This window comes from Microbacterium sp. JZ70, from assembly GCF_053903225.1.
In genome coordinates this window covers 1,363,517-1,477,411 of the sequence record NZ_CP096405.1, presented here as the reverse complement: position 1 = coordinate 1,477,411, position 113,895 = coordinate 1,363,517, and the positions used below count along the sequence as shown (strand labels likewise).

Here is a 113,895-nt window from a genome sequence, read left to right as displayed (position 1 = left end):
TCGCCGACCTCGCCGCGCTCATCGAGCGCGCGGGCGTCCGCGCCCCCGCCGCCGTCTGATCGAAAGGAACCGCATGACCACCCTCACGGGCCACTCGCTCATCGCCGGCGCACGCGTGCCGGGAACCGCGGGAACGACACACGGCGTCTCGCCGCTCACCGGCGAGCGCCTCGAGCCTGCCTACACCCTGCTCGACGTCGACCAGGTCGGAGAGGCGACGGCCGCAGCCGAGGCCGCATTCCCGTCGTTCTCGTCGCTCGACCCGTCGGCGCACGCCGCTTTCCTCGACGACGTCGCCGACCGCATCGATGCGCTCGGCGACGCCCTCATCGAGCGCGCCGCCCTCGAGACCGGGCTCACGTCGGGCCGCCTCGCCGGAGAGCGGACGCGCACGACGAACCAGCTGCGGCTGTTCGCGCGCGTCGTGCGGCAGGGCGACTTCCGCGGCGTCCGCGTCGATCCCGCCCTCCCCGACCGCTCGCCGCTCCCGCGCCCGGACATCCGCCAGCGCAAGGTCGCCCTCGGGCCCGTGACGGTGTTCGGCGCGTCGAACTTCCCGCTCGCCTTCTCCACCGCAGGCGGAGACACCGCCTCCGCCCTCGCCGCCGGCTGCCCCGTCGTCTTCAAGGCGCACAACGCGCACCCCGGCACGAGCGAGCTCGTCGCGTCGGCGATCGTCGACGCCATCACCGCGGCAGGCCTGCACCCCGGCGTCTTCTCGCTCGTGTACGGGCCCGGCGCCGCGGTGGGGCAGGCGCTCGTCGCCGACCCGGCCATCCAGGCCGTCGGCTTCACCGGCTCGCGCGCGGGCGGCCTCGCGATCGTCCGGACGGCGCAGAGCCGCGCCGTGCCGATCCCCGTGTACGCCGAGATGAGCTCGGTGAACCCGGTCTTCATCCTGCCCGGGGCGCTGGATGGCGACATCGAGGCGCTCGCGACGGGGTACGTCGCGAGCGTGACGGGCTCGAGCGGACAGCTCTGCACGCAGCCCGGCATCGTGTTCGTGCCGCGCGGAGAGGCCGGCGACCGGTTCGTCGCGGCGACGTCGCGCCTCGTCGACGAGGCCGCGGGGCAGGTCATGCTCACGGCAGGGATGGCACGGGCCTGGCGCGAGGGAGTCGACGCGCGCGAGCAACTGGGCGTCGAGGTGCTCGCCCGCGGCGCGGAAGGTGCGGGCGAGAACGCGCCGGCACCCGTCATCCACGGTGTCGACGCCGCGTCGTTCATCGCCGACGACGCCCTGCAGGCCGAGATCTTCGGCGCCGCATCCCTGGTCGTCCGATACGACGCGGCCGATGACCTCAGCGCGGCCGCGGGCCGGCTCGAGGGCCAGCTGACCGCCACCATCCAGCTCGCCGAGCGGGACCACGCGCTCGCGGCGGCGCTCCTTCCCGTGCTCGAGCGGAAGGCCGGGCGGATCCTCGCGAACGGCTGGCCGACCGGCGTCGAGGTCGGGCATGCGATGGTGCACGGCGGCCCGTTCCCCGCGACATCGGATGGCCGCACGACGAGCGTCGGGACACTCGCGATCGAGCGCTTCCTCCGACCGGTGGCGTACCAGGGGCTCCCTGACGCGCTCCTTCCCGCGCCGCTGCGCGACGCGAACCCGTGGAACCTCACGCGCCTCGTCGACGGCGTGCTCCAGCCCGGAGGTGCCGCATGAGCGCCGTCGTCTCCCGCGTCGAGGTCGTGCCCGTCGCGGGCCACGACTCGATGCTCCTCAACCTGTCCGGCGCGCACGGGCCGTTCTTCACGCGCAACATCGCGATCGTCACCGACTCCGACGGCCGCGAGGGGCTCGGCGAGGTGCCCGGAGGCGAGGCCATCCGCGCCACGATCGCCGAGGCCGGCGAGCTGCTCGTCGGGCAGCCCGTGGCGCGATTCCGCTCCCTCCTGCGCGAGGTCGCCCGACGGTTCGCCGACCGCGACGCGGGCGGGCGCGGCCTGCAGACATTCGACCTCCGGACGACCGTCCACGCCGTGACGGCGCTCGAGTCGGCCCTCCTCGACCTGCACGGGCAGGAGCTCGGCGTGCCCGTGGCCGAGATCCTCGGATCCGGGCAGCAGCGCGACAGCGTGCCGATGCTCGGATACCTGTTCTTCGTCGGCGACGCCGATCGCACCGACCTGCCCTACCTCCGCGAGCCCGACGGGGCGGACGAGTGGGAGCGCCTTCGCCGAGAGGAGGCCATGACCGCCGACGCGGTCGTGCGCCTCGCGGAGGCCGCCCAGGCGAGGTACGGATTCACCGACTTCAAGCTCAAGGGCGGCGTGCTCGACGGCGACGCCGAGGTGGATGTCGTCACGGCGCTGGCGCGGCGCTTCCCCGAGGCCCGCATCACGCTCGATCCGAACGGCGGGTGGCTGCTGGCCGACGCCGTGCGCCTCGGCGAGCGCCTTCGCGGTGTCGTCGCCTACGCGGAGGATCCCTGCGGCGCGGAGGGGCCGTTCTCGGGCCGCGAGGTGATGGCCGAGTTCCGGCGGCGCACGGGGCTGCGCACGGCGACGAACATGATCGCGACCGACTGGCGCGAGATGGCGCACGCCGTGCGCGAGAACGCCGTCGACATCCCGCTCGCCGACCCGCACTTCTGGACGATGGCCGGGTCGGTGCGAGTCGCCGAGCTGTGCGCCGACTTCGATCTCACGTGGGGATCGCACTCGAACAACCACTTCGACGTGTCGCTCGCGATGTTCACGCACGTCGGGGCGGCCGCGCCCGGCGCGATCACGGCGCTCGACACCCACTGGATCTGGCAGGACGGCCAGGGTCTCACGACGGCGCCCCTGCAGATCCGGGATGGCGCGGTGCGGGTTCCCGACGCGCCGGGTCTCGGCGTGACGCTCGACCGCGATCGGCTCGCCGCCGCGCACGAGCTCTACCTCGAGCACGGCCTCGGCGCCCGTGACGACGCCGTGGCGATGCAGTACCTCCTCCGCGAGTGGGTGTTCGACCCCAAGCGGCCCTGCCTCGTCCGCTGATCCGGAGGCCGCCTCCCCCATCCCCGCCTCCTACACCCCTCCTCCCCTTCCTTTCCGCCCTCTCCTCCTCTCCACCTCCCGTGTCTCGTTTCGGGTGGGAATGCCGAGGGCATTCCCACCCGAAACGAGACACGGGAGGGATTTCGTTGGACAGATTATGAATCTGTACGATAGATTCGGGTCATCCGCTCGATGAGGAGAACCCCGTGACGTACACACCCGACGCCATCCGCACCATCCGCCTGTCGACGCTCCGCCTGCCGCTGCAGACCGCGATCTCCGACGCCAAGGTCTTCACCGGCCGCCAGAAGCCCATGACCGAGGTCGCCTTCCTCATCGCCGAGATCGAGACCGAGCAGGGCTTCTCCGGGCACGGCTTCAGCTACTCCAAGCGAGCCGGCGGCCCGGCGCAGTACGCGCATGCGAAGGAGGTCGCCGAGGCGGCCATCGGCGAGGACCCGAACGACATCCAGAAGCTCTACACGAAGCTCCTCTGGGCCGGGGCGTCCGTCGGCCGCTCAGGCGTCGCGACGCAGGCGCTCGCTGCGATCGACATCGCCCTCTACGACCTCAAGGCCAAGCGCGCCAGCCTCCCCCTCTCGAAGCTGCTCGGCGCTCACCGCGACTCTGTCCGCACCTACAACACGTCGGGCGGATTCCTCAACGCGTCCATCGACGACGTCCGCGAGCGGGCGTCGCGGTCGATCGAGGAGGGGATCGGCGGCATCAAGATCAAGGTCGGGCTCCCCGACACGGCAGAGGACCTCCGCCGCGTGCGCGCCGTCCGCGAGCACATCGGCGACGCCGTGCCGCTCATGGTCGACGCCAACCAACAGTGGGATCGTGCGACCGCGCTGCGGATGGGCCGTCGGCTCGAGGAGTACGACCTCGTCTGGATCGAGGAGCCCCTCGACGCCTATGACGCGGAAGGGCACGCCGATCTCGCGCGCGCCCTCGACACGCCGATCGCGACGGGCGAGATGCTCGCGTCCGTCGCGGAGCACGAGCGGCTGATCGCGGCACGATCGTGCGACATCATCCAGCCCGATGCCCCGCGCGTCGGCGGCATCACGCAGTTCCTGCGGCTCATGACGCTCGCCGACCAGGCGGGGCTCGACCTCGCACCGCACTTCGCCATGGAGATCCACCTGCACCTCGCCGCCTGCTACCCGCGCGAGCCGTGGGTCGAGCACTTCGACTGGCTCGACCCGCTCTTCGAGGAGCGCCTCGAGACGCGCGACGGCCGTATGATCGTGCCCGACCGCCCCGGCCTCGGCATCACCTTCAGCGACCAGGCGCGCGCCTGGACGACCGATTCGGTCGCGATCGGGCGATGACGGATGGACGCGGGCGCGGCATGCGCGCGGATGGCCGCGGGAGCCGCCCGCGGAATGGGACGATGAGCGGATGAGCACATCGCGCTCCGAGGAGATCGCCCGCGTCCTCGCCGCCCGGATCGTCGAGGGCGTCATCGCACCCGGCGAGCGCCTGCCGAGCGAGGGGCGCCTCGTCGACGAGTTCGGCGCGAGCCGGACCGTCGTGCGCGAGGCGCTCCAGCGGCTCCAGTCCCGCGGCCTCGTGCGCACGAGGGTCGGGTCGGGGAGCTACGCGCTCACTCCCCCCGCGCCCGTCACGGGCGACGACTGGCTCGCCGCTCGCGACGCCTCGGAGCGGAACGAGCTCCACGCCTTCCGTACCGCGATCGAGACCGAGGCCGCCGCGCTCGCCGCGCGCCGGCCATCCGCTGCCGACCTCGCGGCGGTCGACGCGGCCCTGGCCGACCTGGAGAGCGCGACGCTGCCGGCCGCGTCGGCCGAGGCCGACTTCGCCTTCCATCGCGCGGTCGCGGCGGCTTCAGGCAACCGCTACCTGCTGGCCGCGCTCGATCGGATGGGTGCGCGCGCCATCGTCCTCCCGCCTGCACGGATCTCCGATTCCGAGCGGGCGAGCGCTGAGGCCGCGGCGGTCGTCTCCGAGCACCGCGCGATCGCGGCGGCCATCCGCTCGGGAGACCCGCTCGCCGCTGCGGCGGCGATGCGCGCCCATCTCGCGGCCTCCGCCGCGCGCCGCGCAGGCTGAACGACCCGCGCCCCGCTCGCTTCTACAGCTTGCGCAGGAGCACGCTCTCGACGTTGTGGTCGGCGCCCTTGTTGAGCACGAGCGTCGCGCGGTGCTTCGTCGGCGCGACGTTCTCGAGCAGGTTCGGCAGGTTGATGTCGTTCCAGATGCCGCGGGCCGTGCTGATGGCCTCCTCGTCGCTGAGGTGCTGGAAGACGTTGAAGTACGACGACGGGTTCGAGAACGCACCCTCGCGCAGCGCGAGGAAGCGGTTGACGAACCACTCCTCGATGTGCGCGGCGTCGGCGTCGACGTAGATCGAGAAGTCGAACAGGTCGCTGACCGCGACGTCGTTCGGCGTGGGCGGCGGCTGCAGGACGTTGAGCCCCTCGATGATGAGCACGTCGGGCCGCCGCACGACGACCTGCGCGTCGGGCATGATGTCGTACTTCATGTGCGAGTAGAACGGGGCGCGCACCTCGTCGGCACCGCTCTTGACGCGCGTGACGAAGTCGACGAGCGCACGGCGGTCGTACGACTCGGGGAAGCCCTTGCGGCTCATGATCCCGCGCCGCTCGAGCTCGGCGTTCGGATAGAGGAAGCCGTCCGTCGTGACGAGCTCGACGCGCGGGGTGTCCGGCCAGCGGCTGATCAGCTCGCGGAGCAGGCGCGCGACCGTCGACTTGCCGACCGCGACCGACCCCGCGACACCGATGACGAACGGGGTCGTCGGATCCTCCTCCTGGAGGAACGTCGACACCTCCGCGCCGATTCGGCGCACCCCGCTCGCCCAGATGCTGAGCGTGCGGCTCAGCGGCAGGTGGACGTCTCGCACCTCGGCGATGTCGAGCCGGTCGCCGAGCCCGCGCAGCTGAACGACCTCGGTCTCGGTGAGCGGCTGATCCATGCCCGCCGCCATCCGCGCCCACTCGGCGCGGGGGATCTCGCGGTACAGCGAGAGGGAGGCGGGAACGGCTGTCGGACTCATCCGCAACATCGTACCGGGGCGGATGACCGGGGCCCGGCGGCAGGACGGCCGGGGCACAGCGGCAGGATGGCCGGGGCACAGCGGCAGCACGGCCGGGCGAGGCCCGACCCGCGCGCGCTGGCGCGGGTCGGGCCGGGCGTCACACGAGCCGCTCGAGCTCGGCCGGCGTCCCGGTCATGATCACGGCGGCATGCTCGGTGATGCGCTCGATCGGCCAGTCCCACCAGCGCACCGCGAGGAGCCGGCGGACATCCTCTTCGTCGAACCGCATGCGAATGCGCCGCGCGGGGTTCCCCCCCACGACCTCGTACGGCGCGACGTCCTTCGTGACGACGCTGTGCGCGCCGATCACCGCGCCGTCGCCGATGGCCACGCCGGGGAGGATCGTCGCCTCGCGACCGATCCACACGTCGTTGCCGACGACCGTGTCGCCGCGCTGCTCGATCGCGAGGAAGGCGTCGAGAGTGTTCTCCATCCACGCCCCGCCGAACATCGTGAACGGATAGGTCGATGGCCCGACCATCGGATGGCTGCCGCCCGGCATGAGGAACGTCGCACCCGGGGCGATCGCCGTGAAGCGGCCGATGACGAGGCGCTGGGGGCCGTAGAGGTACCGGACGTTGGCCTCCTCGAACGGCGGACGGGTTCCCTCGTCGTCGTAGTACGTGTACTCGCCGACCTCGATGAGCTCGGACGTCACGACGCTCCGCAGGAACACGACGTTCGACAGCTCCGGTCGCGTCGTCGGCGTGGGCTGGGAGGGGTCGGGGATGCGGGGATCGGTCACTGCTGCTCCTCCTCGGGGGTCATCCACTGCACGAGCTGGTACACGACGCCGTTCGGGTCGGCCATCTGGAAGTAGCGCTCGCCCCACGGCTCGGTCTCGATCGGCGTGACGATCTCGACACCCCCGGCGCGCAGGCGCTCGTACTGCGCGTCGATGTCGGGAACGACGAACACCACGAGCAGTCCCCCGGCATCGTGTGCCTGCGTGGCGGGTCTGAAGGTCCCGAGCCCGGTGCGCAGGTAGATGAGCGCGAACCCCGCCTCGGGGTGCGCGAGCGAGCAGAACCCGTCGGCGGACATGGTCTCGGAGAAGCCGAGATGCCGCTTCACCCAGGCGGCGGACGCCTCGACGTCGCGGACATTGAGCGAGAGGGCGGATTCGGTGATGTGCATGGAACGGCCTCCTGTCGGTCGGATGGTCTCGGCTGCGGATGCGGTCGTGCGGGTCATCGCGTCCTCCTTCTCCTCAACGTAACGTCGTACACTGTACGGTATACGACGCACAGAGCACAACCCCATCCATGGCAGGATCATTCCCATGTCCTCGAACCGCACCGGATCCGGCGAACCCAGCGCCACGCTCGCCCTGCTGTGGGGCGAGCCCGCTCGCACGCAGCGGAAGGGGCCCGCGCGCTCGCACACCGCGGTCCAGCTCGTCGATGCCGCGCTCGAGCTCGCCGACGAGAGCGGCCTGGCCGCTGTGACCATCCGCGCCGTGGCCGAGCGGGTGGGAGTGTCGGCGATGTCGGTCTACACGTATGTCCCCGGCAAGCCGGAGCTGCTGGACCTCATGGTCGACGCGCTCTACGGCCGGATGCCCCGGCGCCCCTGGGCGGATGAGACGTGGCGGGCGCGGCTCGGGATGGTCGCCGAGGCGAATCGCGAGCTGCTGACGGAGCACGCATGGCTGACCGAGGTCGCCGCTCTGAGCCGGCCGCCCCTCGGGCCCGGACTGATGGCGAAGTACGAGCACGAGCTCGCAGCGTTCGACGCGACGGGACTCGCGGATGCCGACGTCGACGCGGCACTGACGTATCTGCTCGGCTTCGTGCAGGCGCACTGCCGCGCGGCGCACGACGCGCAGCGCGCCACAACGGATTCGGCGATGAGCGACGGCGAATGGTGGGCGGCCAATCAGCCGATCCTCGCGCGCGCGTTCGACCCGGCGCGCTATCCCCGCGCCGTCCGGATCGGAGCCGCGGCCGGAGAGGCGCAAGGGTCTGCCTGGGCGGCGGATCGGGCGTGGGAGTTCGGCCTTGCTCGCACACTGGACGGCCTCGCCGCGCTCATCGACTCGGCCTGAGCCCCGCAGACGGGAGCGGGCGAGGCGAGCCCCGGCGACCCGCAGGTCGCCCTCTCGCCTCGCCCGCTCCTCAGTGACCGGCGACGATCCGGATCAGCCGCAGGGGTTCTGCGTCGTCACCGCGCCGTTCGCGACCGCAGCGGTCGTGCCCGACAGGACGTAGTCGGACCCGCCGTTGTTGTCCCACGTGCCCGCGCCGTTGTTGAACGCGGCGGTCACCGACGCGCCGTTGGAGTCGATCGTCCGCGACACCCATCCCGAGCACGCCGCCGTCATCGACTGCCCCGGCGCCGTCGTCCACGCGCCCGAGCCGACCTTGTAGTGGATGTTGTACGCCGACCATCCCTTCGACGTCGAGTAGTACACCGTGAGGTCGTCGGTCAGCGTCGTCGCGCAGGGGTTCTGCGTCGTCACGGCGCCGTTCGCGACCGCAGCGGTCGTGCCCGACAGGACGTAGTCGGACCCGCCGTTGTTGTCCCACGTGCCCGCGCCGTTGTTGAACGCGGCGGTCACCGACGCGCCGTTGGAGTCGATCGTCCGCGACACCCATCCCGAGCACGCCGCCGTCATCGACTGCCCCGGCGCCGTCGTCCACGCGCCCGAGCCGACCTTGTAGTGGATGTTGTACGCCGACCATCCCTTCGACGTCGAGTAGTACACCGTGAGGTCGTCGCCGGTGACGGGGCCCGTCGTCGCCTTCGCGTCCTTGTGGAGCGCGATGGCGTCGTCGGCGCCCACCGTCGCGGTGAACTGGCCGCCCGAGACGGTGATCGTGGGGCCCGACCACACGCCGTTCGTCTTCACCGCGTCGATGACGTTGTAGTAGGTGCCGTCGGGCAGGCTCGTCGTGAACGTCCGGGTGAGGTCCCCGCCGCGGTTGATCGCGACGAAGCCGGCGTCTCCGCGGCCGAACGCGATCGCGCTGCTGCCGTTGGTCCACTTGTCCGTGATCGGCTTGCCGTACGTGGCGGTGCGGAAGCCGACCATGTTGAGGATGTCGTTCTGCTTGTGCGTGAAGGTCCATCCGCCCTGAGGGCTCGCGTCGACGACCGCGCCCGCGCCATCCGTCGCCGGGCCGGCGTCCTTGTTGCTGAACGCGTAGCCGGAGTGGATCGACGGCGAGCCGTAGTTCCAGGCGAGCGTGAAGATCTGCGCGAGGTCGTAGGCGGCGCCGTCCTTGTACGAGAGGGTCTCGCCGTTGCGCTCGGTGTCGTGGTTGTCGACGAACACCGCGGCGTTGGCCTGCGGGAGGAAGCCGCTCCAGGTCGGTCCGATGCCGTTGCCCTCGATGAGCCAGTTGAGCGTGCGGCCGCCGAACGCCTCCTTGAGCTTGCGCGCGAACGCGAACTCGTGGATGTCGCCGATCGAGGTGTACTCCTCCGGCTGGATGGGCTCGTTGGCGCGGATGACCTCCTGCACGACGTAGAGCGAATCGCGGTTCTTCACCTTGCTCCAGATGCCCTGCATGTCGGTCGCGGCGATGTGCTTCACGGCGTCGATGCGGAAGCCGGCGACGCCCATGTCGACGAGCTTGTTGAGGTAGCCGGCGATCGTGTTCTGCACGTACGTCGAGCTCGTGTTGAGGTCAGCGAGGTTGACGAGATTGCACTCCTGCACCTCCCAGCGGTCCTGGTAGTTGACGATGTCGCGCTTGCAGCCGTGGAAGTCCCAGCTCTGGTAGAGCCCGGGGTACGTGTAGTGCTGGTACTGGGTTCCGGCCCATCCGGTGCCGCCCGCGGACTGCCCCGACATGTGGTTGATCACGGCGTCGACGATGACGCCCACCCCCGCCGCGTTGCACGTGTCGATCATGTTCTGGAACTCGGCCTCGGTGCCGAGGCGCGAGTCGAGCTTGTACGAGACCGGCTGGTAGTGCGTCCACCAGGCCGACCCGAGCACGTGCTCCTGCGGGGGCGACGTCTGCACGTACCCGTAGCCGGCGGGGCCGAGGGTCTCGGTGCACTCGCGGGCGATCGCGTCCCACGTGTACTCGAACAGGACGGCCGTGGTGTCCTTCGGCCCGGGAGCGGCGGCTTCGGCGGGCTCGGCGGGAGCGGCGATCGCGAGGAGCGGGGCCGCGAGGGCGAGGGCTCCGGCGAGGGCGATCGCGCGGAGCGGGCGCCTTCTGCGGCGCGGGCGGTCGACGGTCGGGGCAGGGTTCATCGGGGCATGCTCCTTCGCTTGTCGTCGATGCGCGCTTCGTCTTCGAGTGCACACCGGGGCACATCCGCGTGCCCGCTGTGACGCTAGCGGCGCGGATGGGTCTGCTGCAAGCGTTTGCAGAAAATACGTCGAGGGCGGATGGTGATGACACGGGTCTCGCGCAATCTCGGGGGTTCTCATCGACACAAGTCGGCAAGCGCTTGCATCCACGGCGCGACCACTACGCTGTCGACGTGCGCCTCGGAGTCCTCGACATCGGTTCGAACACCGTCCACCTGCTCGTCGCGGATGCCCACCCCGGCGGCAGACCGCTCGCGCAGACGAGCGAGAAGTCCGTCCTGCGGCTCATGCGCTATCTCGAGGACGACGGGCGCATCTCCGACGAGGGCGTGAAGGCGATCATCGACGCCGTGCATCGCGCGCGCGAGGTCGCCGAGAAGGAGGGCGTCGACGAGCTGCTCGCCACGGCGACCTCCGCCGTGCGCGAGGCCGCGAACGGCACCGACGTCATCCTGCAGATCGAGGCCGCGCTCGGCCAGCCGCTCCAGGTGCTGGGCGGCGAGCAGGAGGCGCGCTTCACGTTCCTCGCCGTCCGGCGCTGGTTCGGCTGGTCGGCGGGGCAGATCCTCCTCTTCGACATCGGCGGCGGGTCGCTCGAGATCGCGGGCGGCAGCGAGGAGCTGCCCGATCTCGCCGAGTCGGTCCCGCTGGGCGCCGGCCGGATGACGATCGGGTTCCTGCCCGACGACCCGCCCGGCGACCGGCAGGTCGACCGGCTCCGCGCGCACGCGGCGTCGGCACTCGCTCCGCTCGCCGAGCGCTTCGCATCGCTCCCCCGCCCCGACCACGTCGTGGGCTCGTCGAAGACGATCCGCTCCCTCGCGCGGCTCGCGGGCCATCCGCTCGAGGGCTGGGCCGGCAACGACCGGATGGTGCTGCGCCGCGACGCGCTCGGCTCCTGGATCCCGGTGCTCGCGCGGATCCCCGCGCAGGCGCGGCAGGAGCTGCCCGGCATCACGGCGGATCGCACGTTCCAGATCACGGCGGGTGCGGTCGTCCTGCACGAGGCGATGGCCGCACTCGAGGTCGACGAGCTCGAGGTGTCGCCGTGGGCGCTCCGCGAGGGCGTGCTGCTGCGCTACATCGAGGACCTGGGCTGGTAAGGGGCGGGAGGCCCGCCCCTCCCGCCGTCAGCTCGTCGCGTTGATATTCGCGACGTACTCCTGGACCATCGCGAAGACCTCGGCATCGTACGGCCCCCACTCGGGCCGTGGCGTGTCGGGGCCGCGGTAGGGCTCGTCCGCGTAGCGCTCCTGATACTGCGTGAGCTTCGCCTCGAGCTCTCGGCGCACCTCGCCGTAGGCAGGGTCGTCGACGACGTTGTTCAGCTCCGAGGGGTCGGCGACCAGGTCGTAGAGCTCCCACTCGGCGTCGAAGACCTCATCGGAGGCACCGGGCACGCCCAGACCCGCGCCGTAGTAGTGGATGAGCTTGTGCGTCTTCGTGCGGATGCCGTAGTGCGCGGGCGCGTGGTGGATCGGGTCGTCGTGCTCCCAGTAGCGGTAGTAGGCGGCATCCGGCCAGTCCTCGACATCCTCGCCGCGCAGGAGCGGACGGAAGCTGCGGCCCTGGGAGGTCGGGAGCGCCTCGGCGGTATCGACTCCGCAGACGTCGAGGAACGTGGCCGCGAAGTCGACGTTCGTCACGATCGCCTCGCACTCGGATCCTGCGGGGATCTCAGCCGGCCAGCGCACGAGCATGGGCATCTGCAGGGAGGGGTCGTACATCAGGCGCTTGTCGAACCATCCGTAATCGCCGAGGAAGAAGCCCTGGTCGGAGGTGTAGACGATGAGGGTGTTCTCAGCGAGGCCCCTCTCCTCGAGCGTGTCCAGGAGGCGCCCGACGTTGTCGTCGATCGACTGGATGCACTGGAGGTAGTCCCGCATGTAGATCTGGTACTTCCAGCTCATCCGCGCCTCGCGGTTCTCCGGACCGCGGAGGTGCGCGGGGACATCCGCCTTGAGGTCGTCGGCGCCCATGTCGTCGGCGATCGTCATGTGCACGCCGCGGACCGCCTTGCTGCGGGTGGCTCCGTCGTCGAAGAACGTCTCCGGCTCGGGGATGTCTCCGCCGGTGTAGAGGTGCTTGTGCTTCTCATCCGGAACCCACGGACGGTGCGGCGCCTTGTGGTGCACGAGGAGGCAGAAGGGCTCGTCGTCTCGCAGTCCGTCGATCCAGTCGATGGCCATGTCGGTGACGATGTCGGTCGCGTAGCCGGGAACGACGTGCGTGCCCGTCTCGTCGATCATCTGCGGATCGACGTAATCGCCCTGCCCCGGGAAGACCTTCCAGGTGTCGAAGCCTCGCGGCGCGGAGACGCCGTGCTCCCCGAGGTGCCACTTTCCGAAGAGCGCCGTGCGGTAGCCCTCGCCCTTGAGCACGTCGACGAACGTCGGGACCCGGTAGTCCATCTCCGTCCAGATCGACGAGACGCCGTTGATGTGGCTGTAAGTGCCGGTGAGGATGGACGCCCGCGACGGACTGCAGATCGAGTTCGTGCAGAAGACGGCGTCCATCCGGACGCCTTCGTGCGCGATGCGGTCGATGTGCGGCGTGTGGTTGACGCGGCTGCCGTACGCCGAGATGGCGTGCGCGGCGTGGTCGTCCGACATGATGAAGACGATGTTCGTCCGGGTCATGGTTCCTGCTTTCCGGTTTCGGATGGCGGTGAGCCGTGGTCAGTAATGGTCGAGGTGGGGCGCGGTGGGATGGTGAGATCGTCACTGCCGCGCCAGCCAAGGCGCCATGCGCGAGCCCAGCGGGGCCTGGTGGATGGGAGGAGCGGTCCGACCGCGATCCTCCATCGCCGTCCGTCTCGCTCCGGATCCCCGGCGATGCGCTCTTCGAGCGTCTGCGGCGCGACCGGCCTCGGCGGATCCTCCGTCCAGGCGACGAGCGCGCCAGTCGTCGGACATGAGAGGCGCAGCCCATCCTCGGCGGGCTGAAGCACGGGGCGAGATGTCACCGGCAGCTCACCCTCGGGACGCCACGTCCGGATCAACTCGTCCTCATCGACTGCCCCGAGATCTCCGAAGCGCTCGACCCAGCTGTCCAGCGCTTCAGAGAGACGTCGCCGCGCGTCCTCGTGAGCGGGGTCACCCACGAGACAGGTCGTCTCGTGGGGGTCGGCTTCGATGTCATAGAGCTCTTCCGCCGGCTTCACCGGGGCAGTCATCCGGCGCTGTACCGGTGTGAGCCGGTCTTCCGGGAGACCCGCGGCTCGTTGCCGCGCCTCATCGTTCACGCGTGTCCGGAGGTCGCGCCATGTGGTGAAGCGCTCGGCGAAATGCTGAAGCTGGAAGGGCGAGCGATCCGGGTGGCTGTGGCGCACGTAGCGGTAGCGTCGGTCGCGCACGGTGCGCGACCTGTCCCGTTGCTCGTCCATCCGGTCGCGTCCCCCGAATGCGTAGTCTCCCTGTGCAAGCGCCCGCCCCTCCGCGTCGAACAGCGGCCGCATCTGGATGTGCTCCGGAATGTCCAGGCCCGCCATCGCGAGCATCGTCGGCGCGATGTCGGAGACGTGCACGACATCGTCTCGGGCGGCTCCAGCTGCAACGCGTCCTGGCCATCGCACGATGAGCGGCACGCGGAGTCCGGCTTCCGTCGCCCATCGCTTGGCCCGAGGGAAGCCGGCCCCGTGGTCGCTCCAGAACACGACGATCGTGTCCTCCTCGAGGCCGTCTTCGGCGAGCTGATGCAGAAGTCGGCCTACCCAGCGGTCCATCACGGAGACGAGGTCGTGGTAGCGCGCCCATGCGGTGCGGAAGACGTCGTCGTCGGGATGGTAGGGCGGCACCGGCACATCGGCGGGGTCATGCCGATCGGATTGTCCGAGCTCCTCCGTGACGCGAGCGAACGTGTCGTCGTCCACGTAGATCTGCGACTCATGCGTCGTCATTCCGTGGAAGATTGCGAAGAAGGGCTGAGCCGGGTCGGATCGTCCCCGCCAGTGCGCCGACGGAGAGCACTCGTCGAACGCCGTGCCCGGCAGCGGGACCTGGAAGTCGGTGAAGGCGTTGTTCGTCACGTGGTACCCGGCGATCCGGAAGTACTCGCTCAGGAGACGGACTTCCGGCGGCGGCACGGCCTTCGACCGCATGTTGTGCGTTCCGATGGACGTCGGGAAGCACCCTGTCATGATCGACGATCGGGATGGCGCGCACACCGGCGCGGTGGCGAACGCCTGGTCGAATCTCGTCCCCTCTGCCGCGAGGGCGTCGAGGTGGGGAGTGACAGCCACGTCGGCACCCGGCCATACGCCGCGATAGCAGCCCAGGTCGGGATTGATGTCATGGGTCGAGATCCAGACGATGTTGGGTCGCTGCGTGCCCTGCATCATGCGACACGCCCTGAGGCGAGCAGTTGCGCGCGGAGCTCACGTCGACGGCGCTGCTCGTGAGGATCGGACACGGGAGAGGCGGCAAGCAGGCGCTGCGTATACGCATGCGCCGGCCGCTCAGTGACCTGCTCCCCGCTCCCGAACTCGACGATCTCGCCGTGGTACATCACGGCGACGCGATGGCTGATGTGGCGCACCACCATGAGGTCGTGCGAGACGAACAGGTAGGCGACGCCGGTCTGACGCTGGATGTCGATGAACAGATCGAGCACGCGCGCCTGCGTGGAGAGGTCGAGCGCCGACACGGGTTCATCGCACACGATCAGCTTCGGACGCAGCGCGAGTGCTCGCGCGATCGCGACCCGTTGGCGCTGACCTCCGGAGAACTCGTTGGGGCGCCGCCTCGCCGCATCCGAGGGGAGTCCCACCGCATCGAGCAGCTCGACCACACGCGCGCGTGCGTCGCGGCCGGATACGCCCTGCACGGTCAGCGGCTCGGCGAGGATGTCCTCGATCAGCATCGCGGGATTCAACGACGTGTACGGGTCCTGGAACACCGCCTGGATGTCGCGGCTCACGGCGCGCCGAGCGGACCGGTGGAGCCCCACGAGCGACGTGCCCTCGAATCTGATCTCGCCGCTCGCGACGGGAGCCAATCCGAGGATCGCTCGCCCAAGCGTCGTCTTGCCCGAGCCGGACTCTCCGACCAGCCCGACCGTCTCGCCGGCTGCGATGTCGAGTGACACGCCCTTGAGTGCCCGAAAGCGCTCACCGCGCTTCCGGCCCGGGAATTCGACGACGAGGTCCTCGACCTCGAGAAGAGAATCGGTCATCGCGTGGTCTCCAGTTCTGCGTGCTTCGCGTCGCTCTCGCTGCGCGTTGCTGTTCCGTCAAGCGTCGACGCGAGAAGTGACTGCGTGTAGGAGTGCTGGGGTGCGAGAAGGACCTCCTCGGCCGAACCGTGCTCCACGACCTCGCCGCCACGCATGACCACGACCGCGTCGCACAGATCGGCTACGACCCCGAAGTTGTGCGTCACGAGCAGCATCGAGAGCCCCCGCTCGTTGCGCAGGCTGCGGAGCAACTCGAGGATCTCGGCTTGAACCGTCACGTCGAGCGCCGTCGTCGGTTCGTCGGCGACGATGAGATCGGGGTCGCACGAGACCGCACCGGCGATGAGCACTCGCTGCGCCATCCCTCCCGAGACCTCGTGCGGGTATGCGCGCATCGTGCGTTCAGGATCCTTGATGCCCACCCGCGCAAGCAGTTCGATTGCGCGCTTTCTTGCCTCGGCCTTCGTGATCCCGAGGTGCTTGCGCATCGGAGCAATGAGCTGGTGCCCGATCGTGAACAGCGGATCGAGGTTCGACATCGGCTCCTGTGGCACGTAGGCGATGCGCTTCCCCAGCAGGGCTCGCTGCGCTCGGCCGCCGTCGCCGAGCATCTCGACGCCGTCGTGCATGATCGATCCGGCTTCGACGACCGCTCCGCGCGGCAGAAGGCCGAGAATCGACCACGCAGTCTGAGTCTTCCCCGACCCCGATTCGCCGACGAGTCCGACGATCTCGCCGCGCCGGACGTCGAACGTCACGTCTTGGATCACGGTCTTCAGGCGATCGCTGCCTTCCGGGTAGCCGACCGTGAGACCGCGCACGCTCAGGACGATGTCCTCACCGGGGAGGTCCTCGGGCGACCGCTTTGCACCCTTTGTGGCCCCGCGCCACCGCGGTGCGGTGGGTCGGTCCTCGAGTGCGTCGCGGAGAGCGTTGCCGAACAGCACGAGCGAGCCGATGGTCAGCGCGATCGCCAATCCAGGCCACAGGATCAGAAGCGGCGAGATGTACAGGTTGCGGAAGGCCTCGCTCAGCATCACGCCCCAGGTCGGCACGGTCTGGTCGCCGAGACCGAGGAACTCGAGCCCCGACTGGATGGCGATGGCGATGCCGGCGATGATGGCCGACTGGATGATGATCGGCGCGCGCACGACGAAGAGGATGTGCCGGGCGATGATGCGCGAATCTGAGAGTCCGCTGACGCGAGCCGCGTCGACGTAGAGCTCGTTGCGCACCTGGCGCACACCGCTTCGCACGAGGCGGTAGATGCTGGGAGAGATGAGCACGCCGAAGATCGCCATCGTCGTCCAGAGGGAGGGACCGACCACGACGCGCACGGCGAGCAGGATCATCATGTTCGGCAGCGCCATCACCAGACTCGTGGTGAGATCGCTCGCTGTGTCGAACCAGCCCCCGTAGAAGCCGGCGATGAGGCCGCTCGTGAGACCGACGACGACCGCGACGATCAGCGTGATTCCTGCCCCGAGGATCGTCAGGCGGCCGCCGGAGAGCAGTCGCGACAGGACGTCGCGGCCCGCCGAGTCGGCGCCCAGCCAGTGCGCGGCATTCGGCGAGTCGAACGCACTGCCGAGATCGACGAGATTCGGATCGTGGGGCGCCAGCCACGGGGAGAGCACGCTGAGCAGCACGATCGCGCCGAGAAGCACGAGCGAGGCGAGGCCGAGCGGGTTGCGGATCAGGCGACGGGTGAGCGAGCGATTCGTTCCGTTCTCGGATGCCTGGAGTGCGACGGAGGCGAGTGTTCCTGTGCTCATGAGATGCGAGCCTTCGGGTTGATCCATCCGGTCAGGATGTCGATGAAGAGGTTGACGACGACGACGAGAGCGACGCTTACGACCACCACGCCCATCACGAGTGGGACATCGCCCGTTGTGGTGGCGTTCGCAATGGTCTCGCCGAGGCCCGGGAGGGCGAAGACGCGTTCGACGACGACGGCGCCGCCGAGGAGCCCCACGAACTGCAGGGCGAGGACCGTGAGCGCGGGTGTCGCGGCGCCCCGGAGGACGTGCCCGAGGAGGATGCTGCGGTCGCCGAGACCGCGGCTCCGGAGTGTGCGCACATAGTCGCGCCCTTCCACCTCGATGAACGCGCTCCGCACCTGCTGGGTGACGGCGGCGACCGCCCCGAGGGAGAGCGCCGCAATGGGCAGTGTGATGGACGCGGCCCATCCGGCCAGTGAGTCCGAAGGCGCGACGAAGCCCGTTGCCGGGAACCACCCGAGCGCCAACGCGAACACGACGACGAGCATGAGGCCGATCCAGAAGTTCGGGGCCGCGGCCCCGATGACGGACACGACCTGAACCAACCGGTCCACCCAGCCGCGACGCATCGCCGCGAGAACGCCGAGGGCCGTGGCGATGATCGCCGTGACGAGCACCGTTCCGACGACCAGAGAGAGGGTGACGGGCAGTCTCGAGGTGACCGTGTGCCACACGCCCTCGCTCGTGAACCAGGAGACGCCGAGATCACCGCGGACAGCACCGAGAAGCCACTCGCCGAAGCGGGTGATGAGCGGTCGGTCGAGCCCGAGTTCGGCTTCCTTCGCGGCAACCTGCTCGGCGGTCGCCTGATCCCCGAGGATGCGGATGGCGATGCCGCTGCTGTTCGCGTTCATGAGGAGGTATGTCAGCGAGGACGCGACGACGAGCAGGACGAGGCCGCCGACGAGGCGCCTCATGATGAAGTTCAGCATGGAGTTCGCCCTTCTGGTCAGTTCTCGACCGAGTAGTTGTAGATCGAGGGCGCTGCTTGGCCGGCCTGTCCCTCCACGCGGAGCCCGGCTCGCGTCACGACGCCTTGTTCGACGCGATAGAAGACGACGTTCCACGCATCTTCGACTGTCACGCGATTGATCTCCTGAAGTGCTTCGGCGTACGACTGCGGGTCGTCGAGGCTGCTCAGAGCCGTCGAGACCGCAGCATCGATCCGGTCATCCTGGGTCTTGAACACATTCCACGCGGAGGTCGGGAGGAGGAATCGGCTCACCGTCCCCCACGCGGTGGGCGGTTGCGCGAACGACATCCAGCTCAGGGCGAACTCTCCTTGCCGCAACGACGGCACGAAATCGGCGGGAGCGACCTCCTGCCAGTGCACCGTGACACCCACCGCGGCCAGATCCTGCGCGATAGCCGCCAGCATCGCGGGGTCCATCGACGAGCTGCTCGGCATCGTCAGCGAGAAGCCGTCGCCGTATCCGGCTTCCGCGAGAAGATCCCGCGCCCGCTCGGGGTCGTACTCGTAGTAGTCGTCGTACCCCTCGATATACGCCTCGGACGCGACATTGAACGTCTGGTCGGTCGGGTCGCCGTAGCCGAGTTCCACCGCATCGAGGATGTCCTCGCTCTTGATGGCGTAGTTCAGCGCTTGCCGTACGCGAACGTCGGCAAGCTCCGGAGCGATCGCTCCGTCACGATCGAAGATCGCCAGACCGTACCAGTTCACCTGGAACGTGGTGACGCCGAGTCCCGCTGACTTCGCCTCGGGGATCGATTTCGGTTCGATGATCGCGGTATCGACTTCGCCGGACTTGAGCGCATTCATCCGCGCCGAGGGGTCCGTCATCGGCTTGATGACGAGCCGCTCGAAGAAATCCCAGTCGGCCGCGTCGTCCCAATAGTCGTCCCGCTTGACATAGGTGTACTTCGATCCCGTGACCGTTTCGTCGCGCACCAGCTCATACGGGCCTGACCCGACCGGCACCGTCGCGACGGTGTCGCTCTCGAACTGAGCAGGACTGGCCATGTACCCCGCGCTGTTGCCGAGATACTGGAAGATATCGGGGTCAGGAGTTGAGAAGTGGAGCTCGATCGTGTCGTCGTCCAGGACGACGGCGTCCGTCATCGTCGCGAGGTTCGCGGAGAATGGCCCGCCGGCATCGCGGAAGCGCTCGAGGTTCAGCTCAGCGACGGATGCATCGAACCGGGTGCCGTCCGCGAAGGTCACATCGTCTCGCAGCTCGAGCGTCGCGACGAGACCGTCGGCCGAAAGCTCCCAGTCTGTCGCGAGCATCGGCGCGAGCTCGCCGTCCGGCATACGACGGATGAGTGTGTCGAAGACGGGCTGGAAGTACTGCGCGTAGTTGGCCTCGGCCGCCTGCGCGGGATCGAAGCTCGTCGGCTCCACGACAGCCGCGATCGTGAGCGTGGCCCAGTCATCCTTGGGAACGGCACCACCGGTTGCCCCGCAGCCGACGATTCCACCTCCTGCCACGATCCCCACCACCGCAATCGCGGCCGTTCTTCGGAACGCACTCATCACAGGAACCCCTTCGTTACGTGAAAGCGTCGACGGCCCTGTCGACGCGAGTCACATTAGCACTTCTCACATAGTGCAACAAGGTAGGGCTCCTGAGGGCGGACCTCAGAGCGAATTGATTTGTGTGCTACCCATCGCCGTCGATGATCGCACTCCACTCCGCGGACGGCCACACTGCGCCGGTCCGCTCGATGTAGCGAAGGAGCCTGCGGCGTGTCGTATGCAGCCAGGAGATGTGCGCACTTGCGAGGAAGTTCCCGCGAACGTCGCCCAGATAGGCGGCTTCGTCGAGCCAGTCCTGATCGAAGAGGGCGTTGGACACCGGCGGGAACAGGTGATCCGGCTCCCAGCTCGATTCCTGGGCCACACGGTACTCGAGCTCGATCTCGACGAAGCGGAGGGCGAGCACCGGCGAGAGCGCGCCAGCGAGCGCGAAATGGAGCTGGAAGTGCGCGTCAAGTGGCCGCTCAGCCGGCACGAAGGGCTCGTCAGCCCATCGAGCGAAACGCCTCAGCCCGGCGGGCGTGAGCGAGTAGACCTTGGCGTCCGGGCCATTGCGGGTGGTGTCGATCTCGAACTCGAGCAGACCACGCTGCACGAGAGAGGCCAGCTGTCGATAGATCTGGGAGGGCTGCGGAACATACCCGTAGACGCGCCCGGTCTTCTCCAGATGGCGACGGATGTCGAAGCCGGCGCTCGGAGTTCGAGCGATGAGCCCGAGCAGAACGGAGTCAAGAAGATTGAGCTTGCTCACGGGTACCCCTTACTGTGTAACAAATCACATAGCTCTAGTCGACGGCCGGGACCTAATCCCTACCGCTGGACTATAGAACTATCGCCTGACTCAACGAGGAGAACACGTGCGCGGAACCAACATCCTGTTCATCACCGCCGACGACATGGAGGGCACCACCCCCGGCGCATTCGGGGGGCCCGCCGACATCACGCCTGCTCTCGATGCACTGGCAGCCCAGGGCGCGACCTTCGAGCGCGCACATGTCCCGATCGCGGTATGCCAGCCGAGCCGTTCAGCCATGATGACAGGCCTCTGGCCGCACCGGAACGGCGCTGAGGGTTTCGAACCCGTCAACGACGGCGTCCCCTTGCTCACCGAGGTGCTGGGAGACGCTGGATATGCGCTCGGCATTCTGGGCAAGGTCTCGCACCTTCAGCCCGTCGACCGTTTCGGCTGGGATCACGCGGTGGAGATGGGCGCGCTTGGCATGGGCCGAGATCCGCAGCGTTACGCGCAGGAGATGGCGGCGTTCCTGCACATGGCGGGTGACCGCCCGTGGTTTCTTATGCTCAACGCTCACGACCCTCATCGCCCGTTCCACGGCGGCGAGGACGTGGACCGCTTCTTCAGCGCGCAAGAGCAGCAGAGCATCCCAGCGCCGAGCCGGATTGTGAGCGCCGACGAGGCGGTTCCCGTACCGGGGTACCTCCCCGACCTGCCCGCGGTCCGGAGGGAGTACGCGCAGTATCTCAGCTCGTCACGACGCTGTGACGACGTGGTGGCGGCCGCTCTGGAGGTGCTCGACGAAGCGGGAGCGAGCGACGAGACCCTGGTTGTCTTCCTCTCGGACAACGGGATGGCGTTCCCCTTCTCGAAGGCGAACTGCTATCTGCAGTCCACTCGCACACCGCTCATCGTCCGATGGCCGGGCAAGGTCGACGCTGGACGCCGAGTTGTGCACCCGTTTGTCAGCATGCTCGACATCTTCGCCACGTTCTGCGACGTGGCCGGCGCCGAGGCTCCCTCCAACGACGGCATCTCGCTCGTGCCGTTGCTCGTCGGCGACGTGTCCGAGCACCGCGATGACGTCGTAACGGTCTTCCATGAGACCGCCATGAAGGGCCGATACGAGATGAGGTGCGTCCAGAACGGAGAATACGGCTACATCTGGAATGGGTGGGTTGCCGCGGGAGTGTCCTATCGAGCGGAGAACATGCTCGGTCTCACCTGGAGCGCGATGATCGAGGCGTCTGAAACGGATCCGGGCATCGCGGGGCGGGTCGCGTTCTACGAGGCACGGCAGGCCGAAGAGCTCTACGACCTCCGGAGCGACCCCCATGCTCTCGCAGATCTGAGCGAGGATTCCGGCCATGCGCCCGCACTGCGGCGCATGCGCTCCGCCCTCCACGCCTGGATGGTCGAGAACGGCGATCCTCAGCTCGAGGCCTTCGAGGAGCGTCTCCGCGCAGTCGGGTCGCCCGTTCCCGCCGGCTCATGACTGCCCCGTTCCCCACTCCCCCACTCGGGATTCCGCGCCGCGCCGAGGGCTACCGTGGAAGGGTGAGCGACGAAGTCACCGGCTGCGGCTGCGGGTGCGGAACCCCAGGGCGCGGCGCTTTCCTCTCCCTGAGCACACGGCCGCCCTCGACCGCGCTGGCCCGCACAGGCCGCCACGCGATCGAGCAGGCGCGCATCCCGGCGGGCGCGTTCACGATGGGCGACTCGTCGGGCGATCGCAATCCGCAGGATGGCGAGACGCCGCTGCACCGCGTGACGCTCGATGCGTTCGAGATCGACGCGACGGCCGTGACCAACGCCGACTTCGCGCGCTTTGTCGACGACACCGGGTACCGCACCGAGGCCGAGACGTTCGGCTTCTCGGCGGTGTTCCACCTCGCTGTCGCAGCCCCCGAGGAGGACATCGTCGGTCAGCCGCCGGCGACTCCCTGGTGGTTCGGCGTCAGGGGCGCCGACTGGCGTCATCCGGGAGGATCCCGCTCCGACCTCGACGGACTCGACGACCATCCGGTTGTGCACGTCAGCTGGAACGACGCCGTCGCGTACTGCGCGTGGGCCGGTCGCCGCCTGCCCACCGAGGCCGAGTGGGAGTACGCAGCGCGCGGCGGAATCGACGGCGCGAAGTACCCGTGGGGCGACGCTGAGGTCGACGAGGGCGGATGGCGCGCCAACATCTGGCAGGGCGTGTTCCCGCGCGAGAACACTCTGGACGACGGATGGCTCACCACGGCTCCCGTGCGCACCTTCCAGCCGAACGGCTTCGGGCTCTGGCAGACCGTCGGGAACGTGTGGGAGTGGTGTCAGGACTGGTTCGATCCGCGCACCTACGAGCGCGGCGACGTCGAGAACCCGAGAGGGCCCGCCACCGGGGCCGCGCGCATCCTGCGCGGCGGCAGCTATCTCTGCCACATCTCGTACTGCAACCGCTACCGCAACTCCGCCCGGTCGCAGAACACCCCGGACTCGTCGATGGGCAACGCCGGGTTCCGCACCGTCGCGCTCCGCGAGGAGCGCTCGTGAGCCGCTTCCCGCAGCGCGTCTACCGCGAGGGCGACGAACCCGACCCCCGTTTCAGCCTCGCGAACGAGCGCACGTTCCTCGCGTGGCTCCGCACCGCGCTCGCGATGTACGCCGGCGCGTTCGCTCTCGAGGCGCTCGACATCCCGACGGCCGCCGGGTGGCGCCTCGCGGCCGCGGCCGTCTTCCTCGTGCTGGGCACCCTCGCCGCCGTCCAGGCCTGGCTCGGGTGGGCGCGCACCGAGAAGGCGCTCCGTCTGGGCCGACCGCTTCCCGGGCTCGGCGTCGGAGGGGTCATCGTCGTCGGCGTGGTCGTCGCCGTGGCGCTCGTCACCATCGGGATGTTCGTGTGACGGACGCGGTCTTCGACCCGGGGCTGCAGCCCGAGCGCACGCTGCTCGCATGGCGCCGCACGTGCCTCTCCTTCGGGCTCGCGAGTCTCGTCGCCATGCGCTTCACGGCGGAATCGCTCGGGCTCGCGGCCGTGATCGTGGGCCTCGTGGGGGCAGGGCTCGCCGTGGGGGCGTACTTCGCGGCGGCCATCGGATACCGCCGTGCGCACGCGTCGCTCCACCGCTCCGGCGCCCTGGAGCGGGGAGCGTGGCCGCTCGCTCTCGCGACCGCCGCCGCGCTCATGCTCGGCGCCGCGTGCGCCGGCTACCTCTTGATGGGCGCCCTCGGGAGCTGAGGCCGCGGCCCCTCGCCTGTGAAACCATGTGAGGATGCCTGCACCGAAACGCGTACGCATCGACGCAGAAGAGCGCAAGCGCCAGATCCTCGACGCCGCCATCCGAACGTTCGGGCGCCAGGGATACCGCCAGGGCGCCCTGAAGGACATCGCCGCAGAGGTCGGGATCAGCCTGCAGGGCGTGCTTCATCATTTCGGCACGAAGGAGGCGCTGCTCGCTGCCACACTGCGCCATCGCAACGAGATCCGAGCGGCCTCGTTCGACACGATCCGGAACGAGCAGGGAGTCGTGGCTCTGTTCGAGAGCTTCCTGACCCAGAATGTGGCCGAGCCTGAGCTGATGCGGCTGTACGTCACGCTCGCAGCAGAGGCAACGGATGAGCAGCATCCGGCACACGCGTACTTCGTCGAGCGCTACGCGGAGACATGGCGGATGGCGAGGAGCGCTGTTCAAACGGACCAGGAGCGGGGTCGCGTCGCCCCGGGCGATCCGGATCAGCGCGCGCACGAACTCATCGCCCTCTCTGACGGGTTGCAGCTGCAGTATCTTCTCGGCGTCCCGATGGACCTGGTAACGACCTTCAGACGTGCCGCTCTCGCACTACTTACTTGATACCAAGTAAGTATGCAATACTGACCTGACCCTCAACGTCGAGAGAAAGGTCTCTTCATCGTGGAAACGCCCTCCTCCGCTCGCCCGACCGCCAGCGTCGACCCGGCGCTCGAGTCCCCAGACGGCACGCACGCGCCGATCGCGCTCGCGCCGGTGCGCTGGCCATTCCAGGCCACACTCTTCCTGAGCTTCTTCGGGACATGGCTGGCCCTCCTCCCCGCGACGCAGGTCACGCTCGCGCTCAAGGTCGCCCAGATCGCACCCGACTCGCGTGCCGGAACCCTGTCGCTCGTTCTCGGCGTGGGGGCCTTCATCGCGCTCGTCGCGCAGAACATCTTCGGCGCGCTCAGCGACCGCACCACCGGTCGGTTCGGCATGCGGCGGCCCTGGCTGCTCGCGGGCCTCATGACCGGTATCGCGAGCCTCTTCCTGCTCGCCTACGCCGGTTCGGTGCCGATGCTCGTCCTCGCCTGGGGCGCGACCCAGCTCACCTTCAATGTGCTGCTCGCAGGTCTCAACCCGGTCCTGCCCGACCATGTCCCTTCGAAGCAGCTGGGGCGGGTGTCCGGCCTCATCGGGATCACGCAGAGCCTGGCCGCCGTCGGCGGCGCCTACTTCGCTCAGCTGTTCCTGCCGGACCTCACCCTCGCCATCCTCATCCCGGGGGCGATCATGCTGCTCACCGTGCTCCCGCTGATCATCCTTCTCAAGGACCGGGTTCTGGACCGGGCGGACCGCCCTCGTTTCTCGCTTCTCCTCTTCATCAAGGCGTTCTGGACTGACCCCCGCAAGGCCCCCGACTTCGCCCTCGCGTGGTGGTCGCGACTTCTCGTGTTCTTCGGCAACATGACACTCGCGAGCTACCAGGTGTACTTCCTCATCGACCGATTCGGGTACGACGAGGTCTCCATCGGCGGGGCCGTGCTTCAGAACACGATCGTGATGACCGTCGCGACGATCATCATGAGCCTCCTCATCGGCCAGATCTCGGATCGTCTCCAGCGCCGCAAGCTCTTCGTCCTGATCTCCGCGATCATCCTCGCGCTCGCCCATGTCCTCGCCGCCATCGCGCCGTCGTTTTCCGTCTTCCTCATCGCCACCGCGATCGCCGGACTCGCGATGGGAACGTACCTGGCTGTCGACGCCGCCCTCATCGCCGAGGTTCTGCCATCACGCGCCGACGTCGGCAAGGACATGGGCGTGCTCCACCTCGCCAATGTCCTCCCTCAGACCCTCGTTCCGGTCTGCGCTCCGCTCTTCCTGGCGATCGGCGGAGGGAAGGAGAACTACCCCGCTCTGTTCATCGGCGGCGCGATCATCGGGATCATCGGTGCCGTCATCAACCAGTTCATCAAGGGCGTGAAATGAGCAGACCCAACATCGTCTTCATCTCGACACACGACATCAATCCGCACCTGGGCGCCTATGCCGGCGTCTGGCCGGGAGCCGAGCAGGCTGTGACGCCCAACCTCGATCGGCTCGCCGCCGAGGGCGCGCGGTTCGACCGCGCGTTCGCGGCCGCACCGGTCTGCGCACCCTCTCGGTCGGCGATCATGACGGGCAGATACCCGATCGCGATCGGGACCATGCACATGCGGACGAGTGCCGTCCCGCCCGAGGACGTCGTGCTCTTCCCGCAGCTGCTGCGCGAGGCCGGCTACTACACGACGAACAACTGGTTCACGGACTTCCAGATGGAGCTGCCTCCCACGGTGTTCGATGCTGTCGGGCCGGAAGCGCATTGGCGGGGGCGCCCATCGCCAGAGACGCCGTTCTTCGCCGCATTCCACGGGATGACGACGCACGAGTCGCAGATCTACCTCGACGACGAGGCTTTCGCCGCCGCGACGACGAACGTGCGCGATGACCAGCGGCACGATCCAGCGCGCGTCGCGCTCCCCCCGTACTATCCCGATACGGCTGTCTTCCGACGTTCCTGGGCGCGATACCTCGATCTGATCACCGAGATGGATCACTGGGTCGGGACGATCCTCGACGACCTGGAGTCGGATGGCCTCGCTGACGACACGATCGTCGTCTTCTGGAGCGATCACGGACTCGGGATGCCCCGTGCCAAGCGCTGGGCGAACGAGAGCGGTGTGCGGGAGCCGCTCCTCATCAGGTGGCCGGGAGTGGTCGAACCGCGGACCGAACGGTCCGACGTCGTCCAGCTGCTCGATCTCGCTCCGACGTTGATCGCGGCTGCAGGGATCGATGTGCCGGACACCCTGGACGGTCGGGTGCTCGTCGCGCGGGATGGCACGGTGCCCGCACGCCCTCGCTATGCGTTCGCTGCCCGGGACCGCATGGATGAGCAGGTCGACGCCTCGCGCACGGTCCGCGACGAACGGTTCCGATACATCCGCCACCTTCATCCTGACCGGTCCCCGATGCAGCACGCCGCGTATCCGGATGCGCTGGAGACGTGGGCCGAGTTGCGCCGCCTCGCGTTCGACGAAGCCGGCCAACTGGCAGAAGGGCGGCAGCCCGACATCCTCACGCCTCTGCAGCGCGCCATACTCGCCTCCTGCAAACCCGCTGAGGAGCTCTATGACGTCGAGGCCGACCCGTTCGAGACGCGAGACCTCATCGATGACCCCGCTTACGTCGGAGATCTGGAGCGCCTTCGAGGCGCGCTCGACGACTGGCTCGCGAGAACGGGCGACCTCGGTGCCGTTCCCGAGGAGTCTCTGTTGGAGCGGTGGCGCCCTCACGGCTGCGCTCCCCGCGTCGCCACCCCGGAAGCGTCGATCGTGAATGGCATGCTGGTCGCCTTCTGCGAGACACCGGGCGCGGTCGTCGCCTGGACCGACGAACTCGAGGAGCCGTCAGGCTCACCCGCCTTCCCTCGCGCGATCGGCGGGGTGACGGATTCCCGTCACTGGCGTCTCAGCTCCGCACCCGTTCCTCCGGGCAGGCCGATCCGCGTCCGCGCGTGGCGCCTCGGGTGGGAGCCGAGCGTCGAGATCGGCGTCCCCGCTGAGGTCGACTCCGTCGCGGTCGGCTGACCACGGCGTCACGCCTCCACCTTCGGTCGGTCGAGCCATCCGGGCCGTACCGCCTTTACCCAGATCAGGCGATCGTCGGGGACGGGCGTCATCCTCGTCAGACTAGCTTTCGTCGTCGAAACCGGTGCTCCCGGCACTGGTCCCGACGACCAGGGCTAGTCTCGACGGCGGTGGGCTGATCCCGGCCCGCGCTCAGGCGAAGAGGGAGTACGTGACGAGCGCGCCGCCGCGTCCCCGAGACCGTTCGACGACGACCTCGGGCAGGCGCTCGGCCTTGCACTGGCCTGCGACCGCTGCCGGCGGCAGTCCGCCGGTGAACGGACGCGCCTTGCCCTTCGATCGGTCGCGGACATGCTCGGCGACGCCATCCGGAACCCTCATGACCGGGCCGCAGCGCGAGCCGTCGATCACGACGTGCACCGAGACATCCGCCGGCGCCGAGGTCTCATCCGGCTGGGCGTCCGCGTGCGCGGCGCCGCCGAACGCGAGCGCGCCGCAGATGGCGAGCACTCCGCCCCATCGCGCCGTCCGCCGCTTCACCCCCGAAGCATATCGGGGCGCTTCGCAACGCGATACACGGATGGCGCCACGCGTGCGGGCGCGGCGCCATCCGTGCTCAGGCTGCGGGCAGATCGATCGTGTGCGCGGTGTGATCGCGCTTCGTGCGCAGGTAGTTCGCGTTCGCGGCCGAGAGGTGCACGGCCGTGGGAACGCGTTCCTCGACCCCGACGCCGAGGGCGCCGAGCTGGGCGGCCTTGTCGGGGTTGTTGCTCAGCAGGCGGATGCGGTCGACGCCGACCGCGCGCAGCATCTGCGCCGCCGCGGTGTAGTCGCGCTCATCCTCACCGTGGCCGAGCGCGAGGTTCGCCTCGTAGGTGTCGAGTCCCGCGTCCTGCAGCGCATAGGCATCGAGCTTCGCGTAGAGTCCGATGCCGCGTCCCTCCTGGCGGAGGTACAGCAGGAATCCGCCCTCGTCGGCGATGCGCTCGACGGCCTCGCGCAGCTGCGGACCGCAGTCGCAGCGCTCCGAGCCGAAGACGTCGCCCGTGAGGCACTCGCTGTGCGGGCGGACGAGCGGCGCGACACCGTCGCGCTCGAGTGCCCCGCGCCAGTCGCCCAGGGCGAGAAGAAGGTGCTCCCGGCCGTCGACGAGTCCGTCGAACGTGATGACCTCGGCCTCCGTCGCGTATCCGTCGGGGAACCGGAGAGGGATGCGCACGCGCACCCGCTCACGGGCGGCGGGGACATCCAGCGTCGCAGCGGGGCGCGAATCCGAGAACTCGATCACAGCAGGTGAAACAGCCCTCTCCGGCGTCTATTCCCGCGAATCGAGAATATGACGAGGGGGCCTTTGGCGCGTGTCTCGGTACGGGCGGGAATCCGCCCCGGATGACCGCGGGAAGCGAGACACGGTGCGTCCGCCGGACGAGCGTGTCTCGGTGCCAGCGGGAATCGGGCTCGGATAACGGCGGGGCGTGAGACACGGGGTGTCAGCCGGACGAGCGTGTCTCGGTACCGGCGGGAATCGAGCCCGGATAACCGCGGAAACCGAGACACGCGCCGTGCGCCGCACCGGCATGTCTCAACACCGGCGGGAATCGAGCCCGGATAACCGCGGAAACCGAGACACGGAAGCACCGCCCCCACGGAAGGCCGAACAAGCATGTCTCGCCACCGGCGGGATTCCGCCCCGAATTACCGCGCGAAGTGAGACACGTGAGGTCTCGGCCCGAACGAGCGGCTACGACGCGTCGGGAGCAGGGGTCTCGGGAGTCGGGTCGTCGGGAGCGGGCGTCTCGGGAGCGGGCGTCTCCGGAGTCGGATCTTCGGGCGTCGGCGTCGGCTCCTCGGGCTCGGGCGTCGGCTCCGGGCTCGTCTCGGGCGTCGGCTCGGGCGACGGGTCCGGCGTCGGCACGGGAGCGGGCACGACCGGCGTCTGCTGCCGCTCGCGCTCCTCCGCCTCCCGCTGCTCCTGCTCGAGGCGCTCCTGCTCGATCGCGATCGCCGCCCGATGCTGGTCCGCACGCAGCGCATCGACCGCAGAGGCGAACTCCTTCAGCCGCTGCTCCAACTGGACGGGGTCGCTCGCGTCAGCCGCGCTCTGCGCGGCCGACGCGACCGCCGCGCGGAAGTCCTCGACGGCGTCGGGGTTCTCCCCCAGGATGACCTCGGCGCGAGGCAGCAGGGATCCGCGGAATGCCTCAAGCGCTGCGGAGAACTCGGCGTCGAGCTCCGTCATCCGATTGCGCGCCTCGCCGACAGCGGCAATGGTCGCGTCGGCTTCGGCCTCGGCCCCGTCGAGGGCCGTGAGGGCACGGTCGAGATCCTCATCCGTCTCGACCGTCGCGGTCTCGGGCACGGCTGCCGGCTCGGACGGCAACTCTAGTCGGCCGAGCCCGTCCGCATAGGCGGCCACCGCCTGCGCGGCGGTCGACCGCGCGGCCTCGTCGGCGTACCCCTCCGCGCCTGCAAGGGCCGTGGACATCCGCTCGGCCGTCTCCGTGCGGGTCGCGATCGCGGCGGCGACATCGGACCGCGCGGAAGACGCCTCATCTCGAGCCGAGACAGCCTCCGCACGAGCGCTCGCGTACTGCTCGGTCCGGTCCGACTCCCCCGCCCGCGCGAGCATCGGCCCCGCCACGAGCGCGACGACGACGATCGCCAGGACGACGGCCGCCGCCGACCCGATGAGCAGCGGGCGCAGGCTCCGGCCCGGGGCCTGCGCGCGAAGCGAACGACGCGTGGGCGCGAGGTCGGGGTGAACCGGCACCCAGGTGGTGCGCATCGGGCGTTCGGGCGTCTCGGAGCGGGGCATCGTCTCCAGGATAGAGAGCCGACCGTACGTCCGACGATTCGGCGGCCGCGGCCATCCGCCCAGAGAGCGCGCAGAGCGCGCGCGGCAAGCGCCCCCGGCAAGCCGCGCGCGTCAAGTCGCGCCGGCGGATGCCCCCGGCAGGCCCGCGCGCCGGGAGCGGCCGCGCGTCAGAGCGCGAGCCGCTCCCGGACGACGTCGGCGATCGCGTCGGCGTGCCGCTGGGCCGAGGCGCCGTCGGCGGCCTCGACCATCACGCGGACGAGCGACTCCGTACCCGATGCGCGCAGGAGCACGCGGCCGGTGTCGCCGAGCTCGGCCTCGACCGTGCGGACGACGTCCTGCACGACCTCGTCGTCGACGCGCGTCTTGTCGACGCCCTTCACGTTGACGAGCACCTGCGGGTAGACCGTCATGATCGACGCGAGCTCGGCCAGGCTCTTGCCCTGACGTGCCATCTCGGCCACGATGTGCAGGCCCGTGAGCACGCCATCGCCCGTCGTCGCGAAGTCGCTCATGATGACGTGGCCCGACTGCTCGCCGCCGAGGGAGTATCCGCCGGCGTTCATCTCCTCGAGCACATAGCGGTCGCCGACGGCGGTCGTCTTGACTGTGATCCCCCGCTCGCGCATCGCGACGTGCAGGCCGAGGTTGCTCATCACGGTCGCGACGAGCGTGTCCTGCGCGAGCATGCCGCGCTCCTGCATCGAGGCGGCGAGGATGGCCATGATCTGGTCTCCGTCGACGGGCGTGCCGTCGGCGGTCACGGCGAGGCAGCGGTCGGCGTCGCCGTCGTGCGCGATGCCGACGTCGGCACCGTGCGCGACGACGGCCTCGGCGAGCTTGTCGATGTGCGTCGATCCGACGCCGTCGTTGATGTTGAGCCCGTCGGGGTCGGCGCCGATGACGGTGACCTGGGCGCCTGCGTCGCGGAACACCTCGGGCGAGACGCCGGCGGCCGCGCCGTGGGCGCAGTCGAGCACGACGTGGATGCCGTCGAGGCGCGCGGGAAGAGAGCCGAGCAGGTGCAGGAGGTAGCGGTCCTCGGCGTCGGAGAAGCGCCGGATGCGGCCGACCTCGCCGCCGGTCGGCAGCAGCTTGTCGCGCGTGAGGTAGCTCTCGATCCGCTGCTCGACGACGTCGGGCAGCTTCACGCCGCCGCGCGCGAAGATCTTGATGCCGTTGTCGGGCGCGGGGTTGTGCGATGCCGAGACCATGACGCCGAAGTCGGCGTCGCGATCGGCGATGAGGAAGGCGAGCGCGGGCGTCGGGATGACGCCGGCGTCGTAGACGTCGACGCCCGATGCCGCGAGACCCGCCGCGACGGCGGCGCTGAGGAACTCGCCCGAGATGCGGGGGTCGCGGCCGATGACGGCCGTGGTGCGCTTGCCCGCGGCGCGGCGCGCCTCCGCGGAACGCCCCTGGCCCAGGACGACCGCGGTCGCCTGGGCCAGGGAGAGAGCCAGGTCGGCGGTGAGGGTGCCGTTGGCAAGCCCTCGCACGCCGTCCGTGCCGAAAAGCGGCATGGAGTGTGTCTGCCTCAGCGCTTCGAGAACTGCGAAGCCTTGCGGGCCTTCTTGAGACCGGCCTTCTTGCGCTCGATGACGCGAGCGTCGCGCGTGAGGAAGCCGGCCTTCTTGAGGGTCGGGCGGTTGTTCTCGCGGTCGACCTCGTTGAGGGCACGGGCGATCGCGAGGCGCAGCGCGCCGGCCTGGCCCGAGGGGCCGCCGCCGTTGATGCGGGCGATCACGTCGTAGGCGCCGTTGAGGTTGAGCACCGTGAAGGGGTCCGTGATGAGCTGCTGGTGCAGCTTGTTCGGGAAGTAGTCCTCGAGGGTGCGGCCGTTGACCGTGAAGGAGCCCGAGCCGGGGATGATGCGCACGCGGGCGATGGCCTGCTTGCGACGGCCCACGGCAGCACCGGGGACGCTCACGACGGGGCGCTCGGCCACGACGACGTCGTTCGCCGGCGTCTCGGTCGAGTAGTTCTGGATGTCGTTTTCGATTTCGTTCGCCACGATGAAGTCCTTAAACGCCGCTTACTGGGCGACCTGGTCGAGGGTGTACGTCTTGGGCTGCTGAGCGGCGTGCGGGTGCTCGGCACCGGCGTACACCTTCAGCTTGGCGAGCTGCTCGCGACCAAGGGTGTTCTTGGGGAGCATGCCGCGGACTGCCTTCTCGACAGCGCGAACCGGGTTCTTCTCGAGGAGCTCGGCGTAGGTGACCGACTTGAGGCCGCCCGGGAAGCCCGAGTGACGGTAGGCCTTCTTCTGCTGGAGCTTCTGACCGGTGAGCGCGACCTTGTCGGCGTTCACGATGATGACGAAGTCGCCCATGTCCATGTGGGGAGCGAAGGTCGCCTTGTGCTTGCCGCGGAGGAGGGCGGCGGCGTGCGAGGCCAGGCGGCCGAGAACGACGTCGGTGGCGTCGATCACGAGCCACTCGCGCTGGGCTTCACCGGCCTTCGGGCTGTAAGTGCGCGTCACAGTAGTGCTGCTTTCTGTTCGAACGGAGACGTTCGTGAATCCCGCTCCGGGCGGTTTGACCGGTCGATGCCGGCCATCACCTGCGGTGGAGGGCTCACGTTCGCGGCGCCCGAGACGGGCACCAAAGAGCAATCCTAACCGATGAGGGTGCGGATGGCCAAAAGCGGTCGTCAGCGATAGCTCGCGCTGACGAGGATGGGCAGGTGATCGCTCGCGCCCTGCGGCAGCGTCGTGATGTCGTCGATCGTCAGCCCGGCGGACGTCGCGAAGTCGTAGTGCCCCCGGAAGAACCGATACCGCGTGTAGGTGCGGGCGTCGCTCAGGGTCAGGTCGTAGCCGTGGCCCTTGATCCGCTCGTGCAGCCGCTCCTTGAAGACGGGGTAGTTGTAGTCGCCAACCATGAGCGTCGGGAGGCCCGGACCAAGGCGCTGGAGCGCACCCAGCGCCGAGCGGATCTGGTGACGCCGGAGCGAGTTGAGTGCGGTGAGCGGAGCCGCATGGAACGACGCGAAGATCACCTCACGCCCGGCGTCGATGTCGAACATCCGCGCTCCGAGGAGTCGCTCGTGGGCGGGCTTCAGGAGGATGTCGTGCAGCGAGCGCTTGAGCGAGAGCACGACGACGTCCTCGAGGCGGAACATGTTCTCGCGGTAGTAGAGCGCGAGGCCGAGCCGGTTCCGCTCGGTCGCCTTCGCGAGTCGGAGGCCCGCGACGTGCTCGGGGAGGTCGGTCGTGTCGGCCTCCTGCAGGCAGAGGACGTTCGCCTCCCACCGATCGACCAGGTGCTCGAGCTCCGCGGCCGCGGCGTGCTTGCGGAGGTTGTACGAGATGACTCTCATGCCGCCCACGGTATGCCCGCCGAACGTGCGGATGCTATGGGTTGCGCGCGCGTGTCCTGGACGCGAGCCGGCCGCCATCCGCTCGGCCGCCATCCGCTCGCGCGTCAGCCGCCGACCTCGTCGGCGTCGCGCCGGTTGCGCGTCTGCTCCGCCCGCTGCGCGAGCTGGTCGTCGGCCGGATAGCCGACCTCGGTGAGCGTGAGGCCGCGCGCGGCGAGCACCTTGAACTCGTTCGTGCGCTCGAGTCCGTCGCGGATGATGCGGAGGTGCTCGGCGGTGAGCTTGCCCTCCCCCACAGCGACGCACGCGCCGACGAGCGCGCGCACCATCGAGTGGCAGAACGCGTCGGCGCGGACGTTCGCGACGAGCACGCCGTCGTCGTCACGACGCCAGTCGAACTCGAGGAGCGTGCGGATGGTCGTGGCCTCGGGTCGCGGCTTGCAGTACGCGGCGAAGTCCCAGAGTCCGACGAGTCCGCGCGCGGCCTCGTCCATCGCGGCGACGTCGAGCTCCGCGCGGACGGTCGTCGTGCGGTGGCGCTCCATGGGGTCGTAGCCGACGACCTGGTCGGCGATGCGATACGCGTAGCGGCGCCACGTCGCGGAGAAGCGCGCGTCGAATCCCTCGGGCGCGGTCGACACGCGGTTCACGGCGACATCGGAGTACTGGCCGAGCACGCCCATGAGGCGACGCGCGACCGGCTCCATCGGGTCGTCGACCTCGGGGGCGTTGCGTCGACGCTGCGTCATCCGCTCCCACTGGACGTCGTCGATGTCGGCGTGCGCGACCTGCCCGGTCGCGTGCACGCCGGCGTCGGTGCGCCCTGCGACCACGAGCTGCACGGGCGAGCTCGCGATCCGCGTGAGCGCCGCCTCGAGCGTGCCCTGGACGGTGCGCAGGCCCGGCTGCCGGGCCCATCCTCGGAAGTTCGTGCCGTCGTACGCGATGTCGAGCCGGATGCGCCGCATCGGTTCAGGATATCGGGGAGCGGCGGGCGCTCTTTCGCGGCCGGGAGCCGGCGACGTCCATCCAGGGCCGCGGCACCGCCAGGGACACGCACCACCCGGCCGCCCAGGTCGCGAAAACCGTCCCTAAAGCCCTCGATAGGGACGACAACTGCGACCCGAACAGATGGCGCCCAGCTGTTGGCGCCCAGGTCGCGAAAACCGTCCCCAAAACCCTCGATAGGGACGACAACTGCGACCCAGACGGATGGCGCCACGCTGTTAGCGCCCAGGTCGCGAAAATCGGCCCAGAAACCGCCGATACGGACGACAACTGCGACCCGAACAGATGGCGCCTCGCCCAGGTCGCGAAAACCGTCCCAGAAACCGCCAATAGGGACGACAACTGCGACCTAGACGGATGGCGCCTAACCGACGAGCTGCGGCAGCGCCGCGAGCACCGCCTTCGCCGACCGCTCCGCGGCGTCATCGACGTGCGTGAGGAACTCGGTGCCGTCGGGGGCGCAGAGGTCGCTGATCGCACGCACCGACACGAAGCGGACGCCGTGGTTGAAGGCCGTCTGCGCGATGGCCGCGGTCTCCATGTCCACGACGTGGATGCCCGGGAAGACCTCGCGGAGACGATGGGCGATCTCGACCGTGACGAACTTCTCCCCCGAGCCGATGCCGCCGCCGCGCACGCGCACGCCGTCCGGTGCCGATGCGGTGAGAGCCGCGACGGCGAGCGGGTCAGGTGCGTAGCTCGCGGGCATCCCCGGAACCTGGCCCGCCTCGTAGCCGAATGCACGGGCATCCGCTTCGACGTTGACGTAGTCCATCCCGACGAACACGTCCCCGACCTCGACGTCGGCGGCGAGGCCACCGGCCGACCCGGCCGAGACGAGGAGCACGTCGTCGCCGTACCGATGCAGGGCGCCGACCGCGGCATCCGCCGCGTTGACCATGCCGATGCCCGAGCGCACGAGCACGAACGTGCGGCCGTCGACGACGACGCCGCGGTGCTCGGCGCGCGCGATGCGGACCGGCTCGCTCACCTCGCTGGCCGCGTCGAGGAAGGGCTGTGCCTCCTCGTCCATCGCGACCTGGACGACGACGGTCGTCATGCGCTCGCGCCCGGCGCGAAGACGGTCGCCCACGCGTCGCGCTGCGCGAGGAAGTCGCGGACGGCGCTCTGGGCGCCCTCGAGGGTGTGGTTCGCGCCCCATCCGCACTGCGTCTCGTTCGCGGCGGGCACCTCGGTCGCCTCGAGGATGTCTCGGAGGGTCGCCTCGACGAGCGCGAGGACCTCCTCGTACGCGGGCTCGCCCTGAAGGATGAGGTAGAAGCCGGTCTGGCACCCCATCGGCGAGAAGTCGATCACGCGATCCGAGTGATTGCGGCTCTTCTCGGCGAAGAGGTGCTCGATCGAGTGGATGGTCGGCATCTCGAGATGCGCGACGTTCGGCTGCGCGAAGCGGACGTCGTACTTCACGATGACGTCGCCCGCCGGCAGCTGCTTGCGGTCGGCGAGGCGCACGTACGGCGCGGACACGATGCGGTGGTCGAGGTTGAACGACTCGACGTTCATGCGGGGCGCTTCAGTCACCCTCCGAGCCTACGCGCACCGGCCCGGGCCATCCCCCGCCCGAGCACAGCGAAGCGCCCCGCACCATCCGGTGCGGGGCGCTGCGCGGGCACGAAGTGCTTACTTCGACTCGGCCTCGGGAGCGTCGGCCTCCTCGGCCGCCTCCTCGTCCGATGCCTCGTTGTCGACGAGAGCCTCGCCGGCGGTGTCCTCCGCGGCGACGCCGGCCTCTTCGACCTCGGCGGGCTCGGCGGCCTCGTCCTCGTTCGCGTTGGCGACGGGAGCGGCGGGCTCAGCCGGCGCGGCGGGCTTCGACGCGGATGTCTTCGCCTTCGGCGTGACGGGCTCGAGGACGAGCTCGATCACGGCCATGGGAGCGTTGTCGCCCTTGCGGTTGCCGACCTTGGTGATGCGCGTGTAGCCACCCTCGCGGTCCGCGACGAGCGGAGCGATCTCGTTGAACAGGACGTGCACGACTTCCTTGTCACCGATCACGGAGAGCACGGTGCGGCGCGCGTGGAGGTCGCCGCGCTTGGCCTTGGTGATGAGGCGCTCAGCCAGGGGGCGGAGGCGCTTCGCCTTCGTCTCCGTGGTCTTGATCGACTTGTGGGTGAACAGAGCCGCTGCGAGGTTCGCGAGAAGCAGGCGCTCGTGGGCCGGGCCGCCGCCGAGGCGGGCACCCTTCGTGGGCTTGGGCATTTCTTGTTACTCCAGTATCAGGACAGGAAGTCGGGTCAGAGGGACTCTTCGTCGTAGCCGCTGTAGAAGCCGGTGCCGTCGAAGCCGGGCACCGAGTCCTTCAGCGACAGACCGAGCGAGACGAGCTTGTCGCGCACCTCGTCGACCGACTTCTGACCGAAGTTGCGGATGTTCATGAGCTGCGTCTCCGAGAGGGCGACGAGCTCGCTGACCGTGTTGATCCCCTCGCGCTTGAGGCAGTTGTACGAGCGGACCGACAGGTCGAGGTCCTCGATGGGCATCGACAGCTCGTTCGAGAGGACGGTCTCGACCGGCGCGGGGCCGATCTCGATGCCCTCGGCCTCGACGTTCAGCTCGCGAGCGAGGCCGAACAGCTCGACCAGCGTGCGGCCGGCCGACGCGACGGCGTCGCGGGGCGCGATCGACGCCTTCGTCTCGACGTCCAGGATCAGCTTGTCGAAGTCGGTGCGCTCACCGGCACGGGTGGCGTCGACGCGGTAGCTGACCTTGTAGACGGGCGAGTAGATCGAGTCGACGGGGATCTGACCCGCCTCTGCGTACTCGTTGCGGTTCTGCGTCGCCGACACGTAGCCGCGGCCGCGCTCGATCGTGAGCTCGAGCTCGAACTTCGCGTCCGAGTTGAGCGTCGCGATGACGAGCTCGGGGTTGTGGACCTCGACGCCGGCCGGGGCCGAGATGTCTGCGGCCGTGACCTCGCCGGCACCCGTCTTGCGCAGGTACGCGGTGATGGGCTCGTCGCGCTCGCTCGAGACGACCAGCTGCTTGATGTTGAGGATGATCTCGGTGACATCCTCCTTCACGCCGGGGATCGTGCTGAACTCGTGCAGCACGCCGTCGATGCGGATGCTCGTGACAGCCGCGCCGGGGATCGACGAGAGGAGGCTGCGACGGAGCGCGTTGCCGATCGTGTAGCCGAAGCCGGGCTCCAGGGGCTCGATGACGAACCGGCTGCGGAACTCGGAGATCTTCTCCTCGGTGAGGGTCGGACGCTGTGCGATGAGCACTATGTGTTCCTTTCGATCAAGTGCCCGCTATATGACACTTGCGATGATGAGAGGTCTTGAGTTGTACTCGGGACCCAGCTCGCGCCGGGCGTTGAACGGCGAATGCGCCGGGGTGCTCGAACGAGCACCCCGGCGAAGACGTTCTCAGACGCGGCGACGCTTCGGCGGACGGCAGCCGTTGTGAGCCTGCGGCGTCACGTCCTGGATCGAGCCGACCTCAAGGCCGGCGGCCTGGAGCGAGCGGATCGCGGTCTCGCGGCCCGAGCCCGGACCCTTCACGAACACGTCGACCTTCTTGACGCCGTGCTCCTGCGCCTGACGCGCAGCCGACTCGGCGGCGAGGCCGGCGGCGAACGGCGTCGACTTGCGCGAGCCCTTGAAGCCCACGCCACCCGACGAGGCCCAGCTGATCACGGCGCCGGACGGGTCGGTGATCGAGACGATCGTGTTGTTGAACGTCGACTTGATGTGGGCCTGGCCCAGCGCGATGTTCTTCTTCTCCTTGCGGCGCGGCTTGCGCGCGGCAGTCTTCGGTGCAGCCATGGTTTTCTCCTAAACCTATCCGCGCGCCTTAGCGGGCCTTCTTCTTACCGGCGACGGTGCGCTTGGGACCCTTGCGCGTACGCGCGTTGGTCTTCGTGCGCTGACCGCGGACCGGGAGACCACGACGGTGGCGGAGACCCTCGTAGGAGCCGATCTCGACCTTGCGGCGGATGTCGGCGGCGACCTCGCGGCGGAGGTCACCCTCAACCTTGTAGTTGCCCTCGATGTAGTCGCGCAGCGCGACGAGCTGGTCGTCGGAGAGGTCCTTCACGCGGATGTCGGGGCTGACACCGGTGGCGGCGAGGATCTCGTTCGAGCGGGTACGGCCAACGCCGTAGATGTACGTGAGTGCGATCACCACGCGCTTGTCGCGCGGGATGTCGACGCCGGCAAGACGTGCCATGCGGTTCTCCTGATGATTGTGGAGGTGTGGAGCAGGATCGGTGCCCGGGCCTCCGCCCCGAGGTGTCCCCCGCCGAGCGGGTTCTGATCCTGCCTGAATTCAGTTGTGGGCCTCTGCGACTGATCCGTCACGACTCAACGCTCCTTCGTCGCATTGAGCCGCGCCGCATCAGCCCTGGCGCTGCTTGTGGCGCGGGTTGCTCTTGCAGATGACCATGACGCGGCCGTGACGGCGGATCACCTTGCAGTGGTCGCAGATCGGCTTGACGCTGGGGTTGACCTTCATGATGCTTCCTGTTCGCTGTCTTCGTACCGGCGTCGTCGCGCGCGACGGCCGCCGGTCGTTACTTCTCGACCGGTCAGCGGTAGCGGTAGACGATGCGGCCGCGCGTCAGGTCGTAGGGGCTCAGCTCCACGACCACACGGTCTTCGGGGATGATGCGGATGTAGTTCTGCCGCATCTTCCCGGAGATCGTTGCGAGCACCTTGTGCCCAGCGGGCTTGTCGAGCTCGACACGGAACATCGCGTTCGGCAGCGCCTCGACGATGGTCCCCTCGGACTCGATGACTCCGTCTTTCTTCGCCATATCCTCGCTCGCGTAGCTGCAGACCGGTCGGTCTGCGGTGGTTGGATGGTGATGCCGGGTTCGTCGAGACGACACGCCGAGATGAGGCGCAAGGCACCAAAGATCTATGTTAGGTCACGTCGGGCGTGTCGGCAACTCGGCGTGTCGCGCCCGGCGCTCCCCTGCTACTTCGTGAGGAGCGGCTCGAGGTCGGTCTCGGGGCCCTGGAGCGTGAGCGAGACGACCTCACCGTTGACGACGATCGTCGGCGTCGAGATGCCGGTGGCGCCCTCCGCGAGCGGCGTCTCGGGCGTCCGCTCGGCGACGTAGTCGGCGTACTCCTCGCCCTGGATGCACGACGCGGCGTCGCCCGCGCCGACCTGCGACGCGTACTCGACGAGCTGGTCGTTGGTGAGGCCCTCGGTCGACTCGGCCGGCTGCTTCTCGAAGAGGCGGTCGACGTAGGCGTAGAACGCGTCGGGGTTCGTCTCGGCGACGCAGTACGCGGCGCTCGCGGCGCGCGTGGAGTACTTCGTGCCCATCGACGCGTTGTCGAGGATCGAGATGGGGTGGATGACGAGCGTGACGTCGCCCGACTTCACCTTCTCGCTCACGTAGTCGCTGTAGCCCGCCCAGTAGTCCCCGCAGAAGGGGCACATGAAGTCGACGTACTCCTCGATGACGTTCGGCCCGTCGCCGAGGCTCACTCCCCCGGTCTCCTCGTTGACGACGCCCGCGGCGGGCGCCTCGGCGGGAGCGGTCGCGGCGTTGTTCATCGTCACGACGAGCGCGCCGACGCCGACGACGGCGACCACGACGACCAGCGAGATGATGATCGCGAACCAGTTCGTCTTCTTGCCAGGGGCTGCCATCATCACGTCAGTTCTTCTCCGGGGTGTCAGGCGATGGGGTGAGGGGTCACGCCGAACGCGGCGAGAGCAGCGGCTCCGCCGTCGGGCGCGGTGAGGACCCAGATGCCGTCATCATGCACGGCGACGCTGTGCTCCCAGTGGGAGCCGTCGCTGCCGTCGACGGTCGACACGGTCCAGTCGTCGTCCTCGACGAAGACCTCCTCCGATCCGGAGGTCATCATCGGCTCGATGCACACGGTGAGCCCGGGGCGCACATCCGCGCCGCGGTCGCTCGTGCGGTAGTTGAAGATCGAGGGCGCCTCGTGCATCTTGCGGCCGATGCCGTGGCCGACGTAGTCGCGCAGGATGCCGGCGGGCTGCCCGGTCCACGAGAGCGGGTTCGCCTCGATGTGGTCCTGGATGGCTGCGCCCACCTCGCCGAGGTGCGCCGCGGAGGCGAGGGCGGCGATCCCCGCCCACATCGAGCCCTCGGTCACGCGAGAGAGCTCCTCGCGGCGCGCGACGACATCCGCATCTCCCCCGGGCACGACGATCGTGATGGCGGAGTCGCCGTTCCAGCCGTCCTTCGTCTCGGCGCCGCTGTCGATCGACACGATGTCGCCGGGCTCGAGCACGCGCTCACCCGGGATCCCGTGGACGACCTGCTCGTTGACCGAGATGCACGTCGTGTGGCGGTACCCGCGGACGAGCTGGAAGTTCGAGCGGGCACCGCGCTCGACGATGACGCGGTGGGCGGCGGCGTCGAGCTCGGCGGTCGTGATGCCCGGGCGGATGATCCGGCGCACCTCCTCGAGGGAGGCGGCCGTGATCAGTCCGGGCTCGATCATCGCCCGCAGCTGCGCGGCGTTCTTGTAGGGCGAGCGGCGGAACACGCGCTCAGGCAGCCACGCGCACGAGGCCGCGGGCCTCGAGGGCGGCGAAGATGCGCGCCGTGATCTCGTCGAGCGTGCCGACGCCGTCGATGCGGTCGACGATGCCGCGCTCGGCGTACACGTCGACGATGGGCGCGGTCTCCGACTCGTAGATGTCGAGGCGCTTCGCGATCGCCTCCTCCGTGTCGTCGCTGCGGCCCTGCTCCTCGGCGCGCTTCGCGATGCGCGCGATGGACTCGTCGCGCGGGACGTCGAGGAGGATCACGGCGTCGAGGTTCTCGCCGCGCTCCGCGAGGAACGCGTCGAGGTGGCCGACCTGCGTCGTGTTGCGCGGGTAGCCGTCGAGCAGGAAGCCGCCCTGGGCGTCGTCCTGCGAGAGGCGGTCGCGCACGATCTCGCTCGTGACCTCGTCGGGCACGAGGTCGCCGGCGTCGGTGATCGCCTTGACCTTGAGGCCGAGCTCGGTGCTCTGCTTGATGTTGGCGCGGAAGATGTCGCCGGTCGACACCACGGGGATGCCGAACGCCTCGGCGACGAGCACGCCCTGCGTGCCCTTGCCGGAGCCCTGGGGGCCGACGATGAGGAGACGGGCTGTCATCGGAGGAGTCCTTCGTAGTGGCGCTGCTGGAGCTGCGCGTCGATCTGCTTCACGGTCTCGAGTCCCACGCCGACGATGATGAGGATCGACGCGCCGCCGAACGGGAAGTTCTGGTTGGCGCCGACCGTCGCGAGGGCGATGAGCGGGATGAGAGCGATGAGGCCGAGGTACAGCGAGCCCGGGAGCGTGATGCGCGTGAGCACGTAGTCGAGGTATTCGGCGGTGGGGCGGCCGGCCCGGATCCCGGGGATGAAGCCGCCGTACTTCTTCATGTTGTCGGCGACCTCGACGGGGTTGAACGTGATCGCGACGTAGAAGTAGGTGAACCCGATGATGAGCAGGAAGTACACCAGCATGTACAGCGGGTGGTCGCCTGTCGTCAGGTAGCTGTTGATCCACGTGACCCAGCCGGGCAGGTTGCCCTCGGCGTCGGGGGTGGAGTTGAACTGCGCGACGAGCGACGGGATGTACAGCAGCGACGAGGCGAAGATGACCGGCACGACGCCCGCCATGTTGACCTTGATCGGGATGTACGTGTTCGTACCGCCGTACGTGCGTCGTCCGACCATCCGCTTCGCGTACTGCACCGGGATGCGCCGCTGGGACTGCTCGACGAACACCACGGCCGCGACGACGACGATGCCGACCGCGAGCACGAGGAGGAAGATCTCGAAGCCGTTCGCCTGCCAGATGGCCCACATCGCGGCCGGGAAGGTCGCGGCGATCGACGTGAAGATGAGCAGCGACATGCCGTTGCCCACGCCGCGCTCGGTGACGAGCTCGGCGAACCACATGATGAGGCCGGTGCCGGCGGTCATCGTGATGATGACGAGCAGCTGCGCCCACCAGGCGTCGTTGGTCAGCACGTTCTCGCACTCTGGGACGCCGGTGACCCCGAACAGCTGGCCGCTGCGCGCGACGGTGATGAGCGTGGTCGACTGCAGGAGCGCGAGCGCGATCGTCAGGTAGCGCGTGTACTGCGTGAGCTTGGCCTGGCCCGCCTGGCCCTCCTTGTAAAGGGTCTCGAAGTGCGGGATGACCACGCGCAGCAGCTGCGTGATGATCGTCGCGGTGATGTAGGGCATGACGCCCAGCGCGAAGATCGACAGCTGCAGGAGCGCGCCACCGGAGAAGAGGTTGACGAGGGAGAGCAGGCCCTGCGTGCCCGACGTCTGATCGATGCAGCTCTGCACGTTCGGGAAGTTGACGAACGGTGCGGGGATGTGCGCGCCGAAGCGGTACACGGCGATGATCCCGAGCGTGAAGCCGATCTTCCGCCGCAGATCGGGCGTGCGGATGATCCGCGCGATAGCGCTGAACAAGGAAGAGCCTCCCAGTGGAATGGAGTGGTGGGCCGCGAAGAGAAGGCGCACCGATGTCCAGAGTAACGGAAAGGGCCGGAGGCTCTCGCCTCCGGCCCTTTCGCGGGGTGTTACTTGATGCTGCCGCCGGCGGCGACGATCTTCTGCTCAGCCGAGCCGGAGACCTTGTCCACCGACACGTTGAGCGCGACCGAGATGTCGCCGTTGCCCAGGAGCTTGACCTTCTCGTTCTTGCGAACGGCGCCCTTGGCGACGAGGTCGGCGACGGTCACGTCGCCACCCTGGGGGTAGAGCTCCGCGAGCTTGTCCAGGTTCACGACCTGGTACTCGACGCGGAACGGGTTCTTGAAGCCGCGGAGCTTCGGGGTGCGCATGTGCAGCGGCATCTGCCCACCCTCGAAGCCGACGCGCACGGTGTTGCGGGCCTTCGTGCCCTTGGTGCCACGACCGGCCGTCTTGCCCTTCGAGCCCTCACCACGGCCCTTGCGGGTCTTCGCGGTGTTGGCGCCCGGGACGGGACGGAGGTGGTGGGCCTTCAGCACGCCGGGGCGCTGCTCGTTGGTCTCAGCCATCAGTCGATCTCCTCAACGTTCACGAGGTGAGCGACGGTGCGGACGTAGCCGCGCGTCTGAGCGTCATCGGGACGGACGACCGAGTCGCCGATCCGCTTGAGGCCGAGGCTGCGCAGCGTGTCGCGCTGGTTCTGCTTCTCGCTCACCTTGGACTTGATCTGGGTCACCTTGAGACGCGCAGCCATCAGGCACCTGCCTTTGCGGTAGCGGCGGCCTCGGCCTCCGCGCGCACGAGACGAGCCGGAGCCACCTGGTCGAAGTCGAGACCGCGACGCGCGGCGACCGCACGGGGCTCCTCGAGCTGCTTCAGCGCCTCGACGGTCGCGTGCACGATGTTGATCGTGTTCGACGAGCCGAGCGACTTCGAGAGCACGTCGTGGATGCCCGCGCACTCGAGGACGGCGCGGACGGGGCCGCCCGCGATGACACCGGTACCGGCAGCGGCCGGACGGAGGAGGACCACACCGGCGGCCGCCTCACCCTGCACGGGGTGCGGGATGGTGCTGCCGACGCGGGGCACGCGGAAGAAGTTGCGCTTCGCGTCCTCGACGCCCTTCGAGATGGCCAGGGGCACCTCGCGGGCCTTGCCGTAGCCGACGCCGACCACACCGCTGCCGTCGCCGACGACGACGAGCGCGGTGAAGCTGAAGCGACGACCGCCCTTGACGACCTTCGACACGCGGTTGATCGTGACGACGCGCTCGAGGAACTGGCTGTCGTTGCCGCGGCTGTTGCGGTCACGGCTGTTGCCGCGCTGCTCGCGACCGCCGCGGCGAGGCTCGCGCTCGCGGCGCTCCTCGGTCTGCTCGGGCGCTGCCTGAGCAGCGGCTTCGGTGGTCACTTCGGTCTCCTTGTTCTCACTCACAGGTTCAGGCCTCCCTCACGGGCGCCATCCGCGATCGCGGCGACACGACCGGCGTAGCGGTTGCCTCCACGGTCGAACACGACGTCGTTGATGCCGGCGGCCTTCGCGCGCTCGGCGACGAGCTCGCCGACCTTGCGGGCCTTGGCGGTCTTGTCACCCTCGAACGAACGGAGGTCGGTCTCGAGCGTCGACGCGCTGAAGAGCGTGATGCCCTTGCTGTCGTCGACGAGCTGCACGAACACGTGGCGCGCAGAGCGGTTGACGACGAGACGGGGGCGCGCCTCGGTGCCCACGACCTTCTTGCGAAGGCGAGTGTGGCGACGCGAGCGCGCGACGGACTTCGACTTCACAGCCATGATTACTTACCAGCCTTTCCGGCCTTGCGACGCACGACCTCGCCGGCGTAGCGCACACCCTTGCCCTTGTACGGCTCGGGCTTGCGGATCTTGCGGATGTTGGCAGCCACCTCGCCGACGGCCTGCTTGTCGATGCCGCTGACGGTGAGCTTGTTGTTGCCCTCGACCGTGAACGTGATGCCGGCCGGCGGCTCGACGACGACCGGGTGCGAGAAGCCGAGAGCGAACTCGACGGACGAGCCCTTCTGGGCGACACGGTAACCCGTGCCGACGACCTCGAGGCCCTTGGTGTAGCCCTGGGTCACGCCGATGATGTTGTTGGAGATGAGGGTGCGGGTGAGGCCGTGCAGGGCACGCGACTCACGCTCGTCGTCGGGGCGGGTGACGAGAACCTGGTTCTCCTCGACCTTGACCTCGATGGGCTTCGCGACCTCGAGGGCGAGCTCGCCCTTGGGGCCCTTGACCGCAACCTGCGACCCGTCGACCGTCACGGTGACGCCGGCGGGGATGTCGATGGGAAGACGTCCGATACGCGACATGGTTCGATCACCACACGTAGGCGAGAACTTCTCCGCCCACGCCCTTCTGCTCGGCCTGGCGGTCGGTGAGGAGACCGCTGGAGGTGGACAGGATGGCGACGCCGAGTCCGCCGAGCACGCGCGGGAGCTCGGTCGACTTCGCGTACACGCGGAGACCGGGCTTCGAGACGCGCTTGATGCCCGCAATGGAGCGCTCGCGGTTCGGGCCGTACTTGAGGGTCAGCGTGAGGGTCTTGCCGACGCGCGCGTCGGTCTCCTCCCACGCCGAGATGTAGCCCTCCTGCTTGAGGATGTCGGCGATGTGCGTCTTCAGCTTGCTCGACGGCAGCGACACGGAGTCGTGGTGCGCCGAGTTCGCGTTGCGCAGACGGGTCAGCATGTCTGCGACCGGGTCTGTCATTGTCATATGACGATTCCTTTGTTCATGAGGTTTCGGCTGCCGTTACACGACAGACGACCTTCGATGACCTGCGATGTTCGATTGTGTGCCTTCACACGAGACGCCCCCGCGGCGCGGCCGCGGGGGCGAAACGCATGAAGCAAACGCCCTAGTGTATCAGGCCTGCTCGTTCTTGCCCACGAAGGGGAATCCCAGGTGGCGCAGGAACGCGCGACCCTCGTCATCCGTCTTCGCGGTCGTCACGATGGTGATGTCGAAGCCGCGGACGCGGTCGATCTTGTCCTGGTCGATCTCGTGGAAGATCGACTGCTCCGTGACACCGAAGGTGTAGTTCCCGTTGCCGTCGAACTGCTTCGGCGACAGGCCGCGGAAGTCGCGGATGCGGGGCAGGGCGAGCGAGATGAGACGGTCCAGGAACTCCCACGCGCGGTCACCGCGGAGGGTGACGTGCGCGCCGATGGCCTGGCCCTCGCGCAGCTTGAACTGAGCGATCGACTTCTTCGCCTTGGTGACGACAGGCTTCTGGCCGGTGATGGCGGTGAGGTCTGCGACCGCGCCCTCGATGACCTTGCTGTCGCGAGCGGCCTCGCCGACACCCGTGTTCACGACCACCTTGACGAGGCCGGGAACCTGCATCGGGTTCGCGTAGCCGAACTCGTCCTGCAGCTTCTGACGGATCTCGTCCCGGTAGACCTGCTTCATACGCGGCTGGATTTTGCCAGTCTGCGCAGCGGTATCCGTGCTCATTCTCAGATGTCCTTACCCGACTTCTTCGCGTAGCGCACGCGAACAGTCTTCTTGACGCCGTCCTTGACCTGCTCCTCGAGACGGAACCCGACGCGGGTCGGCTTCTTGGTCTCGGGGTCGACGAGCGCGACGTTGGACACGTGGATGGGGGCCTCGAGGGTCTCGATGCCGCCGGTCTTCGTGCCGCGCTGCGTCTGGCCGACGCGGTTGTGCTTCGTGATGTAGTTGACGCCCTCGACGACGACGCGGTTGCCGCCGTCCACGACCTCGAGCACCTTGCCCTGCTTGCCGCGGTCTCCACCGCGCTCGGGCTTGGCGCCGGAGATCACCTGGACGAGGTCGCCCTTCTTGATCTTCGCCATGAGTTACAGCACCTCCGGTGCGAGCGAGACGATCTTCATGAACTTGCGGTCACGAAGCTCGCGGCCGACGGGCCCGAAGATGCGGGTGCCGCGGGGCTCCCCGTCGTTCTTCAGGATGACGGCGGCGTTCTCGTCGAACTTGATGTACGAGCCGTCGGGACGGCGCGTCTCCTTGACAGTGCGGACGACGACGGCCTTGACCACGTCGCCCTTCTTCACGTTGCCGCCGGGGATCGCGTCCTTGACGGTGGCGACGATCGTGTCACCGAGACCCGCGTAGCGGCGGTTCGAGCCGCCGAGCACGCGGATGGTGAGCAGCTCCTTGGCGCCGGTGTTGTCAGCGACCTTGAGGCGGGATTCGTTCTGAATCACTTCTTACTCCTTGGTTCCAAGCGAGCCCCGGAGGGCTTACTTGGCCTTCTCGAGGATCTCGACCAGGCGCCAGCGCTTGGTGGCGCTCAGCGGGCGGGTCTCGTTGATGACCACGAGGTCGCCGATGCCGGCGGTGTTCTGCTCGTCGTGCGCCTTGAGCTTCTTCGTGCGACGGATGACCTTGCCGTAGAGGGGGTGCTTCACGCGGTCCTCGACCTCGACGACGATCGTCTTGTCCATCTTGTCGCTCACGACGTAGCCGCGGACGGACTTGCGGTAGCCGCGCTCGGCGGTCTCCTCGGTCTTGTTCTCGGTGGCCATCACTCAGCCTCTCCCTCGGCGGCAGCCGGCGTCTCCGCCTTGTCCGCCTTCTTCGCCTTGGTCTTCTTGGCCTTCGTCTCGACCGGAGCCGGCGTCGCCCGGATCCCGAGCTCGCGCTCGCGGATCACGGTGTAGAGACGCGCGATGTCGCGCTTGACCGCACGGATGCGGCCGTGGCTCTCCAGCTGGCCGGTGGCCGACTGGAAGCGCAGGTTGAACAGCTCTTCCTTGGCCTTGCGCAGCTCCTCGACGAGGCGCTGGTCTTCGAACGTGTCGAGCTCCTTGGGGGCGAGCTCCTTGGTGCCGATCGCCATTACGCGTCGCCCTCCTCGCGCTTGATGATGCGTGCCTTGAGAGGCAGCTTGTGGATTGCTCGGGTCAGTGCCTCACGGGCGAGCTGCTCGTTGACACCGGCGACCTCGAAGAGGACGCGACCCGGCTTGACGTTTGCGACCCACCACTCGGGCGAGCCCTTACCGGAGCCCATTCGGGTCTCGGCGGGCTTCTTCGTGAGCGGACGGTCGGGGTAGATGTTGATCCACACCTTTCCGCCACGCTTGATGTGACGCGTCATGGCGATACGAGCTGCCTCGATCTGACGGTTCGTCACGTACGCGGGCGTGAGCGCCTGGATGCCGAAGTCGCCGAAGCTGACCTTCGTGCCACCCGTGGCCTGGCCGTCGCGCTTGGGGTGGTGCTGCTTGCGGTACTTGACCTTGCGGGGGATGAGCATTACGCCGACGCTCCTTCCGCGACCGGCGCTGCCTCGGCGTCGTTGCGACGCGGGCCACGACGGCCGCCACGGTCGCGCTGCGAGGAGGGCTTACGCGAAGCCTCTTCACGCGCGAGTTCCTTGTTGGTGAGGTCGCCCTTGTAGATCCAGACCTTCACGCCGATGCGGCCGAAGGTGGTCTTCGCCTCGTAGAAGCCGTAGTCGATGTTCGCGCGGAGCGTGTGCAGCGGCACACGGCCCTCGCGGTAGAACTCCGAGCGGCTCATCTCGGCGCCGCCGAGACGGCCCGAGACCTGGATCCGGACGCCCTTGGCGCCGGCGCGCTGCGCGCCCTGCAGGCCCTTGCGCATCGCGCGGCGGAAGGCCACGCGGGCGCTGAGCTGCTCGGCGACACCCTGCGCGACGAGCTGAGCGTCGGCCTCGGGGTTCTTCACCTCGAGGATGTTCAGCTGGATCTGCTTGCCCGTGAGCTTCTCGAGCTCACCGCGGATGCGCTCGGCCTCCGCACCACGGCGGCCGATGACGATGCCCGGACGCGCGGTGTGGATGTCGACGCGCACGCGGTCGCGGGTGCGCTCGATCTCGATGTTGCTCACGCCGGCGCGGTCGAGCGACGTGGTGAGCAGCTGACGGATCTTGATGTCCTCGGCCACGTAGTCGGCGTACCGCTGACCCGGCTTGGTCGAGTCAGAGAACCAGCGCGAGACGTGGTCCGTGGTGATGCCGAGGCGGAAGCCGTACGGGTTTACCTTCTGTCCCATTACTTGCTCGCCTTCTTGTTGCCCGCAGCGGCCGCCTCGGCGACCTCCGGGGTCGAGAGCACGACCGTGATGTGGCTCGTGCGCTTCTTGATCTGGAACGCGCGGCCCTGTGCACGGGGCTGGAAGCGCTTGAGCGTCGTCCCCTCGTCCACGAAGGCGTTCTTCACGTACAGGTCCTGCTCGTTGAGGTACTCACCGGCGTTGCCGGCCTTGACCTGCGCGTTGGCGATCGCCGACTCGACGAGCTTGTAGATGGGCTCCGAGGCGGACTGCTGCGCGAACTTGAGGATCGCGAGAGCCTCCTGGGCCTGCTTGCCCTTGATGAGGGCCACGACACGACGAGCCTTCTGAGGGGTCACGCGGATGTGTCGCACACGTGCGATGGACTCCACCATTTCTCTCTCCTCTCGGTCGCCTTAGCGGCGACGGCCCTTCTTGTCGTCCTTCACGTGACCGCGGAAGGTGCGGGTGGGCGCGAACTCGCCCAGCTTGTGGCCGACCATGGTCTCGGTCACGAACACGGGGATGTGCTTGCGACCGTCGTGCACGGCGATGGTGTGTCCCAGCATGGCGGGGATGATCATCGAACGGCGCGACCAGGTCTTGATGACGTTCTTGGTACCCGCCTCGTTCTGCGAGACAACCTTGCGAAGCAGGTGCTCGTCGACGAAGGGGCCCTTCTTCAGACTGCGTGGCATCTTCTTGACTCCTACTTGCGCTTCTTGCCGGCGTTACGACGACGAACGATGAGCTTGTCGCTTTCCTTGTTCGCGTGACGGGTGCGGCCCTCAGGCTGACCCCACGGCGTGACGGGGTTGCGACCACCGGAGGTCTTGCCCTCACCACCACCGTGCGGGTGGTCGACCGGGTTCATCGCGACACCGCGGACGGTCGGGCGGACGCCCTTCCAGCGCTTGCGGCCGGCCTTGCCCCAGTTGATGTTGGACTGCTCGGCGTTGCCGACCTCGCCGATGGTGGCGCGGCAGCGTGCGTCGACGTTGCGGACCTCGCCCGAGGGCAGACGGAGCTGCGCGTAGGGGCCGTCCTTGGCGACGAGACGCACCGAGGCGCCCGCCGAACGGGCCAGCTTCGCGCCGCCGCCGGGGCGGAGCTCGATCGCGTGGATGACCGTACCGGTGGGGATGTTGCGGAGCGGCAGGTTGTTGCCGGGCTTGATGTCGGCGCCGGAGCCCGACTCGACGATGTCGCCCTGACGGAGCTTCTCGGGCGCGAGGATGTAGCGCTTCTCGCCGTCGAAGTAGTGCAGGAGCGCGATGCGCGCGGTGCGGTTGGGGTCGTACTCGATGTGAGCGACCTTCGCGTTGATCCCGTCCTTGTCGTTGCGACGGAAGTCGATCACACGGTACTGGCGCTTGTGGCCACCGCCGATGTGACGCGTCGTGATGCGGCCCTGGTTGTTGCGGCCACCCGTCTTGGCGAGCGGGCGGAGCAGCGACTTCTCGGGCGTCGAGCGCGTGATCTCTGCGAAGTCAGCCACCGACGAGCCGCGGCGACCCGGGGTCGTGGGCTTGTAGTTGCGAATAGCCATTTCTCTCTATTCCTCCTGGCCGTCTCAGGCGACAGCCGTGAAGATGTCGATGGTGCCCGACTTGAGGGTCACGATGGCGCGCTTGGTGTCCTTGCGCTTGCCCGTGCCGAAGCGGGTGCGGCGTGCCTTGCCGACGCGGTTGATCGTGTTCACCGAGGCGACCTTCACGTCGAAGATCTTCTCGATCGCGAGCTTGATCTCCGACTTGTTCGAGCGGGGGTCCACGATGAACGTGTACTTGCCCTCGTCGATCAGGCCGTAGCTCTTCTCCGAGACGACCGGCGCGATGATGACGTCGCGCGGGTCCTTGTTGAGAGCGGTCATGCCGAGACCTCCTGGGTGGCGCCGGTCTTCTGCGCGATGAACGCGTCGATCGCGGCCTTCGTGAACACGACGTCGTCGGAGGTGACCACGTCGTAGGCGTTGAGCTGGTCAGCGGCCAGGACGTGGACGTTGCGCAGGTTGCGCACGCTCAGCCAGCCGAAGTCGTCCGTGCGGTCGAGCACGACGAGGACCTTCTTCGACGAGGTGACCTGCGCGATGAACTGCGCAGCGGCCTTCGTCGAGGGCTTCTCGGTGCCGAACGCGTCGACGACGTGCAGGCGTCCGCCGCGGAAGCGGTCGCTGAGCACGCCCGCGAGGGCGGCGGCGATCATCTTCTTGGGGGTGCGCTGCGAGTAGTCGCGCGGCTTCGGACCGTGGACGATGCCACCGCCGGTCATGTGCGGCGCACGGATCGAGCCCTGACGGGCGTTGCCCGTGCCCTTCTGCTTGAAGGGCTTGCGGCCGGCGCCCGAGACCTCACCGCGACGCTTGGTCGAGTGGGTGCCCTGGCGAGCCGCCGCGAGCTGCGCGACGACGACCTGGTGGATCAGCGGGATGTTCGTCTTGACGTCGAACACCGAAGCGGGAAGCTCGACCGTGCCGGTCTTCTTGCCGTCGGTGCCGAGGACGTCGAGAGCGAGAGTCGAGTCAGCCATGTGCCTCAGGCTCCCTTCACAGCGTTGCGGACGAAGACGATCCGGCCGCGCGCACCGGGGACGGCGCCCTTGACGAGCAGCAGACCCTTCTCGGCGTCGACGGCGTGAACCGTGAGGTTGAGGACGGTCACGCGCTCGCCGCCCATGCGGCCGGCCATGCGCATGCCCTTGAAGACGCGGCTCGGGGTCGACGACGCGCCGATCGAACCGGGCTTGCGGTGGTTGCGGTGCGCACCGTGCGAAGCCGAGACGCCCTTGAAGTTGTGGCGCTTCATGACACCCGCGGTGCCCTTGCCCTTGCTGGTGCCGACGACGTCGACCAGCTGGCCGGCCTCGAACACGCCGTCCACCGTGAGCTCCTGGCCCAGGGTGTAGTCGGCGGCGTCCGCGGTGCGGATCTCGGTGAGGTGACGACGGGGCGTCACGCCGGCGGCCTCGAAGTGGGCCGTGAGGGGCTTGTTCACCTTGCGGGGGTCGACCTGCCCGTAGCCGATCTGGACGGCGTTGTAGCCATCCTTCTCGACCGAGCGGATCTGCGTGACCACGTTCGGAGCGAGCTCGATCACCGTGACGGGGATGAGCTTGCCGTTCTCGTTCCAGACCTGGGTCATGCCGAGCTTGGTGCCGAGCAGACCCTTCGAAACCTTGTTGTTGATGTCAGCCATGTCGAACCTCAGAGCTTGATCTCGATGTTGACGTCAGCAGGGAGGTCCAGACGCATGAGCGAGTCGACCGCCTTGGGGGTCGGGTCGACGATGTCGATGAGGCGCTTGTGGGTGCGCATCTCGAAGTGCTCGCGGCTGTCCTTGTACTTGTGAGGCGATCGGATGACGCACACGACGTTCTTCTCCGTCGGGAGCGGCACCGGGCCGACGACCTGAGCGCCGGCACGGGTCACCGTGTCGACGATCTTGCGCGCCGACGTGTCGATGACCTCGTGGTCATACGACTTCAGGCGAATGCGGATCTTCTGTCCCGCCATTGTCTGTCTCTCTTTCCGCGTCGTACCTCTCGGGCATTGGACGCACTGCGGCGCTGGCGCGCCTTCGGCACATCGAGGCCGCCCGAGGACGGCGCATGCTGCACCACTGTTCTGCTGTCAATCGGCCATCCGGAGACGACCGCAGCCGCACTTCTCCCCGGGAGGGGAGGTGGGGTTGTGTGTGTTCTGCTGCCCGCGGCCTAGGTCTCTGCGCTCGAGGCGCCGCCTATGCACTGCCCTGGCAGTGATCCGGCTGGCGCGCCGAAGCGCACGCCGGAATGTGGAACCTGTCTATTCTGCCATCCCCGACGGTGTCGCCGCAACCCGGGCGTGTCGCGCCTCGGGCCGTTGTGCCGCAAGGGATCCCGGGCAGGCGTTCAGGTTCGTCGCGCACCCCTCCGGATGCCCCGTCTTCGGACTGCCGGGGCGGTCGCGCCCTCTCCTGCATGTCTCACTTTCGGCGGCCATCCGCTCGCCATTCCGGCGACGAGTGAGACATGGATGGGGGTGGTGGCACGGCCGCTGCGGGCATGTCTCGGTTTCGGCGGCCATCCGGGCACCATTCCAGCGACGAGTGAGACACGGACGGATGGATGTCTCACGCACTGCGGGGCATGTCTCGCTTCCGGCGGCCATCCGGTCGCCATTCCGGCGACGAGTGAGACACGGACGGATGGATGTCTCACCCGCAGCGGCTATGGGCCTTCGATTCCCACGCCAGGTGAGACACGGGCAAGGTGGCGGACCCGTGCTCCGATGCCTTAGGCCGATCCGCCTCGAGGATGCTCATCCCCTTGCCGCGATTCGCGACGAAACGGCGTCCGTTCGACGCGTTCCGGGGCAAGGCTCGTCGAGCCTTGCCCCGGAGCGCGTCGAATCCAGACCGGATGGCCGCGAAACGCGGCGACGGCCCCGATGCAGCGACGGCCCCGGCTCACCGAAGCGCGGCTGCCCCAAACGCCAGCCCCGCCCGCCGAACGAGCCTCGTGCCGCTCAGTACCAGCCGACGGACTGGGAGTGACCCCACGCACCGCACGGGGTGCCATAGGTGCCCGCGATGTAGCTCAGACCCCACGCGATCTGGGTGGCCGGGTTCGTCGCCCAGTCCGCGCCGAACGACGCCATCTTGTCGCCGGGGAGCGCCTGCGGGATGCCATAGGCGCCGCTCGACGGGTTCTGGGCGGTCGACGACCATCCCGACTCCTTGTCCCACAGGGACACGAGGCATGCGAACTCGCCGTCGCCCCAGCCGTACTGGTCGGCCGCCATCTGCCGTGCGATCTCCTGCGCGCTGCCCGACGGCACCGCCGGCGCCTGGGGCGCGGGCTGAGGCGCGGGAGCAGCCTGCTCCTGCTGAGCCTGCTCCTCCGCCGCCTGCTGCTCCGCCGCGGCCTGCTCCTCCGCGGCGCGCTGCTCCGCCGCGGCCTGCTCTGCGGCCGCCTTCTCGGCGGCAGCCTTCTCCGCGGCGGCCTTCTCGGCCGCGGCCTTCTCCTCGGCGGCCTTGCGCTCGGCGTCGGCCTTCTCGGCGGCGGCGGTCTCGGCGACGACCTCGTCGGTCTCCGCCTCGGCGTCCTCGGCCGCGGCGAGCACCGTCACGACGGGGAGCTTGTCGGAGGCGTCGAGCGTCGCGACGTACTTCTCGAGCTGCGCCGTGTCGACCGAGGGGTGCGCCTCGTCGATCGCCTGCTGCGCGGCGTCGAGGGCCTCGGTCGCCGTCCGCGCCGCGGTGTCGACCGTCGCAGCGGCCGTGACCTCCTGCGCCGTGCGCGGCACGGGCGTCAGCTCGACGGCGGCCGCGGCGACGCTCCCGCCCGCGGCGGAGAGGCACAGCGCGAGAGCCGACCCGATCGCCCAGCGGCGACGGCGGCGGCGCTCCTTCTCCTGACGGAGGAGCACGAGGTGGTTCGGGCGGGGGAAGGGGGTGAGAAGCTGCTCGGCCATGCGGTGTCCTGATCTCGTGTTCGTGGCTCAGTACCAGTCGGTGGCCTGGGAGTGCCCCCAGGCGCTGCAGGGGGTGCCGTACGCGGCGGCGATGTACTCGAGGCCCCAGGCGATCTGCGTCGACGCGTTGGTCTGCCAGTCGGCGCCGGCCGTCGCCATCTTGTCGCCGGGGAGCGACTGCGGGATGCCGTAGGCACCGCTCGAGGGGTTGGTCGCGGTGTACGACCATCCCGACTCCTTGTTCCAGAGCGAGACGAGGCACGAGAACTCGCCGTCGCCCCAGCCGTACTGCTCGGCGGCCATGGTGCGGGCCGTGGCCTGCGCGCCCTCGACCGTGTTGGCGGCTGCCGCGGCCTCGGCGGCGGCGGCCTCCGCCGCCTCGGCGGCCGCCTTCTCCTCGGCGGCCTTCTTCGCGGCCTCCGCGTCGGCGGCCTCGGCGGCAGCGGTCTCGTCGACGACGCGCTCGGTCTCGGCAGCGGCGTCCGCGATGGCGGCCTCGACGGTGACGACGGGGAGCTTGTCGTACGCGCGGAGGGTGTCGACCTGCTCGACGAGCGCGGTCGTGTCGACCGACGGATGGGCGTCGGCGATCGCCGCCTCGGCCTCCTCGATCGCCGACGTCGCGGCCTCGACCGTCTCGGGCTGCACGAGGGCGACCGTCACCTCGGCGGCCGTGCGGGCGCCCGTCTGGAGCTCGGCGGCCGCTGCCGCGACGCTTCCGCTCGCGGCGGTCACGCAGAGGGCGAGCGTCGCGCCGATCGCCCAGCGGCGGCGCGTGCGTCGCTCCTTCTCCTTGCGGAGCAGCGAGAGGTGGTTCGGTCGGGGGAACGGGGCGAGCAGGGGCTCACCCGCTTCGAGATCGCGGGGCATTCAACGTCCTGTGTCGTGGGGGCCGGCGGTGCGCCGGGGCGGGCGCCGGTCTCGCCGGTGAGGGTGCCGGTGTCGGGTGCACCGGTGCGGCCGCCGTTCGGGCGTCGGCCACAGGACGAAGACCCTGACCCGCGAGTCTGGGCGGTCTCTGGGTATGCCCTCCGAGGCGCATGGATGGCCCCGCGCACGTCGATCACGGAATGTAACGGATCGATAACGAGAGATCCGCATGCTGACGCGGATCGCGGAGGGGCGCGTCACACCGCCCGAACCGGAACCTCCGAAATGCCTGGCAATCCCCCGAACCGGGCGCGATCAGCGCGTGAGCGCCACTCCCTCGGCGACGAGGACGGCGCGGATCTCGTCGATCTCGGCGGCGTCGAGCGCGCCGAGCGGGGCGGATGTCGCGGGCGTCGCGATCACGCCGCGCAGCCACAGCGCGGCCTTGAATCCCCCGAGCGCTGCGGCCGTGTAGCCGAGCCGCGCACGGTCGCCGACCTCGGTGATGCGGAAGAGCCGGATGAGCCGCTCCTGCTCGCGCCGGGCGGTCGCGATGTCGCCTGCGGCGACGGCCCGCTCGATGGCGACGTAACCGGCGGGATCGACGTTGCCGAGGCCGGGCACGATGCCGGCCGCACCGAGTTCGAGGGCCAGGTCGGCGAACAGCTCGGAGCCGGTGAAGACGGCGACGTCGGTTCCGGCGACGGCGTCGAGCGCCCGCCGGAAGCCCGCGATGTCGCCGCTGGAGTCCTTGAAGCCCGCGATCACGCCATCCCGAGCGAGTTCGCCGAGGACGGATGCCGGAAGCGGCACGTGCGTCGCAGACGGGATGTCGTATGCCACCACGGGGATCGACACGGCCTCGGCCAGCAGCCGGTAGTGGCGGGAGATCTCGTCGACGTGCGGCGCGATGTAGAAAGGTGGCGTTGCGACCACGGCATCGACGCCCGCCGCCTCCGCCCGCAGCGCGTGCCGCACGACCCTCGCCGTGCCGGTGTCGATGACGCCCGCGAGCACGGGGACGCGCCCTGCCGCCGCCTCGACCGCGACCTCCGCCGCCCGCACGCGCGTCTCGTCGTCGAGCAGGGCGATCTCCCCCGTCGACCCGCCGACGAAGACGCCACCCGCGCCCGCCGCAATCTGGTCCTCGACGACCCGGACGAGGCTCGCCTCGTCGAGAGCCCGCTCAGCCGTGAGGGGCGTGACGACAGGAGGGATGACTCCGCGCAGCATGTGCGGCACCCTACCGAACGCGCGGGGCGAGCGGGTGAACCGCCCCGGACGCAGACGAGGGCCCCGCCGTCCGGCGGGGCCCTCGTGCGCTCACGGCTGCGTCAGCGGTCGTTGCCGATCGCGCCGTCGATGTTGTCGCGGACCTCGTCGATCTTGCCGTCGACCGAGTCCGGGAGGATCTTCTTCGCGAAGTCGGCGACGCCGCCGAGCACGTTGTCGCTCACCTGCTCGGCCTGGTCGCTGTGAAGCGCCTCGTCGACCTTGTCCTTGTTCTGCTCGTAGAGATCCTTGCCCTTGTTCACGAGGTCATCCAGACCCATGTCACCCTCCTCGGCGTTGGACGCCCGCAGGTCCGGGCGCTTCGCGATCAGTCTGGCATCCGGGAAGCGCAACCGGCTAGACATCCGGGTGAATTCGTGCATGGGGTGCCCGGGGCGCGACCGGGCCGGCCGCGACGCGCGGCGCGTCAGGAGGCCGCGACGCGCAGCGCGTCAGGACGCGGTGTCGCCGCGGCGCGTCAGGAGGCGGTGTCGCCCGGGAAGAGCGCGGCCTTGCCCGTCTTGAGGAGGATCACGATGTCGCCCATGACGCTCCAGTTCTCCACGTAGGAGAGGTCGAGACGCACGCTGTCGTCCCACGAGAGCGTGGAGCGCCCGGAGACCTGCCACAGGCCCGTGATGCCGGGCTTGACGAGGAAGCGGCGGTGCACGTGGTCGGCGTACTGGTCGACCTCGCGCTGGATGGGCGGGCGTGGGCCGACGAGCGACATGGATCCGCCGAGCACGTTGAACAGCTGCGGCAGCTCGTCGAGGCTGAACTTGCGCATGACCCGGCCGACCTTCGTCACGCGCGGGTCGTCCTTCATCTTGAACTGCACCTCGTTGCCGAGGTCCTGCTGCTCGATGAGGTCGTCGAGGAGGTGCTCCGCGCCCACGACCATGGAGCGGAACTTGAGCATCTGGAACTCGCGCCCGTGGCGCCCGATGCGGGTCTGCTTGTAGATGACGGGGCCGGGCGAGGAGACCTTCACGATGGCCGCGAGCACGAGGAGCACGGGGCTCAGCAGCGTGACGATGAAGAGCGAGCCGAAGAGGTCCATCATGCGCTTGACGAAGCGCTGGCCCGGCGAGAAGCGCGGGGTCTCCACGTGCATGAGCGGGAGGCCCGACACGGGGCGCATGTGGATGCGCGGACCCGCGATGTCGGTGATGCTCGGCGCGAGCACGAGGTGCTGACGACCGGCCTCGAGCGCCCAGGAGACCTGCTTGACCCGCTGCGGCCCGAGCTCGTCGGTGCTCGTGATGACGACGGTGTCGGCGCCCGTCACCTCGATCGCGCGCTCGACCGAGTTCACGCTGCCCATGACGGGGATGTCGGTGTCGGTGAGCTGCCCCGCGATGCGCCCGGTCGGGATGCACGCGCCCACGATCCGGTAGCCGGCCCCCTTCGCGCGCTTGAGCTCGCGCGCCGTGTGCGCGACCGAGCGCTCGGAGCCCACGAGGAGGACGCGCGCCGAGTACTCCCCCTTCGCGCGCTGCCGCGCGAGCCAGCGTCGCCAGATCCAGCGCTCGATGAAGAGCGCGGCGACTCCGGACGGCAGGGCGATGAGCAGGTACCCGCGGGCGATCTCGACCTTGAGGAGGAAGGCCGCGATGGCGATGACGCCGAAGAGCATGAAGCTCGCGTCGAAGATGCGCTTGTACTCGGCCGTCCCGACGCCGATCACACGATCGGAGCGCGTGTCGTTGAGGGCGAGCACCATCATCCAGAGCAGCACGACGACGACCGAGAGCATCGTGTACGACGTGAGCCCCGGCAATGCCGGGATCGGCATCTCGATGAGCTTGTGCATGCCGAGCCAGCTGAACTGCGTGCCGAACACGACGAGCGTGAGGACGATGAAGTCGGTCAGGCGCAGGTAGCGCGCGTAGCGCTTGCGCCAGTTGAACTTCGGAGGCGCCGACGCGGCGACCACCGGGATCTTGCCGCTCGCGGTGCGCACGAGGGCGGGGAACGCTGCGCTCGTCGTGAGAGCAGAGGCGGTCGTCGCGGCGGCGGACTCGGCGTCCGCGGCGCGCTGCCCGCTTCGTGTGATCTCCGTGGTCACGCGTGTTCCCCCGTGTCCTGATCGAAAGATGGACTGAGGCAGTGTACCGCGCAGGTTATTCCCAGACACGCCGAGGCGCGCGCGAAACGGCTCGGACGGGCGCTTCTGCCCATCAGCCGCATGCGGTCAGCGCACCCGTCGTCGCCTGCACCATCGGGGTCGAGCGCAGCGCGAGCGGGCCGAACTCGCCCTCGCCCGAGAACGTCGCCGTCACCGTCGCGAGCTCGCTCGGGTCGAGCACGGTCGTGAACCACGCGACCGGACGACCGAGGTCGACGACGTCGTCGCGCCGCAGCGTGACCTCCTCGCCCTCCACCGCGACCGACTCGACGGTCGTGCCGGGAGGGCCGTACACGTAGACCTGCGTGTGGAAGCGCGTCCCGTCGGTCTGGCTCTTCACATACTGCGGAAGCGCATCCGCCGTCGCCTGGTCGATGTCGAGGTGCAGCGTCGTCCGGACCTCGAAGGTCGACGCGTCGGCCTGGCACGTCTGGGTGACGTCGATGTTCGACTTCATGTAGTAGTCGATCTTCGACGCCGACTCGTCGCGGAAGAACACGCCGAGGGTCGTCTGGTCGTCGTTGTCCTTCGGCAGGATGCCCGCGACCTTCTCGTCGGCGATCTGCTTCTGGACATCCTCGTTCTGGCTGTGGAAGAGGATGTTGCCGCCCTCGATCCCGTGGCGGATGGCCCACAGCATCGACTGGATGTCGAAGTCGCCGGCCGACACCTTCGTGAAGACCTGCTCGGCGACGCTCGCGAAGAACTCGTCGGCGGCGGCCGGATCGGTGACGCTGTCGAAGCGGCTGTAGACGTCGCTCAGCAGCAGCTGCGCGGCGTTCTGGCTCGTCATGACGTCGCCGGTCGTCAGCTGGATGGGCCCGGTCGCCTCGAGGATGTAGCCGAGCGCGATCGGGTCGATCGACGCGACCCCGTCGATGCGGTCGTCGGAGATGTCGCGCTGCCAGAACTTCGTGACGATCTCGGCCATCGTCGGGAAGTCCGGACGGCTCGGCGACGTGTTGACGTGGTGGACGAGGTACTCGTTGTAGAGGTCGAGCGCGCTCTGGTCGACGTCGACGTCGACCGGCACGAACTCGGTGAAGTCGGCGCTCGAGGCCTGGTTCACGATCTGCAGGTTGCCCGCATCGGCGCTCATGAGGGTCTGCGACGCCGCGGACCCGCCGAGGCCGACCGACTCCGCGTTGTTCTGGAACACGAGCAGGTAGTTGCGCGCGCCGTTCGCGCCGAGCAGCTCGGGGCCGTACTCGAACGCGGGCGCGGCGACCGACATCACGGAGTCGACGAGGTTCACACCGGTCTGAACGGGAGGGATGAGCGTCCCCGCGTCCTTGACGTCGGCGATGCCGTCCGCGATGCGCACGACGTCGTCGGTCGAGTCCTGGAGGAGCGGCAGCACGCGCGCGATGATCGACTCGCCGCTGTCGGATGACATGGCCTCGAGCGCGGGCTGGCCGATCCGGTTGCTGACGACGTCGAGCGCCTCGGCTGCCAGGCGCACGCCGCGGAGGTTGTCGCCGGCCCACGGGATGAACTCGGCGAGGCGCCACACCGGGTCGACCGAGACGCTCGCGGCGTTGGCGGCGTGCTCGCCGAGGATGGGCACCGACACCTCGAGGGTTCCGCCGTCCTGCACGTGGTTCACCACGCGCTGGGCGGCCTCCAGCTCGCTCTTGACGATGAGCACGCGCGCGCCCAGCCACAGGCCCGCGACCACGAGGACCGCGATGCCGATGAGCACGCCGATGCGGATCCGGCGGCGACGCGAGCCGTCGCCCTTGTCCTTCGCGCCCTTCCCGGGCGGCGGGGCGGATGGCGGTGCCGCGCTCTCGCCGCGGGGCGCGTCGAGGAGCTGGGTCGGCGCGTCGAAGCGCTGCGTCGGCGTCGCGTCGGCGGCCCCGCCGACCGCGCCCATGCGGGTCGTCGGCGTCTCCCCCGCGTCGCGCGGGGTGTGCAGCACCTGCGTCGCGGGCGCCGCGTCGGCGCCGCCCGGCGCCTGCGCGGAAGCCGGCGCGTCCTGCCGCTCGAGGTCGAACACGTCGATGCGGCCGGTCGCGGCCGCATCGATCCCGGTGGCGTAGAACCCGGGCTCCTGCGGTGCCTCAGCCTGGCGTGCGAGCCGTCGGGCGCGTCGACTCAGGGGCTTGTCGCGCGCGTCGTCCTGCGAGTGGGGCATTCTCCAACCCTACGAAACCTTCTGCAAGATTCCCTCGTTGTCGCGTGCGCGACATGGCCGGGGCGCGCGGCCCCGGCCATCCGCTCGTCTCAGTCCTCGGGGCGCGCGGGCGTCTCCGTGGGGTCGGGCGTCGCGGTCGGCGACGCCGTCGGAGTCGGCGTGGGCTCGTCGGCGGGCGAGAAGTCGCCGGCCAGGAAGACGGCGCTGCCCGTCAGCGGCACGGTCACGGTGCCGTTCTCGGGCTCGAGGGTCGTCACAGCGCCCGACATGTCGGTCATCGTGATGGGGCCCGACGCCTCGTACTCAGCGCTCGCCTGGCCGTTGAGTGTCCACGCGACGCGGACGCCGTCGGACTCCTCGCCGAAGAGGTACGAGTGGTTGCCCGACCCGATGTCGTCGCGCGCGGTCGCCTCGCGCCCGCCCAGCTGGTCGATGAAGAGCGCCTGGGCGAAGGCGGCGGGCTTCGGAGCCGCGGTCGCGACGCTCGCGGCCTCCTGGTAGAACATGCCGAAGTTGCCCTCGTGGTTGTTGCCGTCGGTGCTGTCGTCGATGAGGTCGTACCAGTAGTACTTCTCGACGCCGTTCGCGAGGCTCACGGCCTCGGCCGCGACGAGGTTCTGCGCCTGCGCCTCGAGCGAGCGCGCCTGGCCGAGCTCGTTGCCCGTCGTCCATCCGAACTCGGTGAGCCAGATCGGCAGCTCGCCGCCCGCGCCCGCCTGCATGTTCTCGCGCGCGTCGGCGAACGCGCCGGTCAGGTTCTCGGGCTGCTGGTAGTACGACGGGTTGTACGGGTGGAAGCTCATCGCGTCGGCGTGCGCGAGGGTGTCGGTCTCGGCCCACAGACGCCGGAACCACTCGGCGTCGTAGTTGGCCGTCGATCCCGCGATGACGGGGATCGAGTCGTCGACCTTCGCCTGCACCGACTGGACGAGCGGGAAGTAGCAGGTCGGCGCGGTGCCGCAGCCGCCCGTGTTGAAGCGCTCGTGGTTGAACTCGTTGAACACCTCGAGGCCGACGACGTCGAACCGCTGCGCGATCGCCGCGGCGTAGTTGCCGTACGCCTCGACCGCGCCGGGCGACGACGGCGGGTTGCCGCCGTCGTAGAGCGGGTTGCCGTAGTTGACGATGCCGAGCAGGCCGATGCCGTGCGCGTGCATCTTGTCGAACTCGGAGGTGTAGTGGCCGCTGAACTCGTAGACGCCGGGCGTGCGCTCGTTCTGCTCCCACAGCACGTCGTTGCGCGCCGAGCCGAAGCCGACCGACTGCAGCACGTCTGCCGCGTCGACGTACCACGACTGGTCGACGTGGGTGATCGCGCCGATGCGCTCGTCGGGCGCGATGCGGGCGCCCACGAAGTCGACGACGGCGACCGGGGTCGCGACGCTCTGCCCCGAGGCGTCGGTGACCGAGACGCGGTAGTAGCCCTGCGTGACGCCCTCGAGCGGGATGGCCGAGACGCCGTCGCGCAGCGGGGCGGTCCCCTCGGCCGCGACCGAGCCGTCGGCGCGGGTGACCTGCCAGCGCGCGTCGCCGGCGCCCATCTTCACGCCGAGCGCCGCGCTCTTCTCGCGGAGGATCAGGGCGTTGTTGAGGATGCCCCAGTCGGAGGTGACCTCCTCGAACGACGGGTTCGGCACGACGTTCTCGCCGCCCTGAGGCGTGAGCGAGAGGTCGTCGATGCCGAGACCCGACACGGGCCCCTCGATCTGGATCGCGATGGTCGTCTCGCCGGCACCCTCGGGCGCGGTGTACTCGCCCTCGACCTCGGTCCACGACGCGTCGATCTCGCCGAGCTCGATGCGCGTCTCGCCGATGAGGATGGCCGCGGAGACGGGCTCGGGGAGGGTCGCCATCTGGCGCACCTGCGCCGAGAAGTCGTAGGTGGTTCCCGCCTGGACCGCGACCGTCGCGGTGAGCGCGGCGACCGGTGCGTCGACGACGGGGGCGTCGATGTACGCGGAGGTCTCGCCGTTCGCGGCATCGCCCGCCTGCGGCCACACGTCGGCGATCTGCGCGGATCCCGCGCCCTGCCATCCGTTGAGCGCGCCCTCGACGGGAACCGAGACCGGCAGCTCGACGGGCTCCGGCGTGGGGGTCGGCGTCGGGGTGGGGGTCGGCGTCTTCGTCGCCGTCGGCGTCGCGGTCGGCGTCTCCGACGCGACCGGCGCGGGCTGCTGCGTGAGGTTGAGCGCGAGCGCCGTGCCTCCGCCCAGCACGGCGACCGCGCCGACGGCGCTCGCCGCGATGATGGCGATCTTCTTCTTGTCTCTCTGGCGAGCGAACATCGGCTGGTCCTTCCCCCGAGGGCTGGTCGACTGCGTCAATCCTGTCACCCGCGCGGCTCCTCCCCCTGCGCATTGCCCGGGGATGCCGCCTGCCGGCGCCGGCCATCCGCCTCCGTAGGATTGACGCATGCCGCACGACACCCCGCTCATCGACGTCGTCGTGCCCGTGTACGGCGGCTGGGATCATGTCGAGCCGTGTCTGCGCGCGCTCGAGGAGCAGACGGTCGCGGCGAACGTCATCGTCGTCGACGACCGCTCGCCCGACGACACCGCCGACCGGATCGCCCGCGCGTTCCCGGGCGTGACGCTCCTGCGCAACGGCCGCAACCGCGGATTCGCGCACACCTGCAACCGCGGCATGGCGCACGGCGAGGCGCCGTACGTGCTCCTCGTGAACAGCGACGTCATCGCCGAGCCGACGCTCGTCGAGCACGTCCTGGCGGCCTTCGAGGCGGCGCCGCCGACGGTCGGCAGCGTGGCTCCCCTGCTCCTGCGCCCGGATGGCCGCGTCGACTCCCTGGGGATCACGGCCGACGCGACGGCGGCGGGCTTCGTCCGCTATCACGGCGCGACGGTCGACCGCGCGTCGGCGACGCGGCCCGCGCTGCTCGGACCGTACGGCGCCGCCGCGGCATATCGTCGCCGCGCGCTCGGCGAGGTCGGCCTGCTCGACGAGGGCATCTTCATGTACGGCGAGGAGCTCGACCTCGCGTTCCGACTGCGGGCCGCGGGATGGGACGCGATCGGCCTCGAGACGCCGGGCGGCATGCACATCGGCGGCGCGTCGGCCGGCGAGGGCTCGCCCAAGCAGCGGTACCTCGCGGGCTTCGGGCGCGGGTACCTCCTGCGCGCGTGGGGCATCCTCCGGACGCGTCGAGCGGCGCGCGCGCTCGCGACCGAGGCGATCGTGTGCCTGCGTCGGATCGTGCTGTACCGCGACGTGAAGTCGCTCACCGGGCGGATCGCCGGATGGCGCGCGGCGGCGCGCGAGGTGCGGCCGCAGTTCCCGCTCGCGGCGGCGGATGCCTCGATCGACATGCCCCGGTCGCTCCGGATGCGCTCGGCGTCGTTCTGGGAGAAGCTGTGACGGGCTCTGCCGCCCCGGACGTTGAGCGAGGAGCGCCCGCAACCTCCCCGGTCGTTGAGCGAGGAGCGCCAGCCACCTCCCCGGACGTTGAGCGAGGAGCGCCCGCAACCTCCCCGGACGTTGAGCGAGGAGCGCCAGCGACGAGACGAAACGCCGCAACCCGACCTCGCAACCGGGACGCCTGATGGCCCTTGCACGACGGCTCCTGAGCTTCTCGACGATCCCGGCGGCGTCGGCGCTCATCCCGTTCCTCGTCCTGCCGGTCCTCGCGTACAACGCGGGAGCGGGCCCGTGGGTCGCCGTCGCCGTCGGCCAGTCCGTCGGCGGGTTCTTCGCGCTCGCCGTGAGCCTCGGCCTCAATGTCGTCGGGCCCACGCTCGTGAGCCTCGCGCCCGAGGCCGAGCGCCCCGAGCTCTTCGCGACCGGGACGCGCGCTCGCCTCGCGGTCGCCCTCCCCGGGGCGCTCGTCGCGGCGGTGATCGCAGCGGTGCTTGCTCCCGGTGCCGACGCCCCGATCGCGGCGACCATGGCGGTCGCGATCACGCTCGGCGGGCTGTCGTCGGCGTGGTTCCTCATCGGGCTCGGGCGGCCGCTGCCGCTCATCCTGTTCGAACTGCTCCCCCGGGCCGCCGCGACCGCACTGGGCGGCGCGATCATCCTCGTCGGCGGCCCTGTGCTCTGGTACCCGGCGCTCCTGCTGCTCGCGATCGCGGGAGGCGTCGCCGCATATGCCGCGACCGTGATGAAGCCCGCCGCCCTCGTGCGCGGCGACTGGCGGGGATCGCTCGCCTTCGCCCGTCGACACCTCGCGGCGGCGGCGACGGAGACGGTGAGCGGCGCGTACACGACGCTCGCCGTGTCGCTCGTCACGGCCGGGACGACAACCGCGCAGGCCGCCGCCTACGTCTCCGGCGACAAGCTGTTCCGGATGGGCCAGACGGTCGTGGGCGCGCAGGGCAACGCCCTGCAGGGCTGGGTCGTCGAGGAGGATCGCGCGCACTTCGGCGCCCGCGCGCGCAAGGCCCTGCTCCTGCACGCGGTGCTCGGCGTGCTCGGGTTCGCGGCCTTCGCGCTCATCGGGCCGTGGCTGACCGGCATCCTCTTCCGCGGGAAGGAGATGGACGCGGCCACCGCCATCCTCTTCGGCGCAGCGATCCTCTGCATCTCGCTCACGACATCCCTCGGGCGGCATGTGCTCGTGCCGCTCGGGCGCACCCGCGCGATCTTCGTGAGCGTCGTGGCAGGTGCGGTCGTCGGCGTGCCGCTGACGCTCGCGCTGTCGGCGCTGTGGGGGTCGGTCGGCGGCGCGACGGGCCTCGCCTCCGCCGAGGTCGTCGTGCTCCTCGTGCAGGTGGGGTACGTGCTCGCGGCGCGGAAGGCGAGGGTGTGATGCGGGTTCTCGTGGTCGTCCTGAACTGGAACGGCATCGACGACACCGAGGAGTGCCTCGACGCCCTCGCGGCGCAGACGCGTCCGGCCGACGTGCTCGTCGTCGACAACGGCTCCTCCCCCGACGACGTGCGGCGTCTTCGCGCGCGAGCCGCGAGCGGGGCCATCCGCCTCCGCCTGGAGCCCGAGAACCTGGGATTCGCGGGCGGCGTGAACGTCGGCATCCGCCTCGCGCAGCACGACGGCTACGACGCGGTCGCGCTGCTGAACAACGACGCGCTCCCCGAGCCCGACTGGCTCGAGGCACTCGTCGCGGCACTCGAGGCCGACGCGGACGCGGCGATCGCGACCGGGCTGCTCCTCCGGCGCTCCGACGACCCCGCGATCGCGGGCACGATCGACACCGCCGGCGACGGCCTGAGCGTCTGGGGCATGCCGTTCCCCCGCGGGCGATCGGATGGCCGCGCGGACGCCCCCGGGAAGGGGCGCGTATTCTCCGCGAGCGGCGGTGCGTCGCTCTATCGCACGGCGCTCTTCGATGAGATCGGCCTGTTCGACGAGACGTTCTTCGCGTACTTCGAGGACATCGACATCGGGTTCCGCGCGCGGCTCGCGGGCCACGAGATCGTGTACGAGCCGGCGGCTGTCGCCCATCATCGGATCGGCGCGACGAGCGGACGCATCCCCGGCTTCACCGTGCGGCAGACGTTCAAGAACCTCCCCGTCCTCCTCGTGAAGGACGTGCCCGCCGGCCTCCGTCACGTCATCTGGCCGAGGTTCGCCCTGCTCTTCGCGATGATGCTCGGCAAGACCTTCGCGACCGGGTCGGGAGCGCATGCCCTGCGCGGAATCGGCGGGGCCATCCGCCTGCTGCCGCACGCGCTGCGGGAGCGTCACCGGATCCAGCGCGCCCGCATCGCGACCGCAGCGGACATCGACGCGCTCCTGCTGCACGACCTTCCTCCTGAGCAGCACGGGATGCGGAAGCTGCTGCGCGTCTTCCGGCGCTGAGGCCGGGCCGGGGGCGCCGGGTCCGGGGCGCGTGTGGTTCGGACCGGGCCGGGGCGGTCAACAGCGTCACCGGAATCGGAGTCGGGGGACAGATGTGCGCGTGTCGCACGACACCAGGCCACACCAGCCCCACCGATCCGAATCGGGTGACGGGTGGGCCGGCGCCGGCGGCGGCGTCACCGGAATCGGACTCGTGAGACAGATGTGCGCGTGCCACACGACACCAGGCCACACCAGCCCCACCGATCCGAATCGGGTGACGGCAGCGACGGCGACGGCGACGGCGACGGCGACGGCGACACCGGAATCGGAGTCGTGGGGCAGAAGTGCGCGTGTCGCACGACACCAGGCAACACCGGCCCCACCGATCCGAATCCAGTGACGGATGGGCCGCGCCCGCCACCCGCGCCCGCCACCCGCGCCCGCCATCCTGCCCGGCCCCGGCTACCCCGCGAGCTCGTCCTGCAGCGTCTGCGGCGCGCGACCGAGCGCTTCCGCCAGCGCCGGATGCAACGCCGCGAACTCCCCGGCGTGCGCGGCGGCGAACATCTCGACGAGCATGCCCGCGAGGAAGGCGTGAACGCCCGCGGCGAGGAGCCCCGAACGGAACTCCTCCGGCGAGACGACCGTGTGGCGGATGGCCTTCCCCGTCGCGCGCGACGCGACGTCGGCCACGGCCGCCATGTCGAGGGCTTCGCCGCCCGTGAGCGGAGGTGTCGCGCCGGTGCCGAGGCCGGTCGTGAGCGCGACGGCCGCGGCGTCGGCGAGGTCGGCGTGCGTGGTCCAGGAGACGGGGCCGTCGACGGGAGTCCGCAGCTCCCCCGTCGCCATCGCCCCGGTCAGCAGGATCGGCACGGTCGAGGCATAGAACCCGTTGCGCAGCGAGGTGTACGACAGGCCCGACTCGTCCAGGGCGGCCTCGGTCGCGTGGTGATCCCGCATCGGAGAGAACAGCGAGTCGGCGCGCGACGCCATGTGGCTCGTGTAGACCAGGTGCTCGACGCCCGCACCGCGCGCGGCGTCGATCGCGCGGCGGTGGAGCTCGACCGTATCCGGGCCGTTTCCGCGCGCCGAGACGAGAAGCACGCGCCGCGCTCCCTCGAAGGCGTCGATGAGCGACGCGCTGTCGGCGTAGTCCGCGCGGCGCACGCGGACCCCGCGCTCGGCAAGGCCCGCGGCCGCGGCTGGATTGCGGACGGCGACGCCCACCTCCTGCGCCCCCACGCGGTCGATGAGACGCTCGACAACCGCGCTGCCGAGCTTGCCCGTGGCGCCTGTGACGATGATCATCCGTGCTGTGCTCCTCGTGTTCGCGCGCCGGCGCACGGCCGACGCGGTGGATGGCCCGAGTTCCGGGCGTCTCCACCCTCGCGCCGCGCCCGTCGCGGTGGAAGGATCGGGTCGGTCACGGGTATTGCCCCAGGAGTCATACCGGCACGCGATCGCGGTCGGGATGGTCGAGGATGGTCGCAGAAGAGGAGGCGCGATGCTCGAGTCTCGATCGCTCCGCTACTTCGTCGCGGTGGCGGAGGAGCTGAACTTCACGCGTGCCGCCGCGCGCCTGCGCATGTCGACGCCGCCGCTGTCGCGCGCCATCCGAGCCCTCGAGCGCGAGCTCGGCGTCACCCTGTTCGAGCGGAGCACGCACGCCGTGTCGCTTACGCCGTCGGGCGTCGTCCTGCTCGAGCACGCTCGCACGGCCCTCGATGCGCTGCACGCCGCGGCACGCCGGGCGCAGCGTGCGGCGGTCGCGCCGCGCGGGGTCGTGCTCGCGATGAAGGCCGACAACGACGGCGGATTCCTCGATGCTCTGCTCCGGCGCCTCGCCGAAGACGAGCCCGACCTCGAGGTCTCGGTGCGCCTGTGCGCGTGGGGCGAGGAGCCCGTCCTGCTGCGGCGCGGGGAGGCGGATGTCGCACTCATCCGCGGAGCGTTCGACCGCACGGGTCTGGATGCCGACCGCCTGAGCGAGGAGGAGACCGTCGCCGCCGTGCGCGTCGACCATCCGCTCGCGGGAGCGCCCCTCGCCGGATCGGGCACGACCCTCGCTGCACTCGCGCTCCCGATCTCGGGTCCTGACGACGAGGTCGGCTTCCACGCGTACCAGAGCGCCCTCGTTCGCGACCACGACATCCGCGACCTGCCCCAGCTGCTCGCGCTCGTCGAGCTCGACGGCATCGTCGCGCTGCTTCCCGCGCATGTGGCGGAGCGGTACCCGCGCCCGGGTGTCGCGTATCTGACGGTGGCCGACGCTCCGACGACGGAGCTGTCGATCGTGTGGCCGCAGGACTCGCGGTCGCGCGCCGTCGCGGCGCTCGTGCGGGCAGCGGAGCAGGTCGCGGACGTCCCGGTCCCGGCCCGGGCTTCGGCCCGCTGAGGCCGTCCGCGGCCGCCGGCGGCCTCAGCCGAGGAGGCAGCGACGGGCCGGCACGTCAGGCCGAGTGACACAGCCGTCGAGGGCGCGACAGGGACACCACGTCGGGCCGAATGACGTCACCGGATTCGGAGCCTTGGGGCAGAAGTGCGCGTGTCGCACGCCACCGGGCCACACCAGCCCCACCGATCCGAATCGGGGAACGGCACCGACGTCACGGGAATCGGAGTCGTGGGGCGGATGTGCGCGTGTCGCACGACACCAGGCCACAGCGGCCCCACCGATCCGAACCGGGATACGGATGGGCGGTGTGGGAAGTCAGGTGACGGACGCGGGGCACGGATGGCCGGTACGGCAGGGCCGGGCCCGGTGACGGACGGCCCGTGACGGACGCGGGACACGGACGGCGGGCGACCCGGTGACGGATGCCGCCCCTACACCCCCGCGGCGCCGTCGCGGCCGAACTCGCCTCGGATGAACGCCGCCTCGACCTCGCGGTCGAACACCTCGCGCTCACGGCGGATGGCTGCACGGTACGGCTCCTGCGCGGCCAGTGCGGCGGCCGGGTCGGCGAGCACGCACTCGATGGCGGTGTGCGCCGCCGCGACGACGTCGGGGGCGACGTCGACCTTGTGCTCCCACGGCAGCGGCACGTCGACGTCGTTGGCCCCCGCGCCGCGGCGCGCGACGAGCACGATCGAGCCCATCGCGGCGGCTTCGCGGGGCATCCGGTCCTTGCCGGGGTGCGTGCCGAGGTCGAGGTAGATGAGGGATGTCCGCAGCGCGTCGGCGACTTCGTCGCGCGTCATCCCGCGCAGCGGCAGGAGCTCGATGCCCGGCCAGCGCCGCGAGAACTCGCGCATGAGCGCGGCCGACTTCGCGGGGTTGTAGGTGATGCGCGGCGCGCGCCCCTCGACGGCGACCGTCTCGGGGAAGTCCAGGGGCGTGTAGTCGGAGAGGATGGTCCCCACCCGGCCGAGGTGCGCGAAGACGTGGTTCCACGCGTAGTGCGACTGCACGAGGTGGCCCGCGCGGGCGAGCACGGCGTCCTCCCCCGTCGTGATGCCGCGCAGGGCGCGCTTGAGGTGGCGGGCCCAGATGAGCGGCGGGCGCGACATCGGCGTGCGCTCGAGCGGGAGCGTCGACTTCTGGGCCCGCTCGATGACGAAGCGCGGCGCGTAGTCGATCGAGAGCCACCACACGAACGGCTGCGCATGCGCGAGGCCCCGCAGCAGGAGGGCCTGCGTCTCGGGGACGACGACGGCGTTGCCCGGCGCATCGACGACCGCGGGCGCCTCGGGGGCGTCGTAGTGCGCGTAGCGCTCCGCGCGAGGCGCCTCCTCGGTGCCCGGCACCGGGACGAGGAACGCGTCCTGCCCCTGGCGACGGAGCGAGTCGACGAGCTGGTGCAGCGCCTCGGGCCCGCCTGTGGCGAGCCCGCGCGGGTAGTAGACGTAGGTGGTCATGCGGCCTGACTGACGGAGGCGGATGGGATGCGACCATCCTGCCGCGTCCCCAGCCGCGTCGAGAACGCGACCGCCGTGATCGCGGCGAAGAACGGCACGAGGTGGTTGTCGCCGAGGAACGTCGTCGTGTCGAGCATGCCGTGCGCGAGCACCCACGAGACGCCGACGAACACGACGAGCAGCTCGACGGACCCGCGCGAGACGAGCTTGTCGTGGCGCGCGGCGCCGATGCGACGGAGCACGGCGATGATCGGGAGCAGCGACAGCGCGATCGTCAGGAGCAACGCGATGATGCCGGCGTCGGCCCACGCCTGAGCGAAGAGGTTGTGCGGCGGGAAGAGCTGCAGGCCGCGGCCGGGGAAGGCCATCCGCCACTCCTCCGCGATCGTGAGCCGCCAGTTGCCGAAGCCGAGCCCCGTGAACCAGTTCTCGGGGAACCTCTGGAAGACGACGCCCCACAGCCGCCGCCGCTCGTCGAGCGTGCGCACGACCTCGTCGAGCAGGCGCGGTCGCATCGCGGTGACGACGGCGACGGCGCCCGCGGCCAGCCCTGCGCCGGCGACCGCGACGACGACCGTGAGGATGGGCTTGCGCACGGCGACGAGGGCGAGCACGCCGAGCATCGGCAGGATGACGATGGCGACGAGGGGGGTCTTCGATCCGGTCCCGAGGGAGGCGTCGAGCGAGATGGCCGCGACCGCGAGGAACAGCCAGAAGCGAGCGCGGCCCGGGCGCTGCAGGGCCGCCCACACGTACAGGCACGCGACCACCGCGAGGAAGAGCGACGCGGTGTTCGCGTTCAGGAAGAGGCCGCCGGCCTTGAAGATGTCGTTGACGTTCTCGGTGCTGCCGTGCGCGATCATCTCGACGCCCGGCTCGGTGAACACGCGCGCGATCGGCGACGTGAGATACGCCTTCTCGAGATCGGGCGCGAGGCGGAAGAGCGTGACGAGCCACGCCTCGATGAGGATGAGCGGCGACACGATCGCGAGTGCCTCGATGAGTCCCTGCGGAGACGAGCGGATGGTCGCGCGCGCGAGGAGCGCGGTGGCGATCAGCGCGAGGGTGAGCAGGACGCCGTAGGCGGCCGAGCCGACCTTGTCGGCCCAGAGCACCGAGATCGCCTGCCACACGGCGAGCGCGCCGAGCAGCCCGATCCAGACGTGGGCGTTGCCGCGCCAGAAGCGCCAGATCGCGCCGGGGAGGAGGGCCGCCGTCGCGATGAGCCCGAGGGACGTGAAGCCGAACGGCCCGAAGAACTGCAGCGTGCCGAGCGCGAAGGCGCCCGCGAGCAGCGTCCGCGCCGGCAGCCGGAACGACAGCAGCACGATGACGCCGGCCCCGAGCAGGGCGGCCGCGAGGACGAGGACGATCTCGAGCGGCGTGCGGGAGCCGAGGAACGACGGCTCGGCCAGGACGATCACGATCTGCTCCACACGTCGACGGCACGGTATGGAGGTCTTGCGTCCCCCGCCATCCAGGTTAGCGCTCTCACTTCCGAGCCCTGGGAGGCGGTGCCCGGGCGATAGTCCCCACCCCGGCCCGGCGGGCGCGCTAGGCCGCAAGTCGCGCGCGGCCAGCTCCCCGGCCGCTAGTCGCGCGGCGGGCGCGTCGAGCCGCGGACGACGAGACGTGTCTCGCTCACAGCGTGCGCGGGCTCGGTGCGTCCGCCGATGCGCTCGAGCAGCAGGGCCACCGCCGTGCGCCCCATGCCGACGCCGTCCTGGTCGATGGTCGTGAGGTCCACCCCGGGATGCCCCGCGAGGTCGATGCCGTCGTATCCCACGATGGAGACGTCGTCGGGTGTGAGCCCGGCGTCGGCGAGCGCCCGCTGCGCATCGAGCGCGAGCGAATCGTTGCCGGCGAAGATCGCGGTCGGCGGCTCCGGTTCGGCCAGGAGCGCGCGCACGACGTCGTAGGCATCTCCCCCGGCCTCGCCGCTCCGCGCCACGCGGATGGCGTGCGCAAGGCCGGCCTCTCGCATGATCCGCTCGTAGGCCCCGATGCGGCGACCGTGCGGCGAGCGGTCGCCGGAGTCCGCGGTGGTGATCGTCACGTGCGCGATCCTGCGGTGCCCGAGATCGATGAGGTGGCGCAGGACGAGCTCGGTGCCGAGGTCGTCGTCGCCCGTGACGGTGTCATAGAGCGCCGACTCGTCGTGGCGTCCGATCATGACGAGCGGCGTCATCGGCGCGATCCGCTCCAGCCATGCCTGCTCGATCTGCGGTCCGATCGCGACGAGGCCGTCGACCTGGCGGTCCACCAGCGCGTCGATGGGCCCGCGCTCGGATGCGCCCGGCGGGGTGGGCGCGACGATCAGCTGGTAGCGCGACCCCTCCATGGCGTCGGTCGCTCCCGTGAGGATCTTCGCGAGGAACGGGTTCGTGAGCGCGGGCAGCTCGAACCCGATCGTGTGCGTCGAGCCGCGCAGCGCGCGAGCCCCCACACGCGGGCGGTAGCCGAGCTGCTCGATCGCATTCTCCACGCGCTCGCGCATGGCGGGGCTCACGCCGTAGGCGTTGCGGATGACCTTCGACACGGCCGCGCGGGACACTCCGGCGAGGTCGGCGACATCCTGGATGGTCGCCTGCCCCACGCTCGCCTGCGTCATCGCCACGTCTCCCCTTCGACCCGCGGTCGCCCGCTTCGGCCTCATGGTAACAGCCGGATCTCGATTTCGTAGATCGCTCTACGAGTTTGTGTAGATCGATTGACAACCGCGCTTTCAGCTCCCTAGCCTGCTCATGCCGCGCAAGGTCGAGCGGCGCACAGACGAAGACGTTTCGCACCAGGAGGTTCCCTGATGTCCCCTCACACCCAGCGCAGGCTCCTCGCCGCGGCGGCTGCCGCCGGCGGCGCGGCGCTCGTCCTCACCGGATGCTCCGGCGGGGCGTCCGACGACGGCTCCGAGATCTCGATCCTCATCGACAATGCCGAGACCTCGGTCACCACGATGGAGGCCCTGGTCGAGGCCTTCGAGGCCGAGCACCCCGACATCCAGGTCGAGATCGAGACCCGCCCGCAGGGCACGGAGGGCGACAACGTCGTCAAGACGCGCCTGTCGACGGGCGAGATGACCGATCTGTTCGCCTACAACACGGGCTCGCTCCTGCAGGCGCTCAACCCCGACCAGCAGCTCGTCGACCTCGGCGACGAGCCGTGGGTGTCGAAGCTCCAGGACAGCTTCGTGCCCGTCGTCTCGACCGAGGAGGGCTTCTACGGCGCTCCGCTCGGGCAGACGTCGTCCGGCGCGATCATGTACAACAAGCGGGTCTACGAGGAGCTCGGGCTCGAGATCCCGCAGACCTGGGACGAGTTCGTCGCGAACGCCGAGAAGGTCAAGGCCGAGGCGTCCGACGTCGCGCCGATCATCCAGTCCTACGGCGAGACGTGGACGTCGCAGCTGTTCGTGCTCGGCGACTTCGCCAACGTCATGAAGGCCGACCCGGAGTGGGCCGAGAAGTACACGGCGAACGAGGCCAAGTACGTCGACGAGCCCGCGTTCACCGGGTTCCGCCACCTGCAGGAGCTGAACGAGGCCGGCCTCTTCAACGAGGACTACGCGTCGGCGACCTACGACGAGGCCGTGGGCATGCTCGCGAACGGAGAGGGCGCGCACTACCCGATCCTGTCGTGGGCCATCCAGAACCTCGCGGCCAACTACCCCGACGCCGTCGACGACATCGGCCTCTTCGCGATCCCCGGCGAGTCCGCCGAGGACAACACCTTGACGGTGTGGCAGCCGGGCGCCGTGTACGTGCCGTCGTCGACGGAGGGCGCGCGGCTCGAGTCGGCGAAGGTCTTCCTCGAGTGGCTCACGACGCCGGAGAGCTGCGACGTGCAGGTCGAGGCGACCGGCGTTCCGTACGGCCCGTTCGTGGTGGAGGGCTGCGAGCTCGGTGACGACGTTCCACCGATCGTCACCGACGAGATCGCCTACTTCGACGAGGGGCGCGTGCAGAACGCGCTCGAGTTCCTCTCCCCGATCAAGGGCCCGTCGCTCGAGCAGATCACCGTCGCCGTGGGCTCGGGCATCACCTCCGCCGAGGAGGGTGCGCAGCAGTACGACGACGACGTCCGCAAGCAGGCCCAGCAGCTCGGCCTCGAGGGCTGGTGACCTCCGAGAGGGGCGGCTCCGGCCGCCCCTCTCCCGACATGCCTTGGAGCACCCCATGACCGCACTCGCCGCCGAGCCGACGCGCGTCGCGCAGGCGCCCGCCCGCCCCGTCCGGCGCCGGAGCATGTACCCCTCGTGGTTCTTCCTGCCCGCCGGCGTCTTCTACGTCATCCTCTTCCTCATCCCGACGGTGGCGTCGTTCTACTTCGCGCTCACCCGCTGGACCCTCTTCGATTCGGAGTTCATCGGCTTCGAGAACTTCGTCGAGTTCTTCAAGGACCCGGCTCTCAGCACGGGCTTCGTGAACACCTTCGTCTTCGCTGCCGTGACGAGCGGGCTCAAGGTCGTCCTCGGGATGGCTCTCGGCCTCCTCCTGAGCTCGCAGATCATCGGCCGCGGGTTCCTGCGCAGCGTCGTGTTCTTCCCCGTGCTCGTGTCGACGATCGGCGTCGGCATCACGTTCAAGGTGCTCCTCGATCCGTTCGACGGCCTCGTGAACCGCGTCATCGAGGCGCTCGGCGCGACCGGGCCCGGATGGCTCACCGATCCGGCGCTCGCGCTGCTCTCGGTCGCGCTCGTGGACGTCTGGAAGGGCGTCGGCCTCGCCGCCCTCATCTACATCGCCGGCATCGTGGCCATCCCCCAGGAGTACAGCGAGGCGGCGCGCGTCGACGGGGCGAACGCCTGGAACCACTTCCGGCACATCACCCTTCCGCTCCTGCGCCCCGCGACCGTGACGGTCATCCTGCTGTCGCTCATCGGCGGTCTGCGGTCGTTCGACCTCATCTGGGCGATGACGAAGGGCGGGCCAGGGTTCACGAGCGACGTCATCGCGTCAGTCATCTACAAGCAGTACCAGGCCGGCTTCTTCGGGCTCTCGACCGCCGGCAACGTCATCCTCTTCCTCGTGGTCGCGGCGATCATCTTCCCGCTGTCGGCCTGGCTCAACCGCAAGGAGACCGAGCTGTGAGAACCCGACTCTGGCGATACGGCGGCGGGGCCGCCGCCATCGCGCTCGCGATCGTCGTCTTCATCGTGCCGTTCGCGTTCATCGTGCTGACGGCATCGAAGACGCAGCAGGAGGCATCTCTGCTCGGCTTCACGCTCCCGACGCAGTGGGCGTTCTTCGAGAACCTCATGACCGTCCTCGAGAACCGCGACTTCCTGCTCGTGCGCGCCTTCGTGAACAGCATCGTGCTGACCGTGGTCTCGGTGACGATCATGGTGGTGCTGTCGGCCATGGTCGGTTACGTGCTTCAGCGCCGGTCGTCGCGGTGGAATCGCGTCGTCAACGCGCTCGTCCTGTCGGGGCTCATCATCCCGCCGGCCGTGGTCCCGACCATCTGGGTGCTGCAGACTCTCGGCCTCTTCAAGACGCTCCCCGGCCTCGTCTTCGTGCACGTCGCGTTCGGGCTGTCGTTCTGCGTGCTGCTGTTCCGCGCGTTCGTCGCCACAATCCCCAAGGAGCTCGACGAGGCGGCCATCATCGACGGCGCGAGCCCGCTGCGCCTGTTCTTCGGGATCATCCTGCCGCTGCTGAAGCCGGTCGTCATGACCGTGGTCGTCGTGCAGTCGGTGTTCGTGTTCAACGACTTCACCTACGCGCTGTACTTCCTGCCCGGCGACGAGAACGCGACCGTGCAGCTGACGCTGTTCAACTTCTCGTCGCAGGCGGTGAGCAACTGGAACCTCCTCTTCATGGACGTCCTGCTCATCACCCTCCCGCCGCTGGTCATGTACATCTTCTTCAACCGCCAGATCGTCGCTGGCATGACCTCGGGCGCGGTGAAGGGGTGACGCCGGACGACATCCGCCGCCTCTCGCGCGCCGCGAGCCCCGACCCCTTCCCGCTGCAGCTGCCCACCCGCGGCGAGCGCACCTGGCTCTACACCCCCGGCGCCTACGCGCGCGGCGTGCTGAACCGGCTCGTCGCCGAGAGCCGGGCGAGTGCGCGGTTCGTGCACTACGACGACAACCAGCGGCCCGCGGCATCGCGCGTGCGGTTCCGCGCCGACGACGGCGAGGTCGTCGAGTGCGTCGCGACGGAGGGCGAGCCCGCCGCGCTCTGCGATGACGGGCGCGGATGGCGCGTCGAGGCGGATGGCGCATGGGTCGCGCCGGACATCCGCCCCGGGCGCGACCGCCCGCCGCACCTCGACCCCGGGCCCTCGTTCGCGCTCGAGCCGATCGCGCTCGGCGCGGGCCTGCACGACGCGGGCGCGACGGTGCTCGCGCGCCCGGTGATCGCGAGCGGCATGCGCCCCGCCATCCGAGTCGGGGAGTCCCTCGCGGAGGTCGAGGCGGATGGCGACCAGGAGGCGATCGTCGAGATCGTGCGGCGCGCCGACGGCGCGTGGACGACGCAGGGCCGCCTGGGCTTCCGCTACCTGCGCGTCGACGACCCGGCCGCAGAGGTGCACCTCGAAGCGTTCGCGCATCCGGTCGAGCGCGGCGGCGCGTTCGCCTGCTCCGACGAGGACCTCACCCGCATGTGGGCGGTCGCGGCGTACACGACGCGCGCGAGCCTGCAGGGCCTCGCCGTCGACGGACTCAAGCGCGACCGCGTGCCGTGGGCGGGCGATCAGGCGCTCGCCCTGCTCGCGAACGCCTACGCGATCGGCGACGGCGGCATCGCGTTCGACAGCCTCGACGCGCTCGGGGCCCCCGATGGCGGGTACGTCAACGGGCTCGCCGACTACTCACTGTGGTGGGTCGTCGCGCAGGGCCTACACATGACCCACTTCGGCGACAGCGTCTCGGCGCGCCGCAGGGCCGACGCGGTCGCGCGGATGCTCGACACGCTCGCGTGCGACGTCGACAGCGACGGGGTGTTCCGCCCAGGGCAGCCGTCGGGCTTCCCGGCCGGCCCCGTGCTCATCGACTGGGGCGTCGACACGACTCCCGGCCGCGATCTCGCCGCGCTCCAGGTGCTCTTCGCCTGGGCCGCGCGCACGGGAGCCGACCTGCTCGCGCGCGGCGGCCATCCCGACGCTGCGCGATGGCGCGAAGTCGCCGTGCGCGCCGAGCGCGTGCTGCGCGAGCGTGCGTGGGATGAGCGCGGATTCTGGCGCGAGCACCTCGACGCCGACAGCGGGCCATCCGCGTATCCGAACCTTCTCGCGATCCTCGCCGGCCTCGGCGTCTCCGACGGCGTGGTGGATGCCGTGCGAGACGGGCGGGTCCGCACGCCGTACATGACCGGGTTCGCGGCCGCCGCGCTCGTGACGGGCGGATGCCGCGACGACGCGCTCGCGCTGCTGCGTCGACGCTGGCAGCCCATGCTCGACGCGGGGGCGACGACGTTCTGGGAGGAGTTCGCCGAGCCCGGGCACTCGCCGTACGAGATGTACGGACGCCCGTTCGGCAAGAGCCTCTGTCACGCGTGGGGCGCGGCGCCCGCCGCCCTCCTGCCGTGGGCCGTGCTGGGCATCGAGCCGCGCGCGGCCGGATGGCGCGAGGTCGCGGTCGCCCCGGCGCTCGGAGACCTCACCTGGGCGGCCGCGGTCGTCCCGACACCGCACGGCGATCTGACCGTGCACGCCGAGGGCGACGTCGTCATGGTCGACGTGCCCACCGGCATCCGCATCACGGGGCTGGGCGACGACGTCGTCGGCCCGACGCGCGTCGAGAGGCGCGCCGCATCCACGAGGGGGACAACATGACGACACAGGTCGCATCCGTGCGCTTCGAGCACCGGGACGAGGCGCTCGGCATCGGCGAGGCGCGCCCGCGCCTGTCGTGGCAGACGACCGCGTCGGCCGGATGGGCGCAGCGCGCCTACGAGGTCGAGGTCGCGCGGGGCGGCGAGAGCCGTCGGTTCGCGGTGGAGTCGGCGGAGTCCGTGCTCGTGCCGTGGCCCGATGACCCGCTCTCCTCGCGCGAGGAGGCGGTCGTGCGCATCCGCGTGGCCGGCGACGACGGTGCGTGGTCGGGGTGGTCGGAGCCCGCGGTCGTCGAGGCGGGCCTGCTCGACCCGCTCGACTGGATCGGTGCGGGCGTGCAGGCTCCCTGGGACGACCCGGCCGGCGGCGAGCGCCGCCCTCCCCTCTTCCGGCGCCGGTTCACCCTGTCGTCGGGCGTCCGCCGTGCGCGGCTCTACGCGACGGCGCACGGCGTGTACGAGCTCGAGGTCAACGGCCGCCGCGTCGGCGCCGACGAGCTGAACCCCGGATGGACCGTCTATCCCGCACGCCTGCGCTATCACGCCTACGACGTGACCGATCTGCTGCACGCGGGCGAGAACGCGGTCGGCGCGTGGATGGGCGACGGATGGTGGCGCGGGCGCCTCGGGTTCGACGGCGGGCAGGCGGATCTCTACGGCGCCGACCTCGCGCTGCTCGCGCAGCTCGAGGTCGAGCTCGACGACGGCTCGCGCGTGACGATCTCGACCGACGCGGAGTGGCGCGCGCACCGCTCGCCGATCCTGCGCAGCAGTCTCTACCTCGGCGAGACCTTCGACGCGCGGGAGGTGCCGCACGGATGGAGCGATCCGGGGTTCGACGACGCCGCGTGGCAGCCCGTGCGCGCTGCGCACGTCGCCCACGGCACGCTCGTCGCCCCCGAGGGGCCTCCCGTGCGGTGCACGGAGGAGCTCTCTCCGGTCTCGATCGAGCGGCGAGCGGATGGCCGCATCGTCATCGACTTCGGGCAGAACTTCGCGGGGCGCCTGCGCGTGCGCGCGAGCTCGGGCGTCGGGCCCGAGCTGACCATCCGCCATGCCGAGGTGCTGCAGGACGACGCGCTCTACACGCGCACCCTGCGCGGCGCGACCTCGGAAGACCGCTACCTCGGCTCGGACGGCTCGATCGACTGGGAGCCGCGCTTCACGATCCACGGCTTCCGCTACGCCGAGATCGCGGGCTTCGACGGGCGTCTCGACGACCTCACGGTGACGGGGCGCGTGCTGCACACCGCGATGCGCCGGACGGGGTGGCTCGAGACATCTGATCCCTCCCTCGACCGGCTGCACGACAACGTGCTGTGGAGTCTGCGGTCGAACTTCGTCGACATCCCGACGGACTGCCCGCAGCGCGACGAGCGGCTGGGGTGGACGGGAGACATCCAGGTCTTCGCGGCGACGGCGACCTATCTCTACGACTGCGCCGGATTCCTGTCGAGCTGGCTGCGCGACCTCGAGGTCGAGCAGCGCCGGGTGGGGACCGTGCCGGTGTACGTGCCCTTCATCCCCGGCGGCTTCTGGTGGACCCCCGGGCGTCCGATCGCCGCGTGGGGCGATGCCGCTGCGCTCACCCCGTGGGATCTGTGGCGGCGCTACGCGGACCGCGAGCTCGTCCTGCGGCAGCTGGAGAGCGCTCGCGCCTGGGTCGACCAGGTGGCCGGTCGCGCGGGCGCGACGCGCCTGTGGAACGCCGACCGGCAGCTGGGCGACTGGCTCGATCCCACGGCTCCGCCCGAGGATCCCGCGGCCGCGCAGACCGACCCCGCGCTCGTCGCGACGGCGTTCTTCGCGCACTCCGCCCGCCGTGTGGGCGAGCTCGCCGCGGCCGTCGGGCACGGCGCCGTCGCCGAGCAGTACGCGAGCCTCGCCGCGGAGGTGCGCGCCGCCATCCGCGGGCAGTGGTTCGATGCCGACGGGCGCCTCGCCCACCCGACGCAGACCGGCTACGCGCTCGCGATCGCTTTCGAGCTGCTCGACGAGCGGATGGCCCGGGTCGCCGGAGCGGAGCTCGCGCGCCTCGTGCGCGAGGGCGGCTTCCGCGTGGGCGCCGGCTTCGCGGGGGTCAACCTCGTGGCTGATGCGCTCACCGCCACCGGCCATGCCGACGACGCGTTCGCGATGCTCACGGAGCGGAGCACCCCGTCGTGGCTCTCGATGGTCGACAAGGGCGCGACGACGATCTGGGAACGGTGGGACAGCCTGCTCGACGACGGCACGGTGAACCCGGGCGAGATGACCTCGTTCAATCACTACGCGCTCGGCTCGATCGCCGACTGGATGCACCGCGAAATCGGCGGCATCGCGACGACCTCGCCGGGCAGCCGCACGGTGCGGATCGCTCCGCGCCCGGGCGGCGGTCTGACGTGGGCGCGGGCGCGGCACGCGTCGCCCTACGGCGAGATCGCCGTGGCGTGGTCGATCGACGGCGGCCGCTTCGGGCTCGAGGTGACGATTCCCGTCGGTGTGACGGCCGAGGTCGTGCTGCCGTCAGGCGCGTCGTCGACGGTGGCGCACGGCACGCATCGGTTCGAGGAGGCTGGCCTCGGTCGTTGAGCGAGCGAAGCGAGACGAAACGCCCGGTCGTCAAGCGATGCTTCGGCTCGCTCCGCTCGCTCAGCACTGGTCTCCGCGAGACGAAACGCCACCCGCGTCCGGCGGGCGCTGTCGGGGCCGCCACGCCGCCCCTACCGCTACGGTCGGATATGTCACCCGTTCGCACGCCGGGCTCAGGAGGATGCATGCACCCGACACCCTCCTCGGCGACCGCCTCGAGCTGACGACCGTGCTCACGCTCCCCTTCGCGATCGCGGCCGCCGTCTCGTACGGCCTGTCGGACTACGTCGGCGGGCGCACGTCCGAGCGGATCGACGCGCGGGTCGTCGCGCTCATCAGCCAGGCATGCGCAGCGGTGCTCGCGGTGCTCCTCGTCGTCTCACCGGTCGGGCAGGGAGCTCCGACCGGAGCGGATGTCCTCTGGGGCGCGGGTGCAGGGCTCGGCAGCGCGATCGGCAACGTGCTGATCTACCGGGGCATCGCGACGAGCTCGGTCACGAGCGTCGCGCCGATGTCGGGCGTCGTCGCGGTGACGATCCCGGTCGTCGTCGGGGTCGCGCTCGGCGGCCTGCCGACGCCGCTGCAGACGGCCGGTCTCATCGCCGTCGTCCCGGCGATCTGGCTCGTCGCGGCAGGCGGCCGGTCCGCAGTGGACCGGCGCGGCCTGCTCATCGGCGCGGGAGCCGGCGCCGGCTTCGGCACGCAGTTCACCTGCCTCGGCCAGACGTCGGAAGCAGCGGGCCTAGTGCCCCTCGCGGTCGGCCAGGGCGTGTCGGTCGCGCTCCTCACGGTGCTCGCCGTCGGCGTCCTGCGCACCGGAGGTCCGCTCCCCCGGCGGGCGGTCGGGATGGCGGCGGTGGCGGGCGTCCTCGCGGGCGTCGCGACGGTGAGCTACCAGGTCGCGGCCCAGCCGGGCGATCTCGCCATCGCGGCGGCGGTCACGTCGCTCTACCCCGCGGTGACCGTGGTCGCGGCGGCGATCGTGACGCGTCGCTGGTGGACGCGCACGGAGGGCATCGGCCTCGCGCTGTGCACACTCGCGCTCGTGCTCATCAGCACGTGAGCGCGCGTTCGGCTCGCTCCCCCGGTGGATGAGCGAGCGACCACCTCCCGGTCGTTGAGCGAGCGAAGCGAGACGAAACGACACCCCGTCCCGACATCGGCTCACGACGTTTCGACTGCGCTCGCTGGCGCTCGCTCCGCTCAACGACCGGAAGGACGCCCCACCCCCCGGTCGTTGAGCGAGCGAAGCGAGACGAAACGACGCAACCTTCCTCGAGTTCCTGGCCGCGCTGACGGCGCTCGACCACACTGGAACCCATGCAGTACGTCGAGGTATCGCCGGAGGACACCCCGACCCGCGCGTGGAGTGGCGTCAGAAGCTCCGCGAGATGCCGGTGCCGGCGCTGACCTTCGTGGCGCAGAGGCACCTCGAGGGCATCATGCCGTCCGGTTATGAACAGGGTCAGGACGGCCGCGGGCTGCGCGAGATGCACGTCAGCTTCACGTACACGCTCATCCGCGATCCCGACAACCGGATGGCCCCGGGGAACCTCGTCGAGATGGACGATGACATGCGGCGTTCCCTCGAGGTGGCCTCCGCCCACCCTCGGCCGGACTGGCTCGTCGAGATGACCGAGCAGATGCGGTTCCCGCAGCTGTGGGAGGCCGTGCGGACGACGTGGCACCGCGATCCCTCGGAGGAAGCGTCTTTAGCGGCGGTGCTCGTCCAGCACGCGAACCATGTGCTGCGCAACACCTTCCGCATCGAACGCGGCCTCGAGGGAGTCGCCGGCGGACTCCCGCCCGCGCCCGACATCCGCGAGCGCGCGGTCCAGCGGCCGATCTCGCTGATGGTGGATGGCCGCGAGTTCGATGGCGCGTTCATCGACACCGACCCGCACATCTATGCGATCGGCGCGGAGCTGCCCGCGGGCGGAATCGTCACGGTCGTCGTTCCTCGCGACGAGCTTCCGCTGATCACGCTCGAGCTGGAGACCGTTCCGCGCTGACCTGTCTCCGTCCGCGCCCCACCCCGGAGCGAGCACCCCCGCCCCGGTCGTTGAGCGAGCGAAGCGAGACGAAACGACGCCTCCGCTCCCGAGATCGGCTCGCGACGTTTCGACTGCGCTCGCTGGCGCTCGCTCCGCTCAACGACCGGAAGGACGCCCCGCCTCCCGGTCGTTGAGCGAGCGAAGCGAGACGAAACGACACCCCCGCCCCGACGCCGGCTCACGACGTTTCGACTGCGCTCGCTGGCGCTCGCTCCGCTCAACGACCGGAGTCCAGCAGCTCCCCCAGCGTCGCGTCGATCGTGCGCGCGGTCGCGTCCCAGTCGTACCCCGACGCGGGCGGATCGACGCGACGCGGGGAGGCCAGGGCCGAGCGGATGGCGCCGGCCCACTCCTCGACGTCGGTCGCGTTCTCGACGGCGCGGCCGCGATCGCCCACCGTCTCGGCGACCGCCGCGCACCCGCGCCAGAAGAGCACGGGGGTGCCGGTCATCACGCTCTCGAGCGCGGGAAGGCCGAAGCCCTCGAGGGTCGACGGCATGACGGTCGCCGCCGCGCCGCGGTAGTGGCGCGCGAGCGCGGCGTCGTCGATCCCCGCGAGCAGCTCGACGCGAGCCGAGATGCCGCGCTCCGCGGCCATCCGCTCGGCCTGCTCGTGCTCGCGCGCGGGAAGGAGCATCCGCAGTCGCGCATCCGGCACCCGCCCGAGGGCGTCGAGCACGACCTCGACGTTCTTGTGCGCGCGGAGGTTGCCGACGTACATGAGGTACGGATCGCCCGGGGCCCGCTCGACGTCGGCGTGGAAGGCATCGGAGCATCCGATGCCCGCGTTTACGACCTGCACCGAATCGTCGTCGAGCCACTCCTCGATGAGCGCCTTCGACGTCTCGGAGACCGTGAGCACCACTCCCGTCCGCCGCACGACGGGGCGAACCACGAGCCGGTAGTACGCGAGGTACTTCGCGTGCCCCGGCCACGGCGTCTGCAGCTGGATGAGGTCGTGCAGCGTCACGACCTGCCGCTTGGCCCGCACGAAGGCGTTGTAGCCGGGCGAGTAGATGAGGCGGTCGCGCGGCACGGCGCGCAGCGCATCCAGCGGGGCGAGGTGGTCACCGTCGAGCCCGAGCGGCTGCCACGGCGTCTTCAGCCGCGGGAGCACCTCGCGCGAGTAGCGCTGGATGCCGGCGATGCCATCCCACCGGGTGTCGATCGCGACCTGTGCCATGGGTTCCATTCTGTCGTCCCGGAGACCGAGCCCCTACCGCCGCTCGCCCAGCAGCGCGCGCTTCGCCGGCCACGGCAGCTCGAACACGACCCGCGCGGGGGTGCGCATGACGAGCTCATAGACCGCGACCGACAGGATGGCGATGGCGAGCGTCACCAGCAGCGGCGCGAGCGAGCGGATGACCGGACGGTCGATCACGAAGCCCCAGTTCGGCACGCGCGACAGCAGCTCGAGCAGGAGTCCGTGCAGGACGTAGATCGGCAGGGTCCGCCGCCCGATCCACGCGAGCGCCCGGCCGACGGGCCGCGCCCGGCAGATCACCGCCATGAGCAGCAGGAGCAGGATGGCCGCGGCCGCATCGCGCGGAACCGACAGCACCGCGCCGACGTGCGGATCTCCCATGGCCATGATGCCGCCGGCGCCCAGGTACACGGCGAGCGCGCCGAGCGCGAACGGGAGGTGCCGCGACGCGACGCGCTCGCGCAGCCACGCCGATCCGTAGACGCCGATCGCGAAGAAGACGGCGTACCGCATGAGGTTGCGGTACTGGTCGTTGTTGTCGGCGACCGGCACGTAGTGGCTGCAGATCGACACGACGACGAGCGTCACGAGGACGAGCGCGGGGTCGACCCTGCGCAGCGTCGCCAGGAGGGCGGTCCATACGGCGAGCGCGAACACGTACCAGAGGAGCGTCTTCGGCAGGACGAGCTCGTTGAGGTACGCATCCCAGCGGATGGCACCGGTCCCGCCGAGCGGGCCCGTCCAGACGTACGCGCCGACGAGCCCGGCGTAGAGCGCGAACGCGAGGAGCCACACCGCGTAGAGCCAGTACGACGAGGCGACCGACACGCGCACGGTGCGGTCGGACCATCCGTGACGGATCCGTCGGGCGAGCAGCAGGCCGCTCAGCATCGCGAGCCCCGGGATGCGGAACGGCGTCATCGCGTCGATGAACCACGACCAGAAGCCCGTGGATGCCCCCGGCTGCAGATGCCCGAGGTAGCTCGAGAGCGTCGTGTGCATGAGCACGACGCCGAGCACGCAGATGCCGCGGGCCGCGTCGATCCACACGATGCGCTCGGTCCGGGCCATGCGCCCCAGCCTATGCGGGAGGGCTCGGATGGCCGGGGCCGGGCCGTCACGGCTCCTCGGCACGCTCCACGTCGCCGCGCCCGGTCAGCGCCGCGATCATGCTCCGCAGGGCAGACCGCGCCGCTTCCTGCTCGCGCGGGGTCATCCCGCCGACCATCCTGTCCTCAACTGCGCGGACGGCGGTGCTCGCCGCTTCGAGGCGCTCCCGGCCGAGCGGAGTGAGCTCCGCGGGCAGCGCCCTCCCCACTCGGGCCTCCGCGGGCCTCGTCACCGAGCCGTCCTGCTCGAGGGTCTGCAGCAGCACGTTCATCGACTGACGTGTCACGAATGCCCCGCGTGCGAGCTCGGAGTTCGACAAGCCCGGCCGCTGCGCGAGCAGCTCGAGGCAGGCGTAGTGCGTCACCGTCATCCCGAGCGGTCGGAGCACGGCCTCCATGGCCGAACGGAGCGCGGAGGACGCCTCCTTCAGCAGATAGCCGAGGGATGTCTCGAGATCGATCACGTCTTGACTCATGTCAGAAGTCTGACATAGCCTCCTTGTCAGTTATCTGACACAAAGGAGCAGACATGCCCGTCACCGGCCCCGATTTCATCTCCCTGCAGGTGCGCGACCTCGAGGCGTCGCAGGCGTTCTACGAGCAGCACCTCGGTCTCGTGCGGTCGCCCGCAGGGCCGCCGCACGCCGTCGTCTTCGAGACGAGTCCGATCGCGTTCGCCCTGCGCGACCTCGTGCCCGGGACAGACCTCGAGTCGGCCGCGCAGCCGGGCATCGGCACGGCCATCTGGCTCCACGCGACCGACTCGCAGGCGATCCACGACGCGCTCGCCGATGCGGGCCACACGATCGTCTCGGCGCCGATCGACGGCCCGTTCGGGCGCACCTTCACCTTCGCGGATCCCGACGGATATCACGTCACGATCCACGACCGGGCGTAGGCGAGGAGGGGGCGCTCCGGCGCCCCTCCCTCACACGTTCCGCTCGACGAACCCCTGGATCTCGCGGGCGAAGACGTCCTCGCCGAACCGCTGCGCGCGCACACGGCACTCCGCGGGCGACGAGGCGAGCGCCTTCTCGACCGCCGCGCGCAGCTCCGACGGAGAGTCCCAGTCGTGCACGTGCGCGCCCGTGACGCCGTCGAGCACCGACTCGACCGCTCCCCCGATAGCGTTCGCGAGCACTGGCGTGCCGGCCGCCATCGCCTCGACCGGGATGATCCCGAAGTCCTCGATGGGCGCGAAGACGAGCGCCGAAGCGCGTTGCAGGATGGCGGTCAGCAGCGGATTCGACGGATGGTGCACGAAGGTCACCGCGCCGGGGTACGTTTCGTCGGCGATCGTGCGGAGGCGGTCTTCGTCAGGACCCGACCCGGCGAGCACGACCGGCAGTCCGGAAGCGCGGCCGGCGGCGATTGCCGCATCGAGGCGCTTGTACGGCACGAAGCGCGAGAACCCGAGGATGAACGACTCCGGCAGCGCGTCGAGCTGATCCTGCTCGGCCGCCGTCAGGTCGGGCTCCTCGCCGAAGCCGTGGATCGCGACGGGCGGGTAGATGACCTCCGACTCGCGCTCCCAGGCGTCGGCGATCCGATCGGCGATGAACCGGCTGTTCGCGGCGATCGCGACGGGCTCCTGCGCGCGCTTGCGGTCCAACGGCTTCAGCGCTGCGGAAACCGCGCGGATGGGCAGGCTGTCGCCTCGTCCGTCGAGCTCGGGCACCCAGATGTAGCGCGCCGGCGTGTGGGTGTAGACGAGCTTCGGCACGTCGCGCGCCGGCCCGCCGAAGCGCGCGTGGTGCGCAAACAGGTGCGTGCTCGCGAGCAACCAGTCGGCGGCGCGTTTCGGCAGGTGTCGCCATACCATCGGCATGAATGGCACTGCGAGCGCCTTGCGCCCTCGCAGCGGCGTGCGTGCGAGGACGGTCTCGTGGACGGGCTGCAGCCGGTCGCCGGCGTCATTCCACAGGCACCAGCGCTCCGCATCGGGGAAGACCTGCGCGATGGCCTCGAACACGTTCTCCGACCCGCCTGCGGGCGAGAGCCACTCGTGCACGATCAGACCACTCACCGGTGTCTCCTTGTTGAAGCTGTGGTCTCGATCCTATGGGCCGACGTCTGAGCGGATGCCTGAGGCAGCGGATGGCGCGCCGCGCGACTGCGGGCGTCGCGGACACGCGGCGGCGACAGGAAGCGCAACTGGGGCGACCACGCTCACGTTCCGCGTGGCCGCCCCAGTTTCGTCAGCCGCAGCCCGGGCTCGATGTCTCGACCGGAACCGGCTTGACGAGCGGAGTGTGGACGACGCTGAGGGGGCCGTACTCCTGGTCAGGCGCACCGCTGAACGTCACCTCGAAGGTGTGCGAGCTGGCCGGCTGGTTCTCGACGCGGATGCGGACCGCTGGTCGCCCCTCGTCCATGGTGCCGACGTCCGGCTGCACCTCGGCTCCGTCGACCTTCGCGGAGACATACGTGCCTCCGACGGGACCGTAGAACACCATGTCCGTCGCCTTCACGCCACGCTCGAAATAGCGGCCTGTCGAGATGTAGATCGGCAGACTCGCGACATCACCCGGCTGAAGGTTGTAGTTGTACGTCGCCTTAGTCGTGAAAGTTGGCGCTTCGCCCGTCGCTGCCTCGCAGACGTTCGACGTGGCCTCAACTTCCATGTCGGCGTAGTAGTCGAGCTTGCCTTCGGTCGTGTCGTTGACGAATACCGCGAGGGCTGTCTCATCCTCGTTGTCGGCCGGCAAGGGGTTCGAGAGCGTGGTGCCCTGCACAGCCTGCGACTCGATCGGATCAGTCGAGGAGAAGTAGATACGGCCCTCGGCACCGGCCTTCCCGAACGCCTGAGCGAGCTTGACGATATCAGCCGACCCACTGGTGATCTTTTCGAAAACTCCCCCGGCCGCCGCCGCGAAGTACGCGTCTTGGGCGTCGCGCTCCGCGACTGTATCACCGGGGTACTTGAAGTAAACGCTATTGAGAAGGGTCTGAACCGCGTTCTCCGACGTCAGCTTGTCACCGTCGGGAAGGGCAACGCCGCCCGTCGCCTTGAGGATGTAGCTCAGCGCGACGGGATCCAGCGAGAGCACGCCCACACCCGGATCGCCGTACGTCTCCTGCCAATACGCGCGTACGAGCCCGGCGGTCTCGTCGAAGCTCGGCGACATCGTCGTGTCCTGGATGAACTTGCCGACTCGCGATCCGTAGAGAGTCTCAGTGCCGGAATCGAGGTCGATGATCGGCGCTTCCCGGTTGTTGTTGAAGTCGGTGGAGGCTGCGTGCTGCGTGATCGAGATGCGCCCTTGGTCGGCTGTGAGCATCATCAGCGACGCAGGATTGCCGCCTGTCGTTCGTGCCTCCGCGTTGTTCTGAACAATCACGATGTAGTTCCTTGGCCCATCCGCCCCGAGCATCGTCGGCAGATGGGGCATGAGCCCATCCAAGCGAACCAGGGTCGGCCAGAGCGTCTCGACAGCACCAGTCAGCTGGCCAACTGCAGACTCGACGGGTGCCAGCAGGGTCGAGGTGTCGATCGCCAGCAGATCGATCTGCACCCTCTCCGTCGCGACGGCGGCCTGAGAAACCGGCTCCGCGAGGGAACGTACGGCGTCGAGGTTGACGGCGCCATTCGTGGGGCCGAGCGCCGCGAGGTTCACGCTCGCGAACGGAGTGAGCGCGTCGCGAACCAGTTCGTCCCCAGCCGCAGCAGCCAGTCGAACAGAGGCGATATCGTCTCCGACAAACGGGAGCCATTCCACGCCGCGCCAGAGGAGGTGGTCGGTGGCAGCGCGGGCGGTCGCCGTCTTCTGTGCCACGTCCGCGACCGACGACTGCGCTCCAGCTGTGTCGCCGGCTGCAATCTGGTTCTGAACCCGCCCCGCAAGCGGCGTTACGTCGCGCAATGCGCCGTACGCGACGAATGCGCTGACGGCGAGCACCGCTGCGTACGCCAGGAGCAGGATCGGCAACCCCCACGCCAGCCAACGGCGCATGAGCTTCCGCCGCTTCGAGTGACGGGCGGCGTTAGCGTCCCGTCCCCGATCGACCGGCTCGTGCTCAGCTGCATTCATGTTGCTATCGACTCCTGCTCGGGCCGTGACTCGTCCGCGATCTTCCAGCGCACGCCGGTGTGGCAAGGCTCGCACCGGCGATTCGAACAGCCTAGTTCGCCCAGGCGCGCGCTCCCTGCGGCAACACCGAGCGTCGCACTTCAGTCGGCGAGGGCCGGGTGGAATGCGAGCTTCACGTCACTGTCTTCGCGCACGGCCTCCACAAATGCCGACGCGCCGATCGCGGTCATGTGCGCGGTGTCGTACATGACGAGGTCCTGCACATCATCAACGTACGCACGGCAGCCGTGATCATCGCACATCCATTCCCACCGGTCGACGTAGCTCGCTCCGAGGGCAGTGACGTCCTCAGCTAGCGCTGCATTCTGCTCCGCGGTGACGTCGAGGTGATCGAAAAGCGCTCCCTCAACGCCGTTCAAACTCCCGTGTTCGAGAACGGTCTGCCACGCTTCCTGGTCGTAGTGCGCCCCCTGACCGATGACGGCAACCGGTGTACCCAAGGCCACAAGCTCCGCGATTCGGTCCATGGCCCGCTCGCGGTTGAGTTCGGTGAACTTCATCGAAAGCACGACAAGATCGACTCGCGGTGCCATATCGTCGATCGCCGGCACCCGATACGCGTTGAGGCGAATACAGTCGGCATCGCCGCCCTCACCTGCGCCCTTTGACTGCAACGGCGGGCACGCCGGCCGTTCGCTTACGAGGAAGTTGGCCTCGGGCGCGATCCCACGGGCGATATTGAGCCCATCGGCCCCAAACGAGTCGCCAATGACGAGGACGTTCGGCTTCGCGTCGGAGAGCACTCCGCAGATCGATCCTTCAGAGCGAGCAGCGCAGAGTTCGCCGATCGGCGCCCTCCGCACCTCGTTAAGGGCCTCTCGGTCGAGTTCCGCCACCGGCCTCACGCTGGCGGGATACACCAACGGCGACTTGGCGTACGACCACGCGACGCCGGCAGCGCCCGCGACCACGACAGCTGTCGCGAGCACGGGCACCGCCAGCCGAACGAAACGCTCGCGCCCCGACTTCACCTTCGTCGGCACATCCTGCGCGTCTACGGTCTTCTTGGCCGAGTGCACGCGCAGCGGATACTCGACGTACCTGTACTGAAGTTCCGCGAGTACAGCGGTGAGGACGATGCAAGCCGTCGCGGTGAGGAGCGTGAGCGGGCCGAAAAGCTCTTGCGCGAAGACGAGTACCGGCCAGTGCACGAGGTAGAGGCTGTACGAACGCAGCCCGATGTACTGCATGACCGGATTGTCGAGGACCCGATCAAGGCCCGCGGGGCGGCGTGCCGCGATGACCAGCGCGGTGCCGACAGTTGGGACAAGAGCGTGCCATCCGGGGAACGCCGTGCCCGCTTCATTGAAGGTAAGCATCGCGAAAACGATCAGCACCATGCCCAGCAGCCAGCTTCCCGACTGCATGACGCGCCCGATACGTGAGTCGGGCCAGCGGAGGCGCTCCACCCACACGCAGAGCGCTCCGATAGCGAACTCGTACGTGCGGAACGGCGTGAGATAGAAGGCGGCGTCCGGCGAGCGGGTCGTCGCCCAAGTCGTGACTGCGATCGAGACGAACGTACCGACGATCAGAATCGGCAGTGTCGCGCGCCGGAACCATCGCAGCGAGAGCACGATCAACAGCGGCCAGACAAGGTAGAACTGCTCCTCGACGCTGAGCGACCACGTGTGGAGCAGGGGCTGCACCGCCGACTCGTCGGCCCAGTAGCTCGTCTCCTGCCAAAAGAAGATGTTTGACACCGAGAGCGCTGCGGCCGCGACCGACTTTGCGATCTCCGCAAGCCGGAAAGCCGGGAGGAAGAGTAGGGCGAATAGAAGCGCAAGCGCGGCCGTCGTCAACGCCGCCGGCACGAGCCGCCGGATGCGCCTCGTGTAGAACTCGACGAACGAGAAGCGACCGCGCTGTACGCCCGCGACCACCTGGCGGGTAATGAGATACCCCGAGATGACGAAGAACACGTCCACCCCGATATAGCCACCCGACAATGCGGTCAGCCCCGCGTGGAAGAGGACGACCGCGGTGACGGCGATCGAGCGCAATCCGTCGACGTCAGGCCGATATACCCCAGTTGTTCCGACGATGCGCGCGGGCACGTGCGACTGCTGGGTACTCGTTGCCATGGTCACCAATAGTACCGACAGCGGTTTCGCCCTCCCGCGGCACCGATCCGGTCAGCGGAGCTGAAGCTCTTCCCTGAGCGCAGCAGCCAGCAAGGGTCCGAGCGAGCGTCCCTCAGCATCTGTGAGATGCGAGGCATCCATGCGGATCACGTGTTCGCCGGCAAACGCCGGGCATCGACCGTCGACGCAGAACCAGGAGAGAGTCTCGATGTAAGTCGCACCCGCAGACGCTGCCACAGCTTCGCGGTCGGCCTCGGCCTTCGCTACGTACGTCGGAGAAAGCGCTGATTCACAGTCACCCGGACTCCCGATACGCGATGGGCACTCCGTCATGTTCCCCGCCCGAGGAGGATCCCCGAGGACCACGATCTGGGGCGCAGATGGCAAAGACCCCAGATCGGTCAGCGTCCGTTGAACTCCCTCCCGCCAAGCAACACGAGCTTCGCTAAGGGGCAGCTCAGTGAACTCCAGCGAGATTTCAGATGCAGAGAGAAAGACGATGTCTGGCTGGCGTTCCCGAATAACGGACATCATGCGCTCCCGGCTCGTCGCGCACGCCTCCGCGAATCCCGGATCGTCAGTGCTGTTCGTCGCACGGACGTCAATGAGGGGGCAGTTGGCGTAGCCGACGGCCGACGTCGCCCACCCCAGCGCGTCCCCCGCAACGGCCACGGTGGGCACCCATGAGAGCGCGATGGAGTCCCCAACGACCATCGCCTCGTTCTCGGCCGTTCCGGAAGGCTCACACACTTCAGGAGGAGTGGAGTCAAACACGCTGTTGCGGCACCCCGGGGCCCAACGCAACATGGCCTCGCCTTGTTGCGCGAGCGATAGCTTCTCGAGGTCCGATGCGGGGCCTTCCGGCCACCGGGTGGCCGCGAGAGCCTCCTCGAGCGACACGCGACGCTCGCCGAGGTCGCTCACATCCTGACGACTCGTGATCCGCTGCTCGCCCGCCAACGATGCGAGGTCCGCAGCGGAGCGCATCCACGATGGGCCCCGTAGCTGCGTCACCGACAAGATTGCGATCGTCACGAGCACGACCGCCCCGAACAGGAGATCCTTCCCGACAAACGAACGTTCGTTGCGCGACTTAGCGGTTCGACGAAGGAAACCGCTTCGCATGATCGGTTGCTCAACGAGTCGTCGTGACAGTTCTGCGAGAGAGAACATGACGGGGAGCGCAAGGACCGCGACCCACGTGCTGTTTCCGAACAGCGCACCAGCGAAGATGAGTACGGGAAAGTGCCAAAGATAGAGGCTGTAGGAGACGTCGCCGAGCCACTGCGAAACGGGGTTTCCCAGCAGACCGCGTCGCGCAGCGGGAGATCGCGCCCAGATCAGGAGCGCGGAGCCGAGCACTGCCGGAATAACACCGGGGAACGGCACACTGGACTCGGGCGTGAGCAACAGCGCGGACCCAACTATGACGAGCAATCCGAACATGGAGAGCGCACGTCTCACCCATACGCCTAGAGATAGCGGTGCGCCACCCACGCACGCGACGAGCGCTCCTGCGAGGAGCTCCCACGCGCGCCCCCAGGTCTCGAAGTACGCCGCGTTCGGCTCCTTCGCCGTTCTGTAGGCCGCCGCAGCGACACCCAAGATGATCGCCACCACGATCACCGCGGCGAGAACACGACGGCGAGCTTTCGCCACGACGACCAAGGCGAGGAGCACGAGCGGCCAGATCGCATAGAACTGCTCTTCGATCGACAGTGACCAGTAATGCTGGACTGGAGACACGGGGCCGTCAGCTTGAAGGTAGTCCGTGCCGAGCTCAGCGAAGTGCCAGTTCGAGACGAAGAGCAGCGCGCTCACCGCGTCGAGGGTGATCTGCAGAGCCCGCGGCGCGAACCAAACTATCCACGACCCGATCACCGTGACCGCCAGCACAAGGACTGCAGCGGGCACGATTCGCCTCACACGACGCGCGTAGAACGCTCTCAGCGAGATGGATCCGGACTGCTCCAGCTCCCGGAGGAGCAGTCCAGTAATAAGGAATCCCGAGATGACGTAGAAGACATCGACCCCTACGAACCCGCCGGCGGGCATGTGAAACGCATGATCCAGGACAACCAGCACAACAGCGACCGCGCGCAGTCCCTGTATGTCGTAGCGAAACCCGTCGCGCTGCGCGGGGTCTCCCAGAGGACGATTCAGCTGCCCCGTCGAGCGGCCAGGAAAGTTCTCACGCACCCGGTTCAGGCTAAGTGCGGGTTGGCTGCGCCCGAACTCCCCCACCCGGGCAGCGCCTGGGTACCGTCACGCTTCCTCAGAGCGCGTGAGGCGGCAAAGCCGCCGCGCCAGAGCGCTGATCGTTGATGCCGTAGGTCACGGTTGGCACGCCGTCGATCACCTCCAGGCCCGAGAAGTAGGTGGCGAACCAGAGGTGCTTGTTACGACGAGGACGGCTCCCCAACATGGTGGGACCATCGTGGATCAACCGCGGTCGCCCGACGGTCGCACCACTTACCTGGCCGTCAAGCCGAACAACCCGGCCGAAGTAGCCCCGCCATCTTCTGACGCCCACCCTCTCATGTGCGATGAGCATGAGTGATCCGTCGAATTCGACCGGTTGAGTCCCGATCGTCAGGCCAGCACATGACTCGTTGCGAACTCGAGAGACCACGCTCCCCACCACGACTTCTGAGGCTGGCTCGTTACACAACACCCCGAAGGTGAGCACGGTGAGCGGGTCGAGCAGGTAGATCGCGCGGAGTTCTCCGTCAGGCCCCTCGAAAAACCCCCAGTTCTTCTCGATGATCTGCCGATCCGGTGCCTCACAACGCACTGGTCGGCCGACTTCGGGGAAGACCTGCATGACATAGACCGCATTCCCGGAAGCCACATATCCAGTGTTGAAGGTCGCCCACACCGCTCCTCGATATGAGAACAGTTTTGGGTCAGCGACAGGTTCGATGCCGTTCATGGCTCCGATGCGTGTTAGGTCTTGCACCCAGTCCGACGCAGGGTCGGTGCGGCTGGGGTCTAGCGTGGCGAGGCTCGCACTCACCGGCCCGATTGCGGCGTCGCTCACTCGCGCCGCCAGCACGACGTCCGCGCCGTGCACTCTAACGCTCGGGTTAAAGACGTGGCGGCCCAGCGACTCTGCCACAGCGAGGATCGACTTCGAAGCCGCCGTCTCGCATCTACTTAGGCTCAGCAGACCCATGAACGTCACCGAGGTTCCGTCAGGCCTCGCGCAACGAGGGTATCTAGGTCCGGGAAGGTGATGGACTCCGGGTCAAAGTCAATATCCACAGGACTGGAGGGCAACGGCGACGCCAAAGCGCTTGCAAGATCAACAGGCTCTCGCCAGGCAAGTCCCACGGATGCCATGTAGTCCTGGTACTTGATCATCGGCTCGGACCGGATCGGGGCGACCAGGACAACCGGACGTCCGATCGCGTGAGCAAAGATCAGGCCGTGGAGCGACGATGTGAGCACGACTTCTGCCTGTGCGATTTCGGCTGCGAGCTGGCTCGGCTCGCAATCGATGTCGACAATGCGCACACCGGGAGTGCGCCGGTACTCTTCACGGTCCCGGTAGTGGGGGATAAATGTCACTCGGCCACGCACAGCTTCTTTCTCGGCTTCCGCGGGGTACAGCTCCCTGACCAGGAGGCCAGGGTCCGCCTGGAAGGAGACATGGCTGACATCGAAACCAGCTCGATTGAGCGCGTCGTACGTGATTGGGCCGCGCACGCCGCGTATCTCGACGTCGCCCAGGGTGTCAGGGGCGGGGAGCGGTGATCCCTTCGTCCCCACGCCCGCGACGACATCACCCGGCTGCATGCGGTGGATGACCGACCCGACCAGCAGCAGGCGGCTTCCATCCTCAGTGTTGTGCGGCTCTTCACCGTAGAAGTGACGGATGAGATCTCGGTTCAGGAGGTCTCCCGCATTGCCAACGCGGAAACTGGGCCGTCGGAGGACCCCGCGCCAGCCCCTCACGGCTGGGTCCCAGTAGAACGTCCTCACTGGCATGATATATCCCCTCTTACTGCGACGCGGCTACCAGAAGCCGCACTCCAGCGTAGTCTCCGCCCGATACGTCAGTCATCGACGGCCGAATCGCAGCTTCCGCATTGCACCGTCGATAAAGGGGCGCATAGCGCTGCGATTCTCGTCGCCCGCGATCATCCAGACAATTGCGCCGTACAGGACTAGCCCTACGAGCCCGACGGGCAGCGCAAAAGAGACGAACGGCCATGGGGCCTCCGCCCAGGACGTCCCCTGCAGCAGAGCAATACCTACAACGATCGGCGCGATAGCGAGCACTGGGCGAAGAATCTGGAGGAGATACGTCCCTATCCGGAGGCCAATTTCCCGGTGGAGAACGAGGAGACGCACCGGCCATACGAAGACGCGCGCCCACCGTGAGATGATCACACCCCAGATCCCCAACGGCATCAACACGAACAACAATAGGATGCCGACAACATTCTGTAAAGCAGCGAGCCAGAATGCCGCCTTTGCGCGCCCACGAGAGAGCAGCGCAGGCCTGTCAAAATACATAATCGCCGTCAACGATGACCCAATCGAAAGTCCCCATAGAATCGGAATCGACTGCTCCCACCCTCGCCCGAACACGAGTGGAATTATTTGCGGCCCCAAAGCGGAGACAAGGGCGAATATGGGAATGCCGACAATACCGGCCACGAGCGTGAGCTGGCCGAAGATCCGGTTGAGCCTCGGCAAGTCATTCTGAACCCTCGAGAACGTCGTCAGCGATACGCGGGCGATCACTGTGGTGACGAGTTCCATCAGGATCTGAATCACACGCTGCGCGAGGTAATAGAAGCCAAGGATCTCTGAGTTAAAGAAGAACCCGACAGCGATCTTGTCCACATTTCCTTGTAGCGCGTCGAGGAGCTCAGTGCCCATGATGCTGAGTCCCACCGGCCAGATACGCCTCAGCGAATCCCGCGAGTATTCGAAGCGCGGTCGCCAGGCGGTCGACGCCCACAGAACCATGCATGCGACTGCAGCGCCTGTCAGCGTCTGGGTCACGAGCGCCCAGGCCCCGCCGCCAAGCAAAGCGACAGGGATTGCGGCAGCCGCCCCAGCTATTGCCGCGACGAGCTGTCGGATCGACAAGGTACGGAACTGGAACTCGCGCTCCAGTAGCGCGGAGGGTGTCTGGGAGAGCGCCCAAATCGGAAGGCTCAGTCCCATAGCTCTCAAGATCGACGTCAGTTCGTGCTCTCCCATCGCGGTCGCAAGCAATGGAGACGCAAAATAGAGTGCGGCGTATACGACGGATGCGACGCCAAGCGAGGTCCAGAACGCAGTCGAGGCATCCTTCGCTGCCAGCTTGTCAAGCTGAATCAGAGCCTTCGCGAAGCCGGAGTCAACCACCACCTGCAGCACCAGCGTGATCGATGTCGCCATCGAGATCAAGCCAAAATCGTCGGGCGAAACAAACCGCGTCAGCACCGCGATCACACCCAGCTGAAGGAGCCGAGACCCCCAGCGTTCCGCAACAACCCAGCCGACTGATCGGGCCACCTTACCCCTGAGGTCGTCAGGCTCCTCGTTACTCGCGGCAGTCACCTGATCAGGGTAGTCGAGAAGCGCGAAGGGTCCGGCGCACCGCGATCGCCAGAATCGAGCTCTCCTGCATCATCGCTGCCTGCAGTCTGCTGGCTCGTCCCTCCACCGCGATTCAGCGGAGCCTTGGTCGGCGCGCGGCGTCCGTGGTGGCGATCTCCCGCTGGAGGACGCTGATGGCGGCGGCGAGTTGCGGCGCCGCGTAGGCCCATCGACACCGTGGAGAGAACGCGCGCGCACTTCCCACCAACCCCGCTCGAAGTTCCGGAGACTCGTGGATGCGAGCAACGGCTCGAGCGAGATCAGCTGGTTCGTCGGCACGCACGAGCATCCCGTAGCCCTCCGCGAGCATGTCAACCTGGGCGGGAATGTCGGTAGCGATGACCGGCACGCCCGCAGCGACGGACTCCAGGATCTTGAAAGGAGTTGTGACGTTCGCCATAGAGCCCGTGTTCGATTTCGGGCACAGCGTGACGACGGCGCCGGCCACGTACTCGGCGAGTTCTGCAGGGGGCTTCGGGCCGAGCCACGTGAGGGTTGAATCTTGTGCCGCGCGGACTGCATCGGCCTTCGCGCCGTCACCAATAACAAGGAGCTTCAACCCCGCGGGCCACTCCTCGGAGCGGTGTGCCTCCAACATGTAGTCGATTCCTTGCCACGGTGCGAGCCCGCCGAAGAACAGCACGTACGGCTCACCAACATCCTTAGGCTTTGCATCGAAGAACACGTCCGAGACGCCGCTCGGCATGACTTCGATGGGCACGCGTGCTGCGCTCGACCGCTCCTCGGCGACCCACTCGGCTAGTCCCTTGTTGACGCAGAGCACGAAGGATCCCATCTCGAGGCTCTTCGTCATCAATCGGCGAATGCCCGGTACCCTTCGTAGCCACGGGTTCGTCTCGTAGGTGGAATCGTCGTTCCCCTGAACCAGAAGCAGAACTCGCCCTCCGGCCCGCTTCCAACGAGGCGCTACGAACGCCAAGAACGGGTGCCAACGTGTGACGAGAACGCCCTCGTGGGCTGCGGCGCGTGCCTTCTTGACGAGGCCGAACAGCCTCTTGAGCTTTTCATAGGGCCCCTCGCTGGTCGCTTCCGAATAGAACTCTGCCCGAACCGGAATTCCAGCCGCTTTCAGCCGCTCCCGCGTGCCGTCCATGTGGGTGCGTGCGGCTGACCCGACTCGGGTCGACTCCATCCAAAGGAGCGTTACGGGCTTACTCGATCCGTTTGTTCCCGTGGGCATCTTTTTCCAATCCTCGGTGGTCCAACGTGCTCAGCCCTGACGGGGCGATTCAGTTTCGGAAGCCGATGGGCGCGCAGGCGACGCGGCACGGCCCGACCAACTCAATGGCACCGACTTGCCCTCGCGAAGACTCCCTGCTCGGGATGCCTGCATCAGCACGATCGCGAGGGCCAGCAGAGGCGTGAAGTGACGCAACGCCGAGCCATAATCGGGCTCAAAGACTGCCTGTACGACACCCAGAGCCAGCATCAGGGAGATAGCGCGACGCAAGAGAACACCGTCGCGACTTCGAGGGGCCGGCCAGCGTACAGCAGAGCGAGCGGCCGCTAGCGGCAGGAGCTTCACGAATACGAACGCCAAGCTGACCGCGAGGTAAGGCAAAGACGCCGTCAACGGCAAGAGTATCGGCGCGTACAGGAGCCAGTAGTTCACGAAAACATCGATGGCGCCACCGAACGGCTGCGATACCGGCTCGACCGGGATGATGAGCGTGTTCGCGTCGAGATGTCCCTGCACCGCCGTCCGGTAATGATTGGGGTCAACGCCGAGAAGTACGTAGAAGATCAGACCAATTCCGACGGCAGCGACGGCTCCACCGAAAAGAAGGTATCGAAGCCGAGCCTGCCAGATTGTGATTACTCGATACGCGGCAAATGAGGCGGCAACAAGGTACCAGTAGTCTCGGAAGAGATATGCGTATCCCGCCATCGCGAGGACGGCCAGCACGTCCCACCACAGGCGACGAGGCAGGATTAGCAATAACATCACCGGAACGAGAACGAAGACATCCTTCGAGTACTGCCCCAGATATACGCCCGACAGGGCGAACGCGGCGACAATGAACGTGGCGACAGCGACACTCGCAGTTCGCCTGCGGACACGCAGCAGTGCGACTCCGATCACCAGACAGGCGAACAGATAGCCGGCGAATGCCGCCGCATCCGGGTTGTTTCCCAGCCCCAGCCACCGGTAGGCGATTCCGACTGGCGTGTACGACCGATCGGTGAAGTCTGGGACGCTGCCACTCGCGATGTTGAAGATTCGGGTCGCGTCACGGTGGAACTGCGCGGGCAGAATTTCGTCTCGCCACGCCGTAATCACGAGCCCGAGAAGGAAGCCACCGACAACAGCGCCGTAGAAGAGACGCTCACCTCGCCGTTTGACATTGGCTCTGCGGGATCTTCGCCGCTGAGCGGCAAGGTCACGGCGCAAGATACCCTGCTCCAAACTTCCTCCTTGCCAGATCTTGAGTCCCCCTCACAGGCGCGCCCTGTAGCTCGTGGCGGCGGCCGTCGCCTTGCCGACACTCGCTCGCTATGCGAGGTCCGCCACGAGGAGAGCCTAGTAGGCTGCGCTGGAAACGCCCGCCTGTAGGCTGGACGCCGTTCATTGGCAGGATCCGCAACCATTGGCAGGATCCGTAACGTCGCTCTCGTCACATCGCGTTGCGAACCACCGAGGCCGCCCGAGAGGAATCGCCCTATGCCGGTCGAAGTCGTTCATTTCAATCCCCTTAGGCGCCGACCGGGCCCGGTAGGCCGTGTCCTTCCGCGCAAGCGACTGAACAACTTCGGGGACCTCATCGGCCCGATCATCGTGGAACGGCTCGTTGCCGAGTTCGGCCTGACCGAGCCGACCGAGCGGCGGCGGCTCGTCGCGGTGGGGTCGATCATGAAACTCACGCGCTCAGGCGACACGGTCTGGGGGACGGGAGTGAACGGAAAATCTATGGACGCCGGTGCGGCGCCCGACATCGACGTCCGTGCGGTGCGGGGCCCGCACACGCGGCGTGCGCTCCTCGATCGCGGAACTGCCGTGCCCGAGGTTTACGGAGATCCCGCACTGCTCTGGCCACGGTTCTGGCCGCTCGAGGAATACCGAAGGAACTCCTCGGTGCCGCGACGCGCTGTGAGCGTGGTTCCCAACTTCCACGACCGCGGCGCGATGACCGGGCCAAATGTAATCGACCCCCTTCAGGATCCGTTCACGGTCATCGAGCAAATCGCCCAGAGCGACTTCGTCTGTGGCTCTTCGCTGCACGGCATCGCTCTCGCAGAAGCCTTCGGTATCCCCGCTCGGCTCATCGAACCCGGAGCCGAGCCAGCCTTCAAGTACTTGGACTACTACGCCGGCACCGGACGCAGTTCCTACCGTGCGGCGGGTTCTGTCGAGGAAGCACTCAACCTGGGTGGGGAGCGCCCGATTGACTTCGATGCTGAGGCACTCGTCGCTGCCTTTCCCCGCGATCTTTGGAACTGATTCCACATCGCGTAAGCGCGTTCCGAAGGTGGCGATTCAGCGTCGTTCGAGCTTAACCAAAGCAGATGCGACCCCGGCGATCTCCCGGCGCGCTTGGAGCAGGTCAGAGGCGAGCAATTCCCTGCGATTGATCGCGTCAACCCACCGCCCACTGTCTGCGTCGTCGGCGCTCACGACTAGGCGATATGCCGACGTCCCCGGCTTCAAGGACCTAACCACCTTGTCGACCGAACCGGTGCTGAACCCGAGCGGGACCGCTCCTTCCGTGAAGCCGACGATGAGTGCGTGAATACGGTCGCTCACGATGGCCGCGGAGCGGGAATAGAGGGTTCGCACCTTCGCTTCTTGCGTCTTGTGATTCTCTTCGTTCCACTCGAGGATATCTGCGTTCAAGCGACTCGCGAGCTCATACGCTCGCTCTCGGTCACGACGCACTTGCACGACAACAACCGTTCGGAGATTCAAAACTGACGCCGTGGCCTTGACCGCGTCGAACCAAGCATCCGGAGGCGTTGGCCGATCCCCACGCATCGCGATAGCGAGGACATCTCGATCGCTGCCTGCGGCCCAACCAGACGGATCGGTTCCAAGCGAGTACGCCCAGTCTGGCTGGATCTCGCCGCCCTTACCGAGTTGGTCGCGAGACCACTCGTCGCGCCAGGAGAGGTATGCCGCAGAGTCCGCGATCGGCCGAAGGTGCGTGTGCTCGACCGATGTTCCAGGACGGAGGCTCACCCCCGCGACGATCGTTCGGCTGCCCCTCAACTTAGCGAGCGCCGCGACTACCAGCTGCCACGTGCCCTTCTTTCCCTCCTCTGGTGTCCCGACTACCTCACCGGTGTTGAACGCGATCATTGAACCCGCGAGGGCGCCGCAAAGGGCACGAACAAGCCACTTTCGAGGTGACGCATACGAGACGTCCTCGGCGCGGAGGCCGAGCCCGGACGTATAGTCGTCGTCGGGGCCTACATAGACATGCAGCTCCCCCAACGGACGCAGCGCGTCGAGGTACGCCCGTCGAAGCAGGGAGTCGCCGATGTTGTCACGCTGACCGCCGGCGTTGACATAAACGCGCGGCCGGCGTCTGCGTCGCGCGGCGTCATGGAAGGCGTCCGCGTAGGCTCCGGCGACAGCGCTCCAGTCGCGCGCGGAGAGGTTGACCTCTGACCGTGACGTTCCCCGCACTCGGGCGAGACAGTCCGCAAGTTTTGCGGCGTCGAATTCCCCCTCGTACTGGATCACCCAGCCCGGACCCACTTCGTCCGCGATGCTCTCGTTGGTCGGCGACGCGGGAACAATTACCGGACGTTCAAGCGAAAGGGCAACCAACACGACCCCCGAGTTATGCATTTCGCGGTAGGGAAGCACAACTGCTTCCGCTGAGGTGACTTCCGCAACCATGTCCTCGTCCGGTACATGCTCGAGGCGCAGGACCACACCAGCGTCACTCCTCGTCCACGAGTCCGCGCGCTTCTCGATGTCCTCTCTTACTGCCGCGAGCGACGGGCGGCCGACGATCCGAAGTTCGTCTCCGGCGCGCGCTGCTCCCTCGAATGCATCAATCAAGCTGGGAACACGCTTGTAGGGTTCGATCCTTCCAAAGAAGAGCAAGCGCCCTGCTTCCGGGTCGTTCCGCTGGAAGTCCCCGAACTGGTCCCGATAATGCCCATGTGAGATCACCCGCGTAATCTCGCCGTCACGCGCGTCCACTGTCGCTGCATCCAAGAACACGCGAGTCGTGACTAGCGTGTCCATGCGCGCCAGCAGGCGTTGTTCCTCAGCGTCGCCTTGGTCATGGGGTGCAGGATTATGCTGCGTTCGTACCACGGGGATCGAGAAGGCGCGAATGCGCAATAAGAGCAGTCGGAAAAGAGTACGCTTGAGCATCCGGACGGGCGTTCGACGCGACCGGATCAGAAATTCCGGCCAGTGCACGTGCAACACGTCGTACCTGCCTAGCAGAGCGCGAGCCCAATTGAAGTAATTGAACTCGACAGTGCCGGGCGCGAGTCTCACGACCTGGTCGATGTACTTGATCGAGGGGCCGGGCGCCGCTACCGATTCGAGCACTCTCACCGTTCGTGAACTCATCCTGACAACTCTCCTTCTAAGTAAGCGCGCAACAATCAGACGGTCGCGTACAGAGCGCGCAGGGCGTCTCGCTGAGCGTCATGGTTCATTGTGCGGTTGAGGTGCCGCGCCGCCTCGACTGCACGCGGCCGGGCCTGACCTCCATCGAGAATGTCGAGGATAAGGTCGGCCGCGTCATCAGCGCTCCGCGCCGCCGGGATATCCAACCCGTCAAACGTCGGAATGGATCGAACAGCGAGGGGATGTTCGAACGCGGCTGCATCGAGGAGGCTGAGCGGGAAGCCCTCGTAGTGCGCAGAGTGGAAGTAAAGGCCCGGCCTGCTCAATTCCCTCGCGAGCGCATCCCCGACCAGCCAACCAAGCACCTCGACTCCCGCGTCGATGAGGCGTTTCCGCATGCCCTCACCTACGCCATCATCCTGACCGTGAACGTCACCTACCCACCTGAATGTGACGTCAGGAGCGACGGCCTTGACCCGCCGAGCTACGGCGGCAAAGTAGTCGGGATCCTTCTGACCGGTGAGACGCCCGACCATGAAGACGTTCCTACCGGAGTCGAAGCTCACCGATGGATGCGCCTCCGAGGGCGAGACCGTCGCGACGTTAGGAAGGAAGTGCGTCCGCGCCTGACGGTCGAGCGATTTCGCCAGCGCTTCTTCGTGTGGTGAAAGCACGACGGTGCACGCAGAACGACGGGCGAGAATCTTCTCGGCCATGCGAAAGGAGGCGCGCATCGCCCGATGTTGCTCACCATCGTCGAACTTATAGCAGTGGGGTTCGTAGAACACGGGCACGTCCAGACGGGCGAGTCTCGTGTAGACGCCGGCGAACGACGAATGCGCGTGCACGACATCGGGCTTCACCGCTTGGACGGCCTCGCGCACGCGCCTGATCGCCGCGGCTGCCTTCCTCGGAGACTGTGGCATCTGATGGAGGCTCGCGTACGCGATCCGAGGATCGGGACTCTCGTTGCCAGCCCACAGGAGGTGGTGCTCAGCCTCGGGCATCAGATCCACGAGCGAAGCGATCGCCCTACTGATTCCGCCGGCGTAGACCTGTGTGACGTGGAGTATTCGAGTCGCTGTCATTCCTGACCTAACCGGGTGTTCGGGGCCGCGTGGACGGCAACCACAAGACTGAAGGGTATCAAAGCACCTTGAGCCAAGACCGGAGCTCACCGGCTCCGCGACGGGGATCGATTAGAGTCGGCCGCGTGGAATCGGGGCTCAGGCCGGAAGTACAAGCGCTTCTCCTGGAAGGCGAGGATGCCTGGCGGAGGCCAAGATGAAGGTTCTTGCTGTTTCCGAGGATGCACCCGGATCAAGAAAAACCCCCCTGCGCAGCGGATTCTTTGAAGCCACCCTCACTACCATCGTTCCTCACTAACCTCGCATCTGCCCAGCCTGACCACCGAAGCAGCCTGAAGCCCAAGATCGAAGGAGAGACAACCTTCTGAGAGACAAGAGTGAGCGCGGGGACGAGACGCCCTCAGCGCAGACGCCGTCACGGAGCAAGGTCAGCCGAAGGCAACTTCTCGCGGGCGGGTTCTTCGGCGTGCTCGGCACATCGATGGTGCTGTACGGCTTCGGGCAAGCACCTTCAGCGCGATCGCTCATCGCGGCGGATCCCGGCGCGCCCCCAACCCCTGAAGTTCAAGCCAGTGGGTTCTCTCTGAGAGCAGAAGGCAAGACCGCCGCTGTCCTCCTCTGCGCAGCGGACGGCTCTCCTCTCCAGCGCTTCCGCGGGTTCCGTTTCCGGGATGTGACGTTCAGCGCTGGGCGGGTCCGTCGCGGTACCACGGCGGACGGCCGGGCCGCACTCGTCGTCGATTATGCAAGTCCAAAGGGTTCGTCCTCGCAAGCGACCGCGATCTTCGCCCCCGCAGGCAGGGTCGTCGATGTGACGTTCGACTTCCGGAGCGACGGGGATCTGGACCCGCGACATGGAATGCTGCTGAGGGAGTCCTTCACTCATGGGCCCGTTGTCGAATCAGCCCACGGAGTATTTGACTGGCAACGAGACGAACGGGGTGGCATCCCATACCAGGCTGAGGGCACCTTCGTATACGTGCAGGATCACGGGCCTCTCAAGATCGGGATAGTTGCGGACCGCACGAAAACCGACTGGCGAGACAATCGTGCCCTGCACCTTCAGCCGGAGGAGCAGGGTGATGGCACTCTCCGGGCGAGCGCGCACATCGTGGTTCGCGGTGATTCGAATGCCTCCATAATGGCTGCCGAGGCCGGTCGTCGAGCGCTCTCAGTCGATCTCCGGACAGACACGCCGTACAACATCTGGGAGACGCCGGGCGATGCTCTCCCGGTTCACGCGACCGTATACAACGGCGCGAAACCGCGCGTCGTCCACATCGACTGGATCGGGCGCGACTTCGATGGTGAGACGATCACGAGCGGCAGTCGTGATCTTGCGCTTGGCACCGGAGAAGACGCATCGCTCACAGTGCCGATTCGGTTGACTTCGAGAGGCATTGTTTTCCTCGAGGTGACAGTCACCTCGGGGACTGACATCGCATACCAACGTACGAACGTCGCGGTGCTCCCGCCGCACGACTACTCGGACGATGCAGCCAGTTCAATGTTCGGCATCGCCGCAGCATACATATTCGATTCCCCAGAGGAACGGCTGCTCCTGCGCCGGATTGGAGTACGCAGAAGTAGGCATATCTACTTCACACGAAAACAGCTCAAAGCTCACGGATTCTCGCAGCATCGCGTGCGAACGCCGCCATCTCTCGACGCATACGTGGATGATCCAAAACGACTGAAGGCGTACATCGCGTCAGAACTTGACGTCGCGGAGGCCGGCCACTCCACCGCATACGAGCTCGGAAACGAACTCAACCGCTGGGGGCGAGGCCCCTTCACAGGTGACGGCGCGCAGGAGTACGTCGAAAACTGGGTGCGTCCCTTCAAACGGGCGATGGTTCAACGAAAAAGCAAGATGAAGCTGATCGCCGTAGGCCTCGCCGGCATGGACGTGCCATATGCCCGTGAGCTCTTTCGTGCTGGGCTTGCGGATCTCGTCGACGGATTCAATCTCCACCCCGGTCGGAGCAACGTAACCCCGGACTGGGCGCCAGATGCGCGACGAGTGAAGGACGGCAAAGACCACTCATGGAGCTATTTCGGGGCGTTGAAGGAAGCGCAGGGCCTCATATCCGACCACGCGCCTGGAATGGAGCTGTGGCTCACCGAGGTCTACGCGTGCACTCGGCCGAACGCCTGGTGGGATGACTCATACCGGCACGCGGCCGAGAACGTACTTCTTAGCGCCGCGCTCGCTCTGTCACTCGACGTCACATCGATGTTGTGGTTTCAGCTATACGACAACATTCGAGCAAATCAGCATGGAGCGCGACCGAACGATCGTGAACACCATTTCGGACTGGTCCTCCGAGATCTCAGTCCGAAGCCATCCCTACTCGCCTACGCAGCCGCAGCCGAGCACCTGGACGGCGCCATCTTCAATCGCTGGATTCGCTTTGAAGATGAGACGCTCTGGGGTCTTGAGTTCACCACGCCCCGCGGTCCGCTCGCGATCATGTGGTCTCGCGCGGATGGTTATGAGCTGAACACTGAAGCGCAACGAGATGGAGGGTTCTACCCGACGCCCGAGCCGTGGGTGGAGACGTGGAAGACGAAGAAGAAGATCCGAGTGAAAGCGAGGCGAGGAACCGTCACCGAAGTGGACACGATCGGCCGCTCACGTAGTCTGCCGGTTGCGACCGGGACAGTCACGATCGAGCTGGACGGCGCGCCGCGCATGTTCTACGGGTTGGACGGCGGTGATCTTCCCACTTCGCGCGAGGTGCCGGGCGGCCCCCGCGAACGATAGGTCTTCAAGCCCTGGTGGCAGTGGCTCGGTGCGCGTCCGCCGCTCATGCGGGGCTCTGCGCCGATGCCCTGAGCGAGAGCGGAAACGAGGGCCAGTCTAGGTGCGGGAGGAAGCCGCCGTGACGGCTGCTCCTCCGTCCCGCATCACCTCCTGGACGCGCGAACTCCCGCCTGTGATTCAGCAGGCGGGAGTTCTGCTTCGGGCGGCAGCACCCGAGCGCCACGCGACTCACTCGCTCTCGGCGATCGCCTTCATCGCCTTCCAGCCGTGGGTCACGCCGCCGCCGGCGCGGAGCGCAGCGGCGACCATGACGGCTTCGGCGACATCGGCCTTGGACGCGCCCGCCCGGACCGCGCGCTTGGCGTGATCCTCGATGCAGAACGGGCACTGCGTGGTCACAGCGACACCGACCGCGATCAGCTCCCTCGTGGCGAGGTCGAGGTTGCCGCTGTTCTTGCTGAATACGGCCTTGTCGAACCCGAAGAAGGCCGAGACCATCTCGGGCGCGCCCTCCTTGATGTCGGCCATGAACGTCGCTTCGTCGTTGTGGGAGTGCACCTTGTTTCCTTTCCTGGGGTGAGTTGTCCGTTCAGGCGGCTTCGCTCGAGAGTTGGTCAGACGTGGTCGGAGCGGGCTTCGCGCCGTTGACGACGATCGCGGTCACGACCGCCGCAACGACGAGTGAGATCGCGCCGACGGCGAGCGCGGCGGTGTAGCCGTGGACGAGCGCCTCTGATGCCTCCGCGACGATGGTCGAGTCGCCATCCCGGCGCCCCTGCGTCAGACGGGCGAGCGCGTCGGGCAGGTCGCCCGCAGTGACGGCGACCGCGATGCTCGAGGTCACGGCCATGCCGAGAGCCGTTCCGATCTGCTGGCCTGCGTTGAGAAGGGCCGACGCGATTCCCGTGTCTGCCGGAGCAGCACTGCTCACCGCGGCCGACGTCAGCGGCACGAAGTTGAGCGCGAACCCGAACGCCGTGGCGAGGATCGCCGGCAGGAGGTGCCCCCAGTACGACGTGCTCGTGCCGATGAAGGTGAGCGAGAAGAGACCGCCGGCGGCGATGAGCATGCCCGCGCCGATGATCCAGCGCGGCGCGATCGCTGCCGCGAGCTTCGCGCTGATTCCCGCCCCGAAGACGATGCCGACCGCAAAGGGCAGCCAGGCGAGGCCCGTCTGCAGGGGGTCGAAGTCGAGGACGTACTGCAGGTAGAGGTTGAGCAGGTAGAACATGCCGAGCGGGCCGAACGAGACCATGAGCATCCCGACGTACGCTCCGGCGCGATTGCGGTTCCGGAACACCCGCAGCGGCAGCATCGGATCCTTCATCTTCGACTGCACCACGAGGAAGACGAGCAGCAGGATGGCCGCTGCGGCGAGGAACGCGAGGGTCGTCGGGTCGGCCCATCCGTGCTCGCCTCCGCGCGTGATCGCGTAGACGAGGGAAGCCATCGCGCCCGTGCCGAGCACCGCGCCGGCGATGTCGATCCGCCCCTGGTGCCGCTCGGCTTCGACGAGCGACCTCGTGCCCGCGAGAAGCAGGAGACCGATCGGGATGTTGAGGTAGAACATCCAGTTCCATCCGAGCGTGCCCGTGAGCACGCCGCCGACGAGGAGTCCGACTGCGACGCCCAGGCCGGACATCGCGCCGTACAGGGCGAGCGCCGTGTTGCGCTGCTTTCCCGCTGGGAACGTCGAGTTGATCGACGCGAGCACGTTCGGCGCAGTCAGAGCTGCTCCGATGCCCTGAAGAACGCGCGCGAGGATGACCATGGTGCCGCTCGTGGACAGACCCGCGATCAGCGCCCCGGCGATGAAGACGACGAGCCCGATGCGCAGCAGACGGCGGCGTCCGTACTGGTCGCCGAGTCGTCCGCCGAATAGCAGCAGCGCGCCGAACAGGAGGATGTAGGCGTTCACCACCCAAGGCATCGCCGCGGGAGACATGCCGAGATCGGCTTGGATGGCCGGCAGCCCGACGTTCGCGATGACGTCGTTGAGGACGATGAGGAGCTGCCCGCCGGAGACGACGAGCATCGGGACGAGGAATCTCCGGCTCGACTGCACGTCAGCGGGACGGGGAGCGGATGTGCGGGAGGGGGTGGTCATGCAGGCGCTTTCCTCGGGGTTCGGCTTCGGGGTCGGGTGGACTCCGTACCTGACACCATACCCCCCTAGGGTATTCCGCACAGAATGAAGGGAGCGCGACTGACGACCTCCCGCTCCCGGCGCCGGGGATTATGCCAATATGTTCGTACCCTAACAACCCCGCGCGCGAAGGCTCGCAGGGCCCGTACCTTCAGTCCCACACCCGAGTGCGACTGCGAAGGAGTCGATGTGATGCAGCCGCGTATCCGCGCCCACACGGAGTCGCTGACCGACAACGTGTTCCAGCATCTCGCGCGTGAGATCTGCGAGGGGCGCTACTCCCCCGGCGAGGCCCTCGAGCTCGCGGAGATCGCGCAGGAGCTCGGCATCTCGCGCATGCCCGTGCGCGAGGCCATCCGACGCCTCGTTCCGCTCGGGCTCGTGGATGTCGAAGCCAGCCGCTGGACGCGCGTCGCCCCGGTCACGCCGGCATCGACGAAGGCGGCCGCGGAGTTCGCCGCCTATCTCGCAGGCGGCGTCGCGCGGGTCGCCATCCCGAAGCTCGCCGGCACGACGATGCACGCGGCTGCGTCCGCCGAGCTGGCGAACCTGGCCTCAGCGGCCGAACCACGCGACCTGCTCCTGAGCTCGACCCGCTTCGTCAGCACGCTCGCGCGCGCCGCCGAGAACGAGCACCTTCTCGAGGCATGGAATGCTGCCCGGATCACGCTGCTGTTCCACGTCGGGCACGTCGTGCGCATGGGCCCGAGCCAAGACATCGACATGGCTCCCACCATCTCGCAGCTGAAGCGGGCGTTCGAGGCCGGCGACGGCGCCGAGGTGGCGACGCACCTGCAGGATTTCTTCCTGCCCGCGGCCTTCGCCGACTGCCGCCCCGCCGTCGAGGAAGGCGCACCGTAGCGCCGCAGCCGGCCCGCGCCATCCGCTCGGGTGCCCGGGTCGCTCCGTTCCCCTCCGCCGTCGGCCCGTCGGTACGATCGGGATCATGACTTCCGGGGGGATGGCGCGCGCAGCGCTGGGGCGAGCACGTGCACGAGGGCGGAAGCCGGGTTCCGCGATCCGCAGGCTCGCGAGCGGACTCGCGGCCGCCATCCTGCTCGGCGGGATGGCCGCGGTCGCGCCGAGCGTGACGGTCGCGCCCGCCGCCGCGGCGAGCGCCTCGCCCGACCCGAGCTCGAGCCGCCCGATCTACCGGTTCTGGAGTCAGGGCTACGAGAACGCCCACTTCTACACGCTCGACCACGCCGAGGCGCAGGGCCTGCACAGCAAGGACGGCAACTGGACGTACGAGGGAACGGACTTCCGGGTCTGGCCGCTCGCGTCGGGCTCCTGCCCGGCCGGGACCTCGCCCGTGCACCGGTTCTGGTCATCCGCCTACACGTCGCACTTCTACACGATGAACGCGGCCGAGGCCGACGAGGTGCGCCGCACCGACCGCAACTGGACGTACGAGGGTGTGCGGTTCTGCGCCGCAGCGCAGCAGACCGAGGGGACCGTCGCGGTCCACCGGTTCTGGAGCCCGGGCTTCGAGAAGCACTTCTACACCGCCAACGCCGACGAGGCCCAGAAGCTGCGCTCGAGCGACCGCAACTGGACGTACGAGGGCGTCGCGATGTACGCGCCCACGTCGGGGGCGGCGTCGCCTCCGATCACGGGTAACCCCGCACCGCGCGTCGGCTGCCAGTCGCCCGACATGCCCGCAGCGCTCGCAGCCCACGACGCGGGGCGCATCACGCAGCTCTTCGGCGGGGCGGGCGCGCTGCGCGATGCGATCGCCGACGGCCGCGCGGCGTGCGTGCCGCTCGACGACCCGGCGCTGCCGTGGGTCGTCGTGAACAAGCAGCGCCCCGTGTCTCCGCTCGACTACGTCCCCTCGTCCCTCACCGTGCCATCCGGCTCTCTCGTCGACGGCGGCATCCGCTCCGACGCCGTCGGATCGTTCGAGCAGCTGCAGCGCGACGTCGCCGCATCGGGCGCCGGCCCCATCGCGCTGACGAGCGGCTACCGCTCGTACGGCACCCAGGCGGGCATCCACCGCTACCAGGTCGAGACGCTCGGCCAGGAGCAGGGCGAGCGCCTCGCGGCCCGGCCGGGCTACAGCGAGCACCAGCTCGGCCTCGCCGCGGATGTCGTCTCGTGCGGCGGCGGATGCGGCTCGCTGTACAGCTTCGCCGGCACCGCCCAGGAGCGCTGGGTGCGCGAGAACTCCTGGCGGTATGGGTGGATCGTGCGCTACGAGTCGGGCCAGACCGGCACAACCGGGTACAACGCGGAGCCGTGGCATCTGCGGTACATCGGCGCCGACCTCGCGCGGGTCTACCACGACGGCGGATACCACTCGCTCGAGGCGTTCTTCGGGCTCCCGGCTGCGCCGGAGTACCGGTGAGGCGGGAGCTCCCTTGCCCGCAGCAGACTGGATGCACCTCCGGCGACGTCGGCGCTCCTTCCGGGCGTTGAGCGAGCTGGTGCCCCTTCCGGGCGTTGAGCGAGCTGGTGCCCCTTCCGGTCGTTGAGCGAGCGAAGCGAGACGAAACGCCGCCGAAGAACGGTCACCACGTTTCGTCTCGGTCGCTGGCGCTCCCTCGCTCAACGACCGGGGGGGGGAGGTAGCGGCACTCCCGCTCGGCAGGTTGAGCGAACGAAGCCCCTTCCGGACGTTGAGCGAGCAAAGCCCTTCCGGACGTTGAGCGAGCGAAGCGAGACGAAACGCCGCCGAAGAACGGTCACCACGTTTCGTCTCGGTCGCTGGCGCTCCCTCGCTCAACGACCGGAGGGAGGTAGCGGCACTCCCGCTCGGGAGGTTGAGCGAACGAAGCCCCTTCCGGACGTTGAGCGAGCGAAGCGAGACGAAACGCCGCCAAAGAACGGTCACCACGTTTCGACTCGGTCGCTGGCGCTCCCTCGCTCAACGACCGGGGGAGGCACCGGCGCTCCCTCGCTCAACGACCGGGGGGAAGACAGCCACGCCCCTCGCTCAACGACCGGGGCAGGACGCCGACGCCCCCGCTCACCGCACCTCGCCCATCCGCTTCCGCGCATACCCCCACGTCGCGAGCGCGAGCAGCGGACCCCACGCCCAGAACGGCAGCACGAGCGCGCTCGCGCCGTGCAGCTGCCCCGAGACGATCAGCCCCAACTCCTGCACGCCGCCTGCCGCGAAGAGCACCGCGACCGAGAGCGCCGGCACGACGGCGAGCGCGATCGGCACCGGCCGTCCGCCGATGCCGGGCACCCACAGCGGCGCACGCTCGCCCCACGGCAGCACGAGGCCGAGCGTGAGCACGGCTCCGAGCAGCATCGCCGCCCCGAGCAGCAGCCCCGTCACGAACATGTCGGGGTGCTCCGCGAAGGCTTCGAGGTCGCCTCCGAAGAGCGGCCACGGCGTGAGCCAGGTCAGACGCGCGACGACGTACGGCGCGGGGCACAGCGCCGCGAGCACCGTGATCACCACGCGATGCCGCTGCACGAACGCGCCCATGCGCGGGAGCGCGGCCGCCGTCGAGGTCGCGGCCCAGACCATCCAGACTCCGGCGAACAGGGTGAGCCCGAGCGCCCCGACGAAGCGGACCGGATCGTCGAGGGCGGCCTCGGTGAACCGGCCGTAGAACATCCCGATCGGGAACACCCCCGTCACCGCGAGCACGACAACAGCCACGACGGGCACCGCGAGCGCGACCGCCGCGAGCGGACGCCGCCGCGCGAGGAGGGCGATCACCACGACGACGCCGATCGGCACGAGGGTCGCGAGCGTGTACCCCGCGATGACGATGCCGTCGAATCCGACGAGGCCGAGCGCGACGGCGAGCGACGCGATGAGCGCGAGCGCGGGTGCCGCGCGGTCGAGCGACCGCCATCCGGCGAGCGAGGCGAGCCCCGCGGCGAGCGCGAGCACTCCCGCGAGCGCGAGGATGGCGCCCGCCGCGAAGGACGCGAACGGCGCGGGCCCGCCGAGCAGCTGCTCGAGCGGAGTGCCGCCCGCCGCGAACGGGCCGGCGTCGGGAGCGACGAGCCACACCCCCGCGGCGGCGAGCGCCGCGGTCGCGAGCGCGACACCGACCGACGTCAGCGGGCGCGACGCGGGCGGGCGGATGGTCGGAGCCGGGTTGGGAATCTGCGTGCGAATGTCCATGGCTCCACGGTCGCGCGGAGACTCCGTGCCGCGCTTCGCCCGCGAGAGCGGGACGGATCACCCGCGCGGGTGAGGCTGAGCGCCCGGCTCGACGACGCCGTGCTCGTACGCCCAGATGACGACCTGGATCCGATCCGCGAGGCCGAGCTTCGCGAGGATCGCCTTCACGTGCGTCTTGACCGTGTTGCCGGTGAGGTACAGCGCGCGCCCGATCTCGTCGTTCGACGCCCCGCGTGCGAGCAGCAAGGCGACCTCGCGCTCGCGCGGGCTGAGCACGGCAAGCGGGTCGCCGCCTGCCGGAGCCGCCTGCCTGCGCACGTGCTGCAGCAGGAGCGCCGTGGCCCGCGGCGCCATGACGGCGTCGCCCGCGGCCACCCGCACGATCGCGTCGACGAGCGCGTCGGGCCGCGCGTCCTTCGTGAGGAACCCGCTCGCCCCTGCCCGGATGGCGCCGAACACGTACTCGTCGACGTCGAACGTCGTCAGCACGAGCACGCGCGTCAACGGCCGTACCCGCCGCACCTCCTCGGTCGCGCGGATCCCGTCCATCCCGGGCATCCGCACATCCATCAGCACCACGTCGACGTCGTGCGCACGCACGTACTCGACCGCGGCCGCGCCATCCGCCACTCCCCCGACGATCTCGAGGCGCGCGTCCGCGCCGAGGATGGTCGTGAGCGCGTCGCGCAGGAGCTCCTGATCATCGGCGAGCAGCACCCGGATCATGCGCCCTGCTCCACCGGCATCGTCACCTGCACCGTCCATCCCGCTCCCCTGCGCACCTCGAGCACGCCGCCCGCCTGGCGCACACGCTCGGCCATCCCGATGAGTCCCGTGCCGCCGCCCGGATCGTCGCGCGGGCCGGCGCCGCCGTCATCCGCGACCGTGAGGCGCACATCCTGTTCTCCCCATGCGAGCTCGACGCGCACCTCGACCGGCGGACGCACGTGGCGCACGACGTTGGTGATCGCCTCCTGCGCGGCGCGGTACAGCGCGAGCTGAGCGTCGGGCGCGAGCGGGCGCGGATGCCCCGTCTCGATGAACGAGAGGCGGTGATCGGATGAGCCCGCGCCGGCGACGAGAGCGGCGAGCGACGCGAGATCCGGCGCGGGCGCGGTCTCGTCGAGCGCGCTCCGCCCCGCATCCGCCTCGTCGAGCACCCGGAGCATCCCGCGCAGCCCCTGCATCGCCGAGCGCCCGGTGTCGGCCACGCGGGCGAGGGCATCCGCCGCGCGCGGCTCGCTCGTGAGCACGCGCGCCGCCTCGGCCTGGGCGATCATGACCGTGAGCGAGTGCGACACGACGTCGTGCAGGTCGCGCCCGATCCGCGCGCG

The 113,895-nt window shown here is 68.9% G+C and carries 111 protein-coding genes (2 of these 111 only partly in view); 30 read left to right on the top strand and 81 right to left on the bottom strand.

Going from position 1 to position 113,895, the window contains the following annotated elements; all coding sequences use genetic code 11:
- The 5 genes from kdgD to M1D46_RS06650 form a co-directional block, all read left to right on the top strand.
- Positions 1-59, top strand: the end of a protein-coding gene (gene kdgD / locus M1D46_RS06670) for a 5-dehydro-4-deoxyglucarate dehydratase (RefSeq protein WP_456284777.1). 877 nt of this gene lie to the left of the window's left edge; only the last 59 of its 936 coding nucleotides appear in the window; its start codon lies off the left edge, out of view; it ends in the stop codon at positions 57-59.
- A gap of 14 nt (positions 60-73) precedes the next feature.
- Positions 74-1,663 (top strand): aldehyde dehydrogenase (NADP(+)), encoded by a 1,590-nt coding sequence (locus M1D46_RS06665; RefSeq protein ID WP_456284776.1) that lies wholly within the window; start codon positions 74-76, stop codon positions 1,661-1,663.
- Positions 1,660-2,982, top strand: a complete 1,323-nt coding sequence (locus M1D46_RS06660) for an enolase C-terminal domain-like protein (RefSeq protein ID WP_456286980.1) — start codon at positions 1,660-1,662, stop codon at positions 2,980-2,982. Before M1D46_RS06665 ends, M1D46_RS06660 begins: the two co-directional genes overlap by 4 nt.
- A gap of 206 nt (positions 2,983-3,188) precedes the next feature.
- Positions 3,189-4,319: an L-talarate/galactarate dehydratase gene (locus M1D46_RS06655; RefSeq protein WP_456286979.1), complete on the top strand. Its 1,131-nt coding sequence runs from the start codon at positions 3,189-3,191 to the stop codon at positions 4,317-4,319.
- A gap of 70 nt (positions 4,320-4,389) precedes the next feature.
- Positions 4,390-5,061 (top strand): FadR/GntR family transcriptional regulator, encoded by a 672-nt coding sequence (locus M1D46_RS06650; protein ID WP_324012200.1) that lies wholly within the window; start codon positions 4,390-4,392, stop codon positions 5,059-5,061.
- Between the two features lie 22 nt (positions 5,062-5,083).
- On the opposite strand, the gene coaA is transcribed toward M1D46_RS06650, so the two are convergent.
- The 3 genes from coaA to M1D46_RS06635 all read right to left on the bottom strand — a co-directional run bounded on the left by coaA (position 5,084) and on the right by M1D46_RS06635 (position 7,264).
- Positions 5,084-6,028, bottom strand: coding sequence for a type I pantothenate kinase (gene coaA, locus M1D46_RS06645; protein WP_282978214.1), 945 nt, complete (start codon positions 6,026-6,028; stop codon positions 5,084-5,086).
- Positions 6,029-6,167: 139 nt separating this feature from the next.
- Positions 6,168-6,815: a CatB-related O-acetyltransferase gene (locus tag M1D46_RS06640; RefSeq protein ID WP_456286978.1), complete on the bottom strand. Its 648-nt coding sequence runs from the start codon at positions 6,813-6,815 to the stop codon at positions 6,168-6,170.
- Complete coding sequence (locus M1D46_RS06635; protein WP_456286977.1) at positions 6,812-7,264, bottom strand: VOC family protein; 453 nt, start codon at positions 7,262-7,264, stop codon at positions 6,812-6,814. Before M1D46_RS06635 ends, M1D46_RS06640 begins: the two co-directional genes overlap by 4 nt.
- An 88-nt stretch (positions 7,265-7,352) precedes the next feature.
- Here M1D46_RS06635 and M1D46_RS06630 point away from each other — a divergent pair, with 88 nt between their 5' ends.
- On the top strand, positions 7,353-8,117 hold the full coding sequence (locus tag M1D46_RS06630; protein ID WP_456286976.1) for a TetR/AcrR family transcriptional regulator: 765 nt from the start codon (positions 7,353-7,355) through the stop codon (positions 8,115-8,117).
- A 93-nt stretch (positions 8,118-8,210) separates the two neighbouring features.
- On the opposite strand, the gene M1D46_RS06625 is transcribed toward M1D46_RS06630, so the two are convergent.
- A complete protein-coding gene (locus tag M1D46_RS06625) occupies positions 8,211-10,280 on the bottom strand; it encodes a carbohydrate binding domain-containing protein (RefSeq protein ID WP_456284772.1) in 2,070 nt (689 codons plus the stop codon).
- Between the two features lie 233 nt (positions 10,281-10,513).
- On the opposite strand from M1D46_RS06625, the gene M1D46_RS06620 reads away from it, so the two are divergent.
- Positions 10,514-11,443: a Ppx/GppA phosphatase family protein gene (locus M1D46_RS06620; protein ID WP_271172351.1), complete on the top strand. Its 930-nt coding sequence runs from the start codon at positions 10,514-10,516 to the stop codon at positions 11,441-11,443.
- A 27-nt stretch (positions 11,444-11,470) separates the two neighbouring features.
- On the opposite strand, the gene M1D46_RS06615 is transcribed toward M1D46_RS06620, so the two are convergent.
- From M1D46_RS06615 to M1D46_RS06585, 7 genes are all read right to left on the bottom strand, one after another.
- Positions 11,471-12,979, bottom strand: coding sequence for a sulfatase family protein (locus M1D46_RS06615; protein WP_456284771.1), 1,509 nt, complete (start codon positions 12,977-12,979; stop codon positions 11,471-11,473).
- Positions 12,976-14,679, bottom strand: a complete 1,704-nt coding sequence (locus M1D46_RS06610) for a sulfatase family protein (protein ID WP_456284770.1) — start codon at positions 14,677-14,679, stop codon at positions 12,976-12,978. The genes M1D46_RS06615 and M1D46_RS06610 overlap by 4 nt, the downstream gene beginning before the upstream one ends.
- Positions 14,676-15,512, bottom strand: a complete 837-nt coding sequence (locus M1D46_RS06605) for an ATP-binding cassette domain-containing protein (RefSeq protein WP_456284769.1) — start codon at positions 15,510-15,512, stop codon at positions 14,676-14,678. The genes M1D46_RS06610 and M1D46_RS06605 overlap by 4 nt, the downstream gene beginning before the upstream one ends.
- Entirely contained in the window at positions 15,509-17,287 is a 1,779-nt protein-coding gene (locus M1D46_RS06600; RefSeq protein ID WP_456284768.1) for a dipeptide/oligopeptide/nickel ABC transporter permease/ATP-binding protein, read from the bottom strand. Before M1D46_RS06600 ends, M1D46_RS06605 begins: the two co-directional genes overlap by 4 nt.
- Entirely contained in the window at positions 17,284-18,225 is a 942-nt protein-coding gene (locus M1D46_RS06595) for an ABC transporter permease (protein WP_456284767.1), read from the bottom strand. The genes M1D46_RS06600 and M1D46_RS06595 overlap by 4 nt, the downstream gene beginning before the upstream one ends.
- Before the next feature lie 17 nt (positions 18,226-18,242).
- On the bottom strand, positions 18,243-19,787 hold the full coding sequence (locus M1D46_RS06590) for an ABC transporter substrate-binding protein (RefSeq protein WP_456286975.1): 1,545 nt from the start codon (positions 19,785-19,787) through the stop codon (positions 18,243-18,245).
- Positions 19,788-19,914: 127 nt separating this feature from the next.
- Positions 19,915-20,541 (bottom strand): PadR family transcriptional regulator, encoded by a 627-nt coding sequence (locus M1D46_RS06585; protein ID WP_456284765.1) that lies wholly within the window; start codon positions 20,539-20,541, stop codon positions 19,915-19,917.
- 106 nt (positions 20,542-20,647) lie between these two features.
- Between M1D46_RS06585 and M1D46_RS06580 the strand changes: the two genes are divergently transcribed.
- From M1D46_RS06580 to M1D46_RS06550, 7 genes are all read left to right on the top strand, one after another.
- Positions 20,648-22,021, top strand: coding sequence for a sulfatase family protein (locus M1D46_RS06580; protein ID WP_456284764.1), 1,374 nt, complete (start codon positions 20,648-20,650; stop codon positions 22,019-22,021).
- 62 nt (positions 22,022-22,083) lie between these two features.
- Positions 22,084-23,061 (top strand): formylglycine-generating enzyme family protein, encoded by a 978-nt coding sequence (locus M1D46_RS06575; protein WP_456284763.1) that lies wholly within the window; start codon positions 22,084-22,086, stop codon positions 23,059-23,061.
- The gene (locus M1D46_RS06570) at positions 23,058-23,411 is read left to right on the top strand and encodes a YidH family protein (RefSeq protein ID WP_271172352.1); all 354 of its coding nucleotides are present in this window, start codon (positions 23,058-23,060) and stop codon (positions 23,409-23,411) included. The genes M1D46_RS06575 and M1D46_RS06570 overlap by 4 nt, the downstream gene beginning before the upstream one ends.
- A complete protein-coding gene (locus M1D46_RS06565; RefSeq protein ID WP_456284762.1) occupies positions 23,408-23,746 on the top strand; it encodes a DUF202 domain-containing protein in 339 nt (112 codons plus the stop codon). The genes M1D46_RS06570 and M1D46_RS06565 overlap by 4 nt, the downstream gene beginning before the upstream one ends.
- Before the next feature lie 34 nt (positions 23,747-23,780).
- A complete protein-coding gene (locus M1D46_RS06560) occupies positions 23,781-24,359 on the top strand; it encodes a TetR/AcrR family transcriptional regulator (protein WP_456284761.1) in 579 nt (192 codons plus the stop codon).
- 60 nt (positions 24,360-24,419) lie between these two features.
- Positions 24,420-25,727: an MFS transporter gene (locus M1D46_RS06555; RefSeq protein ID WP_456284760.1), complete on the top strand. Its 1,308-nt coding sequence runs from the start codon at positions 24,420-24,422 to the stop codon at positions 25,725-25,727.
- Positions 25,724-27,367 carry a sulfatase family protein gene (locus M1D46_RS06550; protein WP_456286974.1) on the top strand — a complete coding sequence of 548 codons (1,644 nt, stop codon included), beginning with the start codon at positions 25,724-25,726 and terminating at the stop codon, positions 27,365-27,367. The genes M1D46_RS06555 and M1D46_RS06550 overlap by 4 nt, the downstream gene beginning before the upstream one ends.
- Positions 27,368-27,559: 192 nt before the next feature.
- On the opposite strand, the gene M1D46_RS06545 is transcribed toward M1D46_RS06550, so the two are convergent.
- The 47 genes from M1D46_RS06545 to M1D46_RS06315 all read right to left on the bottom strand — a co-directional run bounded on the left by M1D46_RS06545 (position 27,560) and on the right by M1D46_RS06315 (position 63,103).
- A complete protein-coding gene (locus M1D46_RS06545; protein ID WP_456284759.1) occupies positions 27,560-27,907 on the bottom strand; it encodes a hypothetical protein in 348 nt (115 codons plus the stop codon).
- Positions 27,908-27,983: 76 nt separating this feature from the next.
- Positions 27,984-28,580, bottom strand: coding sequence for a GTP cyclohydrolase II (locus M1D46_RS06540; RefSeq protein ID WP_456285264.1), 597 nt, complete (start codon positions 28,578-28,580; stop codon positions 27,984-27,986).
- A gap of 528 nt (positions 28,581-29,108) precedes the next feature.
- Entirely contained in the window at positions 29,109-30,182 is a 1,074-nt protein-coding gene (locus M1D46_RS06535; RefSeq protein WP_456284758.1) for a hypothetical protein, read from the bottom strand.
- A gap of 167 nt (positions 30,183-30,349) precedes the next feature.
- Positions 30,350-31,705, bottom strand: a complete 1,356-nt coding sequence (gene glmM / locus M1D46_RS06530; protein WP_324012223.1) for a phosphoglucosamine mutase — start codon at positions 31,703-31,705, stop codon at positions 30,350-30,352.
- Between the two features lie 14 nt (positions 31,706-31,719).
- Positions 31,720-32,184, bottom strand: a complete 465-nt coding sequence (gene rpsI, locus M1D46_RS06525; protein WP_374727767.1) for a 30S ribosomal protein S9 — start codon at positions 32,182-32,184, stop codon at positions 31,720-31,722.
- Positions 32,185-32,217: 33 nt separating this feature from the next.
- Entirely contained in the window at positions 32,218-32,664 is a 447-nt protein-coding gene (rplM, locus tag M1D46_RS06520) for a 50S ribosomal protein L13 (RefSeq protein WP_271172358.1), read from the bottom strand.
- A gap of 170 nt (positions 32,665-32,834) precedes the next feature.
- Positions 32,835-33,503: an endonuclease/exonuclease/phosphatase family protein gene (locus M1D46_RS06515; RefSeq protein WP_271172359.1), complete on the bottom strand. Its 669-nt coding sequence runs from the start codon at positions 33,501-33,503 to the stop codon at positions 32,835-32,837.
- Positions 33,504-33,607: 104 nt separating this feature from the next.
- Positions 33,608-34,471 carry a tRNA pseudouridine synthase A gene (locus tag M1D46_RS06510; RefSeq protein WP_271172360.1) on the bottom strand — a complete coding sequence of 288 codons (864 nt, stop codon included), beginning with the start codon at positions 34,469-34,471 and terminating at the stop codon, positions 33,608-33,610.
- A 404-nt stretch (positions 34,472-34,875) separates the two neighbouring features.
- Positions 34,876-35,571 carry a 5'-methylthioadenosine/S-adenosylhomocysteine nucleosidase gene (mtnN, locus tag M1D46_RS06505; RefSeq protein ID WP_271172361.1) on the bottom strand — a complete coding sequence of 232 codons (696 nt, stop codon included), beginning with the start codon at positions 35,569-35,571 and terminating at the stop codon, positions 34,876-34,878.
- Positions 35,568-36,035 (bottom strand): S-ribosylhomocysteine lyase, encoded by a 468-nt coding sequence (locus M1D46_RS06500; RefSeq protein ID WP_271172439.1) that lies wholly within the window; start codon positions 36,033-36,035, stop codon positions 35,568-35,570. Before M1D46_RS06500 ends, mtnN begins: the two co-directional genes overlap by 4 nt.
- 117 nt (positions 36,036-36,152) lie before the next feature.
- The gene (gene rplQ, locus M1D46_RS06495) at positions 36,153-36,731 is read right to left on the bottom strand and encodes a 50S ribosomal protein L17 (protein WP_456284756.1); all 579 of its coding nucleotides are present in this window, start codon (positions 36,729-36,731) and stop codon (positions 36,153-36,155) included.
- Between the two features lie 35 nt (positions 36,732-36,766).
- The gene (locus M1D46_RS06490; RefSeq protein ID WP_271172363.1) at positions 36,767-37,756 is read right to left on the bottom strand and encodes a DNA-directed RNA polymerase subunit alpha; all 990 of its coding nucleotides are present in this window, start codon (positions 37,754-37,756) and stop codon (positions 36,767-36,769) included.
- 144 nt (positions 37,757-37,900) lie between these two features.
- On the bottom strand, positions 37,901-38,299 hold the full coding sequence (rpsK, locus tag M1D46_RS06485; protein ID WP_271172364.1) for a 30S ribosomal protein S11: 399 nt from the start codon (positions 38,297-38,299) through the stop codon (positions 37,901-37,903).
- 28 nt (positions 38,300-38,327) lie between these two features.
- The gene (gene rpsM, locus M1D46_RS06480) at positions 38,328-38,702 is read right to left on the bottom strand and encodes a 30S ribosomal protein S13 (protein ID WP_271172365.1); all 375 of its coding nucleotides are present in this window, start codon (positions 38,700-38,702) and stop codon (positions 38,328-38,330) included.
- A gap of 168 nt (positions 38,703-38,870) precedes the next feature.
- The gene (gene rpmJ / locus M1D46_RS06475) at positions 38,871-38,987 is read right to left on the bottom strand and encodes a 50S ribosomal protein L36 (RefSeq protein ID WP_005050492.1); all 117 of its coding nucleotides are present in this window, start codon (positions 38,985-38,987) and stop codon (positions 38,871-38,873) included.
- 73 nt (positions 38,988-39,060) lie between these two features.
- Complete coding sequence (gene infA / locus M1D46_RS06470) at positions 39,061-39,288, bottom strand: translation initiation factor IF-1 (RefSeq protein ID WP_156242004.1); 228 nt, start codon at positions 39,286-39,288, stop codon at positions 39,061-39,063.
- A gap of 164 nt (positions 39,289-39,452) precedes the next feature.
- The gene (locus tag M1D46_RS06465; protein ID WP_271172366.1) at positions 39,453-40,142 is read right to left on the bottom strand and encodes a DsbA family protein; all 690 of its coding nucleotides are present in this window, start codon (positions 40,140-40,142) and stop codon (positions 39,453-39,455) included.
- A gap of 23 nt (positions 40,143-40,165) precedes the next feature.
- Positions 40,166-40,966: a type I methionyl aminopeptidase gene (map, locus tag M1D46_RS06460; RefSeq protein ID WP_456285263.1), complete on the bottom strand. Its 801-nt coding sequence runs from the start codon at positions 40,964-40,966 to the stop codon at positions 40,166-40,168.
- A 49-nt stretch (positions 40,967-41,015) separates the two neighbouring features.
- Positions 41,016-41,609 (bottom strand): adenylate kinase, encoded by a 594-nt coding sequence (locus M1D46_RS06455; RefSeq protein WP_456286973.1) that lies wholly within the window; start codon positions 41,607-41,609, stop codon positions 41,016-41,018.
- Positions 41,606-42,931 (bottom strand): preprotein translocase subunit SecY, encoded by a 1,326-nt coding sequence (gene secY / locus M1D46_RS06450; RefSeq protein WP_271172369.1) that lies wholly within the window; start codon positions 42,929-42,931, stop codon positions 41,606-41,608. The genes M1D46_RS06455 and secY overlap by 4 nt, the downstream gene beginning before the upstream one ends.
- Before the next feature lie 110 nt (positions 42,932-43,041).
- The gene (gene rplO, locus M1D46_RS06445; RefSeq protein ID WP_271172370.1) at positions 43,042-43,503 is read right to left on the bottom strand and encodes a 50S ribosomal protein L15; all 462 of its coding nucleotides are present in this window, start codon (positions 43,501-43,503) and stop codon (positions 43,042-43,044) included.
- Entirely contained in the window at positions 43,503-43,688 is a 186-nt protein-coding gene (gene rpmD, locus M1D46_RS06440; protein ID WP_271172371.1) for a 50S ribosomal protein L30, read from the bottom strand. The genes rplO and rpmD overlap by 1 nt, the downstream gene beginning before the upstream one ends.
- Positions 43,688-44,368, bottom strand: coding sequence for a 30S ribosomal protein S5 (gene rpsE, locus M1D46_RS06435; protein WP_374727720.1), 681 nt, complete (start codon positions 44,366-44,368; stop codon positions 43,688-43,690). Before rpsE ends, rpmD begins: the two co-directional genes overlap by 1 nt.
- Positions 44,365-44,724: a 50S ribosomal protein L18 gene (gene rplR, locus M1D46_RS06430; protein ID WP_271172373.1), complete on the bottom strand. Its 360-nt coding sequence runs from the start codon at positions 44,722-44,724 to the stop codon at positions 44,365-44,367. The genes rpsE and rplR overlap by 4 nt, the downstream gene beginning before the upstream one ends.
- Before the next feature lie 2 nt (positions 44,725-44,726).
- Positions 44,727-45,263, bottom strand: coding sequence for a 50S ribosomal protein L6 (rplF, locus tag M1D46_RS06425; RefSeq protein ID WP_271172374.1), 537 nt, complete (start codon positions 45,261-45,263; stop codon positions 44,727-44,729).
- Positions 45,264-45,270: 7 nt separating this feature from the next.
- On the bottom strand, positions 45,271-45,669 hold the full coding sequence (rpsH, locus tag M1D46_RS06420; RefSeq protein ID WP_271172375.1) for a 30S ribosomal protein S8: 399 nt from the start codon (positions 45,667-45,669) through the stop codon (positions 45,271-45,273).
- Positions 45,670-45,819: 150 nt separating this feature from the next.
- Entirely contained in the window at positions 45,820-46,410 is a 591-nt protein-coding gene (gene rplE, locus M1D46_RS06415; RefSeq protein ID WP_271172376.1) for a 50S ribosomal protein L5, read from the bottom strand.
- A gap of 2 nt (positions 46,411-46,412) precedes the next feature.
- The gene (gene rplX / locus M1D46_RS06410; protein ID WP_271172377.1) at positions 46,413-46,772 is read right to left on the bottom strand and encodes a 50S ribosomal protein L24; all 360 of its coding nucleotides are present in this window, start codon (positions 46,770-46,772) and stop codon (positions 46,413-46,415) included.
- Between the two features lie 3 nt (positions 46,773-46,775).
- Entirely contained in the window at positions 46,776-47,144 is a 369-nt protein-coding gene (gene rplN / locus M1D46_RS06405) for a 50S ribosomal protein L14 (protein ID WP_271172378.1), read from the bottom strand.
- 36 nt (positions 47,145-47,180) lie between these two features.
- Positions 47,181-47,465: a 30S ribosomal protein S17 gene (gene rpsQ / locus M1D46_RS06400; RefSeq protein ID WP_271172379.1), complete on the bottom strand. Its 285-nt coding sequence runs from the start codon at positions 47,463-47,465 to the stop codon at positions 47,181-47,183.
- Entirely contained in the window at positions 47,465-47,779 is a 315-nt protein-coding gene (rpmC, locus tag M1D46_RS06395) for a 50S ribosomal protein L29 (RefSeq protein WP_271172380.1), read from the bottom strand. Before rpmC ends, rpsQ begins: the two co-directional genes overlap by 1 nt.
- Positions 47,779-48,198 carry a 50S ribosomal protein L16 gene (rplP, locus tag M1D46_RS06390; RefSeq protein WP_271172381.1) on the bottom strand — a complete coding sequence of 140 codons (420 nt, stop codon included), beginning with the start codon at positions 48,196-48,198 and terminating at the stop codon, positions 47,779-47,781. Before rplP ends, rpmC begins: the two co-directional genes overlap by 1 nt.
- Entirely contained in the window at positions 48,198-48,959 is a 762-nt protein-coding gene (rpsC, locus tag M1D46_RS06385) for a 30S ribosomal protein S3 (protein WP_271172382.1), read from the bottom strand. The genes rplP and rpsC overlap by 1 nt, the downstream gene beginning before the upstream one ends.
- The gene (gene rplV, locus M1D46_RS06380) at positions 48,959-49,354 is read right to left on the bottom strand and encodes a 50S ribosomal protein L22 (protein WP_271172383.1); all 396 of its coding nucleotides are present in this window, start codon (positions 49,352-49,354) and stop codon (positions 48,959-48,961) included. The genes rpsC and rplV overlap by 1 nt, the downstream gene beginning before the upstream one ends.
- Positions 49,355-49,375: 21 nt before the next feature.
- Complete coding sequence (gene rpsS / locus M1D46_RS06375; protein ID WP_147911206.1) at positions 49,376-49,657, bottom strand: 30S ribosomal protein S19; 282 nt, start codon at positions 49,655-49,657, stop codon at positions 49,376-49,378.
- 11 nt (positions 49,658-49,668) lie between these two features.
- On the bottom strand, positions 49,669-50,508 hold the full coding sequence (gene rplB, locus M1D46_RS06370; protein ID WP_271172384.1) for a 50S ribosomal protein L2: 840 nt from the start codon (positions 50,506-50,508) through the stop codon (positions 49,669-49,671).
- 24 nt (positions 50,509-50,532) lie between these two features.
- Positions 50,533-50,832: a 50S ribosomal protein L23 gene (gene rplW, locus M1D46_RS06365; protein WP_271172385.1), complete on the bottom strand. Its 300-nt coding sequence runs from the start codon at positions 50,830-50,832 to the stop codon at positions 50,533-50,535.
- A complete protein-coding gene (rplD, locus tag M1D46_RS06360; protein ID WP_271172386.1) occupies positions 50,829-51,488 on the bottom strand; it encodes a 50S ribosomal protein L4 in 660 nt (219 codons plus the stop codon). The genes rplW and rplD overlap by 4 nt, the downstream gene beginning before the upstream one ends.
- 5 nt (positions 51,489-51,493) lie before the next feature.
- The gene (gene rplC, locus M1D46_RS06355) at positions 51,494-52,153 is read right to left on the bottom strand and encodes a 50S ribosomal protein L3 (protein WP_271172387.1); all 660 of its coding nucleotides are present in this window, start codon (positions 52,151-52,153) and stop codon (positions 51,494-51,496) included.
- A gap of 8 nt (positions 52,154-52,161) precedes the next feature.
- Positions 52,162-52,470, bottom strand: a complete 309-nt coding sequence (gene rpsJ / locus M1D46_RS06350) for a 30S ribosomal protein S10 (protein ID WP_098409068.1) — start codon at positions 52,468-52,470, stop codon at positions 52,162-52,164.
- A gap of 993 nt (positions 52,471-53,463) precedes the next feature.
- Positions 53,464-54,411 carry an aggregation-promoting factor C-terminal-like domain-containing protein gene (locus tag M1D46_RS06345; RefSeq protein ID WP_421074720.1) on the bottom strand — a complete coding sequence of 316 codons (948 nt, stop codon included), beginning with the start codon at positions 54,409-54,411 and terminating at the stop codon, positions 53,464-53,466.
- 27 nt (positions 54,412-54,438) lie between these two features.
- A complete protein-coding gene (locus M1D46_RS06340; protein WP_456286972.1) occupies positions 54,439-55,281 on the bottom strand; it encodes an aggregation-promoting factor C-terminal-like domain-containing protein in 843 nt (280 codons plus the stop codon).
- A 315-nt stretch (positions 55,282-55,596) separates the two neighbouring features.
- Complete coding sequence (locus M1D46_RS06335) at positions 55,597-56,514, bottom strand: dihydrodipicolinate synthase family protein (protein WP_456286971.1); 918 nt, start codon at positions 56,512-56,514, stop codon at positions 55,597-55,599.
- A gap of 101 nt (positions 56,515-56,615) precedes the next feature.
- A complete protein-coding gene (locus M1D46_RS06330; protein WP_271172391.1) occupies positions 56,616-56,834 on the bottom strand; it encodes a hypothetical protein in 219 nt (72 codons plus the stop codon).
- A gap of 197 nt (positions 56,835-57,031) precedes the next feature.
- The gene (locus M1D46_RS06325) at positions 57,032-58,621 is read right to left on the bottom strand and encodes a sugar transferase (RefSeq protein ID WP_309299959.1); all 1,590 of its coding nucleotides are present in this window, start codon (positions 58,619-58,621) and stop codon (positions 57,032-57,034) included.
- Positions 58,622-58,733: 112 nt separating this feature from the next.
- Entirely contained in the window at positions 58,734-60,818 is a 2,085-nt protein-coding gene (locus tag M1D46_RS06320) for a DUF4012 domain-containing protein (RefSeq protein ID WP_456286970.1), read from the bottom strand.
- Between the two features lie 89 nt (positions 60,819-60,907).
- Positions 60,908-63,103, bottom strand: coding sequence for a carbohydrate binding domain-containing protein (locus M1D46_RS06315; RefSeq protein WP_456286969.1), 2,196 nt, complete (start codon positions 63,101-63,103; stop codon positions 60,908-60,910).
- Between the two features lie 127 nt (positions 63,104-63,230).
- Between M1D46_RS06315 and M1D46_RS06310 the strand changes: the two genes are divergently transcribed.
- The 3 genes from M1D46_RS06310 to M1D46_RS06300 all read left to right on the top strand — a co-directional run bounded on the left by M1D46_RS06310 (position 63,231) and on the right by M1D46_RS06300 (position 66,590).
- On the top strand, positions 63,231-64,190 hold the full coding sequence (locus M1D46_RS06310) for a glycosyltransferase family 2 protein (RefSeq protein WP_324012254.1): 960 nt from the start codon (positions 63,231-63,233) through the stop codon (positions 64,188-64,190).
- Between the two features lie 184 nt (positions 64,191-64,374).
- On the top strand, positions 64,375-65,580 hold the full coding sequence (locus M1D46_RS06305) for a lipopolysaccharide biosynthesis protein (protein WP_456284748.1): 1,206 nt from the start codon (positions 64,375-64,377) through the stop codon (positions 65,578-65,580).
- The gene (locus tag M1D46_RS06300) at positions 65,580-66,590 is read left to right on the top strand and encodes a glycosyltransferase family 2 protein (RefSeq protein ID WP_456286968.1); all 1,011 of its coding nucleotides are present in this window, start codon (positions 65,580-65,582) and stop codon (positions 66,588-66,590) included. The genes M1D46_RS06305 and M1D46_RS06300 overlap by 1 nt, the downstream gene beginning before the upstream one ends.
- Positions 66,591-67,034: 444 nt before the next feature.
- On the opposite strand, the gene M1D46_RS06295 is transcribed toward M1D46_RS06300, so the two are convergent.
- On the bottom strand, positions 67,035-67,880 hold the full coding sequence (locus M1D46_RS06295; protein WP_456286967.1) for an NmrA family NAD(P)-binding protein: 846 nt from the start codon (positions 67,878-67,880) through the stop codon (positions 67,035-67,037).
- Positions 67,881-68,076: 196 nt separating this feature from the next.
- On the opposite strand from M1D46_RS06295, the gene M1D46_RS06290 reads away from it, so the two are divergent.
- Entirely contained in the window at positions 68,077-68,967 is an 891-nt protein-coding gene (locus M1D46_RS06290) for a LysR family transcriptional regulator (RefSeq protein WP_456286966.1), read from the top strand.
- Between the two features lie 431 nt (positions 68,968-69,398).
- Here M1D46_RS06290 and M1D46_RS06285 read toward each other — a convergent pair whose 3' ends face one another.
- The 3 genes from M1D46_RS06285 to M1D46_RS06275 form a co-directional block, all read right to left on the bottom strand.
- On the bottom strand, positions 69,399-70,430 hold the full coding sequence (locus M1D46_RS06285) for a hypothetical protein (RefSeq protein WP_456286965.1): 1,032 nt from the start codon (positions 70,428-70,430) through the stop codon (positions 69,399-69,401).
- Complete coding sequence (locus M1D46_RS06280; protein ID WP_456286964.1) at positions 70,427-71,866, bottom strand: O-antigen ligase family protein; 1,440 nt, start codon at positions 71,864-71,866, stop codon at positions 70,427-70,429. The genes M1D46_RS06285 and M1D46_RS06280 overlap by 4 nt, the downstream gene beginning before the upstream one ends.
- A gap of 155 nt (positions 71,867-72,021) precedes the next feature.
- Complete coding sequence (locus M1D46_RS06275; protein ID WP_456284742.1) at positions 72,022-73,041, bottom strand: LacI family DNA-binding transcriptional regulator; 1,020 nt, start codon at positions 73,039-73,041, stop codon at positions 72,022-72,024.
- Positions 73,042-73,233: 192 nt separating this feature from the next.
- Between M1D46_RS06275 and M1D46_RS06270 the strand changes: the two genes are divergently transcribed.
- The 7 genes from M1D46_RS06270 (at position 73,234) to M1D46_RS06240 (ending at position 82,791) form a co-directional block, all read left to right on the top strand.
- Entirely contained in the window at positions 73,234-74,547 is a 1,314-nt protein-coding gene (locus tag M1D46_RS06270; RefSeq protein ID WP_456284741.1) for an ABC transporter substrate-binding protein, read from the top strand.
- Positions 74,548-74,602: 55 nt separating this feature from the next.
- Positions 74,603-75,517 (top strand): carbohydrate ABC transporter permease, encoded by a 915-nt coding sequence (locus M1D46_RS06265; RefSeq protein ID WP_456284740.1) that lies wholly within the window; start codon positions 74,603-74,605, stop codon positions 75,515-75,517.
- Positions 75,514-76,344 (top strand): carbohydrate ABC transporter permease, encoded by an 831-nt coding sequence (locus M1D46_RS06260; RefSeq protein ID WP_456284739.1) that lies wholly within the window; start codon positions 75,514-75,516, stop codon positions 76,342-76,344. The genes M1D46_RS06265 and M1D46_RS06260 overlap by 4 nt, the downstream gene beginning before the upstream one ends.
- Positions 76,341-78,209 (top strand): alpha-L-rhamnosidase-related protein, encoded by a 1,869-nt coding sequence (locus M1D46_RS06255; protein ID WP_456284738.1) that lies wholly within the window; start codon positions 76,341-76,343, stop codon positions 78,207-78,209. The genes M1D46_RS06260 and M1D46_RS06255 overlap by 4 nt, the downstream gene beginning before the upstream one ends.
- Positions 78,206-80,779, top strand: coding sequence for a glycoside hydrolase family 78 protein (locus M1D46_RS06250; RefSeq protein WP_456284737.1), 2,574 nt, complete (start codon positions 78,206-78,208; stop codon positions 80,777-80,779). Before M1D46_RS06255 ends, M1D46_RS06250 begins: the two co-directional genes overlap by 4 nt.
- 181 nt (positions 80,780-80,960) lie before the next feature.
- A complete protein-coding gene (locus M1D46_RS06245; protein ID WP_456286963.1) occupies positions 80,961-81,842 on the top strand; it encodes an EamA family transporter in 882 nt (293 codons plus the stop codon).
- 328 nt (positions 81,843-82,170) lie between these two features.
- Positions 82,171-82,791, top strand: a complete 621-nt coding sequence (locus tag M1D46_RS06240) for a hypothetical protein (protein WP_456286962.1) — start codon at positions 82,171-82,173, stop codon at positions 82,789-82,791.
- 259 nt (positions 82,792-83,050) lie between these two features.
- On the opposite strand, the gene M1D46_RS06235 is transcribed toward M1D46_RS06240, so the two are convergent.
- Genes M1D46_RS06235 through M1D46_RS06225 form a run of 3 tightly spaced genes read right to left on the bottom strand, consistent with a single transcriptional unit; the run spans position 83,051 to position 85,622 of the window.
- Positions 83,051-84,016, bottom strand: a complete 966-nt coding sequence (locus tag M1D46_RS06235) for a glycosyltransferase (protein WP_456286961.1) — start codon at positions 84,014-84,016, stop codon at positions 83,051-83,053.
- Between the two features lie 33 nt (positions 84,017-84,049).
- The gene (locus M1D46_RS06230; protein WP_456286960.1) at positions 84,050-85,108 is read right to left on the bottom strand and encodes an acyltransferase family protein; all 1,059 of its coding nucleotides are present in this window, start codon (positions 85,106-85,108) and stop codon (positions 84,050-84,052) included.
- Positions 85,109-85,154: 46 nt separating this feature from the next.
- A complete protein-coding gene (locus tag M1D46_RS06225) occupies positions 85,155-85,622 on the bottom strand; it encodes a MarR family winged helix-turn-helix transcriptional regulator (protein WP_456286959.1) in 468 nt (155 codons plus the stop codon).
- Between the two features lie 53 nt (positions 85,623-85,675).
- Between M1D46_RS06225 and M1D46_RS06220 the strand changes: the two genes are divergently transcribed.
- Positions 85,676-86,044 (top strand): VOC family protein, encoded by a 369-nt coding sequence (locus M1D46_RS06220; protein WP_456286958.1) that lies wholly within the window; start codon positions 85,676-85,678, stop codon positions 86,042-86,044.
- Between the two features lie 30 nt (positions 86,045-86,074).
- On the opposite strand, the gene M1D46_RS06215 is transcribed toward M1D46_RS06220, so the two are convergent.
- The 9 genes from M1D46_RS06215 to M1D46_RS06175 form a co-directional block, all read right to left on the bottom strand.
- Positions 86,075-87,172, bottom strand: a complete 1,098-nt coding sequence (locus tag M1D46_RS06215; protein WP_456286957.1) for a glycosyltransferase — start codon at positions 87,170-87,172, stop codon at positions 86,075-86,077.
- A gap of 172 nt (positions 87,173-87,344) precedes the next feature.
- Positions 87,345-89,177 carry a DUF4012 domain-containing protein gene (locus M1D46_RS06210; protein WP_456286956.1) on the bottom strand — a complete coding sequence of 611 codons (1,833 nt, stop codon included), beginning with the start codon at positions 89,175-89,177 and terminating at the stop codon, positions 87,345-87,347.
- Between the two features lie 140 nt (positions 89,178-89,317).
- Complete coding sequence (locus M1D46_RS06205) at positions 89,318-91,294, bottom strand: acyltransferase family protein (RefSeq protein ID WP_456286955.1); 1,977 nt, start codon at positions 91,292-91,294, stop codon at positions 89,318-89,320.
- Between the two features lie 78 nt (positions 91,295-91,372).
- A complete protein-coding gene (locus M1D46_RS06200) occupies positions 91,373-93,520 on the bottom strand; it encodes an acyltransferase family protein (protein WP_456286954.1) in 2,148 nt (715 codons plus the stop codon).
- A gap of 76 nt (positions 93,521-93,596) precedes the next feature.
- Positions 93,597-94,253, bottom strand: coding sequence for a hypothetical protein (locus M1D46_RS06195; protein WP_456284718.1), 657 nt, complete (start codon positions 94,251-94,253; stop codon positions 93,597-93,599).
- Between the two features lie 248 nt (positions 94,254-94,501).
- Positions 94,502-95,311, bottom strand: coding sequence for a polysaccharide pyruvyl transferase family protein (locus tag M1D46_RS06190; RefSeq protein ID WP_456284717.1), 810 nt, complete (start codon positions 95,309-95,311; stop codon positions 94,502-94,504).
- A 72-nt stretch (positions 95,312-95,383) separates the two neighbouring features.
- Complete coding sequence (locus tag M1D46_RS06185; RefSeq protein ID WP_456286953.1) at positions 95,384-96,880, bottom strand: lipopolysaccharide biosynthesis protein; 1,497 nt, start codon at positions 96,878-96,880, stop codon at positions 95,384-95,386.
- A 112-nt stretch (positions 96,881-96,992) separates the two neighbouring features.
- Positions 96,993-98,120, bottom strand: a complete 1,128-nt coding sequence (locus M1D46_RS06180; protein ID WP_456286952.1) for a glycosyltransferase family 4 protein — start codon at positions 98,118-98,120, stop codon at positions 96,993-96,995.
- Positions 98,121-98,150: 30 nt separating this feature from the next.
- On the bottom strand, positions 98,151-99,347 hold the full coding sequence (locus M1D46_RS06175) for a hypothetical protein (RefSeq protein WP_456286951.1): 1,197 nt from the start codon (positions 99,345-99,347) through the stop codon (positions 98,151-98,153).
- 255 nt (positions 99,348-99,602) lie between these two features.
- On the opposite strand from M1D46_RS06175, the gene M1D46_RS06170 reads away from it, so the two are divergent.
- The gene (locus M1D46_RS06170) at positions 99,603-100,379 is read left to right on the top strand and encodes a polysaccharide pyruvyl transferase family protein (protein ID WP_456284713.1); all 777 of its coding nucleotides are present in this window, start codon (positions 99,603-99,605) and stop codon (positions 100,377-100,379) included.
- A 36-nt stretch (positions 100,380-100,415) separates the two neighbouring features.
- Here the strand turns inward: M1D46_RS06170 and M1D46_RS06165 are convergent, their stop codons facing one another.
- Both M1D46_RS06165 and M1D46_RS06160 read right to left on the bottom strand, forming a co-directional pair.
- Positions 100,416-102,470 (bottom strand): polysaccharide pyruvyl transferase family protein, encoded by a 2,055-nt coding sequence (locus M1D46_RS06165; protein ID WP_456286950.1) that lies wholly within the window; start codon positions 102,468-102,470, stop codon positions 100,416-100,418.
- A gap of 35 nt (positions 102,471-102,505) precedes the next feature.
- Positions 102,506-103,477, bottom strand: coding sequence for a glycosyltransferase (locus tag M1D46_RS06160; RefSeq protein WP_456285262.1), 972 nt, complete (start codon positions 103,475-103,477; stop codon positions 102,506-102,508).
- 892 nt (positions 103,478-104,369) lie between these two features.
- Here M1D46_RS06160 and M1D46_RS06155 point away from each other — a divergent pair.
- Positions 104,370-106,325 (top strand): hypothetical protein, encoded by a 1,956-nt coding sequence (locus M1D46_RS06155; protein WP_456286949.1) that lies wholly within the window; start codon positions 104,370-104,372, stop codon positions 106,323-106,325.
- A 228-nt stretch (positions 106,326-106,553) separates the two neighbouring features.
- Here the strand turns inward: M1D46_RS06155 and M1D46_RS06150 are convergent, their stop codons facing one another.
- The gene (locus M1D46_RS06150) at positions 106,554-106,883 is read right to left on the bottom strand and encodes a carboxymuconolactone decarboxylase family protein (protein WP_456286948.1); all 330 of its coding nucleotides are present in this window, start codon (positions 106,881-106,883) and stop codon (positions 106,554-106,556) included.
- A 31-nt stretch (positions 106,884-106,914) separates the two neighbouring features.
- The gene (locus tag M1D46_RS06145; protein ID WP_456286947.1) at positions 106,915-108,432 is read right to left on the bottom strand and encodes an MFS transporter; all 1,518 of its coding nucleotides are present in this window, start codon (positions 108,430-108,432) and stop codon (positions 106,915-106,917) included.
- Between the two features lie 231 nt (positions 108,433-108,663).
- Between M1D46_RS06145 and M1D46_RS06140 the strand changes: the two genes are divergently transcribed.
- Both M1D46_RS06140 and M1D46_RS06135 read left to right on the top strand, forming a co-directional pair.
- Positions 108,664-109,332 carry a GntR family transcriptional regulator gene (locus M1D46_RS06140; protein ID WP_456286946.1) on the top strand — a complete coding sequence of 223 codons (669 nt, stop codon included), beginning with the start codon at positions 108,664-108,666 and terminating at the stop codon, positions 109,330-109,332.
- 85 nt (positions 109,333-109,417) lie between these two features.
- Positions 109,418-110,818, top strand: coding sequence for a D-alanyl-D-alanine carboxypeptidase family protein (locus tag M1D46_RS06135; protein WP_456286945.1), 1,401 nt, complete (start codon positions 109,418-109,420; stop codon positions 110,816-110,818).
- A gap of 621 nt (positions 110,819-111,439) precedes the next feature.
- Here M1D46_RS06135 and M1D46_RS06130 read toward each other — a convergent pair.
- The 3 genes in view from M1D46_RS06130 to M1D46_RS06120 are tightly spaced (at most 57 nt apart) and all read right to left on the bottom strand, a layout consistent with a single transcriptional unit that may run on beyond the window.
- On the bottom strand, positions 111,440-112,561 hold the full coding sequence (locus tag M1D46_RS06130) for a hypothetical protein (RefSeq protein WP_456286944.1): 1,122 nt from the start codon (positions 112,559-112,561) through the stop codon (positions 111,440-111,442).
- A gap of 57 nt (positions 112,562-112,618) precedes the next feature.
- Entirely contained in the window at positions 112,619-113,287 is a 669-nt protein-coding gene (locus M1D46_RS06125; protein WP_456286943.1) for a response regulator, read from the bottom strand.
- On the bottom strand, positions 113,284-113,895 hold the 3' portion of the coding sequence (locus M1D46_RS06120) for a sensor histidine kinase (RefSeq protein ID WP_456286942.1). The gene runs 561 nt beyond the window's last position; 612 of the gene's 1,173 nt are visible here — the last part of the coding sequence; its start codon lies off the right edge, out of view — the gene reads right to left on this strand; the stop codon is at positions 113,284-113,286. Before M1D46_RS06120 ends, M1D46_RS06125 begins: the two co-directional genes overlap by 4 nt.

Bases quoted from the DNA above. Each gene is read 5' to 3' on its own strand.
- M1D46_RS06665 (WP_456284776.1), top strand. From the start codon at position 74: ATGACCACCCTCACGGGCCACTCGCTCATCGCCGGCGCACGCGTGCCG.
- M1D46_RS06660 (WP_456286980.1), top strand. From the start codon at position 1,660: ATGAGCGCCGTCGTCTCCCGCGTCGAGGTCGTGCCCGTCGCGGGCCAC.
- M1D46_RS06650 (WP_324012200.1), top strand. From the start codon at position 4,390: ATGAGCACATCGCGCTCCGAGGAGATCGCCCGCGTCCTCGCCGCCCGG.
- coaA (WP_282978214.1), bottom strand. From the start codon at position 6,028: ATGAGTCCGACAGCCGTTCCCGCCTCCCTCTCGCTGTACCGCGAGATC.
- M1D46_RS06635 (WP_456286977.1), bottom strand. From the start codon at position 7,264: ATGACCCGCACGACCGCATCCGCAGCCGAGACCATCCGACCGACAGGA.
- M1D46_RS06630 (WP_456286976.1), top strand. From the start codon at position 7,353: ATGTCCTCGAACCGCACCGGATCCGGCGAACCCAGCGCCACGCTCGCC.
- M1D46_RS06625 (WP_456284772.1), bottom strand. From the start codon at position 10,280: ATGAACCCTGCCCCGACCGTCGACCGCCCGCGCCGCAGAAGGCGCCCG.
- M1D46_RS06615 (WP_456284771.1), bottom strand. From the start codon at position 12,979: ATGACCCGGACGAACATCGTCTTCATCATGTCGGACGACCACGCCGCG.
- M1D46_RS06610 (WP_456284770.1), bottom strand. From the start codon at position 14,679: ATGATGCAGGGCACGCAGCGACCCAACATCGTCTGGATCTCGACCCAT.
- M1D46_RS06605 (WP_456284769.1), bottom strand. From the start codon at position 15,512: ATGACCGATTCTCTTCTCGAGGTCGAGGACCTCGTCGTCGAATTCCCG.
- M1D46_RS06600 (WP_456284768.1), bottom strand. From the start codon at position 17,287: ATGAGCACAGGAACACTCGCCTCCGTCGCACTCCAGGCATCCGAGAAC.
- M1D46_RS06595 (WP_456284767.1), bottom strand. From the start codon at position 18,225: ATGCTGAACTTCATCATGAGGCGCCTCGTCGGCGGCCTCGTCCTGCTC.
- M1D46_RS06590 (WP_456286975.1), bottom strand. From the start codon at position 19,787: ATGAGTGCGTTCCGAAGAACGGCCGCGATTGCGGTGGTGGGGATCGTG.
- M1D46_RS06560 (WP_456284761.1), top strand. From the start codon at position 23,781: ATGCCTGCACCGAAACGCGTACGCATCGACGCAGAAGAGCGCAAGCGC.
- M1D46_RS06550 (WP_456286974.1), top strand. From the start codon at position 25,724: ATGAGCAGACCCAACATCGTCTTCATCTCGACACACGACATCAATCCG.
- M1D46_RS06535 (WP_456284758.1), bottom strand. From the start codon at position 30,182: ATGCCCCGCTCCGAGACGCCCGAACGCCCGATGCGCACCACCTGGGTG.
- glmM (WP_324012223.1), bottom strand. From the start codon at position 31,705: ATGCCGCTTTTCGGCACGGACGGCGTGCGAGGGCTTGCCAACGGCACC.
- M1D46_RS06515 (WP_271172359.1), bottom strand. From the start codon at position 33,503: ATGAGAGTCATCTCGTACAACCTCCGCAAGCACGCCGCGGCCGCGGAG.
- M1D46_RS06510 (WP_271172360.1), bottom strand. From the start codon at position 34,471: ATGCGGCGCATCCGGCTCGACATCGCGTACGACGGCACGAACTTCCGA.
- mtnN (WP_271172361.1), bottom strand. From the start codon at position 35,571: ATGACGACCGTCGTCGTCCAGGTCGCGATGGACGAGGAGGCACAGCCC.
- M1D46_RS06500 (WP_271172439.1), bottom strand. From the start codon at position 36,035: ATGAACGTCGAGTCGTTCAACCTCGACCACCGCATCGTGTCCGCGCCG.
- rplQ (WP_456284756.1), bottom strand. From the start codon at position 36,731: ATGCCCAAGCCCACGAAGGGTGCCCGCCTCGGCGGCGGCCCGGCCCAC.
- rpsK (WP_271172364.1), bottom strand. From the start codon at position 38,299: ATGGCTGCACCGAAGACTGCCGCGCGCAAGCCGCGCCGCAAGGAGAAG.
- rpsM (WP_271172365.1), bottom strand. From the start codon at position 38,702: ATGGCACGTCTTGCCGGCGTCGACATCCCGCGCGACAAGCGCGTGGTG.
- rpmJ (WP_005050492.1), bottom strand. From the start codon at position 38,987: ATGAAGGTCAACCCCAGCGTCAAGCCGATCTGCGACCACTGCAAGGTG.
- infA (WP_156242004.1), bottom strand. From the start codon at position 39,288: ATGGCGAAGAAAGACGGAGTCATCGAGTCCGAGGGGACCATCGTCGAG.
- M1D46_RS06465 (WP_271172366.1), bottom strand. From the start codon at position 40,142: ATGATGGCAGCCCCTGGCAAGAAGACGAACTGGTTCGCGATCATCATC.
- map (WP_456285263.1), bottom strand. From the start codon at position 40,966: ATGATCGAGCCCGGACTGATCACGGCCGCCTCCCTCGAGGAGGTGCGC.
- M1D46_RS06455 (WP_456286973.1), bottom strand. From the start codon at position 41,609: ATGACAGCCCGTCTCCTCATCGTCGGCCCCCAGGGCTCCGGCAAGGGC.
- rplO (WP_271172370.1), bottom strand. From the start codon at position 43,503: ATGGCTGAGACCAACGAGCAGCGCCCCGGCGTGCTGAAGGCCCACCAC.
- rpmD (WP_271172371.1), bottom strand. From the start codon at position 43,688: ATGGCTGCGCGTCTCAAGGTGACCCAGATCAAGTCCAAGGTGAGCGAG.
- rplR (WP_271172373.1), bottom strand. From the start codon at position 44,724: ATGGCTGTGAAGTCGAAGTCCGTCGCGCGCTCGCGTCGCCACACTCGC.
- rplF (WP_271172374.1), bottom strand. From the start codon at position 45,263: ATGTCGCGTATCGGACGTCTTCCCATCGACATCCCCGCCGGCGTCACC.
- rpsH (WP_271172375.1), bottom strand. From the start codon at position 45,669: ATGACAATGACAGACCCGGTCGCAGACATGCTGACCCGTCTGCGCAAC.
- rplE (WP_271172376.1), bottom strand. From the start codon at position 46,410: ATGAGCACGGATACCGCTGCGCAGACTGGCAAAATCCAGCCGCGTATG.
- rplX (WP_271172377.1), bottom strand. From the start codon at position 46,772: ATGGCGAAGATCAAGAAGGGCGACCTCGTCCAGGTGATCTCCGGCGCC.
- rpsQ (WP_271172379.1), bottom strand. From the start codon at position 47,465: ATGGCCACCGAGAACAAGACCGAGGAGACCGCCGAGCGCGGCTACCGC.
- rpmC (WP_271172380.1), bottom strand. From the start codon at position 47,779: ATGGCGATCGGCACCAAGGAGCTCGCCCCCAAGGAGCTCGACACGTTC.
- rplP (WP_271172381.1), bottom strand. From the start codon at position 48,198: ATGCTCATCCCCCGCAAGGTCAAGTACCGCAAGCAGCACCACCCCAAG.
- rpsC (WP_271172382.1), bottom strand. From the start codon at position 48,959: ATGGGACAGAAGGTAAACCCGTACGGCTTCCGCCTCGGCATCACCACG.
- rplV (WP_271172383.1), bottom strand. From the start codon at position 49,354: ATGGTGGAGTCCATCGCACGTGTGCGACACATCCGCGTGACCCCTCAG.
- rpsS (WP_147911206.1), bottom strand. From the start codon at position 49,657: ATGCCACGCAGTCTGAAGAAGGGCCCCTTCGTCGACGAGCACCTGCTT.
- rplB (WP_271172384.1), bottom strand. From the start codon at position 50,508: ATGGCTATTCGCAACTACAAGCCCACGACCCCGGGTCGCCGCGGCTCG.
- rplW (WP_271172385.1), bottom strand. From the start codon at position 50,832: ATGACCGCTCTCAACAAGGACCCGCGCGACGTCATCATCGCGCCGGTC.
- rplD (WP_271172386.1), bottom strand. From the start codon at position 51,488: ATGGCTGACTCGACTCTCGCTCTCGACGTCCTCGGCACCGACGGCAAG.
- rplC (WP_271172387.1), bottom strand. From the start codon at position 52,153: ATGGCTGACATCAACAACAAGGTTTCGAAGGGTCTGCTCGGCACCAAG.
- rpsJ (WP_098409068.1), bottom strand. From the start codon at position 52,470: ATGGCGGGACAGAAGATCCGCATTCGCCTGAAGTCGTATGACCACGAG.
- M1D46_RS06345 (WP_421074720.1), bottom strand. From the start codon at position 54,411: ATGGCCGAGCAGCTTCTCACCCCCTTCCCCCGCCCGAACCACCTCGTG.
- M1D46_RS06340 (WP_456286972.1), bottom strand. From the start codon at position 55,281: ATGCCCCGCGATCTCGAAGCGGGTGAGCCCCTGCTCGCCCCGTTCCCC.
- M1D46_RS06335 (WP_456286971.1), bottom strand. From the start codon at position 56,514: ATGCTGCGCGGAGTCATCCCTCCTGTCGTCACGCCCCTCACGGCTGAG.
- M1D46_RS06330 (WP_271172391.1), bottom strand. From the start codon at position 56,834: ATGGGTCTGGATGACCTCGTGAACAAGGGCAAGGATCTCTACGAGCAG.
- M1D46_RS06320 (WP_456286970.1), bottom strand. From the start codon at position 60,818: ATGCCCCACTCGCAGGACGACGCGCGCGACAAGCCCCTGAGTCGACGC.
- M1D46_RS06315 (WP_456286969.1), bottom strand. From the start codon at position 63,103: ATGTTCGCTCGCCAGAGAGACAAGAAGAAGATCGCCATCATCGCGGCG.
- M1D46_RS06310 (WP_324012254.1), top strand. From the start codon at position 63,231: ATGCCGCACGACACCCCGCTCATCGACGTCGTCGTGCCCGTGTACGGC.
- M1D46_RS06305 (WP_456284748.1), top strand. From the start codon at position 64,375: ATGGCCCTTGCACGACGGCTCCTGAGCTTCTCGACGATCCCGGCGGCG.
- M1D46_RS06300 (WP_456286968.1), top strand. From the start codon at position 65,580: ATGCGGGTTCTCGTGGTCGTCCTGAACTGGAACGGCATCGACGACACC.
- M1D46_RS06295 (WP_456286967.1), bottom strand. From the start codon at position 67,880: ATGATCATCGTCACAGGCGCCACGGGCAAGCTCGGCAGCGCGGTTGTC.
- M1D46_RS06290 (WP_456286966.1), top strand. From the start codon at position 68,077: ATGCTCGAGTCTCGATCGCTCCGCTACTTCGTCGCGGTGGCGGAGGAG.
- M1D46_RS06285 (WP_456286965.1), bottom strand. From the start codon at position 70,430: ATGACCACCTACGTCTACTACCCGCGCGGGCTCGCCACAGGCGGGCCC.
- M1D46_RS06275 (WP_456284742.1), bottom strand. From the start codon at position 73,041: ATGACGCAGGCGAGCGTGGGGCAGGCGACCATCCAGGATGTCGCCGAC.
- M1D46_RS06270 (WP_456284741.1), top strand. From the start codon at position 73,234: ATGTCCCCTCACACCCAGCGCAGGCTCCTCGCCGCGGCGGCTGCCGCC.
- M1D46_RS06265 (WP_456284740.1), top strand. From the start codon at position 74,603: ATGACCGCACTCGCCGCCGAGCCGACGCGCGTCGCGCAGGCGCCCGCC.
- M1D46_RS06250 (WP_456284737.1), top strand. From the start codon at position 78,206: ATGACGACACAGGTCGCATCCGTGCGCTTCGAGCACCGGGACGAGGCG.
- M1D46_RS06245 (WP_456286963.1), top strand. From the start codon at position 80,961: ATGCATGCACCCGACACCCTCCTCGGCGACCGCCTCGAGCTGACGACC.
- M1D46_RS06240 (WP_456286962.1), top strand. From the start codon at position 82,171: ATGCCGGTGCCGGCGCTGACCTTCGTGGCGCAGAGGCACCTCGAGGGC.
- M1D46_RS06235 (WP_456286961.1), bottom strand. From the start codon at position 84,016: ATGGCACAGGTCGCGATCGACACCCGGTGGGATGGCATCGCCGGCATC.
- M1D46_RS06230 (WP_456286960.1), bottom strand. From the start codon at position 85,108: ATGGCCCGGACCGAGCGCATCGTGTGGATCGACGCGGCCCGCGGCATC.
- M1D46_RS06225 (WP_456286959.1), bottom strand. From the start codon at position 85,622: ATGAGTCAAGACGTGATCGATCTCGAGACATCCCTCGGCTATCTGCTG.
- M1D46_RS06220 (WP_456286958.1), top strand. From the start codon at position 85,676: ATGCCCGTCACCGGCCCCGATTTCATCTCCCTGCAGGTGCGCGACCTC.
- M1D46_RS06210 (WP_456286956.1), bottom strand. From the start codon at position 89,177: ATGAATGCAGCTGAGCACGAGCCGGTCGATCGGGGACGGGACGCTAAC.
- M1D46_RS06195 (WP_456284718.1), bottom strand. From the start codon at position 94,253: ATGAACGGCATCGAACCTGTCGCTGACCCAAAACTGTTCTCATATCGA.
- M1D46_RS06190 (WP_456284717.1), bottom strand. From the start codon at position 95,311: ATGCCAGTGAGGACGTTCTACTGGGACCCAGCCGTGAGGGGCTGGCGC.
- M1D46_RS06180 (WP_456286952.1), bottom strand. From the start codon at position 98,120: ATGCCCACGGGAACAAACGGATCGAGTAAGCCCGTAACGCTCCTTTGG.
- M1D46_RS06170 (WP_456284713.1), top strand. From the start codon at position 99,603: ATGCCGGTCGAAGTCGTTCATTTCAATCCCCTTAGGCGCCGACCGGGC.
- M1D46_RS06165 (WP_456286950.1), bottom strand. From the start codon at position 102,470: ATGAGTTCACGAACGGTGAGAGTGCTCGAATCGGTAGCGGCGCCCGGC.
- M1D46_RS06160 (WP_456285262.1), bottom strand. From the start codon at position 103,477: ATGCCCGAGGCTGAGCACCACCTCCTGTGGGCTGGCAACGAGAGTCCC.
- M1D46_RS06145 (WP_456286947.1), bottom strand. From the start codon at position 108,432: ATGACCACCCCCTCCCGCACATCCGCTCCCCGTCCCGCTGACGTGCAG.
- M1D46_RS06140 (WP_456286946.1), top strand. From the start codon at position 108,664: ATGCAGCCGCGTATCCGCGCCCACACGGAGTCGCTGACCGACAACGTG.
- M1D46_RS06135 (WP_456286945.1), top strand. From the start codon at position 109,418: ATGACTTCCGGGGGGATGGCGCGCGCAGCGCTGGGGCGAGCACGTGCA.
- M1D46_RS06130 (WP_456286944.1), bottom strand. From the start codon at position 112,561: ATGGACATTCGCACGCAGATTCCCAACCCGGCTCCGACCATCCGCCCG.
- M1D46_RS06125 (WP_456286943.1), bottom strand. From the start codon at position 113,287: ATGATCCGGGTGCTGCTCGCCGATGATCAGGAGCTCCTGCGCGACGCG.